At 58.7% G+C, this 112,565-nt stretch carries 111 protein-coding genes, 2 tRNA genes and 2 pseudogenes (2 of these 115 only partly in view); 71 read left to right on the forward strand and 44 right to left on the reverse strand.

The features are described from left to right. A protein-coding gene (locus D5270_RS08490) for a transglutaminase-like domain-containing protein (RefSeq protein WP_166543691.1) crosses the window boundary here: on the forward strand, positions 1-1,119 show its final stretch. 1,680 nt of this gene lie to the left of the window's left edge; the window shows 1,119 of its 2,799 coding nt (coding positions 1,681-2,799); its start codon lies beyond the left edge, outside the window; it ends in the stop codon at positions 1,117-1,119. A 47-nt stretch (positions 1,120-1,166) separates the two neighbouring features. Further along, a complete protein-coding gene (locus D5270_RS08495; RefSeq protein WP_166543692.1) occupies positions 1,167-2,312 on the forward strand; it encodes a Gfo/Idh/MocA family protein in 1,146 nt (381 codons plus the stop codon). Between the two features lie 63 nt (positions 2,313-2,375). Here the strand turns inward: D5270_RS08495 and D5270_RS08500 are convergent, their stop codons facing one another. The 8 genes from D5270_RS08500 to D5270_RS08535 form a co-directional block, all read right to left on the reverse strand. Then, positions 2,376-4,238 carry a DUF4097 family beta strand repeat-containing protein gene (locus D5270_RS08500; protein WP_166543693.1) on the reverse strand — a complete coding sequence of 621 codons (1,863 nt, stop codon included), beginning with the start codon at positions 4,236-4,238 and terminating at the stop codon, positions 2,376-2,378. After that, complete coding sequence (locus D5270_RS08505; protein WP_166543694.1) at positions 4,235-4,384, reverse strand: hypothetical protein; 150 nt, start codon at positions 4,382-4,384, stop codon at positions 4,235-4,237. The genes D5270_RS08500 and D5270_RS08505 overlap by 4 nt, the downstream gene beginning before the upstream one ends. Before the next feature lies 1 nt (position 4,385). Then, the gene (locus tag D5270_RS08510) at positions 4,386-4,781 is read right to left on the reverse strand and encodes a DUF2089 domain-containing protein (RefSeq protein WP_166543695.1); all 396 of its coding nucleotides are present in this window, start codon (positions 4,779-4,781) and stop codon (positions 4,386-4,388) included. 349 nt (positions 4,782-5,130) lie between these two features. After that, a complete protein-coding gene (locus D5270_RS08515) occupies positions 5,131-6,132 on the reverse strand; it encodes a Gfo/Idh/MocA family protein (protein ID WP_166543696.1) in 1,002 nt (333 codons plus the stop codon). Next, on the reverse strand, positions 6,129-7,007 hold the full coding sequence (locus D5270_RS08520; protein ID WP_166543697.1) for a sugar phosphate isomerase/epimerase family protein: 879 nt from the start codon (positions 7,005-7,007) through the stop codon (positions 6,129-6,131). Before D5270_RS08520 ends, D5270_RS08515 begins: the two co-directional genes overlap by 4 nt. Before the next feature lie 54 nt (positions 7,008-7,061). Further along, positions 7,062-8,414 (reverse strand): serpin family protein, encoded by a 1,353-nt coding sequence (locus D5270_RS08525; RefSeq protein ID WP_166543698.1) that lies wholly within the window; start codon positions 8,412-8,414, stop codon positions 7,062-7,064. A 14-nt stretch (positions 8,415-8,428) separates the two neighbouring features. Beyond that, on the reverse strand, positions 8,429-9,886 hold the full coding sequence (locus D5270_RS08530; RefSeq protein ID WP_166543699.1) for a serpin family protein: 1,458 nt from the start codon (positions 9,884-9,886) through the stop codon (positions 8,429-8,431). Further along, positions 9,883-10,431, reverse strand: coding sequence for an RNA polymerase sigma factor (locus D5270_RS08535; RefSeq protein ID WP_243150302.1), 549 nt, complete (start codon positions 10,429-10,431; stop codon positions 9,883-9,885). The genes D5270_RS08530 and D5270_RS08535 overlap by 4 nt, the downstream gene beginning before the upstream one ends. Positions 10,432-10,679: 248 nt before the next feature. Here D5270_RS08535 and D5270_RS08540 point away from each other — a divergent pair, with 248 nt between their 5' ends. From D5270_RS08540 to D5270_RS08560, 5 genes are all read left to right on the forward strand, one after another. Beyond that, the gene (locus tag D5270_RS08540; protein ID WP_166543701.1) at positions 10,680-11,342 is read left to right on the forward strand and encodes a hypothetical protein; all 663 of its coding nucleotides are present in this window, start codon (positions 10,680-10,682) and stop codon (positions 11,340-11,342) included. Between the two features lie 241 nt (positions 11,343-11,583). Continuing rightward, the gene (locus D5270_RS08545; protein ID WP_166543702.1) at positions 11,584-12,348 is read left to right on the forward strand and encodes an rRNA adenine N(6)-methyltransferase family protein; all 765 of its coding nucleotides are present in this window, start codon (positions 11,584-11,586) and stop codon (positions 12,346-12,348) included. Positions 12,349-12,372: 24 nt separating this feature from the next. Further along, positions 12,373-12,882, forward strand: a complete 510-nt coding sequence (locus D5270_RS08550) for an adenylate kinase (protein ID WP_166543703.1) — start codon at positions 12,373-12,375, stop codon at positions 12,880-12,882. 149 nt (positions 12,883-13,031) lie between these two features. Further along, the gene (locus D5270_RS08555; RefSeq protein WP_166543704.1) at positions 13,032-14,714 is read left to right on the forward strand and encodes a putative polysaccharide biosynthesis protein; all 1,683 of its coding nucleotides are present in this window, start codon (positions 13,032-13,034) and stop codon (positions 14,712-14,714) included. Positions 14,715-14,758: 44 nt separating this feature from the next. Continuing rightward, positions 14,759-15,448, forward strand: a complete 690-nt coding sequence (locus D5270_RS08560; protein WP_166543705.1) for an MBL fold metallo-hydrolase — start codon at positions 14,759-14,761, stop codon at positions 15,446-15,448. A gap of 62 nt (positions 15,449-15,510) precedes the next feature. On the opposite strand, the gene D5270_RS08565 is transcribed toward D5270_RS08560, so the two are convergent. Both D5270_RS08565 and D5270_RS08570 read right to left on the reverse strand, forming a co-directional pair. Continuing rightward, positions 15,511-18,258 (reverse strand): AAA family ATPase, encoded by a 2,748-nt coding sequence (locus tag D5270_RS08565; RefSeq protein WP_166543706.1) that lies wholly within the window; start codon positions 18,256-18,258, stop codon positions 15,511-15,513. Next, positions 18,255-19,358, reverse strand: coding sequence for an exonuclease SbcCD subunit D (locus tag D5270_RS08570; RefSeq protein WP_166543707.1), 1,104 nt, complete (start codon positions 19,356-19,358; stop codon positions 18,255-18,257). Before D5270_RS08570 ends, D5270_RS08565 begins: the two co-directional genes overlap by 4 nt. Before the next feature lie 137 nt (positions 19,359-19,495). On the opposite strand from D5270_RS08570, the gene D5270_RS08575 reads away from it, so the two are divergent. Continuing rightward, complete coding sequence (locus D5270_RS08575) at positions 19,496-21,031, forward strand: D-alanyl-D-alanine carboxypeptidase family protein (RefSeq protein WP_166543708.1); 1,536 nt, start codon at positions 19,496-19,498, stop codon at positions 21,029-21,031. A 10-nt stretch (positions 21,032-21,041) separates the two neighbouring features. Here the strand turns inward: D5270_RS08575 and D5270_RS08580 are convergent, their stop codons facing one another. After that, on the reverse strand, positions 21,042-21,653 hold the full coding sequence (locus D5270_RS08580; protein WP_166543709.1) for a hypothetical protein: 612 nt from the start codon (positions 21,651-21,653) through the stop codon (positions 21,042-21,044). Between the two features lie 53 nt (positions 21,654-21,706). Next, positions 21,707-22,399: a hypothetical protein gene (locus D5270_RS08585; protein WP_166543710.1), complete on the reverse strand. Its 693-nt coding sequence runs from the start codon at positions 22,397-22,399 to the stop codon at positions 21,707-21,709. Positions 22,400-22,554: 155 nt separating this feature from the next. Here D5270_RS08585 and D5270_RS08590 point away from each other — a divergent pair, with 155 nt between their 5' ends. Then, positions 22,555-24,540, forward strand: coding sequence for a DUF5054 domain-containing protein (locus tag D5270_RS08590; RefSeq protein WP_166543711.1), 1,986 nt, complete (start codon positions 22,555-22,557; stop codon positions 24,538-24,540). A gap of 31 nt (positions 24,541-24,571) precedes the next feature. After that, the gene (locus tag D5270_RS08595) at positions 24,572-26,185 is read left to right on the forward strand and encodes a DUF4091 domain-containing protein (RefSeq protein ID WP_166543712.1); all 1,614 of its coding nucleotides are present in this window, start codon (positions 24,572-24,574) and stop codon (positions 26,183-26,185) included. 58 nt (positions 26,186-26,243) lie between these two features. Here D5270_RS08595 and D5270_RS08600 read toward each other — a convergent pair whose 3' ends face one another. Then, entirely contained in the window at positions 26,244-26,444 is a 201-nt protein-coding gene (locus tag D5270_RS08600) for a hypothetical protein (protein ID WP_166543713.1), read from the reverse strand. A 174-nt stretch (positions 26,445-26,618) separates the two neighbouring features. On the opposite strand from D5270_RS08600, the gene D5270_RS08605 reads away from it, so the two are divergent. The 11 genes from D5270_RS08605 to D5270_RS08655 all read left to right on the forward strand — a co-directional run bounded on the left by D5270_RS08605 (position 26,619) and on the right by D5270_RS08655 (position 33,034). Beyond that, positions 26,619-26,825, forward strand: coding sequence for a helix-turn-helix transcriptional regulator (locus D5270_RS08605; RefSeq protein ID WP_243150288.1), 207 nt, complete (start codon positions 26,619-26,621; stop codon positions 26,823-26,825). A gap of 162 nt (positions 26,826-26,987) precedes the next feature. Further along, positions 26,988-27,296, forward strand: coding sequence for a 50S ribosomal protein L21 (rplU, locus tag D5270_RS08610; RefSeq protein WP_161473403.1), 309 nt, complete (start codon positions 26,988-26,990; stop codon positions 27,294-27,296). Further along, positions 27,296-27,616, forward strand: coding sequence for a ribosomal-processing cysteine protease Prp (locus D5270_RS08615; protein WP_166543714.1), 321 nt, complete (start codon positions 27,296-27,298; stop codon positions 27,614-27,616). The genes rplU and D5270_RS08615 overlap by 1 nt, the downstream gene beginning before the upstream one ends. 28 nt (positions 27,617-27,644) lie before the next feature. Further along, positions 27,645-27,923, forward strand: coding sequence for a 50S ribosomal protein L27 (rpmA, locus tag D5270_RS08620; protein WP_166543715.1), 279 nt, complete (start codon positions 27,645-27,647; stop codon positions 27,921-27,923). A 69-nt stretch (positions 27,924-27,992) separates the two neighbouring features. After that, positions 27,993-28,592 (forward strand): DUF1349 domain-containing protein, encoded by a 600-nt coding sequence (locus D5270_RS08625; RefSeq protein ID WP_166543716.1) that lies wholly within the window; start codon positions 27,993-27,995, stop codon positions 28,590-28,592. A 10-nt stretch (positions 28,593-28,602) separates the two neighbouring features. After that, a complete protein-coding gene (locus D5270_RS08630; RefSeq protein ID WP_166543717.1) occupies positions 28,603-29,400 on the forward strand; it encodes a hypothetical protein in 798 nt (265 codons plus the stop codon). A gap of 8 nt (positions 29,401-29,408) precedes the next feature. After that, positions 29,409-29,795 carry a hypothetical protein gene (locus tag D5270_RS08635; protein WP_166543718.1) on the forward strand — a complete coding sequence of 129 codons (387 nt, stop codon included), beginning with the start codon at positions 29,409-29,411 and terminating at the stop codon, positions 29,793-29,795. Between the two features lie 16 nt (positions 29,796-29,811). Next, positions 29,812-30,342 carry a GNAT family N-acetyltransferase gene (locus D5270_RS08640; protein WP_207709337.1) on the forward strand — a complete coding sequence of 177 codons (531 nt, stop codon included), beginning with the start codon at positions 29,812-29,814 and terminating at the stop codon, positions 30,340-30,342. A 3-nt stretch (positions 30,343-30,345) separates the two neighbouring features. Next, positions 30,346-31,617 carry a GTPase ObgE gene (obgE, locus tag D5270_RS08645; RefSeq protein WP_166543720.1) on the forward strand — a complete coding sequence of 424 codons (1,272 nt, stop codon included), beginning with the start codon at positions 30,346-30,348 and terminating at the stop codon, positions 31,615-31,617. A gap of 12 nt (positions 31,618-31,629) precedes the next feature. Continuing rightward, entirely contained in the window at positions 31,630-32,052 is a 423-nt protein-coding gene (locus D5270_RS08650; protein ID WP_243150289.1) for a Mini-ribonuclease 3, read from the forward strand. A 67-nt stretch (positions 32,053-32,119) separates the two neighbouring features. Continuing rightward, complete coding sequence (locus D5270_RS08655; protein ID WP_166543721.1) at positions 32,120-33,034, forward strand: YitT family protein; 915 nt, start codon at positions 32,120-32,122, stop codon at positions 33,032-33,034. Between the two features lie 80 nt (positions 33,035-33,114). On the opposite strand, the gene D5270_RS08660 is transcribed toward D5270_RS08655, so the two are convergent. Further along, complete coding sequence (locus tag D5270_RS08660) at positions 33,115-33,285, reverse strand: hypothetical protein (protein WP_166543722.1); 171 nt, start codon at positions 33,283-33,285, stop codon at positions 33,115-33,117. A gap of 160 nt (positions 33,286-33,445) precedes the next feature. On the opposite strand from D5270_RS08660, the gene D5270_RS08665 reads away from it, so the two are divergent. Continuing rightward, complete coding sequence (locus tag D5270_RS08665) at positions 33,446-33,997, forward strand: GNAT family N-acetyltransferase (RefSeq protein WP_166543723.1); 552 nt, start codon at positions 33,446-33,448, stop codon at positions 33,995-33,997. Further along, a complete protein-coding gene (locus D5270_RS08670) occupies positions 33,994-35,334 on the forward strand; it encodes an RsmB/NOP family class I SAM-dependent RNA methyltransferase (RefSeq protein ID WP_166543724.1) in 1,341 nt (446 codons plus the stop codon). The genes D5270_RS08665 and D5270_RS08670 overlap by 4 nt, the downstream gene beginning before the upstream one ends. 10 nt (positions 35,335-35,344) lie before the next feature. On the opposite strand, the gene D5270_RS08675 is transcribed toward D5270_RS08670, so the two are convergent. Then, positions 35,345-36,526 (reverse strand): tRNA(Met) cytidine acetate ligase, encoded by a 1,182-nt coding sequence (locus tag D5270_RS08675; protein WP_161473392.1) that lies wholly within the window; start codon positions 36,524-36,526, stop codon positions 35,345-35,347. A gap of 123 nt (positions 36,527-36,649) precedes the next feature. Between D5270_RS08675 and D5270_RS08680 the strand changes: the two genes are divergently transcribed. Together D5270_RS08680 and D5270_RS08685 are read left to right on the forward strand one after the other, a co-directional pair. Beyond that, complete coding sequence (locus D5270_RS08680) at positions 36,650-37,858, forward strand: acetate/propionate family kinase (protein WP_161473391.1); 1,209 nt, start codon at positions 36,650-36,652, stop codon at positions 37,856-37,858. 238 nt (positions 37,859-38,096) lie between these two features. Next, positions 38,097-38,327 (forward strand): hypothetical protein, encoded by a 231-nt coding sequence (locus D5270_RS08685; RefSeq protein ID WP_161473390.1) that lies wholly within the window; start codon positions 38,097-38,099, stop codon positions 38,325-38,327. Between the two features lie 78 nt (positions 38,328-38,405). Here the strand turns inward: D5270_RS08685 and D5270_RS08690 are convergent, their stop codons facing one another. Continuing rightward, on the reverse strand, positions 38,406-39,155 hold the full coding sequence (locus D5270_RS08690; protein ID WP_166543725.1) for a sugar phosphate isomerase/epimerase family protein: 750 nt from the start codon (positions 39,153-39,155) through the stop codon (positions 38,406-38,408). Positions 39,156-39,281: 126 nt separating this feature from the next. Between D5270_RS08690 and D5270_RS08695 the strand changes: the two genes are divergently transcribed. Together D5270_RS08695 and asnA are read left to right on the forward strand one after the other, a co-directional pair. Further along, complete coding sequence (locus D5270_RS08695) at positions 39,282-39,656, forward strand: RidA family protein (RefSeq protein ID WP_166543726.1); 375 nt, start codon at positions 39,282-39,284, stop codon at positions 39,654-39,656. Positions 39,657-39,686: 30 nt separating this feature from the next. Next, entirely contained in the window at positions 39,687-40,688 is a 1,002-nt protein-coding gene (asnA, locus tag D5270_RS08700) for an aspartate--ammonia ligase (protein ID WP_166543727.1), read from the forward strand. A gap of 171 nt (positions 40,689-40,859) precedes the next feature. Here the strand turns inward: asnA and D5270_RS08705 are convergent, their stop codons facing one another. Then, entirely contained in the window at positions 40,860-41,747 is an 888-nt protein-coding gene (locus D5270_RS08705) for a sugar phosphate isomerase/epimerase family protein (protein ID WP_166543728.1), read from the reverse strand. Positions 41,748-41,910: 163 nt separating this feature from the next. Between D5270_RS08705 and D5270_RS08710 the strand changes: the two genes are divergently transcribed. The 4 genes from D5270_RS08710 to rhaD are packed head-to-tail and all read left to right on the forward strand — an operon-like array spanning position 41,911 to position 46,514. After that, a complete protein-coding gene (locus D5270_RS08710; RefSeq protein WP_166543729.1) occupies positions 41,911-43,269 on the forward strand; it encodes a rhamnulokinase in 1,359 nt (452 codons plus the stop codon). Between the two features lie 19 nt (positions 43,270-43,288). Then, positions 43,289-44,437 carry a lactaldehyde reductase gene (fucO, locus tag D5270_RS08715; RefSeq protein ID WP_166543730.1) on the forward strand — a complete coding sequence of 383 codons (1,149 nt, stop codon included), beginning with the start codon at positions 43,289-43,291 and terminating at the stop codon, positions 44,435-44,437. 10 nt (positions 44,438-44,447) lie between these two features. Beyond that, positions 44,448-45,695, forward strand: coding sequence for an L-rhamnose isomerase (locus D5270_RS08720; protein WP_166543731.1), 1,248 nt, complete (start codon positions 44,448-44,450; stop codon positions 45,693-45,695). A gap of 6 nt (positions 45,696-45,701) precedes the next feature. After that, positions 45,702-46,514 (forward strand): rhamnulose-1-phosphate aldolase, encoded by an 813-nt coding sequence (gene rhaD, locus D5270_RS08725; RefSeq protein WP_166543732.1) that lies wholly within the window; start codon positions 45,702-45,704, stop codon positions 46,512-46,514. A 71-nt stretch (positions 46,515-46,585) separates the two neighbouring features. On the opposite strand, the gene D5270_RS08730 is transcribed toward rhaD, so the two are convergent. Both D5270_RS08730 and D5270_RS08735 read right to left on the reverse strand, forming a co-directional pair. After that, positions 46,586-47,950, reverse strand: coding sequence for a hypothetical protein (locus tag D5270_RS08730; RefSeq protein ID WP_166543733.1), 1,365 nt, complete (start codon positions 47,948-47,950; stop codon positions 46,586-46,588). A 78-nt stretch (positions 47,951-48,028) separates the two neighbouring features. Then, positions 48,029-48,415 carry a putative ABC transporter permease gene (locus tag D5270_RS08735; protein ID WP_166543734.1) on the reverse strand — a complete coding sequence of 129 codons (387 nt, stop codon included), beginning with the start codon at positions 48,413-48,415 and terminating at the stop codon, positions 48,029-48,031. A 259-nt stretch (positions 48,416-48,674) separates the two neighbouring features. Here D5270_RS08735 and galE point away from each other — a divergent pair, with 259 nt between their 5' ends. The 3 genes from galE (at position 48,675) to D5270_RS08750 (ending at position 50,971) form a co-directional block, all read left to right on the forward strand. Continuing rightward, positions 48,675-49,697, forward strand: a complete 1,023-nt coding sequence (gene galE / locus D5270_RS08740) for a UDP-glucose 4-epimerase GalE (RefSeq protein ID WP_166543735.1) — start codon at positions 48,675-48,677, stop codon at positions 49,695-49,697. Then, a complete protein-coding gene (locus D5270_RS08745) occupies positions 49,681-50,253 on the forward strand; it encodes a Maf family protein (protein WP_166543736.1) in 573 nt (190 codons plus the stop codon). Before galE ends, D5270_RS08745 begins: the two co-directional genes overlap by 17 nt. An 85-nt stretch (positions 50,254-50,338) precedes the next feature. Beyond that, the gene (locus D5270_RS08750; protein WP_166543737.1) at positions 50,339-50,971 is read left to right on the forward strand and encodes a sporulation protein YunB; all 633 of its coding nucleotides are present in this window, start codon (positions 50,339-50,341) and stop codon (positions 50,969-50,971) included. Between the two features lie 37 nt (positions 50,972-51,008). Here D5270_RS08750 and D5270_RS08755 read toward each other — a convergent pair whose 3' ends face one another. From D5270_RS08755 to D5270_RS08765, 3 genes are all read right to left on the reverse strand, one after another. Further along, a complete protein-coding gene (locus tag D5270_RS08755; RefSeq protein WP_166543738.1) occupies positions 51,009-51,407 on the reverse strand; it encodes a hypothetical protein in 399 nt (132 codons plus the stop codon). Between the two features lie 212 nt (positions 51,408-51,619). Further along, positions 51,620-52,108, reverse strand: coding sequence for a SprT-like domain-containing protein (locus D5270_RS08760; RefSeq protein WP_166543739.1), 489 nt, complete (start codon positions 52,106-52,108; stop codon positions 51,620-51,622). Between the two features lie 60 nt (positions 52,109-52,168). After that, positions 52,169-52,849: a DUF421 domain-containing protein gene (locus D5270_RS08765; RefSeq protein WP_166543740.1), complete on the reverse strand. Its 681-nt coding sequence runs from the start codon at positions 52,847-52,849 to the stop codon at positions 52,169-52,171. A gap of 129 nt (positions 52,850-52,978) precedes the next feature. Here D5270_RS08765 and D5270_RS08770 point away from each other — a divergent pair, with 129 nt between their 5' ends. From D5270_RS08770 to D5270_RS08780, 3 genes are read left to right on the forward strand one after another with little or no spacing between them, the layout of a single operon-like run. Then, entirely contained in the window at positions 52,979-54,433 is a 1,455-nt protein-coding gene (locus D5270_RS08770; RefSeq protein WP_166543741.1) for a spore germination protein, read from the forward strand. Positions 54,434-54,445: 12 nt separating this feature from the next. Further along, positions 54,446-55,519, forward strand: coding sequence for a GerAB/ArcD/ProY family transporter (locus D5270_RS08775; protein WP_166543742.1), 1,074 nt, complete (start codon positions 54,446-54,448; stop codon positions 55,517-55,519). Next, positions 55,516-56,607, forward strand: a complete 1,092-nt coding sequence (locus D5270_RS08780) for a Ger(x)C family spore germination protein (RefSeq protein ID WP_166543743.1) — start codon at positions 55,516-55,518, stop codon at positions 56,605-56,607. The genes D5270_RS08775 and D5270_RS08780 overlap by 4 nt, the downstream gene beginning before the upstream one ends. Positions 56,608-56,617: 10 nt before the next feature. Here D5270_RS08780 and asnB read toward each other — a convergent pair whose 3' ends face one another. From asnB to D5270_RS08805, 5 genes are all read right to left on the reverse strand, one after another. Continuing rightward, on the reverse strand, positions 56,618-58,471 hold the full coding sequence (gene asnB, locus D5270_RS08785; RefSeq protein ID WP_166543744.1) for an asparagine synthase (glutamine-hydrolyzing): 1,854 nt from the start codon (positions 58,469-58,471) through the stop codon (positions 56,618-56,620). Between the two features lie 185 nt (positions 58,472-58,656). Continuing rightward, positions 58,657-59,181 (reverse strand): DUF1836 domain-containing protein, encoded by a 525-nt coding sequence (locus tag D5270_RS08790; RefSeq protein ID WP_166543745.1) that lies wholly within the window; start codon positions 59,179-59,181, stop codon positions 58,657-58,659. A 13-nt stretch (positions 59,182-59,194) separates the two neighbouring features. Then, on the reverse strand, positions 59,195-59,974 hold the full coding sequence (locus D5270_RS08795) for an HAD family hydrolase (RefSeq protein ID WP_166543746.1): 780 nt from the start codon (positions 59,972-59,974) through the stop codon (positions 59,195-59,197). 13 nt (positions 59,975-59,987) lie between these two features. Further along, positions 59,988-60,692: an HAD family hydrolase gene (locus D5270_RS08800; protein WP_166543747.1), complete on the reverse strand. Its 705-nt coding sequence runs from the start codon at positions 60,690-60,692 to the stop codon at positions 59,988-59,990. An 18-nt stretch (positions 60,693-60,710) separates the two neighbouring features. Next, on the reverse strand, positions 60,711-61,430 hold the full coding sequence (locus tag D5270_RS08805; RefSeq protein WP_166543748.1) for an HAD family hydrolase: 720 nt from the start codon (positions 61,428-61,430) through the stop codon (positions 60,711-60,713). Positions 61,431-61,638: 208 nt separating this feature from the next. On the opposite strand from D5270_RS08805, the gene D5270_RS08810 reads away from it, so the two are divergent. From D5270_RS08810 to D5270_RS08845, 8 genes are all read left to right on the forward strand, one after another. Next, on the forward strand, positions 61,639-62,154 hold the full coding sequence (locus tag D5270_RS08810) for a helix-turn-helix domain-containing protein (protein ID WP_166543749.1): 516 nt from the start codon (positions 61,639-61,641) through the stop codon (positions 62,152-62,154). A gap of 138 nt (positions 62,155-62,292) precedes the next feature. Further along, complete coding sequence (locus D5270_RS08815; RefSeq protein WP_166543750.1) at positions 62,293-64,662, forward strand: ATP-dependent helicase; 2,370 nt, start codon at positions 62,293-62,295, stop codon at positions 64,660-64,662. 14 nt (positions 64,663-64,676) lie between these two features. Further along, a complete protein-coding gene (locus D5270_RS08820; protein WP_166543751.1) occupies positions 64,677-65,366 on the forward strand; it encodes a carbon-nitrogen hydrolase family protein in 690 nt (229 codons plus the stop codon). Positions 65,367-65,393: 27 nt separating this feature from the next. After that, positions 65,394-65,852, forward strand: coding sequence for a GNAT family N-acetyltransferase (locus D5270_RS08825; RefSeq protein WP_166543752.1), 459 nt, complete (start codon positions 65,394-65,396; stop codon positions 65,850-65,852). 20 nt (positions 65,853-65,872) lie between these two features. Beyond that, positions 65,873-67,594, forward strand: a complete 1,722-nt coding sequence (locus D5270_RS08830) for an ABC transporter ATP-binding protein (RefSeq protein ID WP_166543753.1) — start codon at positions 65,873-65,875, stop codon at positions 67,592-67,594. Continuing rightward, positions 67,591-69,339: an ABC transporter ATP-binding protein gene (locus D5270_RS08835; RefSeq protein ID WP_166543754.1), complete on the forward strand. Its 1,749-nt coding sequence runs from the start codon at positions 67,591-67,593 to the stop codon at positions 69,337-69,339. The genes D5270_RS08830 and D5270_RS08835 overlap by 4 nt, the downstream gene beginning before the upstream one ends. Positions 69,340-69,514: 175 nt before the next feature. After that, positions 69,515-70,384, forward strand: coding sequence for a dipicolinate synthase subunit DpsA (locus D5270_RS08840; RefSeq protein WP_166543755.1), 870 nt, complete (start codon positions 69,515-69,517; stop codon positions 70,382-70,384). Next, positions 70,385-70,948, forward strand: a complete 564-nt coding sequence (locus tag D5270_RS08845) for a dipicolinate synthase subunit B (RefSeq protein ID WP_279286489.1) — start codon at positions 70,385-70,387, stop codon at positions 70,946-70,948. Between the two features lie 97 nt (positions 70,949-71,045). Here the strand turns inward: D5270_RS08845 and D5270_RS08850 are convergent, their stop codons facing one another. Together D5270_RS08850 and D5270_RS08855 are read right to left on the reverse strand one after the other, a co-directional pair. Further along, positions 71,046-71,675, reverse strand: coding sequence for a CpXC domain-containing protein (locus D5270_RS08850; protein ID WP_166543756.1), 630 nt, complete (start codon positions 71,673-71,675; stop codon positions 71,046-71,048). A gap of 18 nt (positions 71,676-71,693) precedes the next feature. Further along, positions 71,694-72,311: a hypothetical protein gene (locus D5270_RS08855; RefSeq protein ID WP_166543757.1), complete on the reverse strand. Its 618-nt coding sequence runs from the start codon at positions 72,309-72,311 to the stop codon at positions 71,694-71,696. A 224-nt stretch (positions 72,312-72,535) separates the two neighbouring features. Here D5270_RS08855 and D5270_RS08860 point away from each other — a divergent pair, with 224 nt between their 5' ends. The 7 genes and pseudogenes from D5270_RS08860 to D5270_RS08890 all read left to right on the forward strand — a co-directional run bounded on the left by D5270_RS08860 (position 72,536) and on the right by D5270_RS08890 (position 78,169). Beyond that, on the forward strand, positions 72,536-73,705 hold the full coding sequence (locus tag D5270_RS08860; protein WP_166543758.1) for a cadherin-like beta sandwich domain-containing protein: 1,170 nt from the start codon (positions 72,536-72,538) through the stop codon (positions 73,703-73,705). A gap of 26 nt (positions 73,706-73,731) precedes the next feature. After that, complete coding sequence (locus tag D5270_RS08865) at positions 73,732-74,619, forward strand: nucleoside hydrolase (protein ID WP_166543759.1); 888 nt, start codon at positions 73,732-73,734, stop codon at positions 74,617-74,619. A gap of 165 nt (positions 74,620-74,784) precedes the next feature. Then, positions 74,785-75,873 carry a helix-turn-helix domain-containing protein gene (locus tag D5270_RS08870; protein WP_166543760.1) on the forward strand — a complete coding sequence of 363 codons (1,089 nt, stop codon included), beginning with the start codon at positions 74,785-74,787 and terminating at the stop codon, positions 75,871-75,873. A 29-nt stretch (positions 75,874-75,902) separates the two neighbouring features. Further along, a pseudogene (ftsE, locus tag D5270_RS08875) lies at positions 75,903-76,580 on the forward strand (cell division ATP-binding protein FtsE); the annotation flags it as partial. Positions 76,581-76,908: 328 nt separating this feature from the next. Further along, positions 76,909-77,823 carry a permease-like cell division protein FtsX gene (gene ftsX, locus D5270_RS08880; protein ID WP_166543762.1) on the forward strand — a complete coding sequence of 305 codons (915 nt, stop codon included), beginning with the start codon at positions 76,909-76,911 and terminating at the stop codon, positions 77,821-77,823. 107 nt (positions 77,824-77,930) lie between these two features. After that, a tRNA-Asp gene (locus D5270_RS08885) sits at positions 77,931-78,007 on the forward strand. Between the two features lie 86 nt (positions 78,008-78,093). After that, a tRNA-Thr gene (locus D5270_RS08890) sits at positions 78,094-78,169 on the forward strand. A gap of 187 nt (positions 78,170-78,356) precedes the next feature. Here D5270_RS08890 and D5270_RS08895 read toward each other — a convergent pair. Further along, positions 78,357-78,455: pseudogene (locus tag D5270_RS08895) on the reverse strand (type II toxin-antitoxin system RelE family toxin); the annotation flags it as partial. Between the two features lie 102 nt (positions 78,456-78,557). Between D5270_RS08895 and vanR the strand changes: the two are divergent. The 3 genes from vanR to D5270_RS08910 all read left to right on the forward strand — a co-directional run bounded on the left by vanR (position 78,558) and on the right by D5270_RS08910 (position 81,299). After that, positions 78,558-79,250: a VanR-ABDEGLN family response regulator transcription factor gene (gene vanR, locus D5270_RS08900; RefSeq protein ID WP_166543764.1), complete on the forward strand. Its 693-nt coding sequence runs from the start codon at positions 78,558-78,560 to the stop codon at positions 79,248-79,250. Next, positions 79,240-80,379: a sensor histidine kinase gene (locus tag D5270_RS08905; protein WP_243150290.1), complete on the forward strand. Its 1,140-nt coding sequence runs from the start codon at positions 79,240-79,242 to the stop codon at positions 80,377-80,379. Before vanR ends, D5270_RS08905 begins: the two co-directional genes overlap by 11 nt. A gap of 131 nt (positions 80,380-80,510) precedes the next feature. Further along, positions 80,511-81,299 carry a M15 family metallopeptidase gene (locus D5270_RS08910; protein ID WP_442858598.1) on the forward strand — a complete coding sequence of 263 codons (789 nt, stop codon included), beginning with the start codon at positions 80,511-80,513 and terminating at the stop codon, positions 81,297-81,299. Positions 81,300-81,346: 47 nt separating this feature from the next. Here D5270_RS08910 and D5270_RS08915 read toward each other — a convergent pair whose 3' ends face one another. Further along, positions 81,347-81,646: a CD3324 family protein gene (locus D5270_RS08915; protein WP_166543766.1), complete on the reverse strand. Its 300-nt coding sequence runs from the start codon at positions 81,644-81,646 to the stop codon at positions 81,347-81,349. A gap of 249 nt (positions 81,647-81,895) precedes the next feature. Between D5270_RS08915 and D5270_RS08920 the strand changes: the two genes are divergently transcribed. Further along, the gene (locus tag D5270_RS08920; RefSeq protein WP_202612450.1) at positions 81,896-82,102 is read left to right on the forward strand and encodes a large ribosomal subunit protein bL28; all 207 of its coding nucleotides are present in this window, start codon (positions 81,896-81,898) and stop codon (positions 82,100-82,102) included. Between the two features lie 66 nt (positions 82,103-82,168). Here the strand turns inward: D5270_RS08920 and pnuC are convergent, their stop codons facing one another. Both pnuC and leuB read right to left on the reverse strand, forming a co-directional pair. Next, entirely contained in the window at positions 82,169-82,879 is a 711-nt protein-coding gene (gene pnuC / locus D5270_RS08925) for a nicotinamide riboside transporter PnuC (protein WP_166543767.1), read from the reverse strand. A gap of 130 nt (positions 82,880-83,009) precedes the next feature. After that, positions 83,010-84,086 carry a 3-isopropylmalate dehydrogenase gene (gene leuB / locus D5270_RS08930; protein WP_166543768.1) on the reverse strand — a complete coding sequence of 359 codons (1,077 nt, stop codon included), beginning with the start codon at positions 84,084-84,086 and terminating at the stop codon, positions 83,010-83,012. Positions 84,087-84,287: 201 nt separating this feature from the next. On the opposite strand from leuB, the gene D5270_RS08935 reads away from it, so the two are divergent. The 5 genes from D5270_RS08935 (at position 84,288) to D5270_RS08955 (ending at position 91,103) form a co-directional block, all read left to right on the forward strand. After that, positions 84,288-85,637 (forward strand): hypothetical protein, encoded by a 1,350-nt coding sequence (locus D5270_RS08935; RefSeq protein ID WP_166543769.1) that lies wholly within the window; start codon positions 84,288-84,290, stop codon positions 85,635-85,637. Between the two features lie 13 nt (positions 85,638-85,650). Continuing rightward, positions 85,651-86,976 carry a hypothetical protein gene (locus D5270_RS08940; RefSeq protein ID WP_166543770.1) on the forward strand — a complete coding sequence of 442 codons (1,326 nt, stop codon included), beginning with the start codon at positions 85,651-85,653 and terminating at the stop codon, positions 86,974-86,976. Between the two features lie 13 nt (positions 86,977-86,989). Next, a complete protein-coding gene (locus tag D5270_RS17115) occupies positions 86,990-89,005 on the forward strand; it encodes an ABC transporter permease (RefSeq protein ID WP_166543771.1) in 2,016 nt (671 codons plus the stop codon). 402 nt (positions 89,006-89,407) lie between these two features. Next, positions 89,408-90,433: a hypothetical protein gene (locus D5270_RS08950; RefSeq protein WP_166543772.1), complete on the forward strand. Its 1,026-nt coding sequence runs from the start codon at positions 89,408-89,410 to the stop codon at positions 90,431-90,433. A gap of 139 nt (positions 90,434-90,572) precedes the next feature. Further along, on the forward strand, positions 90,573-91,103 hold the full coding sequence (locus D5270_RS08955) for a hypothetical protein (RefSeq protein WP_166543773.1): 531 nt from the start codon (positions 90,573-90,575) through the stop codon (positions 91,101-91,103). Between the two features lie 13 nt (positions 91,104-91,116). Here D5270_RS08955 and ispE read toward each other — a convergent pair whose 3' ends face one another. From ispE to D5270_RS09010, 11 genes are all read right to left on the reverse strand, one after another. Continuing rightward, positions 91,117-91,965, reverse strand: coding sequence for a 4-(cytidine 5'-diphospho)-2-C-methyl-D-erythritol kinase (ispE, locus tag D5270_RS08960; protein ID WP_166543774.1), 849 nt, complete (start codon positions 91,963-91,965; stop codon positions 91,117-91,119). 12 nt (positions 91,966-91,977) lie between these two features. Beyond that, complete coding sequence (locus D5270_RS08965) at positions 91,978-93,144, reverse strand: aminotransferase class I/II-fold pyridoxal phosphate-dependent enzyme (RefSeq protein ID WP_330587450.1); 1,167 nt, start codon at positions 93,142-93,144, stop codon at positions 91,978-91,980. Beyond that, entirely contained in the window at positions 93,140-93,634 is a 495-nt protein-coding gene (locus D5270_RS08970; RefSeq protein WP_166543775.1) for an Lrp/AsnC family transcriptional regulator, read from the reverse strand. The genes D5270_RS08965 and D5270_RS08970 overlap by 5 nt, the downstream gene beginning before the upstream one ends. A 16-nt stretch (positions 93,635-93,650) precedes the next feature. Continuing rightward, positions 93,651-94,463 carry a histidinol-phosphatase HisJ family protein gene (locus D5270_RS08975; RefSeq protein WP_166543776.1) on the reverse strand — a complete coding sequence of 271 codons (813 nt, stop codon included), beginning with the start codon at positions 94,461-94,463 and terminating at the stop codon, positions 93,651-93,653. A gap of 33 nt (positions 94,464-94,496) precedes the next feature. Then, positions 94,497-95,570: a hypothetical protein gene (locus D5270_RS08980; protein WP_166543777.1), complete on the reverse strand. Its 1,074-nt coding sequence runs from the start codon at positions 95,568-95,570 to the stop codon at positions 94,497-94,499. A gap of 1 nt (position 95,571) precedes the next feature. Beyond that, entirely contained in the window at positions 95,572-97,923 is a 2,352-nt protein-coding gene (locus D5270_RS08985) for an endonuclease MutS2 (RefSeq protein WP_166543778.1), read from the reverse strand. Between the two features lie 10 nt (positions 97,924-97,933). Next, positions 97,934-98,656, reverse strand: a complete 723-nt coding sequence (locus D5270_RS08990; RefSeq protein ID WP_166543779.1) for a GNAT family N-acetyltransferase — start codon at positions 98,654-98,656, stop codon at positions 97,934-97,936. Positions 98,657-98,666: 10 nt separating this feature from the next. Then, on the reverse strand, positions 98,667-99,422 hold the full coding sequence (gene recO, locus D5270_RS08995; protein ID WP_166543780.1) for a DNA repair protein RecO: 756 nt from the start codon (positions 99,420-99,422) through the stop codon (positions 98,667-98,669). 377 nt (positions 99,423-99,799) lie between these two features. After that, entirely contained in the window at positions 99,800-100,252 is a 453-nt protein-coding gene (locus D5270_RS09000) for a hypothetical protein (RefSeq protein WP_166543781.1), read from the reverse strand. A 23-nt stretch (positions 100,253-100,275) separates the two neighbouring features. Then, entirely contained in the window at positions 100,276-100,467 is a 192-nt protein-coding gene (locus tag D5270_RS09005) for a helix-turn-helix transcriptional regulator (RefSeq protein ID WP_166543820.1), read from the reverse strand. A gap of 145 nt (positions 100,468-100,612) precedes the next feature. Beyond that, the gene (locus tag D5270_RS09010; RefSeq protein ID WP_166543782.1) at positions 100,613-102,376 is read right to left on the reverse strand and encodes a Na/Pi cotransporter family protein; all 1,764 of its coding nucleotides are present in this window, start codon (positions 102,374-102,376) and stop codon (positions 100,613-100,615) included. 150 nt (positions 102,377-102,526) lie between these two features. Between D5270_RS09010 and ispF the strand changes: the two genes are divergently transcribed. The 10 genes from ispF to mltG form a co-directional block, all read left to right on the forward strand. After that, on the forward strand, positions 102,527-103,741 hold the full coding sequence (gene ispF, locus D5270_RS09015; protein WP_166543783.1) for a 2-C-methyl-D-erythritol 2,4-cyclodiphosphate synthase: 1,215 nt from the start codon (positions 102,527-102,529) through the stop codon (positions 103,739-103,741). Between the two features lie 66 nt (positions 103,742-103,807). Then, a complete protein-coding gene (locus tag D5270_RS09020; protein ID WP_330587451.1) occupies positions 103,808-105,127 on the forward strand; it encodes an alpha-L-fucosidase in 1,320 nt (439 codons plus the stop codon). Then, positions 105,127-106,995 carry a transglutaminase-like domain-containing protein gene (locus tag D5270_RS09025; protein ID WP_166543785.1) on the forward strand — a complete coding sequence of 623 codons (1,869 nt, stop codon included), beginning with the start codon at positions 105,127-105,129 and terminating at the stop codon, positions 106,993-106,995. Before D5270_RS09020 ends, D5270_RS09025 begins: the two co-directional genes overlap by 1 nt. Before the next feature lie 23 nt (positions 106,996-107,018). Next, a complete protein-coding gene (locus tag D5270_RS09030) occupies positions 107,019-107,543 on the forward strand; it encodes a nitroreductase family protein (RefSeq protein WP_166543786.1) in 525 nt (174 codons plus the stop codon). 135 nt (positions 107,544-107,678) lie between these two features. Further along, a complete protein-coding gene (locus D5270_RS09035) occupies positions 107,679-109,025 on the forward strand; it encodes an ABC transporter substrate-binding protein (RefSeq protein ID WP_166543787.1) in 1,347 nt (448 codons plus the stop codon). Further along, positions 109,022-109,792 (forward strand): FAD-dependent thymidylate synthase, encoded by a 771-nt coding sequence (thyX, locus tag D5270_RS09040; RefSeq protein ID WP_166543788.1) that lies wholly within the window; start codon positions 109,022-109,024, stop codon positions 109,790-109,792. Before D5270_RS09035 ends, thyX begins: the two co-directional genes overlap by 4 nt. Further along, positions 109,789-110,403 (forward strand): RpiB/LacA/LacB family sugar-phosphate isomerase, encoded by a 615-nt coding sequence (locus D5270_RS09045; protein ID WP_166543789.1) that lies wholly within the window; start codon positions 109,789-109,791, stop codon positions 110,401-110,403. The genes thyX and D5270_RS09045 overlap by 4 nt, the downstream gene beginning before the upstream one ends. Next, complete coding sequence (locus D5270_RS09050) at positions 110,400-111,050, forward strand: dTMP kinase (RefSeq protein ID WP_166543790.1); 651 nt, start codon at positions 110,400-110,402, stop codon at positions 111,048-111,050. Before D5270_RS09045 ends, D5270_RS09050 begins: the two co-directional genes overlap by 4 nt. Positions 111,051-111,118: 68 nt before the next feature. Further along, positions 111,119-111,664 carry a DJ-1 family glyoxalase III gene (locus D5270_RS09055; RefSeq protein WP_166543791.1) on the forward strand — a complete coding sequence of 182 codons (546 nt, stop codon included), beginning with the start codon at positions 111,119-111,121 and terminating at the stop codon, positions 111,662-111,664. 20 nt (positions 111,665-111,684) lie between these two features. Continuing rightward, on the forward strand, positions 111,685-112,565 hold the 5' portion of the coding sequence (gene mltG, locus D5270_RS09060; protein WP_166543792.1) for an endolytic transglycosylase MltG. It continues 418 nt past the right edge of the window; the window shows 881 of its 1,299 coding nt (coding positions 1-881); its start codon is at positions 111,685-111,687; its stop codon lies off the right edge, out of view.

Genomic DNA, 112,565 nt, shown 5'->3' on the forward strand with positions numbered 1-112,565 from the left:
CCGGAGTTTGAGGCCTGGGAGGGCCTTGAAACCTATGAGCGGGAATTTCTGCGGGACATAGAGGCGTACAATAAGTTTGTCTATGAGCACTATACCCAGGTGCCAGAGGAGCTGGAGGGGTTCCTTGAGGACTTTAAGAACGCCTATAACCTGGACCCCAACGACCGCCTTGACTCCGGGGATTTTCGTCTGAGAGACGGCGCGGAGTGCTACGCGGCATATATAGCCATGTGCTTTCAGGACTATTTCGACTACAACTTGGACCCCCCCACTGTCCCACAGGGCATGGACTTTGTGAAGTGTTTTCTCAGCGAGACCCGGACGGGCTACTGCGTCCACTTTGCAAGCGCGGCGGTGCTGCTCCTGCGGGCGGCGGGGTACCCGGCAAGGTACGCCGAGGGGTACGTGGTGCCCTCGGGGGAGAGCGGCTGGGTGGATGTGCCGGACTATAACGCCCACGCCTGGGTTGAGGTGTACAGCGGGGGCACAGGCTGGGTGCCGGTGGAGGTGACCCCCGCGGACGAGAATAATCCCGCGGCCTTTTACAACGCCACCGTCCCCGAGAACGCCCGGGAGATTATCCCCACCCCCAAGCCCTTTGAGGAGCGGCCCACCCTGCCCCCAAGGAGTAACCCCCTTATTGACGAGGAGCTTGCCTCCCCCACCCCAAGGCCCAGGGCCTCGGCAAAGCCCAGCCCCAGTGCCGGGGGTAGCCCGGCGGGGAGCGGCAGTAACGGTAAGGGCGGGGGCTCACCCCTGGTCAATGTTCTGTGGTGTATAGGGACAGCCGCCGGTATTATAGGGGCGCTCCTGCTACAGCGGGTGCTCAGGGTGAAGAAGCGGGAGCGGGACCTTGGACAGCGGGACAGGAACGCGGCGGGGCTGCGGGCGTATGCCTATCTTCTGAAGCTGTATGAGAAGGAATTGCTCTGCGGACAGCGGGAGGAGCCCCCTGAGAGGTGGAAGGAGCTGGCGGAGAAGGCCCGGTACTCGGCCCATATGCTGAGCCCCGAGGAGCTGGGCGGGCTCATAGGTGACTCGGAAAAGCTCAGGGCAAAGCTTAAAGCCCAGCTGCCCGGGGGACAGAAGCTGCTCTGCTGGCTGACAGGCTTGATATAATTTTATATTTATTATAATATATTATAAAATAATCAGGAGGTAATTTTATGGTAAAGCTAGGCATTATCGGTATCGGCAATATGGGCTCCTCCCACTCCCTGAACGTGCTGGGGGGCAAGACCCCCGAGATTACCCTTGCGGCTGTAGCCGACAGAAGGGAGTCCCGGCGGGACTGGGCCAAGGAGAAGCTCCCGGGGGTGCCGGTTTTTAAGGAGGGCTCGGAGCTCATAGACAGCGGCCTCTGCGACGCGGTGCTCATAGCCGTGCCCCACTACCAGCACCCGGTGCTTGCAGGAGAGGCCTTTGAGAAGGGGCTCCACGTCCTCTGCGAGAAGCCCGCGGGGGTCTATACCAACGCCGTGAAGGAGATGAACGAGGCGGCCGACAGGGCCGGGAAGACCTTCGGCATGATGTTCAACCAGCGGACCAACTGCGTGTACCGCAAAATGCACGAGATGGTGCAGAGCGGCGAGCTGGGGGCCCTTAAGAGGGTAAACTGGATAATAACCGACTGGTACCGCACCCAGATATACTACGACTCCGGGGACTGGCGGGCTACCTGGGCCGGAGAGGGGGGCGGGGTGCTTCTGAACCAGTGCCCACACCAGCTTGATTTATTACAGTGGATATGCGGCCTGCCCACCAAAGTACAGGCCTTCTGCCATGAGGGCAAGTGGCACGATATCGAGGTTGAGGACGATGTGACCGCCTACCTTGAGTTTGAGGGCGGGGCCACTGGGGTCTTTGTCACCACCACCGGGGACGCCCCCGGCACCAACCGCTTTGAGATAACCGGCACCAAGGGCAAGCTGGTGTGTGAGGAGGATGTGCTCACCTTCTGGAAGCTGGGGGAGGACGAGCGGGAGTTCTGCCGGAGCTCGGAGGAGGGCTTCGCAAAGCCTCCCATGGAGAAGCTTATAGTTGAGACCGACGGGGAGAATCCACAGCATGTAGGGGTGCTCAATGCCTTTGCCGCGAATATCCTGCGGGGGGAGTCCCTTGTTGCAGACGGCAGGGAGGGCGTCAGGGGCCTGACCCTTTCAAACGCCATGCACCTGTCCGGGTGGCTTAATAAGCCGGTGGAGATACCCTTTGACGAGGATTTGTTCCAGCGTGAGCTTGACAAGCGCAGGAAGACCTCTAGGCGCAAAGAGGGCGGAGATATTACGTTCTCTACCGAAGGGACATATTAAAATAATAAAAGCAAGCGCTCCACCGTTAAGGTGGGGTGCTTGCTTTTTATATTAGCAGTTGAGTTATTGGCTTATGCCGTCGGCCTTGAGTATGCTCATGCTCCCGGAGGTGGTGTGCAGCTCGATTTTGCACTCACCGTTCCCGAATACGGCCTGGCCCCTCTTTTGGTGCTTGCGGTCCGGGGTAATCTGGGCCGGGAATTCGCACTTGAACCCCCCCGAGGAGGAGCTGTAGTCCGCGGTAAAACCGGCGTACTCGGGAAGCCTGATTTTCAGGGAGCCGCTCACCGAGTGCATATTGGCCTTCTCCGGGCACTGGTCAACCATAAGGCTTGCAGAGCCCGAGACGGTGCTCACCTTGAACTTTTCGGCGTTGCCGTGGGCGTTCAGTGAGCCGGAGACTGTGGTGAGCTCGGCCTTTTCGGCGGAGAAGCCCTTGCAGAGGTTTGTGCCCGATACGGAGTGGGCGCGGAGCTTCTCGGCGGAGCAGTCCTCAAGGGTGAGCGTGCCGGAGACTGTACCCGCGTCCAGGGTCTCTGCCGATATGGAGCGCAGGACTACCGTGCCGGACACAGTCGAGAGGGTGAAGCTATCCCCCGAAAGCTCCCTTGCCCGGATATTGCCGCTCATGCACTGCACCCGCAGCTTCCCGATATTATGGCACTGCTCCCGGGGCACCAGCACCTCCAGGCGCTTTGAGGGCCGGGTGACCGCGTTCCAGCCCTTTGAGAGTATCCCGCCGGTGCTGTTCTGAGGGTACTCCAGTATGGTGAGCTTTGAGTCCCGGACAAATAGCGCGGAGGAGTGCTCCGGGGCCAGGGCCTTCTTGCTGTACTCCACTATATCTACGGTGTCACCGTCCCAGGGGGCTATGCTCACCTGGCCCGTGGGCCAGTTTATGTCCAGCTCCTCAAGGCTGCTTAGCACCGCCTGCTTCCTGTAGACAAACTCGCCGTCTATAAACTCGGGCCTCTCCGGGGACATATCCATCTGCTCCATGCCCTCCGTCCCCGAGGGGCCGTTAAAGGGGAAGCCCGGGTTAAAGTCCAGGAAGCTGTTCTCACCGGCGGCTTCGGCGGCTTCCTCCATCTCCTCCATAAGCTCCTCCTGTTCCTCCGCAAGCTCCTCCTGCCACTCCACCACAACGTCCCCGAGGGCCTCCTTCATATCGTCTATGGCCTCGGTAACGTCGTCCATGGCGCCGTCCAAATCCCTGCCAAGCTCCTGGCCTATTTCCTTGAGCCCCCGGCGTATCTCCTTACCTATCCCCGAGAGCCAGCCGGTCCAGTCGCCGGAGGTGGGGGCCTGGGGCCGGGGGGCGGCGCTGCCGGCAGCATGGTCCCGGAGCTCCTGGACCTGGGCGGCGTACCGGGCCATCTCAGCCTGGCACTGGGCGGTATATCTTGCCATCTCCTGCTGGTACTCGTTCATCTCCCGGCAGTAGCGCTCGTTGTTCTCCTGGGCCTCCCGCACATAGCGCTCCATATCCTCGGGACTGCCGTCGGCAGGCCTGGGTGGCGCGGGCGTGGCAGGGGGAACAGGAGGGGCCGGGGGTATGGGCCCGGCGGGGAGCTCCAGCCCTATCTCCCCGGGCTCGCCGTGGTTTACGTTCAGTTCCGCATGGTCAGGGTGCAGGGTCAGGTCTATCTTATGGCTGCCGCCGTCTATGACCATGGACTCACCTGTGCCGTGCTCCTGCACCTCGATGGTGCCGTCGGGGTATATGGTCGCTGAGCCGTCGGAGTCGTTGACGGTGATAGACGGCGTGACCGCCTGCTGTGCCGCGGCCTGGGCCTGGTCCGTTATCCTCTCAAGCTCGCTGTCCTCCCCGGTATCCCCCAGGGCCTCCAGAAGCTCTGCGGCCTGCTCCTCTGTAAGCTTCCCTGCCGAGAGCATTTCAAGTATCATGCGCTTCTCCTCGTTCATTTCAAAGCCCGCCTTTCAGTTTTATTTTTGAGGCATTTCTCCACCATCATGTCAAAGCGCTCCTGGGCGGCAAGCCTCAGGGCGGTTTCCCTGTCGTATGAGCCGTAGGGGTACATCTCGGGTGGTATATATTTATTCATGCACATTTTATTTATCCCCTTTCAGTGACTTCAGGGCCTCCAGGGCCGCGTCCACGCTCATGTCCCCTCCCGACAGGCGGGAGAGTATCTCCGAGCGCTCCTCCTTCCTGCTCTCCTCCCGGAGCTCAGGCTTCCCGTCCAGGTGCAAAGCGGCAAGGGCCGCGTCAAGCATGTTCTTAACTGTGGGGTAGCTTACCCCCAGGGCCCGCTCCACCTCCTTGATGGACCCCCGGCACCGGAGGAACACCTCCACGAACTGCAAATGCTTCTCCTCCAGTGTGCAGAAGCGGCAGGGGGCGAACTGCCCGGAGAGCTCCGTATGGCAGCTGGGGCAGCGGAGCTTTGTGACCTGCATGGGCTCCCCGCAGACCGGGCACTGGGATGGGGCATGATAGGTTTTCATAGTATAGTCACTTTCCTTTCTGTATGATATGAGATATGGTCTGATTAACTTCCGATTTGCTTTCCATGGTTGCATTATATACCCTGGCCTTAAAAATGTCAAGCACAAAATCAATTTTTTTAAGAAAAATCTTTAATTATTTTAAGTTTAGACTTTAACACTACAATAGTTGTGATAATAAAGGCCAAAAGAAGGCCCTCCCGGGATTTTAGGCCCCGGAAGGGCGGGTGATAGCTGTGATTTATAGTAAACGCACTTGAAAATCGGTAAATACCGATTTTCAAGCAGAGCGGCGCGGGTACACCCGTGCCGCTAAGTTCAAAAGAGGTGTCACCTCTTTTGAACTGCGTTAACTATATTTGCCCCGGGCCGCCTCGTAGACACTGAGCATGAGCTCCACGGTGTTTTTAATGCCGGGGATATCGTTTTGGAAGGGCTCGTTATTCAGCGCGCAGCGGTAGAAGTCCCCAATGCAGCGCTGGTGGCTGCTGCCCCAGTAGGCCTTACCGGGGACGGTGGAGGCCGAGGTAAAGTCCTCCCGCTCCACCCTGCCGTCCTGCCAGAAGCAGGTGAACAGCTCCCCCTCAAGGCGGATGACGGCCTTTTCACAGGCCAGCTCAAAGATAACCGGCGCGTCGGTGCAGTAGGCGGTGGTGGCGTAGAAAAGCCCCCGGGCCTCCCCAAAGTCAAGGGTCGCCTCCAGGGTGTCCTCCACCTCGATGACCCCCGGCAGGTGCCGGTTGGCAAGACTTGCCCCCAGCACCTTGCCCGGGCCCAGGAAGTAGGCCATCAGGTCCAGGGTGTGCACCGCCTGGTTGATAAGCGCGCCGCCCCCCTCGGTGGCAAGGCTCCCCCGCCAGCCGCTCTCGGTGTAGTAGGCCGCGTCCCGCCGCCAGGTGACAAAGCCCCGGGAGCCGAGGATTTTCCCGGCCCTCCCCGAGTTTACAAGCTCCAGCATGGCCCGGGTGCTGCCGTTATAGCGGTTCTGGAAGCATATGCCCACGGGCACCCTGTCCCCAAGCGCCGAAAACTCCGCCCACTGGGAGCGGTCCGTCACAGGGGGCTTCTCGGTGAAGACCTTTATCCCCCGGTTTGCGGCCTCCTTTGCCATGGGGGTGTGCAGGTAGTGGGGGGTGCAGATGTGCAGCACGTCTATCGGCTCTCGGTCAAGGAGCTCCTCAAGGGAGCTGTAGGAGCTGCCGCCGAACTTTTCAGCCATGGCCTCTGCACGCTGGGGCACGATATCGGCAAAGGCTATCAAATCAGCCTCCTCCATAGAGGAGAGCGCCTGGGCGTGCACCTGGGCTATGCCCCCGCAGCCCACTATTGCGCAACGGAACCTGCCGCTCATACCGGCGCCCCCTTTCCGTCCAGCCGGGAGAGTATCTCCCGCAGGGAATTGAGGGCCAGCTCCCAGGCCTTGGGGCCGCTGAGAGTCCCGGTGCGCTTATTGGGGTCCTGCTCCAGGGACTGTAGCCCCGCGAAATCGGTAAGGTGGGGCTCAAGGGAGAGGAAGCCCTTCCAGCCCGAGGAGAGGAGCCGCCCCAGTATCTCCTCCACCTGCCCTATGCCGTGGCCCGCCGGGACTATCTGCTTCCCGGCCGAGGCGTCCTTAATATGCACATACTCTATGTACGGCTCCAAAATCTCAAAGGCCTCCACAGTGGGCTGGCCCACCTCCACGAAGTTTGCAAAGTCAAACACGGCCCTGAAATTCTCACAGCCCAGCTGCCTCATTATGTCCAGGCACCGGGGGGCGGTGTCGCCGTATATCCCCTTCTCGTTCTCGTGGAGCAGCACCGAGTCCCAGCCCTTTGCCTCCTCTATCATAGAAGAGAGCCGGTCCATGACTTCATTCCGGTACTCAGCCGGGTCCGCGCCCTTTGGCAGGTAGAAGCTGAACATGCGTATGTAGGGGGCACAGAGCTCCTTCTGAATCTCCAGGGTCCTTTTGAGCTTGTCCATGTGCCGGGGGAAGTCGTCCTTTATATCTATCTTGCCTATTGGGGAGCCTATGGAGGATACGGCTATCCCTGCTGAAGAAAGCCTTTCCTTAACCTCCCGGAGCTTTTCATCCGTAAGGTCGGACACGTTTATGTTGTCTATGCCCCGCAGCTCGATATGGGACACCCCGAGGCGGCAGAGCGCCGAGAGCTGTTCCTTGAAATCGGGGGAGTACTCGTCGGCAAAGCCGCTTATAACGGCCTGAGCGTTTATGTCTGTCATAATGACCCTCCTGCGTGATTTTCTGTGTCCATTATAGCACGCGGGGTGGGAATGTCAAGGGTGATTGACAAGGCCTATAAAGAGGGGGAAGCTGTTCTGGGACTGTATGAGGAAGATGAAGGGCCGGTCGAGGATAAAGTCTATCTCGGCCTCAGGCCTCGGCGGGTCCCCGGCCCCGGCAAACCCCGCCTCCACATAGGACGCGGCAGTACAGCCGTTCTCGTCTATCATCACCCGGGCGGCATGGTTTATGCGGCTTATATAAATGGGTATATTGTTGAGGGTGAGGGGGTCGAAATTACTTTTCCGGGGGTCAAAGGCGTCGGTAATGCCAAGGTCTGTTAAGGTCTCGCTGAGCTCGCTTTGGAAGGAGACGTCAAACTTCGGGACGATAAAGTTTATCCTGGCCAGGGACTCGTCACCCCAGGGAGAGGAGCCCTCGTCCCGGCGGCTGACTATCCACCGGAAAAATTCCCACAGGCTGCTGTCCTCACTGAGCACCTGGTCGATACTGCTGTCCTCCCGGGGGAGTATAAAGGTCATGGAGGAGCCGTCGGACAGCCCCAGGGAGGCCGCGGTGAAAAGGGGGGCCCGGTAGAAGTGGTTTATAATACCGCGGCTGGTGTTGTCCATAAACTCACACTCTATGCCGCCCTCGGGGGAGTGGAACAGGCGGGTGGAGGTGCAGTCCTCGGGGAAGCGCTTGGACCAGCAGGAGTAGAAATACACGGTGCTCATAAGCTCCAGCACAGTTTCAGGGTCCATATTAAGGCCGCCGGTGCCAAGGAGGTCATGGGTCTTCTCGCTGGTCCACTCCCGCAGGAGGGCGTCGTATCCGGCAGTCCCCGGGTCCCCCCGGAAGCTCTCGGCAAAGTAGCTGTCTGCCAGGATGTCAAGGGTCTTTTGCTTATACTCAATGGAGTTATTGAGCCAGAGGGAGTTTGCAAGCTCGGTCTCGCCGCCGCTCCCGCTGTAGGCGTTCAGGACCCAAAGCTGCCGGGAGCTCTCCCGCAGGTCCTCAAGGCTGGCCCCAACTGCCTTTTCTATCTGCTCCCGGGTCTCGCCGCCGGTTATCTCGGCTGTCATAGCCAGGGCGACAGTGAGGTTTACAGGGGAGTATACCCGGTTCTCTCCCTTATGCCCGGAGAGTATCAGCCGGGAGCTGTGGCTCCAGAAGGGCTGGAACAGCTTGTGTATGCGGGGGATATTCTCCCAGGCACTATGGGCCTCGTCCTCAAGTGCGGCTTCTATATCAGGCTCAGGGCCCGCAAGCCTTGCGCTCCCTGTGAACAGCGGCCGGGTGCTGGTCCCCGCGCCGCTGAAGGCAACCGCCGCTGCCGTCACAGCTAAAATAACCGCCAGTACTATCAGCACTAACATAAGCTTTTGGCTCCTTTTCAGCTTCATAATAAATCCTCCTCTCAGCTGTCTACGCGGTTTACCGCGCCCATATACACAGGCAGGCCCGCGGTGTTTATAATGGTGAACAGGAAGGGCCGGTCCAGGGTGAAGTCTATCTCCTCCTCCGGGGGCTCCTCGGATGTCCCTCCCAGCATTACCAGCACCGAGGCCCCCTCGCAGCCCTCCTCGTCTATAGAGACGCGGCAGGTGTGCCGCACGCTGGTGAAGGCAAAGTCCCGGTCGGTGATGGGTGAGAAGCTGCCGTAGCCTGCTTCAAAGATTCCGTTTACGCCCAGCTTCTTAAGGCCCAGGGCCATCTCCATGTCCGAGGCTATGTCAAACTTGGGGACGCTCATATTTATAATGGCCCGCCCGGCGTTCTGCCACAGGCCGGGGCTTTGGAGGTAGGCTGAGATAAAATCCCTGTACTCCCCGTCGGCCAGGAGCTCGTTTGTGGAAATATCCTCCCCGGGCAGGACAAAGAGCATGCTCCCGCCGAACATGGATTTTGATACCGCTGTAAAGCCCTCCCCCTTATAATAATACCCGGCGGCGGTCTCGTTCATGAAGGTGCAGGGCTGGTCCATATAGGCGGCGTGGAAATAGCCCTCACTATTCAGGGCGGGGTTGAACTCATCGGACCAGCGGCCCTTAAAGTACAGGGTGCTGTCAAGGCACATAACCGTGTCGGGGCTGAGGTCCAGCTCCGGGAGCCTGCCCTCAAGATAGCCGTTGGTCTTTTCACTGAGCCAGTTAAGGTGCATGAGCTGGTACTCGGAGCTGCCCATATCCCCCCTGAAGCTGTCGGCAAAGTAGTTTTCAGCCAAAATATCCAGCACCGGCTGCTTATAGTCCACGGAGTTTGAGAGCCACAGGGAGTTTGCCAGAAGGCAGGTGCTCTGCTCCAGGGAGAAGCTGGCGCACCAAATCTGCCGGGCGCTGTCCCTCAGGTCCTCTATGCCGGGGCTTTTCAGCAGGCTGAGGATTTCCTGCCGGGGCCCGCCCTCACAGAGCTCCGCGGACATCCCCAGCACGGTGTACAGGCTGACGGGGCTGAATATCATGTTCTCACCGTTCACGGCGGTGAGGAAGGTACCGGCGCTGTCGGCCCAGAAGCTGCCCAGCCGCCGGGCATAGGCCTCCCTGTTGTCATAATATTCCTCACGGCCCCGCTCTATCTCCTCCCACTGGCTGCCGCTCCCATCAGAACAGCCGCTGCCGCCGGCATATGGGCCCGCCTCCGGGGCCTCGGAGCCGTCTGGTCCAGGGTACCGGGCCTCTGCAAGCTGGGCTGCGCCGGTATAGAGGGGCTGTGCGCCCGGTACCCTGGCCTTCAGAAAGGGCGCGGCAATAAGGGCCAGCACCAGGCAGGCGGCGATTGGGGTAATATACCACAGGCGGGAGCGGCGGGGCTTGGCAAACTCTATCTGGTCGTCCCGGATACCTGTGATTGCGTCAAATATGTCCTCAGGCTTCATATTGTATAGCCCTCCTTTTCAAGGCAGTTTTTAAGTGATTTCCTCAGCTGGTAGGTGCGCTGGGCAAGCGCGCCGGGTGCCTCCTCCATCTCGGCGGCAATTTCCCCCAGGCTGTCGCAGAACCAGTAGCGCCGCACAAACAGCTCCTTATCCCTGGGGGGCAGGCCGTCCAGCCACCGGGTTATTATGCCGGTAAGAGCCCGGGAATCCACCTGGTCGTCTATAGAGCTGCCGTCCGGCAGGCAGTCCGCAAGCTCCGAGAGCATGCTGTCCATGCCGCAGGAGCGCTTTGAGGCCCTCCCCGAGCGGTACCTTGAAACAGACAGGTTTCTTGTGACCCGCCCCAGGAAGGCCCGCAGGGAGCGGGGTATAAGGGGCGGTATCTGCCTCCAGGCGGCAAAAAGCGCGTCGCTGACGCACTCCTCGGCGTCCTCAATGGAGCCCAGCAGGTTCAGTGCTATCTTATTACAGTACGGCCCGTACTTGCGGCGGGTCTCGCTGATAGCCAGCTCGTCCCGGCGCTTAAACAGCTCGATAATGCGCATATCCTCCACAGGGTTCCCCCTCCTTGAAAGGCCTCTCATGTATATAGTCGCAGAAATTCGGGAAATATTGAAGGGAAATTGAAAAATTTTTCTTGAGATTTTTTCTTATAAGAGCTTGACAAATCAATTATATGCAGGTATCATAACAGAAGGAATATTATGTAAAGTCAGGGGGAGATACCAATGGACCATGCAGGGCGCGCTGAAAGCACTAAAAAGTCAACTGAATTTGAGAAAGGCGGATAAACATGAAAAAAACAGTGAGCATCATAGCGGCTTTAGTTCTAATGGTTTCACTGGCAATTTCTGCACACGCTGCGGAGCAGGATTTTCCCAAAGACAGTGAAGACGTGAAAGAAAGGGTCACCCTTCGCGTGCATGAGTATATGTTCTCTGATATGACAAAGGCAAAGGCCAGAGCATTATCAGATGAGGATTTCATTGCCATGTCTTCCCGTGTGGATGATATCGTCCGCGAGGAGCATATTAACGCCGGGTGGACAGAGGTAAAAACCAAGCCCCATACCGCGCAGGAGGTCAGGAAAATCATTGAGCAAGAAGTTGACCCGCGGGCCATTTCATTAGCATATATGGACATAGAACAGGCCCCGGAGGAGCTGAAAGACTATATCCTGTCGGCAAGGCGGGAGATAATCTACCGCTTCGAGTGGCTGGGGGATGCTGATAAAACCAGTATGCCCTATGGCTCTGAGGATGATGAAGATACAAAGACCTTTGAGATTTCCCCAAGGTTCAGTGATTTATTCCCGGGCTGGTACGAGCCCCGGGTGGATTTAGTCCTGCCCGACTGGAAGAATGCCCCGGAAAGTGGGTCAGGCATTTATGAAGCGATGCTCTCTGCGTCTATTGGATGCAGTATGCCGTACAATATTCTGTATGCCGCGGCGTAAGCACACACCTTGACAAACCCCTCTGCCCAGGCTATAATATAAGCACAACAGCCGGGCCTGCCCGGTGAGACAGGAGGACAGAGGGAACAGGCATGTTGATTTGCGTCTCTTTTGCACGTTTGAGGAAATGACAGAGGCATGACAAAAATACCCCGCGCCGGGGCTGTCTGGCAAAGGCCGCGGGTGGCTTTGCCGTGTCTCTTTCGCCGTCTATTCAAACTTACGAAAGAGGTGCTTTTTCATGCCCAAAAATAACCGCCGCGGCGGACAGGCCCCCATGTGGGCCTCACAGAATTTTCTTACAGGCAGGGCAGAGATACTGCGGCTGCTGGACATTTCAGACATATGCAAAAGGGACCATGTGCTGGAAATCGGCCCCGGGAAGGGGCATATAACCCGGGAGCTCATAGGGCGCTGCGGGCGGCTGACGGCTGTGGAGCTGGACCATAGCCTGTGGGCGCGGCTGGGGGAGCGGTTCGCAGGGGACGGAAGGCTCACCCTTATAGAGGGGGATTTTCTCAAAACTCCACTGCCAAAGGGACCCTATAAGGTGTTTGCCAATATCCCCTTCTCGGAGACCAGCAATATTATCAGAAGGCTGACCCAGTGCGGGAACCCGCCCGAGGCCGCCTGGCTCATAGTGGAGTGGGGGGCCGCGAAAAGGTTTGCCGGGGACAGCCTTGCGGGGTGGACCCTGCGGCCATACTTTAAGGTGAGGTCGGCGGCAAGGATAGGGAGGGGGCAATTCCACCCGGCCCCATCTGTGGACGCGGCCCTGCTGGAGCTCAGGCGGAGGGAGGCCCCCCACCTGCCCTGGGAGCAGCAGAGGGAGTACAGGGCCTTTTTGGAGCGGGCCTTCCGGGAGGGCCCAAGGTCCCTGCTGACGAACAGGCAGATATCCACGGCCCTGCGCCTTGAGGGCCTGCCGCCCGCGGCCCGGGACGGCAATATGGAGTATGTACAGTGGCTCTGCCTTTTCCGATGCTGGCGCAAATTTTATCTTTAAAATTATATTTTCAGGAGAATATATATGATAATACTGATAGCAGGAAGCTCGCACACAGGGAAGACCCTCCTGGCCCAGAGGCTGCTGGAGAAATACCGCTGGCCCTATCTCTCCATAGACCATCTGAAGATGGGGCTCATAAGGAGCGGGCAGACCGCCCTCACCCCCGAGGACGACAGGGAGCTCACGGTTTACCTCTGGCCCATTGTCCGGGAGATGGTGAAGACCGCAATAGAGAACAAGCAGAACCTGATAGTGGAGGGGGTCTATATCCCACATAACTGGCGGGAGGGCCTTGGCGGGGAGTACCTCCGGGAGATAAGGTACCTGTGCCTTGCCATGACAAGGGATTATATAGAGGGGCATAGGGGGGACATACTCTCCCACGGCAGCGATATTGAGGAGCGGCTGGAGGATGATGTAAACTGGGAGGAGCTGATAAGGGAGAACGAGGAGAACCTGCGGGTGTGCAGGGAGCTGGGGGAGAGGGTCTTGGTGATAGACGAGGGGTATGAGGTGGATTTCGACATATAGTCGTATAGCTGACGCGCCCAGGCTGCCTTAACTATTAATCCCCCGCCCCCCTTGCGTTTCCCCCCAATATTTGGTATAATAATAAAAATACAGGCCATAACCACAACAGGTTTGGGCACAATAACCTTGGCAGAGGAAGGAGGGGGAAGATGGCAGAGGGCAGGAAAAACGGCTTTATGAGGGGCACAGCCATCCTCTCCGCCTCCACGCTGATAGTGAAGGCCCTGGGGCTGCTGTTTTCAATCCCCCTTGCAAACTTCATAAGCGCCGAGGGCATGTCCTATTTCTACGGCGCCTATGATATTTTCACCATCTTCCTGGTGCTCTCCACCGCGGGGCTCCCTATCGCCGTCTCCAGGATGGTGAGCACAGCCAACGCCATGGGCCGCAGGCGGGAGGCCGACCAGGTCTTCTCCGTGGCCTTCTGGCTGTTCTTTGCCATAGGCGCCGCGGGGTGCCTGATAATGCTCTTTGGCTCCCGGCAGATATCGGAGCTGCTGGGCAAGCCCGGGGCGGCGGGGACTATTGTGGCCCTGGCCCCGACGGTGTTCTTCCTGTCCATAACCTCCGCTTTGAGGGGGTATTTCCAGGGGCGGTCCAATATGGTGCCCACGGCGGCCTCCCAGGTGATAGAGGCCGTGATGAAGGTGGCGGTGGGCACAGGGCTTGCCTACTATATCATCACCTATATCGGCTCGGACTCTATGGCGGCGGTGGGGGCCATTATAGGCGTGTCCGTGAGCTCGGGCCTTGGCATGATATACCTGGTGCTGTGCAAGCTCCGCCAGCGCAGGAAGGACAGGGAGCTGCCCGAGGACGGCAGCGCCGTCTCCTCAAGGCGGGACATGATGTTCTCCCTTCTGCGCTTCGCCGTGCCCATAACTCTTGGGGCATGCTTTTTAAGCGTCTTAGACTTTGTGGACAGCGCCGTGCTCATGGACCGCATGAAGACCGCCGCGGGCTTTACCCAGGACCAGGCCGACTACTTCAGCGGGGTGCTGGGCAACGCCCGGAAGTTCTTCGATTTGCCGGGGGCCTTTGTGGTGCCCATCTCAACGAGCCTATTGCCGGTGCTCTCCGGGGCCATAGTCTCCGGGGACAAGCCCCAGGTAAGGCATATCTCCTCCATGTCCATGCGCATGACCCTTTTGATAGCGATACCCGCAAGCGTGGGCATGTCCATATTCGCCGAGCCCATATGTATGCTGCTTTTAGCCGGAAGGCCGGATGTGGGGGAGGGGGCCGCAAGGCTTCTGCAGGTGCTGGCCTTAGCCATAGCCTTCAGCAGCACGGTATACACCACCAACGCCATGCTCCAGTCCTTCGGCAGGACCACAAGGCCCGTGATAGACATGGCGGTGGGGGGAGTGGTAAAGATAGCCCTGTCCTATGCCCTGGCGGGGATACCGGAGATAAATGTGATGGGCTCGGCTGTAAGCACCGTGGCCTCATATCTTGTAATAGTCATCCTGAACCTGATAGCCGTCCGGGAGAGCCTGCCCGGTATGGACAGCGTGCTGGGCATGGCAATGCCCCTGCTGTTCTCGGCGGCAGTTATGGGGGCCGCGTCCTACGGGGCGTATCTGGGGCTCATACAGTTCCTCTCCCCCAGGCTGGCCCTTGTGCCCGCCATAGTGATAGCGGTTATAGTGTACGCCCTGTGCGCGGTGCTGTTCAGGGGGGTAAGCTATGAGGACGTATGTATGCTGCCAAAGGGTGAGACCATAGCAAGGCTTTTGAAGGTGAAGAAGAGCTCGAGGCCCAGGCATATGATGGTGAAGACCACCTCCACCCGGCCCTCAAAGGGCGGGCGGCACATGAGAAATATATAAAATATATTATATGATAATTTTTTATTTGAGAGAGGCGAGGTAATATGAAGGTCACATTTATTCTGCACAGCGGCTACTTTGTGGAGCTTGACTCCTGCTGTCTGCTGTTCGACTACTATCAGGGGGAGATACCCCGGTCCCAGAAGCCCCTGTACGTATTCGCCTCCCACCACCACGAGGACCACTTCTCCCCGGAGGTATTTAAGGAGGCCCGCCCCGGCCGGCAGGTGCATTTCATCCTCTCGAGCGACATCTTCCAGAGCAGGGTGCCGGAAGAGCTCCGGGAGGCGGCGCTCTTTGTGAAGCCCTACGAAACATACGAGCTGGAGGGCCTGCGCCTTGCCACATTAAAGTCCACCGACGACGGCGTGGCCTTCCTTATAGAGTGCGAGGGCAGGCGCTTCTATCACGCCGGGGATTTGAACTGCTGGGTCTGGGAGGGCGCACCCAAGTGGCAGAATGACCAGATGAAGGAGGCCTATAAAAACGAGCTGAAGCTGCTGGAGGGCAAGGCCATAGACGTGGCCTTCGTGCCCCTGGACCCAAGGCAGGACGCGGACTTTGACCTGGGTATGCGGTACTTCTTCGAGGCGGCGGGGGCGGAGCACGTGTTCCCAATGCACATGTGGGGGGACTATACCGTGGTGCCCCTCTTTAAGTCCACTCCAACATACAGGGAGTACGCCCCGCACTTAATGGACGTGAAGGAGCCGGGGCAGGTGTTCGAGATATAAAACAGAGAGGCCGGGTACAGCGCCCGGCCTCTCTGTTTTATATTTATATATTTGTTATATTATTATGGCAGTATGACCCGGGCCGAGGCCGTCCCCTGGGCGCTCTGGGAGACCTGTATCCGGCAGGGTATCCTCCCCTGGAGCTCCTGCACGTGGGATATCACGCCTATCATGCGACCGCCGGACTGCAAAAGGGCCAGGGCCTTCATGGCTGAATCCAGGGTCTCGGCGTCAAGGGAGCCGAAGCCCTCGTCGATGAAAATAGAGTCCAGGCCCACGGCTCCGCTATGGCCCTGGACCACGTCAGACAACCCGAAGGCAAGGGAGAGGGAGGCCAGGAACTGCTCCCCCCCTGAGAGGGTCTCGATGGACCGGGGCAGCATGGACGCGCCGTCCAGCACCTCCAAATCAAGGCCGCTCATAGCAGTGCCCCCCTTGGGGCCCGAGGCAAGCTGCAGGGCGTAGCGCCCCCGGCAGAGCCGCTGGAAGAAGCGGTTGGCGCATACCAGCACCTCGTCCAGGGTGACGCTGAGCACATACTGTAAAATAGGCGTCTTCATGGGGTTTACCCCGGACAGGGCGCGGCTGAGCCTTGAGACCCTGCCGTACTCCCCCGAGAGCTCCTCAATCCTCTGGTCCTGCTCCCTCACCGACCCCAGCGCGGCCCTCCTGGAGCGCAGGGAGCTCTGGGCCCGGCCTATGGCCTGGGAACGGAGCCTGCTCCCCTCCCGGAGCTCCCCAGCCTCCTTGGTGAGGGCAGGCAGGTCCAGGCCCCGGGGCCATTCCTCCCGGAATTTTTCAAGCTCCCCCCGAGCGGTCTCCTCCGCAATAACAGCAAGCCTTAGGGCCTCCCTTGCCCCTGCCAGCTCCTGCTCCCGGAGCCCCACGGACTTTCTCAGGGCCTCTGCCCGGGCCGAGAGCTCACCGGCAAGGGCCTCCTGCTCCTCTATGGCCCGCTGTAAGCTCACAGGGTCCCGGTCCGGGAGCTTAGAAAGGGCCTCCCGGGACTGCTGCTCAAGCTCAGCGGCCTGGGCCTCCAGAGCCGAGAGTCTTGTGCGAAGGGCCCCCAGCCCGGACTCAATGGCCTCCCTGCGGGCCCGGAGCTCCGTAAGGCGCTGGCCGGCCCTTTGGAGCTGTCCCGCAAGCTTCACGGCCCCGGCGGTCCTCGACTTTACGTCAGCCAGAAGCTCCCCGACCTCTGAAATGCCCTCACAGGCCTCCTCCTGCTCTTTAAGGGAGGCCCGGGTCTTTTCACACTCCGAGGCACTGGCCCCGGCAAGGCCCTCGGCCCCGGCAAGGGCGGTCCGGGCGAACTTCTCCCGCTCCCGGAGGAGCGTTAGCTCCTCTGGAGCTAAGAGCTCCCCCGGAGACAGGAGCTTCCCCGAGGTCCTGCCCCGGGCGGGGGCAGGGTGGTGCACCGAGCCGCACACCGGGCAGGGGGCGCCCTCCTTTAATGTGCCCGCAAGCTCCAGGGCGGCGCTGCCCTTTAACAGGGCCTCCTGCTCCTCCAGGCGAAGGGTGAGGGCCTCTGAGTCAATCCGGCAGCTCTCCACAGAAGCCCTAGCCCTCTCAAGGTTCTTTTCGGCCTCCTCAAGAGATGCCCTGCGGCGGGACAGCTCCTCCAGGGCGGCGCTGCTTTTCTCCAGGGCCTGCTGCTGCTCCAGAAGCCCCGGCAGGCGAAGGTTTGCCTCCCGGCACCGGCTCTCATACTCCGCGCCTGCTGCCATGCGCTTTGCAATGTCCTCCTGCTCCAGGAGGGCCGAGTCCAGCTCCTTCTGGAGGGCGGCCTGCTGGCGGCGGGCAAGCCGGGCCCTCTCCCCGCAGTCCAGGGCGGCGTTTAGCTGCACAAGCCTTGCAGACAGCTTTTCACGTTCCCGGGCGGAGGCGGTGGATTTCTCCTGTAGAACTCCCGCCTCCCTTACCATGGCCTCTGTCTCATGGGCCGATTCCTCCCGGGCCCCGGCACGCTCCCTGGCCTCCTTTAGGACCTTCCCGGCGCTCTGTGAGGCTTTGGCCCTGCGCTCCAGCTCCTCGGCGGCCTTCAGCAGCTTCTCGGTCTCAGAAAGCCTTTTGCTATCCCTGTCCTCCAGGGAGATAAGCTCCGAGAGCTCCCGCTCAAGGTCCGAGACGGACCGGATAAGCTCCTCCGTGTCCCCGGCCCCCTCCTGGCGCAGAAGGGTGTCCCGCATATTCTGGGCCTCCCGGGCGGCGCTCTCAAGCTCCCGCTCCCTCTGCCTGAAGCGCTCCCGGAGCCGCTCCCAGACCTCGGCTGAAAACAGCGTGCGGAGTATCTCCCCCTTCTCCTTGCTCCCCGCCCGCAGGAGCTTAAGGAAGTCCCCCTGGGGCAGGACTATCACCTGCCGGAACTGCCTGTAGTTCAGGTGCAAAAGCTCCTCGGCCTTCTGGGTGACAGAGAGGGCGCTGCCCCCGGCTAAAAGCTCCGGCCTGCCGTCCTCGTCCACGGTAAAGCATTCGTGAGTTTCCCGAAGCTCAGTCTCCCCGGAGCGCTTTGTGTATGTATACTGGCGGCGCTTAAAGCGATAGGCCCTGCCGCCCAGCATGAACTCCAGCTCCACTATGGTGTCCAGCTCCGGCGGGGCGCTCATGCAGCGCATACCGGAGAAATCCCGGCCCTCCCCTGTGGCCCGGCAGTAGAGTGCAAAGCACATGGCGTCGAGAATAGAGGTTTTTCCCCCGCCTGTGGGGCCGGTTATAAGGAAGATACCGTCCGGGCCGAAGCCGGTGAAGTCCAGCTCCGTCCTCTCAAGATAGGGCCCGAAGGCCTGGACCTGCAGCCTTAGGGGCTTCATAGCTGCACCTCCTTCCAGGTGTCGCGGAACAGCTCAAGGTCCGGCTCCCCGGCCTCAAGGCCGCAGATATCCTTCATAAATGCAGCGAACACCGCCTGCTCGTCCCGCCCGGAGAGCCGCCCGGCCCGCTCCCCCGCGGCCCTTATGGTCCAGTCGTTTGTCACCGCCAGAAGGTTCGGGTAGCGGGGCCTAAGGCGCTCGGCAGCCAGCAGCACAGGGTCCGTGTCCGTGAGCTCAAGCTCCACGTAGTCCTCTGAGGAGCCGGACATGAGCTCCTCAAAGGCGCCCTTTATTCTGCGCACATCCCGAAGGGGGGTGACGGCGGTTTCCCGGCAGTCTATAGCGCCGCCGGTGAGCTCAAGGCGCAGGAAGCACTTGTGCTGTCCCGACTCGCTCACGGAGTATTTCAGGGGCGAGCCGGAGTAGCGGGCGTTGTCCCCCGCCCTCTGGGGGCCGTGGAGGTGCCCAAGGGCCACATAGTCAAAGCCCTCAAACACCCCCGGGGACACCTGTCCGCTGCCGCCCACAAAGACGCTCTCGGAGTCGCAGACAGAAGCCCCGGCGGCGAAGCAGTGGGCTACCAGTATATGGGGCATACCTGGGTCCAGCCGGGATTTTATCCTTGCAAGCACGGCCTCCATACAGGCGGTCTCCCCCCGCAGGCTCTCGTCCCCCAGGAAGTCCCTGAGCTCGGCGGGGCTGCTGTAGGGCAGAAGGGAGAGCTGCACGGACTCCCCGCCCTCTGTGAGGGTTATAGGCTCCAGGGCCTCGGCGAGGGTGGTCGCCATATACACCCCGCTTTTGCGCAGGGCGCTTTTCATTATAGCCATGCGGCCCGCGCCGTCATGGTTGCCGGATATGGCGAAGACCTTTATGCCAAGCTCCGAAAGCCTCTGGAGGGCCTGGTCAAAGAGCTCTATGGCCTCAAGGCCCGCCACCTGGCGGTCGTAGATATCCCCGGCGATTATAACGGCGGCCGGGCGCTCCCGCTCCATTTCGGGGAGGAAGACCCGGCTGAGGAAATGCTCCTGGTCGGGGAGCAGGCTGCGGCCGTAGAGCATACGGCCCAGGTGCCAGTCGGAGGTGTGATATATAAGCATGATATGCCCCCTTTATACTTGTATCCCTACTTTATGTAGAATTAATCTTAAATTAAGAAATTATGCCTTTTCTTTCCCTTAAATGGAGTGTATAATATACTCGGCTATGTTATGTAACCAACGGGAGGAATTGAAAGATGAAAATACTGCGCTTTTTAACGGCTGTGTTTTTAGCCGGGCTCACCGCGGCCCTCACAGCCCTGCCGGTCTCGGCCGAGGGCTTTACCTTTAACTGGGATATCGGGGACGAGATATACGACGGAGGGCTTATCACCGAGAAAACAGACAGCGGCGGGCCCCACTGCAAGTCCCTGTTTATGCTGAACATAGACACGGACACGGTGGTGTATACCCTCAACCCGGACGACCCCCTGCCTATGGCCTCAATGACAAAGATAATGACATATATTGTCGCCTATGAGAATATCCCCGACATAGAGAACACCGTAATAACCGTGCCCCAGGCTGTTGCGGACGACCTGGAGGGCTCGGAGAGCTCCCTTGCGGGGGTCGCGGTGGGGGAGCAGCTCACCGGCCTGCAGCTTCTGAACCTGCTGATGGTCCCCTCGGGCAACGACGCCGCCCTGACGTTTATGAAGTACGTGGACGAGCAGTATGCCAGCGGCCAGCTTGTCCCCCCCGACGCCCCCAGCCCTGAGGACCCGGGAGCCGGGGAGGGCCCGGGGGATGAACCTGGGGTGACCGGGGACTATGTTATCCCCGAGGGGGGCATGACCGACTACACCGGCAAGAGCTATTTTGTGCAGCTTATGAACGAGAAGGCCGAGGAGCTGGGGTGCAGGAACACCCACTTTACAAACCCCCACGGCCTTCACAACGATAACCACTATGCCTCGGCAAGAGATATGGGCAGGATAACACAGTACGCCATGAAGCTCCCCTATTTTATGGATATAGTGGGCCAGAAGGGATATGAAAAGGGGTCCACGAATATGGACCCGGACGGGAATAGCCTTGCAAACACCAACCGTATGCTGCAGCCCTATGGGGACAATACCTACGGCAACCTGTACTGGTACACCTACGCCAACGGCATAAAGACCGGCTCCCACGACCAGTCGGGGTACTGCCTCGCGGCCTCGGCCTCCACCTACGGCTACACATATATAGTCATAGCCATGGGCAATATGGAGGGCTATGAAAAGGGCGTGCACGAGGAGATGCTGGACTGCCGCACCCTGTTCCGCTGGGCCTTTACCAGCCTTGGGAAAAAGACCATCGTGTCCCAGGGGGACATACTGAGCTCAGTGAATCTGGAGTACGCCTACCAGAAGGACGAGCTGCTGCTGGCGGCAAGCGAAAACGTGAGCGTAATGCTGCCGGACAGCGTGGAGCAGAGCTCCATAATCACCACGGTTGAAAAGCCCGAGAGCGTGCAGGCCCCCATACGCAAGGGGGAGGTGGTGGGCACAGCCACCCTGAGCTATGCCAACGAGGTCATAGCCACGGTGCCCCTTGTAGCCACGGAGTCGGTGTCCAGAAGCGACCTTATCGCTGGCTGGGAGCAGGGCCGGGCCCTGCTGTCCTCCCCCTGGTCCATAGCTATAATGGCGGCGCTGGGGGCTCTGGTGATAGTGTACCTGATACTGGTGGTGTTCTACCGGCGCAAGCAGAAGCAGCTGAGAAGGGTGAAGAAGTTCAGGGACCTGTAAAACGGGGGGCTCAGTCCCCGCCGTTCCAGTCCACGTCGTACTCCCTTGAAGCCGAGAACTTTGTCATCTGCCCGGAGGTCATGTCGAAGTTGAGGTCGTACTTATACTCGAGGCCGTACTTCAGCCACATCACCTCGTCGCCGGTCCAGTCGGGGTACATCTCCCCGGCCTTCTCCCGGGTGAGCTCGGTTATGGGCACGCCGTCGAAGGCAATCTTCTCAAGGACGGACTTGTCCTCCTCGCCCACCAGGCTGAACTCAAGCCTTGCTATCACGGCCTCCCCCAGGGGCACGGCCTTATCCTCAGTGACAAAGGATATCTGGGCAAAGACATTTTCACTGACCCTTATGCTGCCGCCGGTATAGTAGGCCTCGGGCTCAAGCTCCATAGAGGGGTCCACGTCCACACGCTCATAGTTTTCGTCCACCCAGCCCACATTCATCCCCTGGTCCAGAAGGGCCTGGACGGTGGTCTCGCCAATCCTTATCTCCGTGCCGTTGATGGTGATGGGCAGCAGCTTTTCAGAGCTCTCCCCAGAGCTTTCCCCAGAGCCCGCAGAGCAGGCGGGGAGTATGAGTATAAGGGCCAGCAGGGTGCAGAGCGTTTTCACTATGTTCTTCATAAAAATCAATTCTCCTCTAAAATAAAGTTTTTTAAATATAATAGAAGTATTTTTTATCTTTCGCCCCAGAGGCTTCCGGCCTTGGGGCAGTATTTTTTTATAAGCTCCTGGGCCTCACCGAGCTGCTTGGAGTTCTCCAGGTATACCTTTGCCGATGGGCCGCCGGAGGCCGAGGCTGTGCCCTCCCTGTAGCCGGCCACTATGGACACGCCTATGCCAAGGTTTTGGCGCACCCGGGTGTCCCCGACATTATAGCCCACCCTGGTCGTCTCCTGGACCGCTTTAAGGCTCTCCATGTCCGAGACCTTGTAGACGCTGCAGCCGCCCCTGAAATAGAGCCAGTAATCGGGCCCCACCGTGAGCCTTGCGGGATACTTGTCGGAGGCGCTGTTCATAAAGTCCGCGTGGCCTGTGGGGGACTGCCGGGCGAAGGCCTCCTGGTCCGAGGGGGAGAGCTCTAAAAGGGCATGCTCATACATCCCGCGCACCTTCTTTATGGAGACGCTGCGGGTCTGTATCCAGAAGCACAGCCAGATAAAGGCCGCAAACCCCAGGCCTATGAGCAAGTGCACCTTTACAACATACTGCCAGTCATAGCCCACCCCGAAGCCAAGGGCTACCATGGCGGCGACGCTCAGGGCCATCCAGATTGGCACCCGCCTCATGAGCCGCCGGTTAAAGGCCTTGAATACCGGGGCATAGTCCTTCATCTCGGCGTCCAGCCACTGACAGAGGGAGTCGTTCATAATACCAGTCCTTTCGGTTTATATTGTGTTTTGAGATAATTATATACCCCAACATATAATTATGCAAGACCTGTTTTTCTTTTGGCTTGACAAGACATGGCACAGCGGCTATAATCGTTGTAACATAATAATGAACCCCAGGGAGTATCACCGCTATGAACATTAAAAAAGTTATCGTAGTACATAAGACACATCTTGACATCGGCTTCACGGACTCCGCACAGAACGTAATGCACAAGTACCTGGAGACCTTTATCCCCGGGGCGGTAAAAACCGCCCGGGAGTGCAACAGGGACGGCAAAAGGAACTTTGTCTGGACTGTGGGCTCCTACCTTATCGAGCGCTATTTAAAGGAGGGCAGCGACCCCGGGATGCTTGAGAAGGCCATTGAGGACGGCCTGATAGTCTGGCACGGTCTGCCCCTCACCACCCATACGGAGCTTATGGACGGCAAGCTCTTTGAGTATGGACTGAGCATTTCAAAGAGGCTGGACGAGCGCTTCGGCAGGCGGACCATAGCCGCGAAGATGACCGACGTGCCAAGCCATACCCACGCCATGGTGCCCTATCTTGCGAAGGCCGGGATAAAGTACCTGCATATAGGCATAAACGGCTCCTCGAAGATGGTGAAGCTGCCGCCCCTATGCAGGCTGCGGTATGGGGAGGACGAGGTAATACTGGACTACGCCGCCCTGTACGGCGCCTCCAGCGTCTGCGGGGACTGCGCCATGGAGTTTGCCCATACCCCCGACAACAGCGGCCCCCCCTCCCCCGAGAGCGTCGCCGCCGAGATGGAGCGCCTGAAGGTGAAATATCCCGGGGCCGAGATAGCCTCGGGGACCATGGACGAGTTTGCAGAGGTGGTGCTGGAGCATATAGACGAGCTGCCCGTAGTCACCGAGGAGCTGGGGGACACCTGGATACACGGCGTTGCCACCGACCCCTATAAGACCGGGGCCTATTATGAGCTTTTAAGGCTTAGGGACCAGTGGGAAAAGGAGGAGCCCGGAGCCGTGGACTCCCCTGCCTGGCGGGAGTTCTGCAGCGGCCTTCTCATGGTGTGCGAACACTCCTGGGGCCGGGACGTGAAGCGCTGGCTCTCCGACTGGAGGAACTGGGAGAAGCAGGATTTCTACAGCGCTCGGGAGCGGGACCATATCACCCCGGAGGACGTAATGCCCGCGGGTGAGCTTCTCAGGGAGTTCACCCTGCATAACGAGCCCACCTTTGTGGCGGGGCTCTGCTCCTATAAGCTTATGGAGGAGTCATGGACGGAGCAGCGGGGGTATATACAGGAGGCGGTCGCCGCCCTGCCGGAGAAGTGGCGCAATGAGGCGGTAAAGCGGCTGGAGGCCTTGAGGCCCCGGGCCCCGGGCCAGCCGGAAAACTCCTCTGAGGGCCGGAGCTTCATTGTCGGCGGCAGGAATGTGGCTGTGGAGGAAGACGGCACCGTCCGCGTGGGGGATAACTGGCTGGGCAGGCTGGTGTATGAGGTATACGGCGCAAAAACGGTGTTTGAGAACCTGGAGAAATATAACAGGGACCTGGAGCATACGAGAGTATGGGCCGAGGGGGATTTTTCAAAGCCCGGCCTTGACACCGTGCAGGACTTGAAGGACGAGGCGTTCCCCTACAGCCTGACAGCTACCCAGCAGGAGGGCGATACCCTCAGGCTCTGGCTAATAGCCCCGGAGCGTGCCGGTGAGAGATTTGGCGCGCCCAGGACCGCCACGGTCACTTACACCTTCGGCGAGGATATTTTAATAGAGCTCCAGTGGTTTGACAAGGACGAGAGCAGGATACCCGAGGGCCTGTTCTTCGGCTTCGGGCTGGGCTATGAGAAGGGCGGGGCCTTTAAGATTGAGAAGCTGGGCCTGCCCGTAGACCCCTATAATGTCCGGGAGGGGGGCAACAGAAAGCTCCATGCTTCTCCTGTGATAGAGGGCGGAAACGGCACTGTCAGGAGCCTGCACGCGCCCCTTCTGAGCGTTGGGGGAAGGCATTTATATGACGAGAACGAGGACTACGGCAGTCCATGTGACGGCATGTGGTACCTCCTGCACAACAACCGCTGGGGGACAAACTTCCCCCTCTGGTACGGCGAAAACGCCAGGTTCCAGTTTAAAGTAAATGTAAAATAAATTATAAATATAAAAAAGACGGGGGCAGAAAATGAGCATTTCCAGCAAATTAGTTACGTCAATGTGCAAGGTATTCCCCACAGGGGAGCCGGGGCCGGCCCTTTTGGAGCTTTGCGCCCTCATAGGCGAGAGCCTGTCCTTCCAGCTTGCCTACCGCTGGGAGGGGGAGTACAGGGCCTGGGGCAGGGTAGAGGTGGAGTCGGAGCTCCCGGTGGGGGTGCGTACTGTGGAGCTGGTGCCCTGCGAGTACCCCTGCCACCCCTGGCGGGACGAGGGGTATCTTAGGACGGAGCCGGGGCTGTACCCGGACCTGCTGCGGGAGCCGGGGCAGTTTGGCATACCCTTGATTGCGGGCCAGTGGAGGAGCCTCTGGCTTGAGGTCGGGACCGGGGACATAAAGGCCGGGGAGTACCCGGTGAAGGTGAGGATAACAGGGGAGGACGGCGTGCTCTGTGAGGAGAGCACAACTGTCCGGATACTTGATATGGAGCTGCCGAAGCTGCCTATACCCCATACGGAGTGGTTCCACAGCGACTGCCTTGCGGACTACTACGGCGCGGAGGTCTTCTCGGAGCGCTGGTGGGAGATAGTGGGGAATTTTGTGGAGACGGCGGCGAAGCGCAGGTGCAACATGCTCCTGACCCCGGTGTTCACGCCCCCTCTCGACACGGCTGTGGGCGGGGAGCGGCGCACGGTCCAGCTTATAGATGTGGAGGTTTCCGGGGACGGCTATAGGTTTGGCTTTGACAAATTCAGGCGCTGGGTGAAGCTGGCCCTGGAGCGGGGGATAGAGTATATCGAGATATCCCACCTGTTCAGCCAGTGGGGGGCCAAGGCCGCCCCCAAGGTGATGGGCGTTGAAAACGGCGTGGAGCGCCAGCTCTTCGGCTGGGACACCGACGCCGGGGGAGAGGAGTACGGCTCCTTCCTCAGGCAGTTTTTAAGGGAGCTGAAGCCGGTGCTGGAGGAGCTGGGCATATCCGGGCGCACCTATTTCCACATATCCGACGAGCCGACGGCCGAGCATATGGACAGCTACCGCAGGGCCTATGAAGCGGTCAGGGAGGAGCTTTTGGGCTATAACTCCATGGACGCCCTCTCCGAGAGGGTGTACTACGACCAGGGCCTTGTACAGCAGCCGGTCTGCGCTGTTGACCACCTGGACAAGTTCCTCTCTGACCGCCCGGAAAAGCTCTGGGGATACTACTGCACCGGGCAGGCGGTGGACGTGCCCAACCGCTTCATCGTACAGCCAGGGTCCCGCACGCGGATACTGGGGGCGCTCCTCTATAAATACGACCTGGCGGGATTTTTACAGTGGGGCTATAACTTCTATAACTCCCAGCTCTCCCTTTTCCCCATCGACCCCTACAGGGTCACCGACGCGGGCTGCGCCTTCCCCTCGGGGGACCCCTTCATCGTCTACCCCGGAGCCGGTGGCAGGCCCGAGGAGTCCCAGCGCCTGGCCCTTATGGACGAGGCAATGTGCGACTACTGCGCCCTTATGGCCCTGGAGGGCCTTGCCGGGCGGGAGCGTGTGATAGAGATACTTGGGGACATGACGTTTAAGAGCTACCCTGACGAGGCCGGCCTGCTGGATATCCGCAGGAGGGTGAACGAGGAGATAAAGGCCAATATAAAATAATATATAATATTATATATAATAAAAAAGAGTCCCCAGACTGCCGGGGGCTCTTTTAAATTTATTCGTCAACTCTCCCGCCCCTCTCCCGGAGCACGGACCCGGCGGCCTTCTTCACCTCATAGGAGACCGCCGTGCGGCATATCTGCCTCAGGTGCCCGTCGTCGTAGCGCCGGAATTCGGCCTTATACCTCTCGATTATCTCTTTCTGCTCGAAGCTGTTGGCGCTTATGAAATTTTTAAGCCTGCCGAAGAATCCCAAGGGGTTACATCTCCTTTTTGGGGGAATTATGGGGTTTTATGCCGCCGATGACATCATAACACATAATATTGTTTGTGTCAACAACAATATGTTACTGAGACAAGGTTTATTATGGCCCCCGCCTCTCCTAAAATCAATGGTGAGGTGATTGCTTTGAAACAGGAGTATAAAGGCATGTACGAAAGGTTTGGGTTAAACGTGGTATACTATCGGAAAATGAAGCGCCTGACCCAGCTCCAGCTGGCGGAGCTTCTGGACATCGACAGGAGCCATATCAGCTCAATAGAGCTGGGGAATGTGGGCGTCTCCATGGACCTTATCTTCAAGATGTGCGAGGTCTTCGGGATAAAGCCCAGGGAGCTGTTTGACTTTAGGGATTAGCCCCCTGTGAAAATGGGCGAAGGCGCGGGGCAGGGCCTAAATTCCCCTTGACTTTCCGCCGGTTTCATGCTATATTATATAGGCCGCATGCTGCGGGCCTTAAAGTGGTGCCAAAAACACCCGCCCGGTGGTAGCGAGACTATGATAAAGGCAGGATAAGAAATGTTTGCAGTAATCGAGACAGGCGGGAAGCAGTACAAGGTCCAGTACGGCGACGTTATCTATGTTGAGAAGCTGGACGCCGAGGAGAACAGCACTGTGGAGTTCCCTGTAGTGGCTGTGTTCGGCGAGGGGGAGCCCAAGGTTGGCGCGCCCTATGTGGACGGCGCAAGCGTCACAGGCAAGGTCGTGAAGAACGGCAAGGCAAAGAAGATTACCGTCTTCACCTATAAGCCCAAGAAGAATTCCAAGAGGAAGATGGGCCATCGCCAGCCCTATACAAAGATACAGATTGAGGCTGTGAAGGCCTGATGATTCAGGCGGAGTTCCTTATGGCAGAGGGCGGCGCAGCCGCGGGCTTCCACATCACCGGCCACGCCGGGGGAGAGGCGGGCACGGATATAGTGTGTGCGGCGGTGTCCTCGGCGGCGTACCTTGTGGCAAACACTCTCACTGAGGTGATGGGGGTGAAGCCCCGGGAGCTGAGGGCCGAAGACGGCGATATGCTCCTGGAGCTTGCCAGCGGCGACAGGCAGAAATGCCGGGAGCTGCTTTTGGGGCTAAGGCTCCACCTTGAGGGACTTATGCAGCAGTACCCGGACAGTGTCCGGGTGACAGGAACAGATATTTGAACACAAAATGAAAGGAAGGCTTTATACTATGCTGAAAATCAATATCCAGCTTTTTGCTCACAAAAAAGGTATGGGCTCCACCAAGAACGGCCGCGACTCCGAGTCCAAGCGCCTGGGCGTTAAGCGCGCCGACGGACAGTTCGTGCTGGCGGGCAATATCCTTGTAAAGCAGCGCGGCACCAAGATTCATCCCGGCACCAATGTGGGCCGCGGCAAGGACGACACCCTGTTCGCCATGGTGGACGGCAAGGTGCACTTTGAGCGCATGGGCGCCGACCGCAAGAAGGTCAGCGTTTACGCTGAGTAAGCAGTTTGAACGGTAGGAAAGCCTCTTCGTGTTGAAGGGGCTTTTTTTGTGATAGGGGAGGCATGGCCTATGGATATGGCTAAGTTTCAGTGGACCAGGGAGCCGGAGAGCTTTACAGTTGGGGAGGGCAGGGTCGAGATAGTCACCCGGCCGCATACTGACCTCTGGCAGAGGACCTACTACCATTTTCAGAATGACAGCGCCCCGGTGTTCCAGACCGGGACAGATGAAAAGTATTTTAGCTTTACAGTGAAGACGGATTTTTCCGGCAGCAGGCGGCGCTTTGACCAGTGCGGCATAGTCATGTACCTGGACAGCGGGAACTGGCTGAAGGCCTCGGTGGAGTATGAGAACGGGGAGTTCGGGCATTTGGGGAGCGTGGTGACAAACGGCGGCTTCTCCGACTGGGCCACTACGGCGGTGCCTGCTGATATAAAAACCATGTGGTACCGCCTCAGCCGCCGGGAGGACGACTACAGGATAGAGTGTTCCGGGGACGGGGTTGACTTTGAGCAGATGAGGGTCTGCCATATGCACAGGGGCGGGGGAAGCATACGCTTCGGGATATATGCCTGCTCCCCGGAGGACTCATCCTTCAGGGCGGTATTTACGGATATGGAGATGACAGAATGCAAGTGGGCGGCCCATGACGGGCAGCAGCCGGACTAGGAGTTGAACCATGACGAGATTATTTATCGTAGAGGGCCCGCCCTGCTCGGGCAAGAGCAGCACGGCAAAATATATAGGCGAGCGGCTTTCAAAGATGGGCCGCAGGGTGAGCTGTGTTGACGAGGGCACAGGGGAGCACCCTGCGGACTACGAGAACAGCGCGTATGTTACCGGCGGGCAGCTTGCCTCCTTCCCGCCGGGGCTCAGGGAGATGGTGCGCTCCAGCGGAGAGGCCAGGGTGGACGGCTATGTGCTGTCCCTGTCCAAATTCGGCGGGGCGGCGCTCCAGCGGCTGCTGCCCTATAAGATATACGACGCCCTGCCTTGGGAGGCGGAAATGCCGGTAATGCTGGACAAATGGGAGCGGTTTGCAGAGGGCGCCGAGGACCATACCGTGCACGTCTTCAACTGCGTGCTCTTGCAGAACCCCATGTGCGAGACCATGATGCGCTTTAATTTCCCCCTTGAGCAGTCCCTTGAGTATATCGGGAAAATAGCCCAGGCCATAGCCCCCCTGGACCCGGCTGTGGTATACCTTAAGGACAATGACATAAAAGGGAGCGTGCAGGCTGCCTCAGGCGGGAGGCCGGGCTGGCTGGAGGCGGTTATAAAGTATCACGAGGAGGGGGGCTACGGCAGGAGCATAGGCGCTGCGGGCTTCGACGGCTATATCGCCTGCCTAAATGAGCGCCAGCGCCGGGAGCTTGAAATTCTGGAAAAGCTCGAAATCAAAAGCCTTGTGCTGGAGGACCCGGGGAAGGACTGGGCCGGGGCCTATAGGGAGCTGGGCCAATTTATAAGGACGTAGGAGGCCACATGAAAAAGCTGATTCTGCTCATACTAATACCGGCCCTTATACTCACCCTTGGGGGCTGCTTCGTTGCCAGCACCCGCCTGCAGGTGGAGGAGGCGGCGAAAATAGAGCTGAGCTCCGGGGAGGGCGCCGCTGTAGAGATATCTGACAGCGGGGATATACGGTATATCACTGAAAACATCAATACCCTGCGCTTTGAGAAGGTGAGCACCGACAGGGAGTATAGCCGCTGGGACTATTCCCTGGCCTTCTACGGCCCTGACGGCGGGCTCATGGACGAAATGCTCATTATCGGCGGAAACAGGGTACAGTACGGCGGCATCTATTACGACAGCATAGGCGCGACTATAGACACGGTTTTCCTTGACCGGATGCTGGAGGGCGGATAAGCGGGGGAGAGGTAAGATGAAAATTATGTTTAAGGACTTGCTGATAAGAACCCCAAGGCTCAGCATACAGCCACTTGTGCAGGGCCATATTGAGGCATATCATAGGGAGTTTACGGAAGAGGTCACCAGATATCAGTATCCCGACCCATTTCGGGACCTTGAGGCGGCCCAACAGGTGCTCTCCGGGTTTATGGAGGACATGGGCCGCGGGGACATGCTGGAGCTTGCTATACTTGGGCCGGAGGGGGAGTTCCTGGGCAGCGTGGAGGTTTTCGGGCTTAGGGAGGAGGCTCCGGAGCTGGGGATATGGCTGAAGGGCCGGGCACAGGGAATGGGGTACGGCAGGGAGGCGCTTTCAGGCCTTCTGAATTACCTTGACAGCCTGAAAATTTACAGCTTCTATATTTATGAGGCCGACGAGAGGAACGCCCCCAGTATAAGGCTTGTGGAGAAATTCCAGCACGAAAAGGGTGGGCTGGAAAAAGTGGTAACAAAGTCCGGCAAGGAGCTGGAGCTTCGGACCTACCGTATTTACGCCAGGAGGTAAATTATGTTCATAGACATGGCAAAAATCTTTATAAAGGCCGGGGACGGAGGGGACGGCGCGGTATCCTTCCACCGGGAGAAGTACGTGGCGGCGGGAGGGCCCGACGGCGGGGACGGCGGGCGCGGCGGCAGCGTGGTGTTCCAGGGGGACAGCAACCTCTCCACCCTGGCGGACTTCCGCTATAAGCGCAAGTACACGGCCCCCCGGGGCGAGAACGGAAAGGGCGGGCGCTGCGCGGGGAAATCCGCCGGGGATTTGGTGGTGCGGGTGCCCATAGGCACCCTTGTGAAGGAAGCTGAGACAGGCAGGATAATCGCGGATATCTGGGACAATGAGCCCCAGGTGATTGCAAAGGGCGGCAAGGGCGGCTGGGGCAATACCCACTTCGCCACGCCCACCCGCCAGGCCCCCCGCTTTGCAAAGCCCGGGCTCCCCGGACAGGGGCTGGAGGTGCAGCTGGAGCTGAAGCTTTTGGCGGACGTGGGTCTGGTGGGCTACCCCAATGTGGGCAAGTCCACCCTTATCTCCGTGGTCTCTGAGGCCAAGCCAAATATTGCAAACTACCATTTCACCACCCTGACCCCTGTGCTGGGGGTGGTGCGCCTGGGGGAGGGCCGCTCCTTTGTTATGGCGGATATCCCCGGGCTCATAGAGGGGGCCTGGGAGGGCCGGGGGCTTGGGCACCAGTTTTTAAGGCACGTGGAGCGGTGCCGTATGCTCGTGCATATTGTGGATGTATCAGGCAGCGAGGGCCGAGACCCTAAGGAGGACTTTGAAACCATAAACCGGGAGCTGAAGAGGTTTAACCCGGAGCTTTCAGAAAGGCCAATGCTTGTGGCGGGGAATAAGTGCGACTTAGCCGAGCCGGAGCAGGTGGAGGAGTTCAGGGCTTTTGTTGAGGGCCGGGGATACAGGTTCTTCCCCATAATCGCCCCCATAAACGAGCAGGTGGACACCCTACTGGATGCCGTCACCGCCGAGCTCTCAAAGCTCCCGCCCATACTGCGGTATGAGCCGGAGCCCGCGGAGCATGGGCCCATAGAGGCGCTGGAGCGCGGCGCGGTGAAGGTGGACTGTGAGGACGGAATATTCATGGTGGAGGCCCCGTGGCTTGAGCGGATAATGCGCACGGTGGACTTTGACGACAGTGAGTCCCTGCAGTATTTCCAGCGGGTCCTGATAGAGACCGGCGTTATAGACGCCCTCAGGGAGGCGGGCTGCGACGAGGGGGACACTGTGGATATCTACGGCCTGGAATTTGACTTTGTGGAGTAAGGGGTGCTTTTATTGGACACACTGCTGGGCGCGCCCTGCCCGGATATGCGGCGCATGGGCCCTTTGGACTTGGCCTTCGTAGGGGACGGCGTATATGACCTTTTAGCCAGGGAGTACCTCTTAAAGGACGGCCCCTGCCCTGTGAAGAAGCTCCACCTGCAAAAGACCGCCCTGGTCTGCTGCAAGGCTCAGGCAAGGGCCCTGGGCGGGCTTTGGGAGGAGCTGTCCGAAGGTGAGCGGGACATAGCCTTGAGGGGCCGGAACGCCCATGTGGGCCATGTGCCCAAAAACGCGGACATAGCCGACTACCACGGGGCCACGGCCCTGGAGGCGCTGTTCGGCTGGCTCTATATGACAGGGGAGTACAAAAGGGCAAGGGAGCTCTTTTTAATGGCGGCAAATATACTGGAGCAGGACTATAGCAAACCTACTTGAAAACCGGCAAATACCGATTTTCAACTGCGCTAACTATAACTGGGATTCAGAAAGGAGAACTGTAACTATGGCAAATGCGGCTGGGCGCAAGGGTATTTTTATGGACGCGGCGTTTATTACGGCGGGGGCGGCGGTATACGCAACGGCGGTGACCGCGCTGACGGCTCCCAACAATATCGCCCCGGGAGGCGTTACGGGACTGTGCACCATGCTGAACTTCCTTTTGGGCACGCCCATAGGATTGATGAGCTTTCTCATAAACATCCCCATTGTGGTCTGGGCCGTGCTGGAGATAGGCTATAAGCTGGTGGTAAGGACCGTGGCGGCGGTGGTGCTGTCCTCGCTGTTCATCGACATTTTCACAGGCTTCATGCCGGTCTACCGGGGGAACCCCATCCTGGTGGCAGTGTTCTCCGGGGTGTGCGAGGGGCTGGGCCTCTCCCTGACCTTTATCCGGGGGGCCACCACCGGGGGCACGGACATGGTTGCAAGGCTTTTAGAGCGGCGTATGCCCCATATGTCCATGGGCAAGCTTATGCTTGCCCTGGACGGCGTTATAGTGGCGGCGTCGGCGGTGGTGTTCGGCAGCATTGAGAACGCCATGTACGCATGTATCTCCATATTTGTCTGCACAAGCATTATAGACGCCATACTCTACGGCACAGACGCGGGGACAGGGAAGCTCTTCTATGTAATGAGCCCAAAGGTGCGGGAGATGGGCCGGCGCATTATAGAGGAGATGGACCGCACGGTGACATACCTCGGCAGCCACGGGGGATACAGCAACGAGCCGGGGGAGACCATGCTCTGCGTGGTGCGCAGGTTCGAGGTGTACCAGATACAGGCCATAATCCGCGAGGAGGATAAAAACGCCTTTGTGATAGTGGGCGACGCGGGCCAGATAACCGGGGAGGGCTTCAAGCCCATGCACCCCGACGACAAGTCCCTTAAGGAGCTGCTGGGGGAAATAAAGAAAAAATAGAGTAAAATACAGGGGAGATTAAACTGTGCCCGAAAAAAGCAAAAGACCCGGCAGCCCCGGGTCTTCGCTCCATGCGGCAGTTAGAACTGCTCGTTCTGCTCCTGCTCGAAGCTGGACTTCTGGTTCTTGGACTTCTGGTTCTGGCCCTGTGAGTTCTGCTTGTTCTGCTGATTCTGAGAGCGGTTGTTTTGGCTGTTCTGCTGGTTCTGGGAATTATTCCTGTTCTGGCTGTTGTTCTGATTGTTGCTCATGAGTTCTACTTCCTTTCATGCTGTGATAGCAAAGCTGAAGCCGTCCGCAGGGCCCCGTAGCCGGGGCGGTGCGGATACCTTCCGAAATGTATTGTAAGCAGGCTGGGCGGGATTATTCATAAGGAAAAATTGAAAAATTTGATTTAGGGAGGAGTGGCCCATGGGCTACTACAGGAAGATGGAGGGAGGCAGGCTGTACCTGTCGCCGACAGACGCGGGCGAGAGCAAAAGCTATATAAGGTGGATGAACGACCGGGCCGTGGCGGAGATGTTCGGGGAGTACGGCAGCGTGATATCCTCCAGGGAGGACCTGAAGTGGATATACGAGCCCCCGGCGCATATGCAGCGTTACGCAATAGTGCTCAAGGAGGGAGACGAGCTCATAGGCAGCATAAGCATACACAATATCGACCATCTGAACCGCAATGCCTTTCTGGGCATATTCATCGGCGAGGAGCGGCACCGAGGGAATGGATATGGGCAGGAGGCATTGGGGCTAATGCTGGAGTATGGCTTCAAAACCCTTAATCTGCACAATATCATGCTCTCGGTACACGCCGATAACCATGGGGCAATCGCCTGCTATAAAAAGGCCGGCTTTCATGAGGACGGAAAGCTCAGGGAGTGGGTTTATAAGGACGGCGGATATGTGGACAAACTCTATATGAGCATTATGGAGCACGAATTTTTGGATAGGGGAGTGGCCCAATGAACCTGCCCGGAGAATTCCTTTCACGGATGGAAGCCCAGCTGGGGAGCGAGTATCCGGCTTTTTTGGCCAGCTATGAGCGTCCGGCGTACCGGGGCGTGCGGCTGAACCCGCTGAAATGCGGGGAAAAAACCCTGAGGGAGAGCCTGCCCTTTGAGCTTTTACCCTCGCCTTTTTCAAAGTATTCCTTCTATGCGGACTATAGGGAGGGCCTGGGGAAGCTTCCGGCCCACCACGCGGGGATGTTCTACTCCCAGGAGCCCTCGGCATCCTCGGCGGTGACGGTTCTGGACCCCCGGCCCGGGGAGCGGATACTGGACCTCTGCGCGGCCCCCGGGGGGAAGTCCACCCAAATAGCCGGCGCGCTTATGGGAAACGGGCTGCTCTGGGCCAACGAGCCTGTGCGCCAGAGGGCGGGGGCGCTGATGTCGAATCTGGAGCGGCTGGGAGCGAGAAACGCCGTGGTCTCCTGCGCCTATCCGGAGCGGCTCTGCCCGGGGCTTACAGGGTATTTCCACCGGGTGCTGGTGGACGCCCCCTGCTCCGGGGAGGGCATGTTCAGGCGGGAGGAGAGGGCCGCCAAGGAGTGGTCGCCCCAGGGGGTGGAGGCCTGCGCCAGGCGGCAGCTTGGCATACTGGACCAGGCCGCCGGGACCATTATGGAGGGGGGCGTGCTGGTCTACTCCACCTGCACATTCTCATATGCTGAGAACGAGGGAGTGGTGAGGGAGTTCCTGAGGGGGCACCCGGAGTTTGAGCAGGAAAAAATCCCCGCCGCCTTCGGCAGGGAGGACATGGACCGGGGCCTTGGAAGAAGGATATACCCCATGGACGGCGGCGAGGGGCACTTCGTGGCCCGCTTTCGCCGGGTGGGTGAGAACACCTGCAGGGCCGGGGAGCACCGGGACATTTTAAAGGGCGTGCCTGCGCAAAAAGCCAGGGAGCTTATGAGACAGCTCTTTCCGGAGGATATGGAAGATATGGGGGACATAAGGCTTGCCCAGGCCCGGGACAGGATATTCCTGCTGCCGGGGGAGCTGCCGGAGCTATCTGGGCTATCGGTGCTCCGGGCGGGGGCGGAGCTGTGTGAAGTCAGGCAGAGCCGCCTGGAGCCCTCCCACGGCATATTCATGTGCCATAGGCCCGAGGACTGCCGCAATAGGCTGGAGCTCCCGGCAGACGGTCCGGAGATACTGGAGTACCTTAGGGGCGGGGAGCTGGACTTTGAGGGGGCCGGGTACACGGCGGTGTGTGTGAACGGCGCCGTTACAGGCTTCGGCAAGGCCTCGGGCGGGCGGCTGAAAAACCGCTACCCCAAGGGCCTGCGCAATTTGAACTAAATGAGGGCGCTTAAGAACCGACAATGATAAACCCTTCGGTATAGTCCCGGCCCGAGGGCTGAGGGGTGGGCGAGGCCAGCCCGTAGAGGTCGTCCGCCAAAGCCTCCTGACGGAACACGGCCTGGGCCTTTGGGGGGAGCCGGTTTATATCCGAGCTCCTCACCACCACCGGCAGGCTGGACCGGCTGAGCAGCCTCAGGCCCCTGTCTGTGGCCCCCAGGACCCGCAGGTACGGCGGGCTCTCTGGCAGGGGCTCCCGCAGGCCCAGGAAGGCGTACAGCACCAGGCGGCGCACCCGGGCGTGGGATACCCGCCGGTTCTTTGTGAGGGAGTAGGCCTCCTCCAGGGAGCAGGCCTGCCTTGAGGCGCGGTACAGGCGGTTTTCAAGGCCCTCGCTTAAATCCGGTAGGGCGGAAAAATCTTCCTTAGACATGGAGCGCAGCCTTGACAGTATGGCCCGCTCAAGGTTCGGGAGCTGGGCGCAGCGGCCCTCAAGCCTTGCGGATTCCAGGGCGGCGACGGTGCTTTCAGGGGCAAGGCCGGAAAGTGGGTCCCCGGCGAGGGTGAGCCTTCTTATCTCGCTTGCGGACAAGGGGCCATCTATACTCCCGGCCTCGTCGTGTCCAGCACCCTCCCGCTTTATGGCGGTGGGGGTGAGGGGAGCCCGGAGCCTTAGTATCGCCTTGCAGTATTCCACCCCCAGGTTGGCGTTGGGGCGGCTGAGCACCTCCCCCGCCCGGGGGCCCAGAAGCTTTTCTGCCGCCAGCTGCCGCCGGGCCCCGAAGCCAAGGCCTGGCGGGGACTCCCTGAGGGCCCGGGAGAACTCCTCTGAGAGCAGGGCCCCTGCTGTTTCCATCAGCAACCCGGTGTCCGGGACCTCGCTGCCGAAGTATAGCGCCCCCTGCCCCAGGGCCGCAGCCAGAAAGACGCCCCCCGCGGCAAAGCGCTCTGCCCCGGAGCAGGCCCAGCTCAGGGGGAGCTCGACGACTAAATCCGCGCCGTTTGAGAGGGCGAGCCTGGTGCGGGTCCATTTGTCTAGCATGGCGGGGGCCCCCCGCTGGACAAAATTGCCGCTCATAAGGCAGACTACCGGCCCCCCGCAGGCTCCCGCCCGGGAGAGCAGGAGCCTGTGGCCGTGGTGGAGGGGGTCAAGCTCACACACAACGGCTGAAAATGTATTTTCATGTAGCATTTTCTGTAAAACTCCTTGAATTTTTGAACATAGTATAGTATAATATGATACGCAAAGCTAACGGAACCTGAGTTCTTTACTATCTCTATTATACGAAATATTTATCGGAAAGGAAAGAGAGATATGAAAATTCTTGTTATCAACGCGGGCAGCTCCTCGCTGAAGTATCAGCTTATAGATATGGACGGCGAGCAGATGCTCTGCAAGGGGAACTGTGAGCGCATAGGCCTGGACGGCGGTATCTTTACCCATAAGACCGCCGACGGCAGGGAGCTGCACAGGGACGTGGACATGCCCGACCATACCGCAGCCTTTACCCAGGTGAAGGAGGCCCTGCTGGACTCTGAGAAGGGCGTTATAAAGGACCTCGCTGAGGTCTCCGCCATAGGCCACAGGGTGGTTCAGGGCGGCGCCATCTTCCACCAGTCCTGCCTTGTGGATGATAAGGTCATCGCGGACATAGAGAGCCTGATTCCCCTGGCCCCGCTGCATAACGGCGCCCATGTACAGGGCATAAGGGCCTGCCGGAACCTGTTCGGCGAGAATGTGCCCGAGGCCGTGATTTTCGATACATCCTTCCACGCCACCATGCCCCCCAAGGCATACATGTACAATGTGCCCTACGAGTATTACGAGAAGTACGCCGTCAGGCGCTACGGCGCACACGGCACCTCCCACCGCTATGTGAGCGCCCGCTGTGCAGAGCTTATGGGAAAGGACATAAAGGATCTGAAGATAATCACCTGCCATCTGGGCAACGGCTCCTCCATAACCGCCGTGGACGGTGGGAAGGTAATAGACACCAGCATGGGCCTGACGCCCCTTGACGGCTTCATGATGGGTGGGCGCACCGGCACCCTGGACCCCTCTGTTGTCACCTTCATCATGGAGAAGGAGAATCTGTCCCCTGCACAGATGGACCAGATAATGAATAAAAAGTCCGGGCTTTTGGGCATATCCGGCGTGTCCAGCGACGACAGGGACGTTACCGCCGCCCGCAAGGAGGGCAACCCCCGGGCGAAGCTGGCCCACGACATCCTTGAGTACCAGATATCGAAGTTTATCGGCAGCTATATGGTGGCCCTGGGCGGCTGCGACGCCATGGTGTTTACGGCGGGCGTGGGCGAGAACCAGTGGATGCACCGCTGGGAGATAGGGAAATACCTTGAGTTCCTGGGCGTGAAGCTGGACGAGAAGCTCAACGAGGAGACCATCCTCGGCAAGGAGGGCAAGATTTCCGCGCCCGACAGCAAAATACAAGTTTACGTCATACCCACCAACGAGGAACTGGTAATAGCCAGGGACACAAAGGCGTTGGTTGAGGGCCTATAAAAATCTAGCGGGCCTGGGGTATATCATACTGTCCGAAGGAAGGGGGCCCTGCCCGCCGCCCTTTGGAGAGGGAAAAAATTTAGATGAGTTCTTGGCGGAGCGTCTGCGTGGGGCAGGCGCTTTTGCCGTGGTTGGGGCCGGGAAGCCGGGGGAAATATCCTGCATCTATTGACGAAAAAGATTTTTCCCATTATAATAAATTTTAAGTAAAGGTAATAATTCAAAAGGAGGGAAGGAAATGAAAAAAATACTGGGGCTGGCTGGGGCAGCGCTGCTGGTATCAGTTCTGACAGTTTCAGCGTCTGCCGCGGAGGGCCATGTTGGCCGCGCCCGGGCCGACAGTCTGCCGGAGGGGGTCGTGGGCTGTGCCCAAGTGAGCGCCATGCCGGAGGGCTATGCTGAATACATTCAAAGCAATGTGCTTTCAGTAGCAAGGGCTACAAACGAAGTGATTTGCCTGAGGATATAAGAAAAGGGCGCCCGGGTAAGGAAAAAACCGGGCGCTCTTTTAACATCACATGAAAATATTTGGAAAAGGCTGGCCTGCTCAGAACTTCCCCTGAAGGTTTCGGAAGCTGGTCTCCAGGCAGTCGAAGGGGCTGCCAACACAGGTGTCCTGCTCCACCAGCAGGTGCTTTGTGACGCATTTTTCGGCAGTCTTAATGATTTTATCAAAATCCAGATTTCCCTCGCCCACAGGGGCCATTACAGGCTCCCAGCCCCTTACAGCCATATCCTTAAGGTGTATGCAGGGGATTCTGCCGGAGAGCTTCTCCATCCAGGCGCACACGTCCGCGCCGCCCATATGCACCCAGTATGTATCCAGGGTAAAGCCGAGCTCATCCGGGGCGAAGCTCTCAAGGAGGGTGTCCATAACAAGGGTGCCGTTAAACTTCTGGAACTCCACGTTGTGGTTATGGTACATGAGCAGCTTACCGGCGGCGGCTATCCTCTTGGCGGCCTCCCTATAGTCGTCGGCAAAGTGCCAGAGCCATTCGGGGGAGCAGTACTTTTTGGGCATCATGCCTATGCCTATATAATCGCAGCCCATAACGTCGTGCTCCTTTATAACGGCCTCGGTGTCGTTCATGATACGGTTTGGGTCGGTATGGGTGAGCACTATCTGAAGGCCGTGCTTATCGCAGAGCTCCCGTACCCTCTCCGGGGCGATGGGCCCTATGGCGGATATCTGCACGGTCTTATAGCCCATTTTCGCCACCCTCATAAGGGAGTAGTCCAGGTCCTTTTCAGTCTGGGTGTATTCACGCAGGGTGAATAGCTGTGCGCCTAATGTCATGATAAAAAACCTCCTGATGCTTTTGATATCATATTAACCCAGCGGCCACCGAATGTCAAGGGCTTGATTTTTTCCGGGAAAAAGTATAATATATAAGGTACAACCAGATTTAAGGAGGAAATTTTCATGAATAAAACTATAACAGCCCAGAATGCCCCCGCCGCCGTGGGGCCCTACTGCCACGCCAAGCTCTGCGGCAATACCCTCTATACCTCCGGACAGCTGGGGCTGGTCCCCGCCACCGGCGAGCTGCCCGAGGGCGTTGAGGCCCAGGCCCGGCAGGCCCTTGACAACCTTAAGGCTGTGCTTGAGGCAGGGGGCATGGTCCTCTCCGACGTGGTAAAGACCACGGTGTTTTTAGCCGACATGAAGGACTTTGCCGCCATCAACGGCATTTATGCCGAGTATTTCACAGGCGAAGCCCCCGCCCGCGCCTGCGTGCAGGTGGCGGCCCTACCCAAGGGTGCGCTGTTTGAGATAGAGGCCGTGGCGGTAAAGTAAAATAATTTGACTTGATTGGAAGTGTTTCCCATGACGACCATACCAGAGGGCTATGTCTCCGCCCTTAGCCTGTATGACACACAAAAAGCTATCGGCCTGATAAAGAACGTGTTTCAGGTAAAGCTCTGCGCGGCCCTGCACCTGAAAAGGGTCACGGCCCCCCTGTTCGTGGACCCGGCCACAGGCCTTAACGATGATTTAAACGGCGTGGAGCGCCCGGTAGGGTTCGACATCCCCGCGGTGGGCATAGATGGGCAGGTGGTGCACTCACTGGCAAAGTGGAAACGCCTGGCCCTTAAAGACTATGGCTTCTACGTGGGCAACGGCCTTGTGACGGACATGAACGCCATACGCCGGGACGAGGAGCTGGACAATCTCCACTCGGTCTATGTGGACCAGTGGGACTGGGAGAAGGTCATAGATTCGGAGAGCCGGAATATAGGCTTCCTTAGGGAGACCGTCGCCCGCATAGTGAGCGCAATCTGCGGCACCCTGGACGAGCTCCAGTGGCAGCTCCCGGACCTGCCCACGGACCTCTGCCGGGAGGTTACCTTCATCACTGCCCAGAGCCTTGAGGATATGTGGCCCGAGCTCAGCCCCAAGGAGCGGGAGCAGAGGTTCACAAGGGAGCATAAGACGGTGTTCATAGAGGGGATAGGCGGCAGGCTGAAGAGCGGCGCGCCCCACGACGGGCGGGCCCCCGACTATGATGACTGGGAGCTTAACGGCGACCTGCTGTTCTGGCACGAGCCCCTGGGCTGCGCCCTGGAGATAAGCAGCATGGGTATCCGCGTGGACGCTGAAAGCCTTTCCCGCCAGCTAAAGGAGTCCGGCTGCGAGAGCCGCAGGGAGCTCCCCTTCCATAAGCTGCTCCTGGACGGCGGCCTGCCCCTCACCATCGGCGGCGGCATCGGCCAGAGCAGGCTGTGCATGCTGCTTTTGGGCAAGGCCCATATCGGCGAGGTACAGGCCTCCCTATGGGACGGGGAGACCAGGGAGAAGTGCCGGGCGGCGGGGGTCGTGCTGCTGTAGGGCTTGATGAACCGAGGCTGCTGTGCTAAAATTGACACGTAAAGTAACAATCGTGCATGGAACCACAAAGAGACCGCCAGAGGGGGGCACCTCTGGCGGTCTTTTTGGATGCTTTAGCGAAAACGCCGCATCTTTTTAAAGACGCGGCGTTTGACTGTTCAGCGGGAAAGCTTACAGCACATTCTCCTTAACATACTTGGCGTCGTCGGCAATGCACTTGTCGTGCTCGTCATAGAAGCCCTCGCGCTCCACGACCCAGAAGGCCTCGAAGCTCTGCTCGTCCAGGGCCTCCTTTATGGCCTTCCAGTCCATATTGGACTCGGGGGCGCCCATTTTGCACTGTACGTTAAAGCGCTTCTGGCCCTCGGGGCTGTTGTTGCGGGCGTTGAACTGGTCCAGCATGGCCTGGCGCTCCTCCAGGGACATCTCCGCTACGTGGGCGAAGGGGCTCTCGTGGGGACCCTCTGCGTGGGCGGACTTGGGCTGGGGGCCGGGGCCCTGGACGCGACAGTTCTCCTTCACATGTATGGCGACGACCCTGTCCTTATACCTGCGGATGAAGGTGGGGGGATATGTACCGGCGTTCATGCACCAGCCGCAGTCCAGCTGGAAGAAGAACTTGGAGGAGTTGTTTGCCATATGCTCAATAAGGGGCAGGCCCTCATCAACATAGAACTCCTTGCTGTGGTTGTGATAGCCAATCTTAATGCCGTAGGGCTCGGCCATCTCAGCCAGCTTGTCCAGCTTATGGGCCACCTCAATGGCCTCCTCCTTGTTGCAGAAGTCGGTGCTGGCCCAGATAACGGCCTTGCCCCCAAGGGCAGCCATCTTCTTCACAATCTCCTCGGTGGGCTCGGCATGGACGGAGACTATCTCAAGCCCGGTCTCCTGGGCCCACTTCTTAATGTCCTCAACAGGGTTGTCCAGGTCCACGGGCAACAGCTCCACGCCGTCGAAGCCCAGGGCCTTGATGGTCTTAAACTTCTCAAGCAGGGTGGGCCCAAGGCCCAGATAGCTGGCAATGCCGCCGAAGGAATAGGTGCCGATATTTACTTTCATTGGAAACGACCTCCTAAGAGTTTATATATTATAGATAAATAATAACAAATTTGGGAGGGTTTGTCAACGGATATTACCCGGAGTATCAAGGATTTATACTTGACCCTGCACAAAAAATCGCGTATACTGAGTACTGACAGGAAATTCCCACCAAGGAGGCCCTATGAAATATTACCTGGCAATCGACATCGGCGCCAGCTCCGGGCGGCACATTATAGGCTGGCAGGAGGACGGCGCATTAAGGACCGAGGAGGTCTACCGCTTTAAAAACGGCGTGACCGAGAGGGACGGGCACCTCACCTGGGACATTGACCGCCTGGAGCGGGAGGTCCGGGCGGGGATAGACACGGCCCTTGGGAGGTATCCCCGGATAGAGAGCCTGTCTGTGGACACCTGGGGCGTGGACTATGTGCTGCTCCGGGGGGACAGGCCGGTGCTGCCCTGCTATGCGTACAGGGACAGCCGCACTGAGGCTTCCATCCCAAGGGTCCATGAAATCATCCCCTTCCCGGAACTGTACGCCCGCACCGGCATCCAGTTCCAGACCTTCAACACCATTTACCAGCTCTACGCCGACAAGCTCAGCGGGCGCTTGGAGGGAGCCACCGGCTACCTGATGATGCCCGAGTACCTGATGTGGCGGCTGACAGGAGGGAAGCAGCTCAGCTTCACTGGCCTGCACGAGTACACCATCGCCACCACCACCGGGCTGGTGAACGCCGGGACCGGGGAGTTTGACCTGGAGATAATCCGCAGGCTGGGCCTGCCGGAGGAGCTCTTTACCGGGCTCAGCCAGCCGGGGACGGTGGTTGGGGAGTATAAGGGCATAAGGGTCGTACTCTGCCCCACCCACGACACCGCCAGCGCCGTGGAGGGCATACCTATGGAGGCTGGTGCCGCCGGTTCTGGCGAGGGTGAGCTGTTCCTCTCCTCGGGCACCTGGAGCCTCTTAGGGGCAAAGCTCCAGGAGGCCGTCACAACCCCCGAGAGCCTGGAGGCTAACTTCTCCAACGAGGGCGGGGTGGGCTATATACGCTGCCTTAAGAACATTATGGGAATGTGGATGGTGAATAACCTTAGGGAGGAGCTCTGCCCGGGGGAGGACTTTTCAGCCATAACAGAAAGCGCTGGGGCCAGCGCTTATCAAGGCCTGGTGGACGTGACCGCCCAGCGGTTTATGGCGCCGGAGTCTATGAGCGGGGAAGTCTGCAGGGCCCTGGAGGAGTCGGGGTATACGGCCCCTGAGAGCCCGGGAGACTACTTCCGCTGCGCCTACCGCTCCCTGGCCCGGTGCTACGGCGAGAGCGTCCGGGTGCTGGAGGGGCTTACAGGGCGCAGGTACAGCAAGCTGTACATAGTGGGCGGCGGCGCGAAGAACCAGTACCTCAACCGCCTCACAGAGGAGGAGACCGGCCTGAAGGTGGCGGCCCTGCCCATAGAGGCCACGGCCCTGGGAAACCTGAATAGCCAAATTACGGCTCAGAAATCTGTTAAATGTTCGGCGGCGGAAGCCGTACACTAATCATAGAGGAGATATAATTATGTCAAACCGTATTGTACTGAACGCCATATCCTACCACGGGGCCGGGGCCATTGAGAACATTGTGCCCGAGCTCACCGCCCGGGGGTACAAAAAAGCCTTTGTATGCACCGACCCGGACCTGCTGAAATACGGAGTCGTCAGGAAGGTCACGGACCTCCTGGACAAGGCCGGCTTTGCCTATGAGATTTTCAGCGACGTGAAGGCCAACCCCACCATCGGGAACGTCCAGAGCGGCGTGGAGGCCTATAAGGGGAGCGGCGCGGACTGTATGCTGGCAATCGGCGGCGGCTCGGCTATGGACACCGCCAAGGCCATAGGGATAATTGTGAATAACCCGGAGTTTGCCGATGTGCGCTCCCTTGAGGGTGTGGCCCCCACGAAAAATCATGCGGTGTTCACCATTGCAGTCCCCACCACCGCCGGGACTGCCGCCGAGGTCACCATCAACTATGTTATCACCGACGTGGAGAAGAAGCGCAAATTTGTGTGCGTGGACACAAACGACATCCCGGAAATCGCCGTGGTAGACCCGGACATGATGGCCTCCATGCCAAAGTCCCTCACCGCCGCCACCGGCATGGACGCCCTAACCCACGCCATTGAGGGCTATATCACCAAGGGCGCCTGCGCCATTTCCGACATGTTCCACCTGGAGGCTATACGCCTTATTTCAGGGAACCTCCGCGCCGCCGTAAACAATGAGCCCGCCGGGCGCGAGGGCATGGCCCTTGGGCAGTACATTGCCGGGATGGGCTTCTCCAATGTGGGCCTTGGCATTGTCCACAGCATGGCCCACGGCCTGTCCGCCCTGTACGATACTCCCCACGGCGTGGCCTGCGCTATTATACTCCCCACGGGGCTTGAGTACAACAAGGCCGCCGCCGGGTCCCGCTACCGGGCCGTTGGCAGGGCCATGGGCGTTGAGGGGATAGATAATATGTCAGAAGACGGGGCGGTGGAGGCCACCATAAATTCAGTGAAGAAGCTGTCCCAGGACGTAGGCATTCCCGAAAATCTCGAGGGAATCCTGAAGGAGGAGGACGTGCAGTTCCTCTCCGAGAGCGCCTTTGCTGACGCCTGTTGCCCGGGGAACCCCAGGGATACCAGCGTGGAGGAGATTGCCGCCCTATATAGGGGCCTGATGTGAGGAGAAGGGTATGAGCTTTGATGAGGCAAGGAGAAAATACAGTGCCCTGGGCGTGGACGCGGACCGGGCCATCGAGAAGCTGAAGACCGTGCCGGTGTCCCTGCACTGCTGGCAGGGGGACGATGTGAGGGGCTTTGACACCGACCCCCAGAAGCCCCTCACCGGCGGCATACAGACTACCGGGAACTACCCCGGCAGGGCGGGGAGCCCCCAGGAGCTGATGGCTGATATTGACAAGGTCATCTCCCTGGTGCCGGGGCAGGTGAAGCTCAATCTGCACGCGAGCTACGCCATTTTTGAGGACGGCGAGTGGGCCGACAGGGATAAGCTGGAGCCCAGGCACTTTAAAAAGTGGGTGGACTTCTGCCGGGAGAGGGGAATCGGCTGCGACTTTAACCCCACCTTCTTCTCCCACCCCAAATGCGATCCCCTGACCCTCAGCTCCCCCCACGAGGAGACCAGAAGGTTCTGGGTGGACCACGGCAGGGCGTGTATCAGGATAAGCCAGTATCTTGCGGAGGAGCTGGGCAAGCCCTGCGTTATGAACATATGGGCCGGCGACGGCTATAAGGACGTCCCCGCCGACAGGATAGGCCCGCGCTTGCGCTATAAAAAGAGCTTTGACGAAATACTCTCGGAGCCCTTTGACAAAACGAAGGTGTACCCCTGCGCTGAGTCCAAGGTCTTTGGCATCGGCGTTGAGAGCTATACCGTGGGCAGCGCGGAGTGGTGCCTGAAATACGCCTCCGGGCGGGACGACTGTATCTGCCTTCTGGACAACGGGCACTATCACCCCACGGAGCTTGTGAGCGACAAGATATCATCTATCCTCGCCTACGATGAGAAGCTGGCCCTGCACGTGACCCGTGGGGTCCGCTGGGACAGCGACCATGTGGTGCTGTTCGACGACGAGACCCGGGAGATTGCCAAGGAGGTGGTGCGCTGCGGGATAGACAGGGTGTTCCTGGCCCTGGACTACTTCGATGCCTCCATAAACCGTATTTCCGCCTGGGCCACAGGCTTCCGCAACTTCCAGAAGGCCCTGTTATTTGGGCTTCTGCAGCCGGTGGAGGAGCTTAAAAGGCTTCAGGACCAGGGGAACTTCAGCAGGCTGATGGTTATGCAGGAGGAGCTCAAGACCATGCCCTTCGGGGATATCTGGGACGAGTACTGCCGGGCCTGCGGGAAGCCTCTGGACGGGGAGTGGTACCCCCTCTGCGAGGCCTATGAGCGGGACGTTTTGAGCAAGAGAGGTTGACATACTATGAAGAATATAATGGACGCGCCCTTCCTCACTGAAATGCGCAGGACCACCGCCAATATGTACCGCCTGGGCTGGGACGAGCGCAACGGCGGGAATATCAGCTGCCTGCTTCAAAGCGAGGAGGTGGGCAGGTATATCGACATAGACAGTGCCGTCCGGGAGATACCCATAGGCTTTGAGGCAAAGGAGCTTGCGGGCAGGATATTTATAGTCACCGGCACCGGCAGGTACTTTAAGAACGTGCAGGACGACCCGGAGAATAACCTGGGCATTATAAGGATAGCCCCCGACGGCAGGACCGCCCGGCTCCTGTGGGGCTATAAGGACGGCGGCAAATTCACAAGCGAGCTCCCCGCCCACCTCATGAGCCATATGGCCCGCCTGAAGGTGGACCCGGAAAACAGAATAATTATGCACTGCCACCCAACCCACACCCTGGCTATGAACTATGTGCATGAGCTGGACGAGAGGAAATTCACCCACACACTCTGGGAGATGTGCACCGAGTGCATTGTAGTCTTCCCGGACGGCGTGGGGGTGCTGCCCTGGATGCTCTGCGGCACAAATTCCATAGGCGAGGCCACCGCGGAGAAGATGAAGGAGTTCCGCCTGGTAATATGGGGAATGCACGGCATATACGGCGCAGGGAAGACCATGGACGAGACCTTCGGGCTTATTGAGACCGTGGAGAAGGCCGCGCAGATATATATGCTCACGGCCCATCTGCCCAGGATAAACACCATAAAGGACAGCGAGCTGCGGGAGCTGGCGGAGTTTTTCGGCGTTAAATACCGGGAGGATTTTCTAAACTGACCTGGAAGCTGTGAAATAGACATGGAAAAGGGACCGGTTCAATTCGAACCGGTCCTTCCTGTATTTACAGGCTACGACTCCCCAAGCATCATCTCCATGGCGGTATAGGCCTCAGAGATAACCTTCTCCCGCTGGCTGCCGCTCTCTGCGGCGATGTAGGCACAGTATGCCCGGGTGAGCTCACTGTCCAGGGCCGTGGGGAATTCCGCCCCGGTAATTTTACCGGTGAGCTGCTGAAAGGCCTCCCAGCAGTTTCCGTCAATGCCGCTCTCAATCTTGGGAGCCGCTTCGGGGTCGCTGCGGACGTAGGGCACATGCGCGCCGGGGCCCAGGATGTCGCCATATATGGGGAGGGTTGCGGAGAATATGTACATATATATGTCCGAGTTCTGCATATAGTCGTGGCCCAGCAGGTAGTCCGCGGCCCAGAAGGCCCCGGCGGGGTTGCCGGCATTGGCGTTTACCCCGGCGAAGCAGTTCACCCGGGCGGTGACGCCCCCCTCGCTGTCATAGAGGGGCACCATGGTTAAGGGCTCCATGGCCCAGGAGCGGGAGGTCACTGCACCGTTTACCAGAAGCATATTGGATATATGCAAACCCTTGGGGCGCTGGGCCTCCCCGGAGTCAAGCTGTTCCTCATACCGGGAGAGTGCCGCGAAAAACTCCCCCAGCTCCTCCTTGGAAAAGCCCAGGCTCTCGGCTTTATAGTCGGCAAGCTGGCCCAGGGCCGGGTACATGTCCAGAAACGGGTCGCCGTACTCGTCGTCGCGCCAGAGCCCCAGGACGCCACCCAGCCCGCCGTTCGGGTCCAGCAGGCTGCTGAAGGTGAGCTCCTGCTCAGTATCTATGTCCAGCTGGGACGAGGGCAGTACCGCCGCCCCCAGGCTGTAGGTCATGGGCAGCAGGAAGCGCCTGCCGTCCGAGGCCCTGCCGGCGTCGAAGACCTTTGTGAGCATTTTGTCCGGCTCCATAAACTGGGCGCCGTCCATATAGCCGTCAAGACAGAGGAACAGCCCGTCCTCCATCTTCTTCTCCGGGAAAAGGAACAGATTGGAGTACGCGCTCTGGCAGATTACAAACAGGTCCGGGCCCTTGCCAGCCATTAACTCCGAACGCATATGGGTGAGCTGGCCCTCCCGCAGGGAGCCGTAGCCCTCGATAAACTCTACCTGAACATCCCGGGGCCCGCCCGCCTCCTCCATATCCTTTAGGAAGAGGTCAACTGCCTGCTGCCGGGTCTCGACGCCGGTGTAGAGGGGGGTAATCCGGTCGATTTCATAGTGCCGGGGGTCAGTGGTGCCGCCGTCCAGGTCGAAACAGATGGTAAGGGGTTCCTCTGGGTCGAAGGCCTTGGGCTTTGGGATATCCGCCCGCCGGGCGGAGCAGGCGGGTAGCAGAAGCAGGGCCAAAAGGAGCGCGGAAAGTTTTCTCAGCATGGGGGTCACTCCAGACATGTATTATTTTTTACAGGATATGTTATAATTATACAGCATACCCTGTAAAAATACAAGGGTTTATTGGGAGATTTTCCCTGCCCCCCTTAAAAGCCTGCATAAAGCCATAGCAGGAAGGGTCAGCCCAAACCATAGGGCCGAGTAGGGCAGGCAGACCTGGCCCATAATATTCATTGGCATATGGGAGTAATCCCATACCCTAAGGCCCATTACCTGGTTTACAAGTATCCCCGCCGCCAGCTCCACCCCGGTTATGAGCCCGGACCCGGCAAGGCACCTGGTGAAAAGGCTCCTGCCCTCTAAAATGCCGCAGCAGATATGGTCGATAAGGCAGAGGCAGACTCCCCCCGCCAGGGCCATGGAATAATGCGTGTGCCCCCGCCAGGCAATTTCCAGGGTGGGATATGCGCAGCTCCCGGTCAAAAACAATATGCTGTCCTTACTCAAATCAAAAACACTCCCTTACTCGTTTGAAATAGTAAACGCACTTAAAAATCGGTACATGCCGATTTTTGAACTGCGTTAGCTATAAAGATATTATCCCCGGGGAAAGGAGAAGTATTTTGCGCTTTTTAGGTAATATATTGATGATTTCCTGAAAAAACCTTGCTATTTTCCCATTCTATGCCTATAATATTTGCAGACGCGGATAGTCCGCACGCGCGAACTATTAAGCCGCGAAATTAACTGAGAGGCGGGAAGAATCATGAAGATTTTGGTAACAGGCGGCGCGGGGTACATCGGCAGCCACACAGTCCTCACCCTTCTGGAGCAGGGCCATCAGGTGGCGATAGTCGACAACCTCAGCAACAGCAAGAAGACCTCGGTGGAGCGGGTAAAGCAGATAACCGGCAAGGAGGCCTCCTTCTACGAGATAGACGTGCGGGACGAGGAGAAGCTGCGGGAGGCCTTCATAAAGGAGAAGCCCCAGGCAGTCATACACTTCGCCGGGCTCAAGGCCGTGGGTGAGTCCGTGAGGGAGCCTTTGATGTACTATGAGAACAACCTGAACTCCACCCTTGTGCTCCTGAAGGTCATGGAGGAGCAGGGCGTGAAGAATATAATCTTCTCCTCCTCGGCAACAGTGTACGGCGAGCCTGCCACTGTGCCGATTAAGGAGGACTTCCCCCTGCCTGCCAGCGCAAACTGCCCCTATGGCAACACAAAGCTCATGATTGAGCATATTTTAAAGGACTACGCCGTGGCCCATAAGGACTTCAGCCCGGTGCTCCTGCGGTACTTTAACCCTGTGGGCGCCCACGAGAGCGGCCTTTTAGGTGAGGACCCCAACGGCATACCCAATAACCTGGCCCCCTATATCGCCCAGACAGTGGTAGGCAAGCTTGAGAAGCTCCACGTATTCGGGGACGACTACCCCACCCCCGACGGCACCGGCGTGCGGGACTATATCCATGTAGTTGACCTGGCAGAGGGCCATGCCGCCGCCCTGAAGCTCTTTGAGCAGGGGCCCTGCGGCGTGAAGGTATATAACCTGGGCACCGGCAGGGGGGTCTCCGTGCTGGAGATGGTGGCGGCATTCTCCAAGGCCGCCGGAAAGCAGGTGCCCTATGTTATCGACGCCCGCCGCCCCGGGGATATCCCCACCTGCTATGCAGACTGCTCCCTTGCCGAGAAGGAGCTGGGCTGGAAGGCCAAGAAGACCGTGGACGACATGTGCGCCGATACCCTGCGCTGGCAGAAGATGAACCCCAATGGCTTTGAGGATTAGTGAGCGGATAGTCCTTGCCTCCCAGTCCCCCAGCCGCAGAATGCTTTTGGAGCAGGCGGGGGTGGACATAGAGGTCATAGTCTCCGGCGCTGACGAGTCGGTCCCAAAGGAGTACACCCCCCGGGAGACGGTGGAGTGCTTAGCACAGCGCAAGGCGGAGGCAGTGGAGAGGCTCTGCCCCGGGAGGGCCATAATAGCCGCCGACTCTGTTGTGAGCATAGACGGCATGATAATCGGAAAGCCAGGGGACGATGTAGCCGCAAGACAGACCCTCCGGCGGCTCTCCGGCCGCACCCATAAGCTCTATACCGGGGTATGCCTCAGCGTGCGGGGGAAGCGGCAGGTCTTCCACCAGGTCACGTCTGTGACCTTCTATGAGCTCACAGACGAGGAGATAGCCGAGTATGTCTCAATGGGCGAGTCCACCGGGCGGGCCGGGGGCTACGGCATAGAGGGGATAGGGGTAATGCTGGTGAAGGAGATAGCCGGGGACTACCCCAATATCGTCGGCCTCCCGGTAGCCGAGACCCTGCGCCGACTGAGGGATATGCTGTAAAACTGTAAAACTGACGGAACTGCCGCCAGCCATATGCGAACCAAAAGCCCACCCCCTGCGTAGGATAGCAGGGGGTGGTATTGGTATGCGGTACATAAAGAGAAGGTTCCCGCGAAGGTACCGGCGGGCGGGGGGAAGGCGCCGCTGGGTGCTCTTAATAGGGGCGGCGGCTGTAATTATAGGCCTGCTCTGCGAACGGGCCATATCAGGGGTTTCACCGGAGCTCATACAGGAGGCGGCAAGGGGCTATGTGCTGGAGTGCGTCTCGAAGGCCGTGGACGCGGAGCTGGAGGCGGACCCGGCCCCCTTTGTCAGGGTGGAGCGGGAGAGCGGTGGGCAGGTCTCCATGCTCAGCGCGGACCAGGAGCGGCTGAACAGCCTGCGGGCGGGGGTGCTGGAGCGGCTGTCCCGCTCACTGAAGGGGAGGGCCACGGTCTTCGTTCCGGTGGGCAGCCTTACAGGCGTGGGGCTCTTTAACGGCAGGGGCTTCCCTGTGCCCATAAAGCTGCAGCTTGAGGGCTCGGCCGTGGTGGAGTTCTCCACGGAGTTCACCGGCGCGGGGCTGAACCAGACCTGCCACAGGCTGGTGATGACCGTGCAGGCCAGGGTCTGCTCGCCCTCCAGGCGCTTTGAGACCTCGGTTGAGGCCGAGGCTTCAACAGTGCTTGCGGAGACCATGGTGGTAGGCCAGGTGCCAAAGCTCAATATCCAGCCGTAAAATAAAAAAGGCCGGGGCAGAGCGCCCCGGTCTTTTGCTATCTGGTGGGCTGGTGCAGAAGATTTTTCAAGTCCTCCGGGGTCATTTTGGAGCGGTAGAGCTGCTCCTCGTCCAGGTAGTGGAAGTCCACATAGTCCCCGTTTATGTCCACGACCGCCGTCTGTCCCCGGGTGCCGTCCCTGGTTATGGTGACAGTCAGGTCGGGATAATAGGCAAACAGTGAAATATCCTTGTCAAGGGGCTGGGCGTCCTCGGTGAGGGAGGCGAAGCCCTCAATGCGCTGCCTGCTCTTTTCGGTGCTGGCGTTCAGGTGTAGGAGCTTTGTGTGCAGGCCGTAGCCCTGGGAGACGTCCAGCTGCAGTGAGTCGGGCACGGCGCAGCCGGAGAGGGCCAAGAGCATAATAAAGGCGCAGAAGGCGCATAGAGTCCGTTTCAAGGCAGGGCCTCCTTTTACATGAAAATTATGTATATTATTCTACAGTATACCGGGAAAAATGTCAAGGCAGCGCCGTACAATCTTTGTGTGGCGCTGCCGTTATAGTAAACACACTTGAAAATCGGTACATACCGATTTTCAAGCTGGGCGACCACGTCGCCAGGTTCAAAAGAGGTATTCTACCTCTTTTGAACTGTGTTAACTATAGAGGCCTACAGCACCCGCCGCAGTTTGCCCCCGCACCGGCACCTGTACCGCCAGGGGGATTTCACCGCCTTTGACATGCGCATGCGCTCTATCCGCGCCCCGCAGTTCTGACACTCTAAGATATATTTTACCTCCTCTTGCCTGAGGGGGCCCTCCTGGGCACCGGTGCTGACGGTGCGCTCAATTTTGAAGCCCAGCTTCTCGCTTACAAGCCCCGCGTAGGCCTTCCAGCGCTTGCCGTGGTCCCGGCACCCGGGGCAGGTGTGCAGCAGCTCGTGCACAAGAGTCTGCCTTAGCAGGGCCCCGTCCCCCAGCACCCGGTCCGACACCTCTATCCAGTACCGCCCGCCCTGGTAGAAGCAGCAACCCAGTCGCCTTTTGGCCCGGGTATTCACCTGCACCTGTGGCAGCAGCCGCCAGGAGACAGGTATGCCCAGGGCCAGGAGCTCCCGGCGCAGCCCCGCCATGAGGCTGTCAAGTTCATCCTTTGGCACTTAATACACCCCCAAAAATTATAACCCCATTATACCAGGGGCGGGGGAGCTTGGCAAGTGTCAGCCCTTTTTCGGCTGTTTCTTTATTATCAGCTGTCTGCCGTCGGTGCGGGCGGTCATGATGAATACGTCGGACAGATCCGCGCCCTGGAACTTTAGCTGTTCCCGGAGCCAGTGGGGGTCTTTGCCGCAGAGCTTCAGGGAGTGCTCCGAGATATGACCGTCACTGACCACCACCACTTCAAGGGCCTCAGAGGGGGCCTTGACCCCGGCCTGCTTGGGGGTGAGGGAGTCCGCCGAGGCCTTTTTCAGCACGCTCAGCTTGCCGTTTGTCTCAACTATGGCGTAGGCCACGTCCTCAAGGGCAAAGGCCCCCGCAAGGCGCAGCTCCTCGAAAAGGTCCTCGGTGCTCATGCGCAGGCGGCGCATTTGGTCCTGGAGGACCCGGCCGTTCTCTATCACCACCATTGGGCTTCCGCAGACGGCCTGCCTGAATTTGCCGCTTTTGAGCATAAATAAAGACACCACTATCTCACAGACTACCAGCACCAGCATAGGTATAAGGCCGTTCCAAAGGGGGTCGTCGTGCTGCTGGATGGGCATGACGGCAAGCTCGGATATGAGCAGCGTCACCACCAGCTCCGAGGTCTGCAGCTGGCTTATCTGCCGCTTTCCCATTAGCCGCACGCCTATGAGTATGGCTATATACATAATGACGGTGCGCAGGAGAGATATCAGCATAGTTTTCCTCTTTCCCGAAAGAATCTTTATATCAACACCGGTATTATCCCTCGCTCCCCCGGGTTTATCCGTATAATTACAGGGGGATTTGCTAAAACTATCCGTGATTTGAACCTGGGAGGCGGGGAAATGGAGAAGGTATCGGCGGCCCTTTCGGAGAATAAGGAGTATCTACAAAGCGAGTTCAAAAACTCCATGGATTTCATGATGCGCGAGTTGGACCTGTCCGGCACCGGCGCGGCGCTTTTCGCTCTTGATGGGCTGGTGAGCAAGCAGATTATCACACTGAGCATATTAAACCCCCTTATGGAGGCAGGGGAGCTCCCCGGAAGGGGAGCGGAACAGCTCCGGCATATTGAGCGGGCGGTGCTGGGAGCAGTTGAACAGAAGCACGAGAGTAAAATGGACCAGATACTCCTGCTCTTGATGAGCGGCTTTGCGGTGCTTATAATAGACGGCTGCAGTGAGGCCCTGGTATTCGGCGTGCAGGGCTTCGAGAGCCGGGGGCCCGACGAGCCCCAGAACGAGGTCATGCAGCGGGGGGCAAAGGACGGCTTTAACGAGAGCTACCAGAACAATATGGCGATGATACGCCGCAGGATGAAGACCAGCTCGCTGAAGTTTGAAAAGGCCGAGGTGGGCGGGCAGAGCCACACGCCCCTGGCCCTATGCTACCTTGAGGGGACGGTGAGCCCGGAGATACTGGAGCAGGTCCGTGAGCGCCTTAAGGCCTACGACCTGAATACGGCCCTTGGGGCAGGATACCTCACAAGCTTTTTAGAGCGTGGAGGGGTGTTCAGCGGCGTGGGCATGACCGAGCGCCCGGACGTGGTCTGCGGCAAGCTGGAGGAGGGGCGCATAGTCATTCTGGTGGAGGGCACCCCCAGCGCCATAATAGTGCCCTTCCTGTTTGTGGAGAACTTCCAGACCCTGGACGACTACCTTACAAGGCCCTTTTACGGCACCTTTATACGCTGGCTGAAATACGCGGCCTTCTTTCTTAGCACCTTCCTGCCGGGGCTGTATGTGGCAATAGCCACCCACCACCCGGAAATGCTCCCCGAGGCCCTGCTTTTGAAGATATCCGAGTCGGAGTCCCAGACGCCGTTCCCGGTGATGGCGGAGACGCTGATACTGTACTTCCTCTATGAGGTGCTAAGGGAGGCGGGCCTGAGGGCGCCGAAATCCCTGTCGGCTACGGTGAGCATAGTGGGGGGCCTTGTGATAGGGGACACGGCGGTGTCCGCCGGGCTTGTGAGCGCCCCCTCCCTTATGGTGGTGGCCCTCACAGCCATAGCAGGATACGCCGTGCCCAGGCTCTATGAGCCGTTGGCGCTGCTGAGGCTGGCCTTTCTGCTGGCGGGGAATTTTTTTGGGGTATGGGGCGTGATGATAGGCCTTGTGCTGCTCTTAATGGACCTGTGCGGCACAGACAGCTTCGGCGTGCCCCTTATGTCACCTGTGGCCCCGTATAACGGGCGGCTGGCATTTAGGGATGTGTTCGTCCGGGCGGGCTGGCGGCGGCTGGCTAAAGGCAGCGCCAATGTGCAGGATATGCCCGGCAGCAGAGAGATAGGCGAATAGGGGGGAATATAGATGGTTCGCACAAGGATAAGCTCGGCCCAGTTTTTTATGGCGATGTTTGTGTCCCATATACTTGTAACTATAGCCCTGAATGCCCAGTATACTGGGGGCGAGAGCATTCTGGACAATATCATATCCTGCCTTTTGGCCATGGCCCTGGGGGCGCTTATAGCCCTCCCTGTCTGGCTGTGCATGGGCAGGGGCGGCAGTGTGCCGGAGCTGGCGGTAGGCTCCATGGGGAAGCTGGGGTATATCGTGCCCATAGGGTACTGGCTATACTTCCTTCTGGCAGGGGGCTCCTCCCTTGCGCTGTTTCAGATATTCCTTATGGACACGGTAAACCCCGGCTTCTCGGCGGGGCTTGTGACGGCGGCCATAACCGGCGTGGCGCTCTACGGCGCCCTGCGGGGGATAGAGACCGTGGCCCGCTGCGCCTCCTGTGTGCTGATAGTGCTGCTGCTGGGCTGCGGGCTGGTGTTCGGCATTGTGGCGGTGCGCTTTGACCCGGGGAACCTTGAACCCCTGTTCCAGTACGGATACTCCCAGACAGCCAGGGGCACGGCCCTGTTCCTGGCAAGGACCTCCCTGTTTGCGGACATGGGGGTGCTGCTGCCCCAGGTGGCGGGGAAAAAGGGGCGGGGATTTATGGGCTGGATGATAGGGACGGCGGCGTTTGTGTCCCTCACAATCCTGCTGATATCCGGGTGCCTGGGTCGCTACGCCTACGCCCAGAACTTCCCGGTCTATGTGCTGGCCTCCCTTACGGAGGTGCGCTCCCTCCAGCGGCTGGACGCGGTATTTACAGGGGTGTGGATGATGTGCCTTATTATCAAGCTGGCTGTGGACATGTACGCCTGCCGGGTGTGCGTCTTCTCCATAACAGGGGAGCGGGAGAAAAAATGGCCCGTATGGGTGACGGCAGTATTATTGCTGTTGTTGGCCCTGCTCGCCGTGGGTAATTCCGGGGTGCAGGCCCTTCTGCTGGACCCCTGGGCGCTGTGCCTGTGCACGGTGATAACAGGGGCGGGCCTGCCACTTCTCACATGGGCGGCGGCGTTAGTTCGGGGAAAGGGGGCGGGAAAATGAAAAAGCTGGGAGCGGCTCTGCTGGCTGTTATAATGTGTATAACTCTCTCAGGCTGCAATTACCCCGAGCTCTATGAGCGGGTGCTCATACACGGTATCGGCGTGGACTGGACCGGCAGCGGCTACAGGGTGACCGTGCGCTCCTCGGCCTCTGCAGAGGACGAGGGGGAGGAGCTCTTTACCTGTGAGGGGGAGACCGTGCTCCAGGCCCTTTCCGACTTGTCCCTCACCACAGGGCGGGAGCCCTTCTATTCCCATAACTACCTGGTGGTCTTCGGCATGGACTGCGCCCTGAATGGCCTTGACGACTGCCTGGACTTCTTCGTGCGGTACTATAACACCCGGCCCGCCGTGAAGATGTTCCTCTCTGTCACCACCGCCGGGGAGGTGCTGTCCGCTGAGAACGACGGCAAGCTTATGAAGATGTCCCAGCTCCAGGCCCTGGGCAGGGGCGGGAGGTATAACGGCCAGGCGGCTGAGGTGGAGATACTGGACTTTGTGAACGCGGTGAAGGGGGAGGGTGCCTCCCCGGTGCTCCCGGCCCTGCGTGCCACAGAGGAGGGCGTGGAGGTCTTCGCCACAGGCTATTTCAGCGGCTATAAGCTGATGGGGCTGATGGACCCCGGCGGCACCAGGGGATGGCTTGCGGCTATGGACAGGCTGGAGATGGGGGAGCTTACGGTGGGCGGCCCGGAGGAGGGCAGGGTGACCCTCAGCCTTAGGAATGTTTCCGGCAGCATAGAGCCGGACATAGCCGGCGGGCCCTCCTTTAAAATAGAGCTGGAGGTTGACGCGGACATCAGCTCTGCCGACCGGGTGCAGATGGAGCGGCCCGACGCCTACGAAAGGATAGAGGACGCCGCCCGGCAGCTTCTGGAGGGGGAGGTGCACAGCGCCATAGAGCAGGCGGTGATGGAGGACGGCTGCGATATCTTCGGCTTTGGCAGGCTCCTGTACCGTAAGGAGCCGGACTTCTGGCGGGAGCAAAAGGAAAGCTGGCCGGACCTGATGAAAGAGTGCCGGTATCAGGTGTCGGCCAGCGTAAAGGTCAGGCGGCTTGAGCAGGAGAACAGGAACGGAATAGACTGATTAAAATATATTAAATATTTATATAGATATTATAGTGCAGAAGCCAGTAGTTTATCTGGATAAGGTACGCCAGCATTTGGGGCCCCGCCATAAGTTGCCCGAACCAGGGCTTGCCATAGTCGAAGCTCTGGTCCAACAGGGACTTGGCGGCCTCCTCGGAGAGTATCTTATGGATGGGCTGCAGGCTGTCCCTGAGAATATAGGCGAGCCTCTGCTTCATTATCTGCTCATAACCGGGGTTATGGGTCTTGGGGTAGGGGCTCTTTTTGCGCTGTAAAATTTCATCGGGCAGCAGGCCCTTTGCCGCGTCCCTCAAAAGCCCCTTGGGCACGCCGCCGGGACATTTAAAGTCCCAGGGCACGTTAAAGACATATTGAGCTATCCGGTGGTCGCAGTAGGGCACGCGCACCTCAAGGCCGCTCCACATGCTGCAGCGGTCCTTGCGGTCCAGGAGGGTGGACATGAACCACTTCATATTAAGGTAGGATATCTGCCTCATGCGCTGCTGCTGGGGGGTCTCCCCCTTCAGCACCGGCACCTCGGCTATGGTCTCTGAAAGCCTGCTGCCCACATACTCCTCCATATGGAGCTCCCCGCTTATCTCCGGCTTCAAAAGGGAGCGGCGGGTGTCAAGGTTATTGCTCCAGGGGAAGTGGGAGCCGTCGAACATCTCCTGGCGGTGGAACCAGGGGTAGCCGCCGAATATCTCGTCCGCGCACTCCCCGCAGAGGGCCACCACGTGATTTTTCTTTACCTGCCTGCAGAAGTACAGCAGGGAGCCGTCTATATCTGACATGCCCGGCAGGTCCTTGGCTATTACCCCCTCAAAGAGGGAGTCGGCAAGCTGGTCGTTATTGCACAGAAGGGTGCTGTGCTCCGTGCCCAGCACCTCGCTCACCCGCTGGGCCCAGGCCTGGTCCCGGTCCGGCTGGAAGGAGGAGGGGGTGAAGAACTCCTCGTTGCCCTCAAACTCAAAGGAGTAGGTGGAGAGGCCCCTGCCCTGCTCCTTCAGGCAGTTTGAGGCTATGGCAGTAACCACGCTGGAATCAAGGCCGCCGGACAGGAACGTGCAAAGGGGCACGTCGGAGATTAATTGGCGCTTTACAGTGTCTACCAGCAGCTCCCGCACGGTCTTCACAGTGTCCTCATAGGTCTGAGTATGGGGAGCGGCGGTAAGGCTGTAATATTTGTGGTCCTTGAAGCCCTCCCTATCGTATATGGCAAAGTGCCCGGGGCGAAGCTCGCTTATGCCATCGAACACCCCGTGCCCGGGGGTGCGGGCGGGGCCGAGGCCGAATATCTCACAAAGCCCCTCTCTGCCTATCACCGGGTTGACCCCGGGGAACTCAAAGAGCCCCTTTATCTCCGAGGAGAAGGCCAGCCGGGAGTTTTTGAAGGTGTAAAACAGGGGCTTCACCCCGAAGCGGTCCCGGCAGAGGAAGGTGCGCTCCTTAATGCCGTCGTCTATGGCGAAGGCGAAAATGCCGTTGAGCTTCTCGGGGCACTCCTCTCCGTAGCAGAGGTAGGCGTTTAAAACCACCTCCGTGTCGCAGTCGGTATAGAAGGTATAGCCGCGGCTCTCCAAATCGGAGCGCAGCTCCCCGGCGTTATACAGCTCGCCGTTATAGGCTATTGTGCACTCCTTCCCCTCTTTAATGGCGGTCATGGGCTGCTGGCCGTTCTGTGGGTCTATGACCGCAAGGCGCATATGGGCCAGGGCGCAGTGGGACGAGACATGGGCCCCCTGATCGTCGGGGCCCCTATGGGAGAGCCGCCGGGCCATGCGCCGGGCCAGGGCCATCCAGAGATATTTTTCATCAAGCAAGCTGTCGTCGTAGTCGGAAAATCCTGCAAATCCGCACATAAAACCAAACCCTTTCCAGTAAGTATATAATAGTAAACGCACTTAAAAATCGATAAATACCGATTTTTGAACTGCGTTAACTATAATCTAGCACTCCCCATTATATGCGTGCCGGTGTGCAGATTTCCTCGGAAAAAGACGAAAAGCAGCGGCAATATGCCGCTGCCTGAGCTTAACGCCTATATTTATTCCTTCCCGCCGTCCAGGGCCAGCTCACAGAGTATCCTTTCAGCCGCCGCGCGCTTTGCGTTGGACTCGGCGGCAAGCCTCAGTGCCTCCCGCCGCAGGTCCGCCCCCCTCTGGCAGCTCTCCTCAAGCTCCCGGCAGGTTTCGCTCACCGCGCCGGTATGTGCCGCCAGAAAGGCCCCGTAAAGCTCCGGGTCCATGGGCTTCCCCTGGAGCAGCGTGCCGATATCCTGTATGGCAAGCACCTGCTTTAGCATACATATCACCGTCAGCGCCGCCAGATGCTCCCGGCTGTACTTCTTCTTCTCCGGGTGGGGCAGCACGTCCTTTTTCACGTAGTTATTTATCATAGAGTTTGTGAGCAGCACATCCTCCTCGTCCCGCTCAAAAAACCGCAGGCTGTCCCGCAGGTACTGGAGCACCTGGTCCACATAGAGCGGGATAGCCGGAAGCTGCTCCCACAGCGGGCAGGAGAGCTCACGGCCCTCCCTGGCCCAGGCCAGTATCTTTTCCTCAGCGTCCATTTACATTCCTCCCTTACAGCAGCTCTAGTATGCCGGAAATTTCATCTATGCGCCTGAATTCAAGGCCCGGGGCGTCCGCCTCCGGGACCGTCCCGCCGGCGGCCTGGATATGGTCAATGCCAAAGCCCCTGTCCAGCTCCGGGGACCATTGGGCGGCGCTTATCAGCACCGGGACTATACCCAGGGCGGCGGCCCCCGCCAGGTTTTTAGGGTTATCGTCGATAAAAACCGTCTGCTCCGGGGGAAGGCCCATTTTTGAAAGGGCGTCCCGGAACATCCGCCGGTCGGGCTTCAGGGTGCCCAGCTCAAAGCTGAAGGTGGCGCAGTCAAAGTATTTCAGTATGTCGAAATGCTCCAGCAGGGGTATGATAGAGGGCCAGGTGTCGGAGATAATGCCCAGCTTGTATTTGCCCTGCAGGGCCTTAAGGGTGCTTATGGTGCCGTCGAACAACCGGTAATTGTCGTCCTTATTATAGACCTTATCCCCGGCAACGGCTTTTACCTCTTCGCCGGTAAGCCCCAGGCCAAGCTCTGCCGAAAGCACGGTGTAATACTTCAGGAAGATATCATACTCCTCCTCTATGGCAAGCACCGGCCTGCTTTGCTCAACGGCGCGCTCTCTATAGGCGCAGTCCTTCGCGGCCCTCACCCTTTCCGGGGGCATGGCCCTCAGCTTCTCCGGGGAGAAATACCTTTTTGCCAGGTCCGAAAACATGAAGCTCCCCGAGGGCGGGTACAGCAGCGTGCCCCCAAGGTCGAAGAATATCCCCTTAACATTATGCAGCTTTTCCATAGCCATTCCCTCCTCAAACATCCAAAAGCCCCAGTATCCCCGATATCCTGTCTATATCAGGGATACCCTCTGCGGGCACGATACCGGGCATGGCCCTGATGAGCACCGGGTTTATCCCCGCCTCCTGGGCCCCATAGAGGTTTCGGGCGCTGTCGTCCACAAAGACGGTGTTCTCAGCGGGCAGGCCCATCTTAGCCAGAGCGTCCTCGTACATCCTGCGGTCGGGCTTGAAGGCGCCCAGCTCAAAGCTGTAGGTCGCGCAGTCAAAGTATTTCAGTATGCCAAGATATTCCAGCAGCGGCACTATAGATGGCCAGGTATCGGAGATTATCCCCAGCCTGTACCTGCCGCGGACAGCCTCCAGGGTCTCTAAAGTGCTGTCAAACATCCTGTAGTTGTCCGCCTTATTATATACCTTATCCTCCGTGACTATGCGAAGGTCATCGCCGGTGAGCCCCAGCTCGGGCAGGGCCTTGGCAACCGCCTTATAGTATCCGTAAAACTGCTCGTACTCCTCCTCCACGGTGTGCAGCAGGTGGTGCCCGTCCAGCTCCCGGCTGGCCCGGGACATTGCCGCCTGAGGGCCCGGCTCCTGAAGCCTCTCCTTTGGGAAATACCTGTATGCAAGCTCCGAAAACATCCAGCTCCCCGAGGGCGGGTAAATGAGCGTGCCCCCCAGGTCAAAGAATATTCCCTTAATATTATGCAGCTTTTCCATAGACTAATCTCCCCCTTCTCATATATCCAGCAGCTCCAAAAGCCCGGAAATGCGGTCGATACTGTGCACCCCCTCAATGGGCTCGGTATGGCCCATCAGCCCCATATGCACCGGGTGGCGTATGAGCACCGGGCATATGCCCTCCTTCTGCGCCCCCAGCACATTCCCCGGCAGGTCGTCGACGAACAGGGTGTTCTCAGGGGGCAGACCCATTTTAGAAAGGGCGTCCCGGTACATGGCCGGGGACGGCTTGAAGGCGTTTAGCTGGAAGCTGTAGGTGGCACAGTGGAAGTATTTACCTATGTCCATCTGCTCCAGCATATCCCAAACCGAGGGCCAGTTGTCCGAGATGATTCCAAGCCTGTATTTTTTACTCAGGGCCTCAAGGGTCTCCACGGTGTCGTCAAAGATTTGGAAGTTTGCCATATTATACACCTTATCGTCGGTTATCTCCTCAAGCTCCCCTGAGGTAATGCCCAGCTCCGGTAGCTTCTGCGCCAGGGTCCTATAGAAGCGGGCGAAGCGCTCCCGCTCCTCGCCGGTGGTGCTCAGAAGGTGGTCTGATTCCAGCTCCATATTGGCCCTGCGCACAAGCTCCATATTCTCCGGCTCAGCCAGCTTTTCCCGGGGGAAATACTTATATGCAAGCCGGGAAAACAGCCAGCTTCCGGAGGGCGGGTACACGAGCGTGCCGCCTAAGTCCAGAAATATACCCTTAATATCCTTAAGCTTTTTCAAGTAGTCAGCTCCTTTGCCTTTTCCAGTATTGTAAACCATATCATGGGTTTTGTCAATTTTTTCTGGCGTAAAAGGCCCTGTGTTAATCTCCGTTGCTTGACGCAACGGCCAGATAGCCGTACAATATAGTAAACACAGCGGTGCGGATACACCTGTGCCGCAGTGGTTACTATAACGCCATAGACTCGCAGAAAAGAGGTTATGCAGAATGTTAAGCGAAAACATCAGGGCCATGAGAAAGTCCAAGGGCCTCTCCCAGGAGGAGCTTGCGGTAAAGCTGAACGTGGTGCGCCAGACCGTGTCCAAATGGGAGCAGGGGCTGTCCGTGCCGGACGCGGACATGCTCATATCCATATCAAAGGTATTTGAAGCGCCGGTGGGCACCCTGCTGGGGGAAACTGTCGCCGGGGAGGAGCCTGGGGAGCTCAGGGCCATATCAGAGAAGCTGGAGGTCATAAACCTCCAGCTGGCGCGCAGGAAGTCGGCGCGCAGGGAGGCGGTTCTCTGGCTGCTTTTATCCATATGTGCGGCGGTGCTTATCTGCTTCGCGGTTCTGGTGGTGCTGGACAGCCCGTATAAGGGCTGGGACTGGAGCGACCCGGAGCTCGCTGTGGCGGGAACGGCATACCACGCCTTTGAGTGGGTGTTTATAAGATTGGCGCCCCTCATATTTACCGGCTCAGCCGCAGGCGTTGCCGTTATGCTGGTTAGGAAAAGGGATTAACAGGGAGAAAATCAAAGGGGGCGGCCCTCCTGCGCGGGGCCGCCCCCTTTGATTTTTGCAGGCAAAACGGTTGCCTTTCGCCCCGGCTTATGGTAAAATCTAGGGGACTGGAATCCATATGAGAAAGGTAATGTGAAAATGGGGTTTGATAAAGAGGAAATACTGGAGCTGCGCCGGAGGGTGCTGAGAAAGGACTTCTCCCGCATGAACGACCGCCAGCAGCAGGCGGTTTTCCACTCAGAGGGCCCGGTGCTGATACTTGCGGGGGCAGGCAGCGGCAAGACCACGGTGCTTGTGAACCGCATAGCCAATCTGGTGCGCTACGGCAAGGCCTATGAGAGCACGTTCATACAGCCGGAGTTTACAGAGGACGACGCCGAAGGCTGCAAAAGCTACCTTGAGGGCGGGGAGCTTTCTGAGATAACCCGGGCCCGGCTCTCGGTGTCGGCCCCGGCGCCCTGGAGGATAATGGCGATAACCTTCACAAATAAGGCGGCCGGGGAGCTGAAGGAGCGCCTCTCGGCCATGCTTGGGGAGCCTGGGCAGGATATCTGGGCCTCCACCTTCCACTCAAGCTGCGCCCGTATGCTCCGGCGGGACGGGGAGCGGCTGGGGTACAGCTCCCATTTTACCATCTACGACACCGACGACAGCCGCCGCCTGATGAAGGAGGTCATGCGGGACCTTGAGATAAACGAGAAAAACATCTCCCATAAGTCAATACTCTCCGAGATATCCCGGGCCAAGGACAGCCTTGTGTCCCCGGAGGAGTACGAGTCCCAGGCGGGGGCGGACTTCAGGCTCAAGGTGATAGCCAGGGCCTATATGGCCTACCAGCGTCGCCTTGCCGACTCCGACGCCATGGACTTCGACGACCTGCTGGTGAACACCGTAAGGCTCTTTGAGAAGTGCCCGGACGTGCTGGAATACTATAGGGAGCGCTTTAGGTATATTATGGTGGACGAGTACCAGGACACAAACCACGCCCAATACCGCTTTGTGAGCCTGCTTGCGGCAAAGCACAACAACCTCTGCGTGGTGGGGGACGACGACCAGAGCATATATAAGTTCCGGGGGGCCACCATCGAGAACATCATGAACTTTGAGCAGGACTTCCCCGGGGCCATGGTGGTGCGCCTGGAGCAGAACTACCGCTCCACCCAGAACATACTGGACGCGGCAAACGCCGTCATAGCCCATAATTTAGAGCGCAAGGGCAAGACCCTCTGGACCGCCGCCGGTCCCGGGGAGAAGCTGCACCTGCACACCGCCGAGAATGAGCAGGACGAGGCGGACAGGGTCGCCAGGGTGATATTGGACGGGGTTGCAAAGGGAAGGAAATTTTCCGACTACGCCGTACTCTACCGCATGAACTCCCAGTCCCTTACCTTCGAGAGGATGTTCGCAAAGTCCGGCGTGCCCCACAGGATAATCGGCGGCACACGCTTCTTTGACCGCAGGGAGGTCCGGGACATGATAGCTTATCTCAGCGTGATAAATAATCCCGGGGACGAGATAAGGCTTAGGCGCATACTGAACACCCCAAAGCGGGGCATAGGGGACAAGACCGCCGACACCGCCGCGGGGATAGGCCAGCAGGTGGGGGAGAGCATGTTCCAGGTAATAAGCCACCCGGAGGAGTTCCCGGCAATCACAAAGGCCGCCGCAAAGAAGCTCTCGGGCTTTGCCGGCATGATGCAGGAGCTGATAGACAAGGCCGAGGAGGGCATGGCCCCCAGCGAGCTGTATGCGGAACTCCTGGAGCAGACCGGCTATACAATGTTCCTGCGCACAGAGGAACCGGAGAAGGCCGAGGAGCGCATTGAGAACGTCCAGGAGCTCTCCTCAATGCTCCAGCGCTATGAGCAGGAGAACGGCAGCGAGGCCAGCCTCTCGGGCTTCCTGGAGGAGGTGGCGCTGTTCACCGACATAGACAACTACGACGCGGGGGCCGACTCCGCCGTGCTCATGACAATACACTCCGCAAAGGGCTTGGAGTTCCCGGTGGTGTTCCTGCCCGGCTGGGAGGAGGGGGTATTCCCCGGCAGCGCCGTGCTGTACGACCCCTCGGAAGCGGAGGAGGAGCGCAGGCTCGCCTATGTAGCCATCACCAGGGCCAGGGAGGAGCTGTATATATATAACGCGGAGAGCCGCATGATATTCGGCTCCACAAGCCATAACAGGATATCCCGCTTTGCCGACGAGATACCGGGGGAGCTTATGGAGCGTAGTCGCTCCAGGGAGTACGCCTACCGCCCGGAGAGCATTTCCCTCGGCGGCACCGGGGCCGCGGCTCCAAAAGCCAAGCCCGCCTATAAGCCGCCGGTCCATAAGCCCGCCCCCGCGGGCACCTATAAGGTGGGGGACAGCGTGCAGCACAAGACCTTCGGCACCGGGCTCATCCTGGGCGCTACCCCAATGGCAAACGACACCCTTTTGGAGATAGCCTTTGACAAGGCCGGGACCAAGAAGCTCATGGCGAACTTCGCAAGGCTCACGAAGCTTTAAGGAGGTGCGGTACTTTGAAAGTTTGCTTGACAGTTCCCGAGCGCTTTGCCGCCCAGAGAGAGCTGCCCCTGCTCCTTGAGGAGCAGGCGGATTTAACCGTGTTCCCCGAGGGTTTCCTGCGCTCTAAGGAGGACCTGGCGCTGGCTGTGGAGCTGACCGTGGGAAGGCCCGGCACGGTGCTTGCGGGCTATAGGGACGGCGAATGGGAGAAGGCGGTGGCGATAGAAAACGGCAGGGTGAGGGACCAGTACGCCAAGTGTATCCTGACAGGCGGGGAGCGGGAGAGAAAGCGCCCGGGATACCGTATCCGCTGCCTTGACAGCAGCCTTGGAAAGCTGGCTGTGCCAATTTGTTATGAGGTGCACTTCCCCGAGGTCTGCCGGGTGATGGCCCTGGAGGGCCCGGCGCTTATGGTGAACATTATCGGCACCGGCATGTACCACCCCCTCCAGTACGAACAGTGGCGGGCTATTGCCAGGGCCCGGGCCATTGAGAACGAGGTGCCGGCAGTAGGCTGCTGCCATTTCTGTGGGGAGCTGCCCCTGGCCTTTGCCTTTGACAGCAGCGGCAGGGAGCTCCTTGAGGTTCAGGGCAGGCACGGCGCGTTTACGGTGGAAATAGACATATCCGGCGAAAAGCCCATAGGCTATATGGCCGACAGGAGGCCGGAGCTTTTCGGGCCGCTCTCTGCGGCAGCCGTTTAAGTATAAGTCTGGAGGGATAGGGAAAGCATGATAACAGAGCTAAAGGAAAAAACTGAGAAGGAGCAGGCCTGCCGGGAGATATTAAGCTCGCTGCCCGACTGGTTTGGGAACCCGGAGTCCGTGGAGGAGTACGCCGCAAGCTGCCGGGAGCTGCCCGTATGGGCGGATATATGCTCCGGCACGGCGGCGGGCTTTATCGCCTTTAGGCCCACAAGCGGCTGCGCCGGTGAGATATACGTAATGGGGGTCCGCCGGGAGCTGCACCGCAGGGGCCTGGGCCGGGAGCTTTTCAGGCCGCTGTATGCCTACGCCAGGGAAAACGGCTTTCAGTTCCTGACGGTGAAGACTGTGCAGCAGGGGAAATACCCCGACTACGACAGGACCAACCTGTTTTATAAAAGCCTGGGCTTCCTGGAGCTTGAGTGCTTCCCGGGGCTATGGGATGAGCAGAACCCCTGCCAGGTATATATTATGGATGTAAAATAAAGTAAAGGAGGCCAGTATCTGTGAGGAAATTATTGGTTTATATGAAGGGCTTCCGCAAGGAATGCGTGCTGGGGCCGCTGTTCAAGCTCCTGGAGGCGTCCTTCGAGCTGCTGGTGCCTTTGGTGATGGCGGCGGTGATAGACACCGGGATAGGTGGCAGGGACAGGGAGTATATAGTACGTATGTGCGCGGTGCTTGTGGGCCTTGGGATAGTGGGGCTCGCCTGCTCCCTTACGGCCCAGTATTTTGCGGCAAAGGCCTCGGTGGGCTTCGCCGCAAGGCTGCGGGCGGCGCTCTTTGGGCGCATACAGAGCCTGAGCTTCTCTGACATGGACGTGCAGGGCCCGTCTACCCTTATCACCCGCATGACAAGCGACATAAACCAGGTGCAGAACGGCGTAAACCTGACCCTAAGGCTCCTTCTGCGCTCGCCCTTCGTGGTGCTGGGGGCAATGGTAATGGCCTTCACCATCGACTGGAAGGCCGCCATTATCTTTGCGGCGGTGATACCCCTGCTGTCCGTGGTGGTCTTCGGCGTAATGCTCTGGACCATGCCCCGCTATAAGCAGGTGCAGGGGAAGCTTGACAAGGTGCTGGGCACAACCCGGGAAAACCTTACCGGAGTGCGGGTAGTCCGGGCCTTCGGGCGTGAGGAGTCCGAGACGGAGGAATTTGAGAGGGAGAACAACGCCCTCACCCGCCTGCAGGTGTTTGTGGGCCGGGTCTCGGCCCTGATGAACCCCATGACATATATCCTTATAAACCTTGGGACAATGGTGCTCATATGGGTGGGAGCCATCCGGGTCGACACCGCCGTGATAACCCAGGGCGCTGTGGTGGCGCTCCTGAACTATATGTCCCAGATACTGGTGGAGCTGGTAAAGCTGGCAAACCTCATTATAAATATCTCAAAGGCCCTGGCCTGCGCCAACCGCATTTCCGGCGTGCTGGACATAGAGCCCGGAATGTCCGGCCCACCAGAGGGCGGCAGGGGGGACAGGGCCTCGGTGTCCTTTGAGAACGTGGAGCTCACCTATAAGGGCGCCGGGGGCCCATCACTTTCCGGCATAAGCTTTTCGGCCCCGGCAGGCTCCACCGTGGGAATTATCGGCGGCACCGGCAGCGGCAAGTCCTCCCTTATAAACCTGATACCCCGCTTCTACGATGTAACCGGGGGGAGCGTAAAGGTGGGGGGCCTGGACGTGAAGGGCTGGGATTTGGAGGCCCTGAGGGGCAGGGTGGGCGTTGTGCCCCAGAAGGCCGTGCTGTTTACCGGCACCATCAGGGAAAACCTGCTCTGGGGCAATGAGAACGCCACGGAGGAGGAGCTATGGCAGGCCCTGGAGACCGCCCAGGCAAAGGAGTTCGTGTCAGGGAAGCCCAGGGGCCTGGACGAGCCGGTGGAGCAGGGGGGCAGGAACTTCTCCGGGGGCCAGCGCCAGCGGCTCACCATAGCCAGGGCCCTGGTGCGAAGGCCCGATATCCTCATGCTGGATGACAGCGCCAGCGCCCTGGACTTTGCCACGGATTTAAAGCTGCGCCAGGCCATAAGCCGTCTACCCAACGGGCCGACGGTGTTTATAGTCTCCCAGCGGGCCTCCTCCATCCAGCACGCGGACATTATCGTTGTGCTGGACAACGGGCAGTCCGTGGGAGTGGGCTCCCATGAGGAGCTTTTAGAGAGCTGCGAGGTATACCGGGAGATATACGAATCCCAATTTGACAGGGGGGACAGGAAATGAAGCAGAAGGCCAGCAAGGGTACGCTGAAAAAGGTGCTGCGCTATATCCGGCGGTACAGCTTCTTCGTGGGGCTGTCGGTGCTGCTGGCGGCGGCGTCGGTGGCGGCGACCCTCTATATCCCCATTTTGACCGGCGACGCGGTGGACCATATAATAGGCCCGGGCAACGTGGACTTCGGGGCCGTCTTCTCAATACTTGTGAAGATAGGAGTTATAGTTGGCCTTGCGGCCATGGCCCAGTGGGCCATGAGCCTGATAAACAACCGCATTACCTATAGGGTGGTGAGGGACATAAGGAACGAGGCCTTTAAAAAGCTCCAGAAGCTCCCACTGAGCTATATCGACTCCCATCCGGCGGGGGAAATAGTCAGCAGGGTAATAGCCGACGTGGACCAGTTTGCGGACGGCCTCCTAATGGGCTTCACCCAGCTTTTTACAGGGGTCATAACCATACTGGGCACCTTGGGCTTCATGTTCTCAGTAAATATCACCATAACCCTGGTGGTGCTGCTGGTGACCCCTATATCCCTTGTGGTGGCGGCGTTTATAGCCAAGAGCACCTATAATATGTTCCGGCTCCAGTCTCAGGTGCGCGGGGAGCAGACCGGCTTTGTGGAGGAGACTGTGGGCAATCAGAAGGTGGTAAAGGCCTTCGGGCAGGAGCGCCGGGCCATGGAGCGCTTCAGCGAGATAAACGAGCGCCTGCGGGCCTGCTCCCTTCGGGCCATCTTCTTCTCCTCCATCACAAACCCCAGCACCCGCTTTGTAAACTCCCTGGTGTACACAGGGGTGGGCATAGTGGGTGCCATCTCAGTGGTGGGGGGCGGGCTCAGCGTGGGCCAGCTCACCTGCTTTTTAAGCTATGCGAACCAGTATACGAAGCCCTTTAACGAGATATCCGGCGTGGTGACGGAGCTGCAGAACGCCCTGGCATGTGCGGCAAGGGTCTTCGAGCTCATTGAGCAGGAGCAGGAGATACCCGATAATGACAGCGCCCAGGAGCTTCAGAGGGCGGATGGCGCTGTGGGGATAGACGGGGTATACTTCTCCTATAAGCCCGGGCAGCGGCTTATTGAGGACTTTACTCTTAATGTGGAGCCCGGGCAGCGGGTCGCCCTGGTGGGGCCCACCGGCTGTGGGAAGACCACGGTTATAAACCTTTTAATGCGCTTCTACGACGTGACCGCCGGGGGCATATCCGTGGACGGCACGGACATCAGGGATATCACCCGCAGGAGCCTGCGCCGGAACTACGGCATGGTGCTCCAGGACACCTGGCTGAAAAACGGCACTGTGCGGGAGAATATCGCCTACAGCCGCCCTGAGGCAAGTTTTGAGGAGATAGAGCAGGCGGCAAAGGCCGCCCACGCCCACAGCTTTATAAAGCGTATGCCAAAGGGCTATGACACGGTGATAGGCGAGGATTTGGGCGGGCTTAGCCAGGGCCAGAAGCAGCTGCTCTGCATAGCCAGGGTAATGCTCTCCCTGCCCCCGATGCTCATTCTGGACGAGGCCACCTCATCTATCGACACCCGCACCGAGATACGCATACAGAAGGCCTTCGCCAAGATGATGAAGGGCCGCACCAGCTTCATAGTGGCCCACCGCCTTTCCACCATCCGGGACGCGGACGTGATACTGGTAATGCGGGACGGCCATATTATAGAGCAGGGCAGCCACCGGGAGCTTCTCCGGCTGGGGGGCTTCTATGCGGAGCTCTATAACAGCCAGTTTGCGTCAACGTAAACCGGGGCCTATGGGTTTTCCTATAACCCAACAGCTATAACTTAACAGTGAGGGCGCCTTAACAATGGGCGCCCTCACTTTATCTATTCACCTAATCCCACATGCCTCCATATTATGTAATATCCCCGGGGGGCGGGGCAAGCCCCCAGGGAAAACCGGAAGAGGGAGCGAGGATATGGTTTGTGATATATTCGGCATAATCGGCGGGGACGCCCGGCAGGTGTACCTTGCGCGGTCCATGCAGGGGGACGGGCATGAGGTGCTGATATGCTGTCTTGAAAACGCCCGGGACACGGCGGGGCTCAGGCAGACCGGCCTGCACAGCCTGGTGGAGCGCTGCAAAAATATAATACTCCCCCTTCCGGCTACCCGGGACGGGCGCTGTCTCAATACCCCCTTCTCGAACCTGGAGGTGCGGCTGGACGGCAACTTTGCGGGGCTCTTCCTTGAGAGCAGGGTATTCGGCGGCATGATGAATAAGCTTACTGAAACCTCCCCCCTGTGGCGGGGCATAGACTGCCGGGACTACTACTCCCGGGAGGAGCTTGTCACCGGCAACGCCTACCTGACGGCGGAGGGGGCCGTGGGCCTTGCGATACAGGAGTATGAGGGGAGCCTCTGCGGCTCCCGCTGCCTTGTAACGGGCTTTGGGCGCATAGGAAAGGCCCTCTGCATGATGCTCCGGGGGATGGGGGCCAGGGTGCTCTGCAGCGCGAGAAAGGCCCAGGACCTGACGGCCATACGCTCTATAGGCTGTGAGGGCCTATGCTATAACGAGCTTTGCAGGCCCTTCGACCTTATCTTCAACACCGTCCCCGCCCTGGTGCTGGACGCGCCTGTGCTGAGGAGCCAGAGGGGAGACACAATGATAATAGAGCTGGCCTCAGCGCCTGGGGGCATCGACCTGGAGGAGGCGGGGAGCCTGGGGCTCCGGGTGCTGTCCGCGCCGTCCATACCCGGTAGGATGTCCCCAAAGGCCTCGGGCGAGCTGATAAAGGAGACGGTTTATAATATGCTAGGTGAAGACAGAAAGGAGATGGTTTAGTTGCAAACGCTGGGTTTCGCCATGTGCGGCTCCTTCTGCACCCTGGATAAGGCGCTGGAGCAGCTGGCAGGGCTTCGGGACAGGTACGAGCTGCTGCCGGTAATGTCCCAAAACGTGTACGGCACGGACACGCGCTTTGGCAAAGCTTCGGATTTTATAGAGCGTGCAGAGGAGCTTGCCGGGCGGCGGGTGCTCCACACCATAGTGGAGGCCGAGCCCATAGGCCCGAAGCATTTGGCGGACGCGATGATAGTCTGCCCCTGTACGGGCAACACCCTTTCAAAGCTGGCCCTGGGGATTACCGACACCCCGGTGACTATGGCTGTAAAGTCCACCCTAAGGGTGGGCCTGCCGGTGATAATATGCCTTGCCAGCAACGACGCAATAGCGGCCTCGGGGCAGAACGCCGCAAGGCTGATGAACACGAAAAACGTATACTTCGTGCCCCTTTCCCAGGACGACCCGGTTAAGAAGCCCTTCTCCCTGGTGGCGGACTTTTCCCTTTTGGGTGAGACCGTTGAGGCGGCCATTGAGGGCAGGCAGCTCCAGCCCATATACAGGTAGCGCGGGCGGCAGACACGGTTACTATACCATACCGCTGAGGGGCCGAAAGAAAATACCCGGCAGGCTGAGTGCCTGCCGGGTATTGCAGTTTTTATTTTCAGGCGTTCTGATACTCCTCTATAATGCGCTTTGCAAGGCGCGCGTCCACTATGGAGAAATCCTCCGGGTCCGAGTAGTTCAGGGTGCGCAGCACCTCCTGGGACTGGGCGTACACCTCTATGCGGGTGGAGTGGTACACAGGCTCGGGCTTGCGGGGGAGGTATATTGCAAACTCCAGCTTCTCCTCCTCCATACGGCTGAAATAGGCGTGCAGCCGGACGTTATTATAGCTGCGCTTTATAATGGTGCAAAGGGCGTTCTTAACCAGCTCCACAGCCACGTCGTCCAGCTTGCTGTCGAAAATCAGCAGCTTTTCCTTGAGCTCCGCCAGGTTCTTCACCCTGCGCTTTACATAGGGCCCCAGCACCGGCGTCGCCTCCACCGTGCTGCCGCTGCCCCCGGGGGCCGTGCAGACTACAAAGCCTGCCTCGTTGTCGATATACACAAAGGGGTAGGCCATAGCCGCAAAGTAATTGCAGCGCCTGCAGCGCCAGTCAAAAAGGGTCTCCTCCAGTATGGCCTGCTTCAGCTCAGGGTTTTCCCTGGAGTTTATGCTGGAGAAAAGCCTGTACTTCTGGGATTCGCCGCACTGGGGGCAGACGATATCCTTCACAATCTCCGTTGACATTCCCTTATCCCTCCGCGCCTAGCCCTCAAAGGGGAGGCTGTCGTTTTCGGTGAGCTCAGCGCCGCTCTTATCGGGCTCTCCGTTTTTATCCCCGGCCTCGTCAGCCTGGGGCCTGAAGTCCTCCGGCATGGGGTCGTGGTCGAAGCTCTCAACGCCGCTTAAGTCTATCTCCTCGGCTTCAGTGATTTCCTCCTCCTCTGGGCGGTACGGCACGTCCCTTGTGACGGTTATCTCCAAGGGCCCGCCGCCGAAGTGGAAGATTGTGCCCTTCTTGTCCCCGGTGACTATAGCTGTGGGCCCGTCCGCGCCGCCGATTATCCCGATACTCCCGATACAGGAGGCGTCCTCCTCCCGGGCGGCCTTCTCCAGGGCTGAGAGAGTGCTGTCCAACATGGCGTTTATTCCGTCAAGCCTTGCACAGTGCTCCTCAGCCACCGGGTTTTCCTTATCCCGCAGGGCGTTATAGTAGTACCGCCCCAGGGCAAGGTACTCCTTCTCGGCAGCACGCTCCTGGCAGCGGATAACGGTGCGCAGGCGGTTGAGCGCAGCGGCGCGCCTGTTTTTACGCCTTATCCCGGCGGCAAGCCTCTGAGCGCCGGTGAGGGCGTTTTCCGCGTGGTCCTTCCAGTTTGCCATATTCATACCTCCGTATCCGTGGTCTTCTTATAGATATAATTATACACTCTTTGAGCCCTGCAAGTCAACCTAAGGGGGAAAAAAGGCAAAAATAATTGTATTGGGCACAGCATGGGGAATATATAACGCGACAATACTTTACTTTAGCACCGGGCAGGTAGAACTGCGTGAATGGCCTGTGGTAAGATAGAACATATTTTACCCGCGGCGGGAGGGGGAGTTGTATGGGACGCTGGATATGGGCCCTGTTTATAGCGCTTGTGTTACTATGTACCCTCCCGGCAGCAGCCAGGGCCAAGAGCTTCAACGTGTCGGGAGACACAAAGGACGGGAAGCTTGAGGTCATAGTGGACTGCGGCGGCTCCGGCGAGGCGGTCACTGCCTGTGAATTCCGGCTAGTATTTGACCCTGGGCTCATGGAATTTCCCGGCTCTCCGGATGTGGCCGGGGGCTACGGGGTGAGCAGCGTCGAGGAGGGCACCCTGCGCACGGTGTTTTCCTCCTGGGAGAATGGAAGCGGGCTTGAGAGCATAAGCTTTGAGTTTAGGGCCAGGAAGGGAGCAGATATCAGCAGGGCCGCTGTTGAGGTGAGGATAGGGAGTATTATCACCGAAGAAGGGCCTTTGCCTGATGTGCCCCCGGTGAGCGTGGGCGGCAACGGGAAGCCGCTGCCCAGCAGCCAGGCGGAGCTTCTGACACTGAAGCCGGGCGCGGGCACTCTTGAGCCGGAGTTCTCCCCGGAGGTGATGGAGTACAGGGTATCCGTGCCCTATGAGGTGACGGAGATGAGCTTCGGCATGTCCGCCTCCCCGGGGGCGAAGGTGAGCGTGAACAGGAAAAATCTCGGGTCCGGGGGCAGCACCACCAGCTTCAGGCTGACAGTGACCGCCGAGGACGGCGTGACAAAGCAGGTGTACCTGGTGGACGTATACAGGGGAGCATACATAGCGCCCACTCCGAAACCCACGCCCACCCCGAAACCTACAGCTACTCCAAAGCCCACGCCCACCCCGAAGCCTGTAGTTACCCCCAGGCCCACGGCCACTCCGAAGCCCAAAGCTACCCCAAAGCCCACCGCAACTCCGAAGCCTGCCAAAACACCGAAGCCCACAGCAACCCCTAAGCCTACTGCTGCCCCAAAGAAAACTCCTTCCCCAAGGCCCTCAAATATCCCGAGGCCTGGGAATACCGCTGTGCCCTCGGGGGCCCCAAAGCCGCCGGGAGTAGGCAGCTCCGGGCCAAACCTGCCCCTGACGGAGGTTGTCACCGTGCAGAGTACGCGGAATGCCACGGCGAAATGGCTGGGGGAGGCCGTCCTGATTTTTATTGCCGCCGCAGGTATAGCATGGCTTGTAATATGGCTCGGGCATAGGGGCGGAAAGCATCGGAAATAATATAAACCGGAAGGTGTGTATACAGCATGATAAAGATACTGCTTGACACGGATATCGGCGGGGATATCGACGACGCCATGTGCCTTGCCTATCTCCTGCGGGAGCCGCGCTGCCGGCTGCTGGGCGTCACCACCGTATGCGGGGAGCCGGAGAAGCGGGCCGCCGTTGCCGACGCCATCTGCCGGGCGGCGGGCAGGGAGGTGCCGGTGGTTGCGGGGACTGACGGGACCTTGCAGCCTGTGCCGGTCTACCCGACCCCCGAGGGGGCGGGGGCCCTGGAGCGCTGGCCCCACGGAGAGTTTAAAAAGGGCGATGCGCCGGAGTTCCTCTACAGGCATATAAGTGAGAACCCCGGGGAGGCCGTCTTAATAGCCATCGGCAACATGACAAATATTGCAATGCTTTTCAGAAGGCATCCGGACGCCCCGGGCCTTCTGAGGGGGCTCTACACTATGAACGGCTATTTCGGCGCTGAGCCCCTGCCGGACCCCACCTATAACTGGAACTCCTGGGCAGACCCGCTGGCCTCTAAGGAGGTCTTTGCCGCCAAAGTAAGCACCTACCGGGCCGTCCCACTGGAGGTAACGGACCTGCTGACTATCAAGGCCGGGGAGGCCCGGGAGCTTTTCCCGAAGTCCACCCCACTGCTCCAGGCTGTGATGGACTTCGGCGGGGCGTGGCTTGAGAGCACGGGGAAGCTCACCCTCCACGACCCCCTGGCGGCGGTGTCGGTATTTTACCCGGAGGTCTGCTCTTTTGAGCGCGGGAGGGTTGAGGTGGAAACCGAAAACAGGGATAATATGGGCGGCACGGCCTTCACGCCGGACTCATTTGGGTCCGTTGAGATTGCCCGCTCTGTGGACCGGGAGAGGTTTTATCAGGTTCTAAGGGATACCCTCTGCCCTGCCGGATAGCTGTGTACCGGCCTGAAAAGCACAGTTTTGCCAGAAATATCTGCGTTATCTTTTCAAAAATGCGAAAAAAAGGTTGAAATTCCTCTTCACTTTATGTAAAATAGAGTGAGAGTATCCGCTGAGCACCGGCTCCGCGAAAAATCATAGCTTTGAGAGGAGAAGCTTATGTCTAACAGATTGTTCCAGGGTATCATCCATCAAATGAGCGAAGCTATAGACCGCACTATCGGCGTTATCGACGAGTCCTCTATCATCATTGCCTGCAGCGACCTTAGCAGGGTGGGCGATATCTTTGAGGAGGCCGCCCTTGACGCTATGGCCGCTGAGGATGTGTTCATAGCCGAGGAGTGCACCTTCAAGCCCTTCGGCCCCCGCCAGAGCCCGTCATACGCCGCCTTTGTCTCCGGCGCGGACCCGGACGCCCGCAGGTACGTGCGCATCCTGGGCATAGCTATGGACAATATCAAGGCCTATTACGACGAGAAATATGACCGCAGCAATTTTATCAAGAATGTTATACTGGACAATATCCTGCCCGGGGATATCTATATCAAGAGCCACGAGCTCCACTTCGAGCCAGAGGTGCAGAGGGTCTGCCTGCTGATAAAGGTTGGGGACAAGAACGAGATATCCTCCTTTGAGATACTTCAGAACCTGTTCCCCGACAAGGCGAAGGACTTTATCATAAATATCAACGAGACGGATATCGCCCTTGTAAAGGAGATACGCCCGGAGATAACCGAGAAGGATATTGACAAGCTGGCCCGGTCAATTGTGGACACCCTTACAGGGGAATTTTACACCCAGTGCTCTGTGGGCATAGGCACTGTTGTGAACAACATTAAGGAGCTGGCCCGCTCCTTCAAGGAGGCCCAGACGGCCCTTGAGGTGGGCAAGGTCTTCGACACCGCCCGGGACATCGTAAGCTATAATAACCTGGGCATAGCCCGGCTTATTTACCAGCTTCCCACCACCCTGTGCGAAATGTTCCTCAAGGAGATATTTAAAGTGGGCTCAATCGAGACCCTGGACCATGAGACGCTTTTCACCATCCAGCGCTTCTTTGAGAACAACCTGAATGTCTCCGAGACCTCAAGGAAGCTGTTCGTGCACCGCAACACACTGGTATACAGGCTGGAGAAGATACGCAAGCTCACCGGCCTGGACCTTAGGGAGTTTGAGGACGCCATCGTCTTCAAGGTGGCGCTGATGGTGAAGAAGTACCTGGACAATAACGCCGCCAGCAAGTATTGAGCGGCGGCAATTCGCGAGGTGTTTTCCTATTGATAGAATTTATTAATGTCTCTAAAGTGTACAATAACGGCACCGAGGCCCTCCACGATATAAACCTGAAGGTCCCAAAGGGGGAGTTTGTGTTTATCGTGGGCTCCTCCGGCGCGGGCAAAAGCACGTTTTTGAAGCTGATAACCTGCGAGGAGCGGCCCAGCGCAGGGCAGATAATAGTTGACGGACAGGATATCTCCCGCCTGCGCAAGGGCAAAATCCCCTATGTGCGCCGGAAGATGGGCATGGTCTTCCAGGACTTCCGGCTTATAGACCATATGACCGTTTATGACAACGTGGCCTTTGCCATGCGCGTTGTGGGGGCCTCTGGGAAGTCCATTAAAAAGCGGGTGCCCTATATGCTGAGCCTTGTGGGGCTCCAGCATAAGGCCAAGCACTACCCCACGGAGCTCTCCGGCGGCGAGCGCCAGAGGGTGGGCCTGGCCCGCGCCCTTGTGAACAACCCCGAGATGATTATTGCCGACGAGCCCACCGGCAATATCGACCCCGCCCTGTCCTTCGAGATAGTGGACCTTTTAAACGAGATAAACCGCCGGGGGACCACCGTTTTAATGGTGACCCACGAGCACTCACTGGTGAAGCACTTCCATAAGCGCATTATCCAGATACATAGCGGGCAGATTGTGGCGGACACCAACGAGATGTCGGACAGCTACGCCCCGCCGGAGGAGTATGCCGCCCGCCAGGAGGCCAGGATGCAGGCGGACTCCGACTATGAGGAGTATGATAACGAAGAGGGGCGCTTTGAAGATATGGAGCCCGTAGAGGGGCCACAGGCGGAGCAGCCGGAGCCTGCCGCCCAAAATGGGCAGACGGAGCTTCTGGAGTATATGACGGACTATGACGAGGAGGCCCGGGACCGCTTTAACGACGAGCCCACCCTGCTGGAGGTGCTCTCTGAAGACGGGGAGTACGAGGAGGAGCCCATTGACATAGACGAGGCGGAGGACGTGCCCCCCCAGGTCCTTCGCAGGAGGTGAGCGTATGAGCTTTCACAGTATAGGATACCTTTTCAAGGAGGGCATAAAGGGCCTTTGGAAAAACCGCACCATGAGCATAGCGTCCATATGCGTGCTCATATCCTGCCTGCTTATGACCGGCATTGCGGGGCTTCTGTCCATAAACCTGAGCTCCACCATGAAGGGCATAGAGGGCAGGAACACCGTGACGGTGTTCCTTGATAACGGCCTTCCGGCCCTGACCGCCGTGCAGGTGGGCGAGGAGATACGTGCTCTGGACAATGTGAGCGAGTGCACCTTCGTGCCAAAAGAGGACGGCCTGAAGAATGTTATAGGCAATATGGACTCGGAGCATGACAGCGACCTGATGGCGGCTATCAGCGACGATAACCCCCTGCCCGACGCCTACACCATCTCCCTGTCGGACCTGGGCCGGTATAAGGAGACCATCGCCGCCCTCACGGCCATAGAGGGGGTCGACAAGACCGACGACATCAGCGAGCTGGTGGGCAAGCTCAACGACCTGGACCGCCTGGTAAAATATGTGAGCCTTGCCATACTCCTGGTGCTGGGGCTTGTGTCCCTGTTTATTATCTCAAACACCCTTAAGGTGACAATATTCTCCCGGCGCATGGAGATAAACATAATGAAATCCGTAGGGGCCACAAACGGCTTTGTGCGCATACCCTTCATAGTAGAGGGGGTACTCATAGGCATGTTCTCAGGGCTGATATCCGCGTCGGTGCTGTACTTCGGCTATGACAAGGCCGTTGAGGTGGTATACGGAATCGTGAAGTTCTTGGATATCATTGACATCAGGCCCTATGCGCTCAGCCTGTATTTAGCCTATGTGCTCATGGGGATGCTCTTTGGCATAATGGGCGGCGTCATATCCATCCGCCGCTACCTCAAGCACGAGGGTGAAAATGCCATCGTATAACCTGAGAAAAACCCGGAAAAAATCGAATAAACCTCTTGACAAATGGCTGGAAAAGCAGTATAATAGCAAAGGTCGCTCGGCAGGGCGTCCCATCAGAAAAGCTATTTGGCCCGGTAGTTCAGTTGGTTAGAACGCTAGCCTGTCACGCTAGAGGTCGACGGTTCGAGCCCGTTCCGGGTCGCCAAGAGTTTGCTGATTGCACTGAAGGCGAGCCAGAGCTTGCAGAGCAAGCCTCGGATAAATCGCACAGATAAGCGAGCAGACTCTCGTGCTGCTATGGCTCAGGTGGTAGAGCACATCCTTGGTAAGGATGAGGTCTCCAGTTCGAATCTGGATAGCAGCTCCAAAGACGTTGGCTTCGCCAGGTCTCAAATCCCTAGAAACTGTAAGGTTTCTGGGGATTTTCTTTTTCTGCCCAGCACAGCCTGAAAACACTGGAAGGTCATAACCCTGCATGGGGGGCACGGTAAAGGTCCTGCCTGGACAGATGGGGGGCATTGCAGGCAAAAAGAGAGGGTATCCCTCTCGGACTGTCAGCGGTTTCCAGCGTCCACAATCAGCGCCACAAGTCGCCCATTGTCTACCTGATAGATTATGCGGTAATCCCCCGCGCGCAGCCGCATAAGGCCCTCATGACCCTGAAGTTCCTCTGAAACCTTAAGCTTTTCTCAATAATTCCCCCATTGCCAGGGCTGTGCGGATTTGATAAAATAAAGGGGAGAGGAGGCGGTGATATGCCGGAGAAAATACTGGTAGTAGACGACGAGCCTGAAATAGCGGACCTGGTGGAGCTGTACCTGCAGAATGAAAACTATGAGGTCCTAAAATTCTATGGGGCGGCAGAGGCCTTGGAGTGCATAGAGTCCACCGGCCTGGACCTTGCCATACTAGATGTAATGCTCCCCGGCGCCAGCGGCTTTTCCATCTGCCAAAAGATAAGGGAGAGGCATAACTACCCGGTGATTATGCTTACAGCCAAGATAGAGGAGACCGACAGGATTACGGGCCTTACCCTGGGTGCGGACGACTACGTGGTGAAGCCCTTCCGGCCCCTGGAGCTGGTGGCCCGGGTCAAGGCCCAGCTGCGGCGGTACAAGCGTTATAACCCCGGCATAACAGGGGCCCCGGAGCCGGGGCTGTTGGAGCACGGCGGGCTTATGGTAAACGCCGGGACCCACCAGTGCCTGCTGAACGAAAGGCCCCTCGCCCTTACGCCCACTGAGTTTTCCATTTTGCGGATACTTCTGGAAAACAGGGGGAGGGTAGTCAGCGCGGAGGAGCTGTTCCACAATATCTGGCAGGATGAGTATTATACAAAGTCCAACAACACCATCACCGTGCACATACGCCACCTGCGGGAGAAGCTGGGGGAGAGCGCCGGGTATATTAAAACCGTATGGGGAGTGGGGTATAAAATTGAAACGTAAAATCGCAAAAATCCTGCAGCTCCTTATGCTGCTAACCGCCGGGTTTGCGGCCTGCTCTGCCATATACTTTCTGGTGGACGATGTGTTCGATGGCTCTTTCGTGAACTGGGTAGAGGCAAATCTTCTGGAGGTAGAATATTATTATAACGGCCACGGTGAGAGTGTCGTGGACATGAGGATTGCATGGTACAGGCTAAAGCCCATACTGCTGGGAGCATTTACGGCGGGGACCCTTATCCTGCTTACGGTGAGTTTCACCGCCTCCCATATTACCGCAAGGCAGCGGGAAAAGCGGTGTATCACGGACATCAGCCAACGCCTAAGGGCCTATATGGAGGGGAAAAGGGACGCGGTGGAGGTGTTCCCAAAGGAGCAGGCGGAGATTGCCGTCCAGCTCTCGGACATTAAGTCCGCCCTGCTGGAAAACCAGCGCAGGCTTAAGGAGGAGACCACCAGGAAAAACGACCTTATCGCCTATCTGGCCCACGACCTGAAGACACCCCTCACCTCTGTGATTGGCTACCTGAGCCTTCTGGACGAGGCGGCGGATATGCCACAGGAGCAGCGGGCCAAGTACACCCGCATTACTCTAGACAAGGCGTACCGCCTGGAGAAGATGATAAACGAGTTCTTCGACATCACCAGGTATAACCTCCAGCAGATAGCCATACAAAAGGAGCCGGTGGACCTATATTACCTGCTGGTGCAGCTCACGGACGAGCTGCTGCCGGTGCTGGAGAAGAACAAGAATACAGTCAGCCTGCAGGCAGACGAGAGCCTAACTGTCCAGGGGGACCCGGACAAGCTGGCAAGGGTCTTCGGCAACCTGCTGAAAAATGCGGCGGCCTACAGTTATCCCGGCACGGAAATAGGGATTCTGGCAGAGGAGACAGAGTCCCATATAACTGTGCGGTTCAAAAACCAGGGGAAGACCATACCGGCGGAGAAGCTCAATTCAATATTTGAAAAATTTTACCGTCTGGACGAGGCCCGCAGCTCCGGCACAGGGGGGGCCGGTCTGGGCCTTGCAATCGCAAAGGAGATAGCGGCCCTTCACGGGGGAGATATTTCTGCCCAGAGCCGGGACGGGACCGTCACCTTCACAATCACCCTGCCCAAAGGAAATTAGGATTTTCTTAGGAAAGACACAAGCTCATATTAAAAAACAAGGCGTTTCCATATGGTATGATTATACCAGTGGGAACGCCAATTATTTTACCTTTAAGCTTTAAGGAGGAATTATTTATGACAGAGAAGACTATGGGGCGCAGGCGCCGGTACCGGCAGAGGCATAAAAGGAATACGGCAGCGGCCCTGATGACAGGGGCCTTTATACTGGCGGCTGTCATGCTAATTGCCATCGTCGCCTGCCTGGACTACGTAAACAGGATAATGCCGGAAGAAATGCTCCGGGGCCCTGAGCCCCTGGAGGTGGGCCGGGACGGGGAGCCGGTCAGCACAGCGCCGCCTGCGCCGCAGGAGCCCTATGAGGACGGCACCGAGTGGAACCTGCGCCTTGTCAACCGCTGGAATCCCGTCCCCGAAGGCTACACCCTCAGGCTGAAGGAGCTTGCCGGAGGGGAGAAGGTGGACGAGCGGGTGTATGCCCCGCTGACGGAGATGCTGGAGGCCGCAAGGGAGGGCAACCTGGACGAGCTGCCCCGGGTAATCTCAGGGTACCGCACCCAGGAGGTGCAGCAGGGGCTCTACGACGACGAGGTAAACAAGTACAAATCCCAGGGGTATTCTGAGGAGGAGGCAAGGGCCGAGGCCGGAAGATGGGTGGCCCTGCCGGGGACCAGCGAGCACCAGCTGGGGCTGGCGGTAGACCTGGAGGGGGCAACCTATGATGTGTTCCTCTGGCTCCAGGAGAACAGCTATAAGTACGGGTTTATCTTCAGGTACCCGGGGAGCAAGACGGACATCACCGGCACGGTGGAGGAGGTATGGCACTACAGGTATGTGGGGGTGCAGGCAGCCTCGGAGATGTACGAGCAGGGGCTCTGCCTTGAGGAGTATGTTGAGCTGAAGGCGGGTGCAGAGTCCTGAGGGAAAACCACGCATATAGAGCCCGCGGTCAACTCCGCGGGCTCTGCTCATTCCCCACCGCCATCCCCGCCGCCCCGGGCTTTGCGCTGGGCCAGGATTATCCGCCTGACCGTCTTCTCCGTGAGGAAGTATGCCCCGGCAAGCTCCCGGGGGCCTTCCCCAGCCTGGAAGCGCGCGTATATGTCCCGGTTCCTCCGGGCCGTCTCCTCCTTGCTGCGGGTGCGGTCGCCCCAGGACAGGCGGTTCTCACTGACGCGGGGGATGTATAGGTAAGCGCCGTCGGCGTACCGCTGGACCTCTCTTAGAAGCTCCTCCGGCAGCACATCCGCGGCCTTTATATAGCGCATAGATGCCCCTCCTAAAAATCTGCTCGTTAGGATGAGCAAAGGCCAGCGCCCTGTTATATCCTGCGCAAGCCCTTGCTATGCGCGCTTTACTGAACGGGTCAAAACAGGCTCCCCCCTTATTATCCGTCTGACCCTATTATAGACCATATATGCCCCCGCCTGCAAGCGCAGGTTTAGCTCTGTACCGTCCCGGGGCTTGCGGTTTGGCCCTCCCGGCCTTATACTGGGGTAAGCGGATACAGAGAGAAGGTGAAGAAGCTGCGCTGTGAAATATGTGGAAAGACCACCGTGTTTGGGAAGAAGGTGGCCCATGACCGTATGTATATAAACGCCCGAACTCCCAAAAAGGTGAAGCCGAACCTGCACCATATGATGGTGGACACCCCCGCCGGGAAAAAGCGCATGGTAGTCTGCACGCGCTGTATGCGGACTATGAGAAAGCGCTCCGGGGCATAATAAGACATAATGAGTAGAGACAGCCTGAGGGGACTCACCCGGCAGGCTGTCTTTATTTATAGACTGTTATTTTTGCTGGAGCCTTTGCAGCCGCCGCCAGCTTATATATGTATAGCTGTCGTTCACCAGGAACACCAGAAAGCACACTGTCACCGACAGATAGGAGGGCTCAAAAAGGCTTGCCATCACCCATAGCACGACGAGCACCACGTCGTTGGCGGCATAGGCCAGGGCAAACAGGGGGCTCCTAAGGTAGGTGAGGGCCACGGCGATAAAGCTGGTGGTGACGGAGAGCGTGCTTGGCAGGAGATTGGCAGTCCCGAAGGCGCGCAGGATGAAGAAGAAAACGACCGTCACCCCACCGGAGAGCAGAAGCATGAGCACCCCCTCCCGGGGCCTTAGCCGCCGCACCTGCACCTGGGAGCGGTCCCCTTCAAAGGGGTGCCGCAGCCAGGAGGCCAGGGCGAACACGGACATGGGCGCGGTCATGCCCAGATAGGTGAGCATTTCACCGTAATAGGCGCAGCGGAAGGAGATGATGCCATACAGCAGGCTGAAGACTACCATCAGCGCCTGCCCAATGGGGTTGGCCTTGGCGTCCAGTATCAGGGAGGTCACCCCTATAAGGGAGGCGGCCAGGGTCATATAGTCCCGCCGGTCAAAGAGCATGAAGGCCGTGAGCACAGCCCCGGCGGAGCAGCACCAGAGCACCCGCTCGCCAGGGGTGAAATAGCGGTAAAAATCCCGCAGGAAGCTTGAGGGGCCGGGCTTATCCATAAATATACCTCCAAAAAATAAGGGCGCCCTGCGGCACATCTTCAAAGACCTAACGATGTGCGCCGGGTGCCCAGATAAAACTACAGCACCAGCTGCCCGGTGGCAGCTATTAATTTTTTCCTATGCCCGCTCAGATAAGGGAGGCCACAATGTCCCCCATCTTCCTGCAGCCGGCAAGCTTCACGCCGCAGCCCTCGGTATAAATATCCCGGGTGCGGGCCACAGTGAGGGCCTTCGCCACGGCGTTCTCCACCGCCCCGGCGGCCTCGGACTCGTTTAGGGAGTATCTGAGCAGCATGGCCACAGACAGTATGGTGGCAAGGGGATTGGCTATATCCTGTCCGGCGATATCCGGCGCTGAGCCGTGTATGGGCTCATACAGCCCGAAGCCGCTGCCCCCCAGGCTGGCTGAGGCCAGCATGCCGATGGAGCCGCTTATCATTGAGGCCTCGTCGGAAAGTATATCACCGAACATATTGGAGGTGAGTATTACGTCGAACTGCCCCGGGTCACGGACAAGCTGCATGGCGGTGTTGTCAACATACAGATGGTTCACCTGTACCTTGGGGTACTCCCCGGCAATCCTGTCCACAGTGGCCCGCCAGAGCCGGGAGCTGTCAAGGACGTTGGCCTTGTCAACGCTTGTGAGCCGCCGCCCGCGCTTTTCCGCCATATCAAAGGCCACTCTCGCTATGCGCTCCACCTCGGGCACAGAGTACCGCTCGGTGTCATAGGCCGACTTCACGCCGCCGGACTCCTCGGTCCCCCGGTCGCCAAAGTATATGCCACCGGTGAGCTCCCGCACCACCATGATGTCAAGGCTCTCCCCGATTATCTCGGGCTTTAAGGGGGAGGCGTCCCGAAGGGGGGCGAATATCACCGCGGGCCTTAAATTGGCATAGAGCCCCAGGGCCTTGCGTATTCCCAAAAGCCCGGCCTCGGGCCGGTTCTCCCCGGGCTGGCTGTCCCACTTGGGCCCGCCCACAGCGCCCAGTATTACTGAATCAGCGGCCCTGCAGGAGTCCACGGTCTCCTGAGGCAGGGGCACTCCCACGGCGTCGATGGCGGCGCCGCCCAGGAGCTTATAGTCGTACTGCACTGAAAACCCAAATTTATCAGCGGCGGTATCAAGGGCCTTTATGGCCTCGTCCACAATCTCCGGCCCGATGCCGTCGCCCTTCAAAACGGTGAGCTTATAATTTTTCATAAAGCTGACTCCCTTTTTTCTACAGTTTATACCTGAAATTTTAGCACAATAAAGCCTCCCTGTCAAGCGGGAGAGGGGGGGAGAAAAGCTTCCGGAGAAGTTTCCGGAAAAAATTTCAAAAAATTCTAAAAAACTTGCAACCAAATGCCCCGATAGTGTATTCTTATAGGTATAAGAATACGGTGAAGGGAGAAGCTGTGCATGTTCACAAAATTTACATTTAGGGAGGCCCTGCTCCAGCTTACGCGCAATAGGGGGCGCAGTATAATCATGGTATTTGTGTCCCTCCTGCTGTGCGGGTGCATAGCCTTCTACCTGGGGAATATCACCTCCTCGGAGCAGGCCCTTGCCTCCATAAATGAGAGCACACCGGCAATACTCAACATCTGCAACGCCTTCGGGGAGACCAGGGAGAACCTGACTATACCCACAGTGTATGTAGACCTGCTCACTGCAGGCGGGGGCCTGCGGGATATGGAGCTCACCTGCCAGGCGGGCGGGGCTTACTCACAGGAGGCCCGGGACGTGGACCAGAGGTATTTTAACGGCGGGGACACGGAGCTCCTGGGCATAAGCTGCCCGGAGGCCATGTGCTCCACTGAGGCGGAGAGGGCGCTGGACCAGCGGTACATAACCTATCTTGACGGGTACGGCCCGGAGATTTTCGCCACAAAGGAGCCTCTCTGTATTATAAGCGAGGACTACGCCGAAAGCCACGGGCTGGAGCTGGGGGACGATTTGTCCATACCAATATATATCCGCAAGTACGACTCCTGGCTGAGGCCCGCCTATTATGCCATGTTCGACGACGGCACCTGGGGCGGGGACGACTACGAGATACCCCCGGACTGGACGCTGAAGGTGGTGGGCACCTTCTCCCATAAGCTGAACGCCACAAGGACGGCTGACGTATACCTGCCGGTGGAGTGGATGAGGGAGACAGTAGACAGCCAGGACCTGCCTATTACAGACTACCGGCACAGGCTCATGCCCTTCTCATACTCCACCTGCCGGGCCACCCTTATAAACTCCCTGGAGCTCAATGCGTATAAGAGGAAGCTTCTGGACATGGGCTTCGGCATACCATTCTATATAGTTCTTGAGAAAGACACTGAGCCCGCGCCGGACCGCAGCAAGGGGCAGTCCATCTGGATGGAGGACAAGGACTTTATCAAGACCGCCGAGAAGCTGGCGGGGACCATACGGATGTACAGGACCTTTATGGCGCCTTTCTTTATAACTGTAATACTGCTGGTAACTATGGCGGTAATGCTGGTGCTCAGGGGCGCGCGCATTGATATGGCGATATCCATGAGCCTTGGAAGGGAGAGGCGGGCGGTAGCCCTTGTGCATTTAACAGCGGCCCTCTTGGCCCAGGGGCTGGGGTGCATAGGGGCGCTGCCCCTGATAGCGGCGCCCGCGGGGCTTAGCCCTGTGGTGGGCGGGCTTATATGCGGCTCATTCCTGCTCTGCGCTTTGATTGGCGACTTGGCGGGATTATGGGGACTCTTAAGGTTTGACCCTATAGACCTTTTGATAAAGACGGACTAAGGAGGCAAGTAAAATGAAGTTCACAGTAACCGAGGCCGGATACCAGCTCACCCGCAATAGGGGACGCAGCATTATAATGCTCTGCGTGTCCCTGCTCCTGTGCGGGTGCATAGCCTTCTATCTGGGCAGCATCACCACTTCCGAACGTGCTCTCAGGAACATCAACGAGAGCAACCCGGCGGTTGTCAACATCTGCAACCCCACCGGGGACTCAATGGAGAATCTCGTCATCAACACCATCCATACAGACCTGCTGCAGGCGGGCTGGGAGATGAAGGACGTGCGCCTCACCAGCCAGGCCGCCGGGGCCTTTTCAAAGGAGGCCCGGGAGCAGGACTCCAAGGGCTTCAGCGGCGGCGACACGAAAATACTGGGCATAAACTGCGTTGAGGCTATGGGCACGCCGGACCAGAGGTATATCACCTATATGGACGGCTACGACGGGAGCTGCTTTTCGGGCAGCGAGCCCCTGTGCATTATAAGCGAGGACTATGCCGGGGAAAACAATATTTCCCCCGGGGACGAGCTCTCCATGCCCATGTACCTGTGCAAGTACAGGTCCGACAGGCGCCCTGTCTACTACCCCATCTTCGACAGCGATACCTGGGGCGGGGACGAGTTTGAGACTCCTCCGGACCGGACCCTGAAGGTGGTGGGCACCTTCTCCCATAAGCTTGGGGCCTATCACCAGGCCGACGTCTATCTGCCTGTACAGTGGCTGAGGGACACAATGGACAGCCAGGACCTGCCCTTTAACGACTTCCGCTACAGCCGCTTAGGGAAGTTCTCATACAACACCTTCCAGTGCTCCCCGGTGGACTCAATGAAGCTGAACGAGATGAAGCTGAAATTCCTGGACATGGGCTTCGGCATACCATTCTATATGCCTATAAGCGGCCAGTCGGACTTTGTGGACTTCAGCGCGGGCAGGTCCATCTGGATGGACGACGAGGACTTTATCAAGACCGCTGAGAAGCTGGCAGGGACGGTGCGCATGTATAAGGCGTTTATGGCGCCATTCTTCCTGGTGGTGGTGCTGCTGGTGACCCTGGCGGTGCTGCTGGTACTAAGGGGGGCAAGAAGGGACATGGCCCTGGCTCTGAGCATTGGCAGGGAGAAGCGGGACATTGCATTTGTACACCTGCTGTCCTCGCTGTCGGCCCAGGGGCTGGGGTGCCTTATAGCCCTGCCCGGGGTGCTCCTGCTGGCGGGGGTAGACATTCTGACGGCGCTGATTATATGCGGGGCGTTCCTGCTCTGCGCTGTTATAGGGGATATTATGGGCCTATGGGGGCTCCTGCGCTTTGACGCCCTGGAGCTGCTCACCAAAACAGACTGAGGGAGGAATCATCGTGACTATAAGAAACAGCTTCAAGCAGATATTGAGACGGCCCGGAAAGGCCATACTCTTCTTTGTGCTCATGACCGCGGCGACCCTGCTGCTGGTCTTCGGCGTGGCTATGTACATAGAGACCCAGCTTAGAATGGACGCCCTGGAGGATATCTATTCCACTGTGGGCACGGTGGAGCAGCCCTGGGAGGAGGTGCGCTACGAGTCCGACGCGAACGCCTGCTTTGACTACGGCTCATACCCTGTTACCGACTACGGCGAGGTGCTCACCCCGGAGATACTGAACTTCCCCGGGGCAGAATATCTTGTGCCTCCGGAGAGCAGGCCCTACTACGTGACCTATAACCCGGAGCTGAACGGTAAGAACGGAAATCCCTTTAGTTCCGGCTGGGAGGAGCCCACATACGACCTTCTGGAGTTTACGCCCCTGGAGACAACCACCGACGGAAGCAAGACCAGAGCTAAGATAACTAAGGTCATCCGCTCCGGCGGGGAGCACTACGTGTCTTCACCCAGCGACTGGCGGCAGTTGCTGTATCCCGCCGTGGAGGAGGGGCAGGAGTTTGAGGTGTGCCAGCACCAGGAGAAGGGCTCGGTGCCCCTTGAGAAGGGGAAGAAGTATGTGGGCTATTTCGGGTATATAAGCGGAATGCCGGTGCTGGACGACGAGGCCAAAGCTAATCTCGACCCAGACACGACGGATATATATATCACCGAATACGCGCCTATGGCCCTTCCCTCCACCAGCCTTGTGGACAAAAACGGCAGGCCCCTTGAGAGCAGGATACCCCACCAGGAGGATGAACAGCCCCCAAGGATTATAGAGGCTGACGGGGATATAGACGTGGGCATATGGGACAGATTGTCGGAGTCCCGCGGATATTATGACTATACCCACGGCGTCCTGCCAATCACCGACCCGGACCTTCTGACGAGCTTTAGGAACAACAATGTCACCATACGGGGGCGCATGATAACCGAGGAGGAATTCGAGACCGGGGCGAAGGTCTGCCTTATTGACAAGAATATAGCCGACCGGAACTTCCTGTATGATGGCAAAAAAATAAAGCTCTCCCTTATAGCCTCCATGTACGGCCTGGGAGAGGAGAGCGGGTATCTGCCCGCCAGCTTCCCGATAATGGGGAGCCTTCTGGACGGCGACGGCAATATCCTTGAGCCCTTCTGGGAGGAGGAGTACGAGATAGTGGGCATTTATTCCACCCGCACCATCGCCCAGGACCTGCCCTTCCAGGACACTGTAATAGTTCCCGCCAAGTCCATAGGCGCTTCCGACGAGGGGCATATAATCTACTGCGGCCCAATGAAGGGGACGACCACCTCCTTCATGCTGAAGAACGGTGCCCAGGAGGAGTTCGCGGCAGCCCTTGCAAAGGCCGCCCCCCAGTCCGAGCGGCTGACTATAACCTATGACGACATGGGCTACGCCCAGGCGGTGGAGAGCCTGGACGGGAACAGGGACACGGCGTTCCTGCTGCTGGTGGTGGGCCTGCTGGCGGCGACAGCCATAGTGGTGCTGCTCCTGTATTTCTTCGTCATAAAGGAGAAGAAGCGCACCGCTATCGAGCGCAGCCTGGGGCGGAGCAAAAACAGCTGCCGGGCCTCCATACTCGCCGCCCTTATGACCTTTACCCTCATAGCCGCGGGCGTTGGGAGCCTTGGGGCCTGCATACTCCTGGGCTCCTCTGAACAGCTTGCAGAGGCCCAGAACCTGGACGAGGAGGACAACGGCGGGGAGCTGGCTGTAGTCGAGAGCGAGAGCGGCTACAAGTCCGACTGGGGCCTGGGCGGAATCTACAACTTCAGCGGGCAGTTCAGCCCCTGGGCCATGTGGGATATCCAGGGCAACCAGACCGAGCTGATGGGCATTACCGTGCCAATCTGGGTGTATATCATAGCCCCGCTGGTGCTGTGGGCGCTGGTGGGCGTGCTGGCCCTGGGGCTGGTAAACCACAACCTAAAGATAGAGCCGATACTGCTGCTGGGGACCAGGGCGTGAGGGGCTGCGAAGATTGACAGCCTTCGACAGGACTGATATAATATAGGTGCTTGCCGCCCGATTCAATCCGCAAGTGGATTGGGGGTGAGACAAGTGGAGTACATAATACAGTTCATGCTGGCTGTCGCAGCAGACATAACTGCCTATTTGGTCTGCAAGTGGCTTGACAGTCAGATTTAAAGGGCGACAGCGAAGCCCATGGCTGTAAAAAATGAGCACGAAGAAACCCCGGAGACCCGAATTCTCCGGGGTTTCAATTTGGTGAGAAAATGGAGTACATATTTTCACAGGCACATTATACCACACCCGGCCCCGAAAAGTCAACCCCGCAAGTTACCCTTGCATTTTTGCCCAAAATATTGTATAATAGCCTATGAAAGTATTATACATGGAGGGTTTGATATGATATGTCCAAACTGCGGCCGCGAGATACCTGACGGTACCGTGTGCCCCTGTACGCTGGAGGCCCCTGCCCTGTCCGACAACCCCGCGGTGAATGTGATAAAGCGGGTGGGCTCGTCGGGGATGTTCCTGGCGCTTTGCGTGCTGTTTTCCGCCTGGGCGCTGCTGACTATTTTCTCGTCCCTGGGGGTCAGCGACGCGCTTGCAAACATCTATATGTACGCCTATCAGATTGGGATGAACGCGGAGCAGATAATGCCCATACTGGACCTGGTGCAGAGCTCCACTGTGACTTCGGCGGTCCTGGGCTCCATTCCCGCCATACTCACGGCGGCAGCTATGTGGATACATTTTTCCACCTGCCGCAACAGGCTCTCTGGCAATATATCCACCGCCGGGCTCACCATTTGCAAGGTGCTCTGCTACATAAGCATGATAAGCCTCTGCGTTTTGGCGTTCGTGATTCTCGGGTGCTTTGCCATTATAATTGTGGCTATATTTGTCAGCGATGAGCCCTGGGGACAGCTTTTCAGCTACGGCGCGTATGCCTATGGCTACAGCCAGGGCCCGGGGTACACTGATGAGGAGGCCACGATAGCCATTGTGGTGGTGCTGGGGGTCTTCGCCCTCATAATAACCTTTGCAATGGTACTTGCCATCACCTACCAGGCAAGCTTTATCCGTATGATAAACCGCACCAAGAACGTGGCCCTCACAGGCCTTGCGGACGACCGGGTGTCCGGCTACCTTACCGGCATGTCCGGTTTTGTGGCCGCCTGCTCCATTATCTCAGGGCTCGGCGTGCTTCTCACGGCCCCAATCGCCGGCGCCGCCACCCTCTGTCATGCCGCAGGCTTTATTGTGATGATTCTGCTGCTTAGAAAGTACAAGAACGAGATGAACATGGTGCTGTATCCGTCAATGCAGCCCGCCATGCCCACAAACATGCCTCCTGCCTATGGGCAGCCCCCATATCAGCCCGGCCCCCAGCCGCCTGAGACGCCCAACGGCCCGGGGCAGCAGTAAACAGGCAGACAAAGACCGCCGCTTTTCTAAGCGGCGGTTTTGCTTATTTTTGAGGGCTTTCCCGCGGAGGCTGCCTGTAACCACTCCCGCGCATATGACGATATATAGGGTAGAAACCTAAGAAAGGGTGGTACAAAGTATGAAGATAACAGGGATAGTTGAGCTGATTCTATCGGCAGTCATGATGTGTACAGGCATTGTGTCAAAGGAAACGCCCGCTGCCGGGCAGAGGCTCTCCGAGCTCAAGGAGAGCGTGAGCGTTACGGTGGACGATGGCCTGGTTACGGAGAACGGGCTGTATGAGGAGGCGCCCGGGGATATCGAGGGCATTATCTACCTGTCAGCCTGGCGGTGGATGAAGTATGTTTTCACCGAGCTGGAGCAGGACGGACAGCCCTGCCCGGAGCTTGAGGACTTTGAGTGTACAGAGCTGAAGCTGCTGGATATCTCGGCAGACGCCGGTGTGTTCGTGTATTGGGCTGAGTACCGGTTCCTGCCCAAATCCAGTGAGGAGGCCGGGTTCTGGATGCCCGGGAACACAGAGCCCTGTGAGGGGCAAGAGGGGTGGTACAGGTTTACCAGGCAGATTGCCGTGGGTCTTCAGGGTGAGGCCTGGGAGGTGCTCACGGTGGGCACCGGCGGGGTGAGGGCTGAGGCCTTTGCCGGGTAGCAGGATTAACGGCCTATATCCCGCTGCAGGGCTGTGCAAGGAAGGTCCGGCCCATGCTGTCAATGGTCTCGAGGGCCTCCCGCGCCTGGTCCTCAGACACAAATATGCCGTAGACGCTGGAGCCGCTGCCGGTCATCATGGAGCCCAGAGCCCCCGCGTCCACCATGGCGCGCTTGAGGGCGCGGACCGGGGCCAGGCGGATGGTCTCGTCGAAGCGGTTGCCAAGGCACTTGGCTACGCGCTTCAGGTTGCCCGCCTCCAGGGCCTCCAGCATTCGGGGGGTGGCCTGGGTGCTGGAGAGGGGGTACTGGTCTAAAATAGAGTAGGCCCGGGGGGTGCTCATGCCGGCGGGGGGCTTGCAGACCACCAGCCAGCAGTCCGGCAGGGGGGCCACAGGCTCCACGTTCGCGCCCACGCCGGTGCACCGGGCGGCGCCGCCCATGACGCAGAAGGGCACATCCGCGCCCACCCTTGCGCCTATAGCCATAAGCTGCTCTGTGGTGAGCCCGGTTTTAAACATTTCGTTAAGGCCCCTCAGGGCGGCTGCCGCGTCAGCGCTGCCGCCGCCCATGCCGGAGCGGCTGGGGATGTACTTCTTGATAAATATATAGACCCCCTGGTCCGCAAGCCCGCAGTCCTCCAGGAAGAACTTCGCGGCCCTGTAGACCGTGTTCTTGCTGTCGGTGGGCAGGCGGTCCTTATTGCACTGGAGGTGCACCCCGGGCTGCCGGCTGGTCTGGATGTCCAGCTCGTCCCAGACGGAGATACTCTGCATAACAGTGTCCAGCAGGTGGTAGCCGTCCGGGCGCCTGCCCAGCACGTCCAGGGTCAGGTTCAGCTTGCCGTAGGCTCTAACTTTCATTTACATCAACTCCTATAGTTCCCTTATGAAATCCCCCATCCGAGAGAGGGCCTCGGTGATATGCTTTACGGAATAGCAGTAGGATATGCGCACAAAGCCCTGCCCGCAGGGGCCGAAGGTGTCCCCGGGGACCACGGCTACGTGCTTCTCGTAAATAAGCCGCTCACAGAAGTCGGCGCTGGTGAGCCCTGTGGACTTCACCGAGGGGAACACATAAAAGGCCCCCTTTGGCTCGAAGCATTTAAGGCCTATCTCATTCAGGCCGTCCACTATAAGCCGCCTTCTCATATCATACTGGTCCCTCATATAGGCCATATCGTCGTCGCCGTTTTTCAGGGCCTCTATGGCCGCATACTGGCTGGTGGTGGGGGCGCTCATTATGGCGAACTGGTGGAGCTTCACCATGGGGGAGATTATCTCCCTGGGCCCCGCGGCATACCCTAAGCGCCAGCCGGTCATGCTGTGGGCCTTTGAGAAGCCGTTGACAATTACCGTGCGCTCCTTCATCCCCGGCAGTGAGGAGAAGGTAACATGGCCCTCATCGGTGTAGGTGAGGGCGGCGTATATCTCGTCGGAGAGCACCAGAAGGTTGTGCTTTTCCACAACCGCCGCTATCTCCTCCAGCTCCTCCCTGCCCATCACCGCCCCGGTGGGGTTATTGGGATAGGGCATTATAAGGAGCTTGGTGCGGGGGGTTATATGGGCCTCGAGCTGCTCTGCTGTCAGCTTAAAGCCGTTTTCCGGCCCGGTCTCGATAGTCACAGGAACGCCCCCCGCCATCTGGGTGATGGGCACATAGCACACAAAGCTGGGCTCGGGTATGAGCACCTCGTCCCCGGGGGTGACGAGGCTTCTGACACAAAGGTCTATGGCTTCGGACCCGCCCACGGTAATCAGCACCTGGGTATCGGGCTCATACTCCACGCCGTAGTGCCGGGTGAGGAAGCTTGATACCTCCTGCCTAAGCTGGGAAAAGCCCCTGTTTGGTGTGTACCGGGTGCGGCCCTTCTCCAGGGACTCTATGCCCGCCTCCCTTATATGCCAGGGGGTGTGGAAGTCAGGTTCGCCCACAGACAGGGATATCACGTCCTCCATCTCGTTGGCTATGTCGAAAAACCGGCGTATGCCCGAGGGCTTTATCCCCATTATGACCGGGTTTAAGAGCTTATCATAATCAATCACAAAGGTTGCTCCCTCTCTCGTCGATTTCCTCGTAGTCGCTGCTAAATATCACGCCGCCGTCCTTATACCTGGTGAGCACAAAGTGGGTGGCGGTGGACAGCACGCCCTCTATGGGGGCGAGGCGCTTCTGCACAAACATTGCCACGTCCTGCATGCTCCTGCCCACAACGGTCACCGCCAGGTCGTAGCCCCCGGACATAAGGTACACGCTCTCCACCTCGGGGAAGTTCATAATGCGCCCGGCTATCTCGTCAAAGCCGGTGTCCTTCTGGGGGGAGACTTTGAGCTCTATCAATGCCGCGGCCTTCTGGGTTTCGGTGCGCTCCCAGTTTATAAGGGTCTGGTAGCCCTTTATAACGCCGTCCTTCTCATACTGCCTTATTGCCCCCTCAACCGCGTCCGCGTCCTCCCCCAGCATTACGGAGAGCTGCTTTACGCTGAGCTTCGCGTCCTCCTGCAATAGCTCAAGTATCTGTTCCTTTGCCATATATAACCCCTCCTATTTACTCAAGCGGCAGCATGACCGGCCTGTGCTGCCTGTATATGGTGAACTGGGTGAAGCCCGCCTCACGGGCCATGTCCATGGCGCTGTCTATGCCCTGGGCTAGGTTTTCGGTGCAGTGGGCGTCGGAGCCGAAGGTAAGGAGCCTGCCCCCAAGCTCATAGTACCGCCTGAGAAGCCCCGGGCCGGGCATGGTTTCCCCCAGCTTCCCGAATATGCCGGAGCTGTTCACCTCCAGGGCCTTTTCATGGTCTATAAGGCTTCTGAAAATACGGTCGAGCTTGTCGGAATGGCGCTCAAGGTCCACCTGAACCCCCTGCTCCCCCTGGATATAGCGAAGGGGATAGGTAAGGTGCCCAAGGGAGTCGAAGCCGCCGCAGTCTATCATCTCCAGCACCTCGTCCCAATACTCGTCCAGGAGCCCCGCTATCTCCTCCCGGGATTTTTCCCGGCAGTCCATATAGTAAAAATCCTGCCTGTCCCGGATATTGTGCAGGGAGCCTATGGCAAAATCATAGGCGTAGGTGGCGAGCACCTCCCGGGCGGCCCCGGGGTTTTGGGTGAGCTGGCCCAGCTCTATGCCCTTGAGGAACTCGGGGCCCTGGGGAAGTCTGAGCTTTTCCATCTTCTCCCAGGCCGCCGCCGCCCTGTCCCGGTATTTTTCCTCGTACTCGTTGCACTCGCAGTGGTCTGTGAGGGTGTATACCCTCAGGCCCAGGGCGGCGGCCCTGTCCGCCATGGCCTGGGGGCTGTGCTCCCCGTCGGGTGAGCAGTTGGAATGGTTATGGCAGTCTGCGGCGTATTTATGTTTCATGGGGATACCTCTTTTGCGATTTAATGGCAAATATTATAGCATATTTTGGTGCTGCAGGTCAAGGGCCTCGAGGACCTTGTCTGCAAGCCCGGCGTATTCCCGGAGCTTCGCAGCTATCTTGCCCCGCAGCTCCCGGTCCCTCAGGGCCTTAAGGGTGACGTTAAACCCGGCGCCCATGGCCTCAAGGCCGTCTGGGTCCTTCTCCCACATTTCCGCCATCCTTTGGTACAGCCGGTGGAGCTCCTGGAGCCAGGCCATGTCCGGGTTGAGCTTCTGGGCGCGGTCCAGGAAGCTGTGGCAGCAGGAGCCGTTGGTGGCAAGGATACAGATATAGTTGTCGTACAGATACCATCTATCCCGCCTGAATACCTCCGGGTCCACCGAATCATACCGCCCGCCCTCTATATCAGCGGCCCAGGCACGGAAGGCCGCGGGGCCGAAGCAGTATCCTGGGGCGCGGGTCCTCATAAGCTCCGGGAGCCGTCCTATGGCCTGGCGGTACAGCTCGGCTAAATCCTTCTGCTCCCGCTTTTCGCCCACGAAGACAAGCCCGCGGCTCCAGCCGCCGTCCCCGGCATTTGGGGCGAATACCTCCGCCGAGTGCACGGCCTCGGGCTCCGTCATATTGTCCGTCATGAACAGCAGGACCTCTCCCCGCCCCTCATAGCCCACGAACACCAGCCACTGCTTATGGCCGGATATGTCAAGGTTGCTTATGACCGGCACGCCCCTGTCAATATACTCCAGTACCCTTTGCAGATACTTTCCGCTCTCAGCCTTCACCTGCTCCCCGGGCACAAATTCTGAACCATACCCGCAGCGGCTGAAGGCGTCCTCTATAAAGCCGTGCTCTCCGGCGCTCATAAGATAGTCTGTGGCGCAGTCCCCGCGGAAGTGGTCGAAGGCGTAGACCTGGGTGAAGATATCCCCGGTGAGCCCGGCGAAAAACTCATAGTCATAGTCCGGCTCCCAAAGGGCCTCCATCACGTACCGCAGGCAGCCGTGGAGCCAGTAGTTTTCCCCCAGCTCGTTGGTGACGAACCGGCGTATATTGGGTATGATATTCCTTTCTTTAATATGACTTGTGATATTATTTATATTATTCATGTTATTTCAACTCCACTATGGTAACTCCGTTTTCGCCCTCGCCGAAGGCCCCCAGCCGGAAGCTTTTCACCTGGGGGCACCTTCTCAGGTGCTTCTGCACCGCCGCCCTCAGCACGCCGGTGCCCTTGCCGTGGATAATAGTCACCTGGGCAAGGCTCATGCGGCTGACACGGTCCAGGAAGCTGTCCACCTCCATCAGCGCCTCGTCAGAGCTCATGCCCCGCAGGTCGAGGCTTGTGCTGGCCTGGGGGGCAGACACGTTCTTCGTTACCGAGCGGCCCCGGGGCTTCTCCTTCTGCTTCTCGTCCAGAAGCCGCAGGTTTGACAGCTCCACCCGGGTCTTGATTATCCCCGCCTGCACCAGCACCTGGCCGTCCCTGGGAGCCTCCAGCACCGTGGCCTTCTTATCCAGGTCGAATATGAGCACATTGTCCCCGGGCATGAGGTCCCTTGGAAGGGTGTAGTCCCCGCTCTCGCGCCTATGCACCGGGTCTGCCGAGGACTCCATGTCCCGCATACCCGAGCGGAGCCTGGCCTTCTGCTCCGCTGAGAGGGCCTTGTTTTTCTGCCTCCTGGCCTCGTCCAGCTCGTTGAGCAGGGCGTCGGCCTGCCTGCGGGTCCGGGCCACTATGTCGGCGGCCTCCTTCCTGGCCTGCTCAAGCTCCCTTTTGGCCTGGACCCCGGCTTCAAACTGCTTTGCCTCCGCCTCCCGTATGCTGTCCCGGGCGCGGCTGGCTGCTTTTTTTGCAAGCTCAAGCTCGTCCTGGAGCTTCCGGCGGTCTTCTTCCAGACGGCCTATCACCTTCTCAAACTCGCTGCTCTCCCTTGAGACCAGCTCCCCGGCCCGGTCCACAATCCTGTCCTCCAGCCCCAGGCGCTTGGAGATGGCAAAGGCGTTGGACTTGCCGGGCACGCCTATGAGCAGCCGGTATGTGGGCCGAAGGCTCTCCACGTCGAACTCACAGCTACCGTTCTCAACGCCGGGCGTCTGGAGGGCATAGGCCTTGAGCTCCGCGTAGTGGGTCGTGCAGGCCAGCTTCGCGCCCTTACCCCGCAGCTCTTCTATAATTGCCTCAGCCAGGGCGGCGCCCTCAACCGGGTCCGTGCCCGCGCCAAGCTCGTCCAGGAGCACAAGGCTTTTTTCGTCCGCCGCTTTCAGTATGCCTATTATATTAGTCATATGGGCCGAGAAGGTGGAGAGGCTCTGCTCGATACTCTGCTCGTCCCCGATATCAGCCAGGATATGCCCGAATACCGAGACCTCGCTGCCGTCCCCGGCGGGTATCATCAGGCCGCACATTGCCATCAGGGAGAGCAGGCCCACGGTCTTCAGGGCTACGGTCTTGCCGCCGGTGTTGGGGCCGGTGATTATCAGGGTGTCGAAGCTCCTGCCCAGGGAGATGTCCGTGGGCACGACCTTGTCCTTATGGATAAGCGGGTGCCGTGCGGCATGGAGCTCTGTCACGCCGTCCTCCCGCACCTTTGGGGTCATGGCCTTCATGCGGTAGCCGGTCTGGGCCTTGGCGAAGATTACGTTCAGCTCCACGGCGCATTTATAGCTGTGGATAATGCCGTCGGCAAATTCCCCGGCTTCAGCAGAGAGCTCCCTGAGGATTCGGTTTATCTCCTCCAGCTCCTCGGACTGGAGCACGCGTATCTCGTTGTTTGCCTCCACAACGCTCATGGGCTCGATGAACACCGTGGCCCCGCTTGAGGAGGTGTCGTGCACAAGCCCGGGGACCTCCCCCCGGAACTCTGCCTTTACCGGCACAACATACCTGCCGCCACGCTGGGTGATGATACTCTCCTGCAAATGCTTCTGATGGGCGGGGGAGCGCACCAGCTTGTCCAGCTGGTCCCGGGCCCTGGCCGAGGCCCCACGGATTTTCCGGCGAATACTTGCAAGGGCGGGGGAGGCGGCGTCCGCCATCTCCTCCTCGCTGACAATAGAGGTGAATATCTTCTCCTCAAGGTACTTATTGGGGGTGAGCAGGTCGAAGCGGTCGGAAAGGGCGGTCTTCATTCCGGCTGACTTGTCGTGCCAGCTCTGGAGGGAGCGGATGGAGCGCAGGGTGCCCGCCACGTCCAAAAGCTCCCTCATGCCAAGGCTGCCCCCGGCCTGGGCCCGGCGCAGGGGGTTCGAGACGTTCTTTAAATCCCGGAAGCTGGGCCCGCCGAATTTTGCCATGAGCACAAAGGCCGCGTCAGTTTCCTCCAGGAGCATACGGGCTTCTGAGGCGGTCTTCACCGGCTCTATGGAGCGCACGGCCTCTGCCGCGTCGTCGCAGGTGGTCTCGCCTGCCACCAGGTCCAGTATCTTGTCAAGCTCTAAGGCTCTGTAGTTTTTATTCATAGTATTATCCTCAATTTGTGGTTATAGCTTTATATATGTAACTGTCAAGAAGGGTGTTGCTGTAGGTGTCCATCCAAAGGGGCCGGAGCCCCGCCCGGTGGGCCACGGACTGGGAGCCTATGTTGGTCACCGAGGCGCTGTAGAAGGGCACGCGCCCGCGCTCCATAAGCTCCAGGGACAGCCGGGAGACAAGGGCCGCGCCCAGGCCCCTGCCGCGGTGGGAGGGCTCGGTGTCCACGCCCATCTCCCATAGGCCCTCGGATTCCTCTCCGGCTCCGGCAAGGGCGGCTATCTTCCCGCGGCTCTGGGCGAAGAACACAATGCCGGTGCCGGTATGCCCGCGGCTGTCAAAGGCCAGGGAGTTCGGGAAACCCTCAAGCCCCCTGAGCCCGCCTATGGCTTCGCCTTCAAGCAGACGGTACTCGTATCCGTCGGGCAGGGGCAGGCTGGGTATTTCGTCCGGGACAAAGTGTATGGTCTGCCCGTAGACTAAGGGCAGCTCAAAGAGCTCGTCCCTGCTGTGCCCTTCAGTGAGCTCACGCACACTGGGGAGTAGCTCCGGGGAGGCAGAGGCTATCACCCGCTCTCCTATGGCTGCAAGCTTTATATAGGGCGGACGGGCGCAGGCGTTTGCCACATAGAGGGTCCCGCTGCCGGACAGGTCCGCCGGGGAGCAGCCAAGCTCTGCGGCAAGGTACTCCCGGGTCCTGTCCAATATAATATGTTTATTCATAAGTTTTCTCCTAAATTAAAAGGCTGTGGTAAAAGTCCAGGGTCTTCAGGCGCTTTTGTAGCACGTTAATAGAGTAGGCTTCGGCGGCCTCCGAAAGCTCCCTGAGTGGAGGGCCCTTGAGGGTGAAGGCAAAGGCCTTCTCTAAAGTGGGGAAGACCGTCTGGCGCATGGCCCTGAGGGCAGTGGGGGAGAGGCCAAGGGCCGGGGTGCTCTTTGGAAGGTAGCAGTCCTTACAGTAGAGCTCGCCCTTTGAGACACGGAAGAACATGCGCGGGGACTCATAGGCTCCGCAGGCGGCGCAGGCCACCAGGTTGGGCATGAAGCCCGAGGCGGAGAGCATACGCAGCTCAACTAGAGCCTTTATAAGCTCCGGCGGGCGGGTGCCCTCGGAGAGGAAGTGCAGGGCATTTAATATCAGCCGTAGGTACTCAGAGGAGTCCGGCGCCTCGGGGACCAGCTCCTCGGTGAACTGGCAGAGGTACTGCCCAAGGGACAGGGCAACTATATCCGAGCGCAGGCCGAAGAAGGCCTCTATAGGCACGGCTGAGTTTATTATGTACCGCTCCCGGCCCTGGTACAGGTCCAGGCGGGAGTAGCATAAGAGGCTCGTGGCGGCATTCTTGCTGTCGCTCAGGTTTTTGGCGCGGCGGGCAAAGGCTCGGATAACGCCCATATCCTCAGTGAGGACAGTTACCAGCCGGTCGCTCTCCCCCAGGGTCATCTCCCGGAGGATGAGCCCCCGGGTCTTGCGTTTGGCTGAAGCCACAGGGAACCCCCTCCTTTCCCATAATCCCCTCATTCCTCAGGTGCGCATAGCGCAGATAGTCCTCCACCCGGCCCGACCGGGCGAAGCTGTTCCAGGCTTGTATCTCGTTCATGGCGGCGGCCCCCCTGTCACATGAAAGTAGTTTGCTTACAGTAGCAGTATTTGCATGTGATGGGCTGGTATGAGAGGAAAATATATCTTTTATCGACAGACTGCGACGGACTTTTCAGCCGACTTGTGCTTTGGCACAAGTCGGCTTGCGCTTTGGCTCGTATTTACTGAAGGTTGGTGTTATTATTTTACATGGAATTTGTGGAATATGCAAGGGGTATATAATAAAGAAAGGCTCCCGGTTTCCCGGAAGCCAAAAATATGCGCTATTCCTCATCCCTGTGACATATGTTCCACAGCCGCCTTCCGATGAACAGCAGGCAGATTGATATCATAACCGCCGCCTGTATGAGCCCGGCGCCCAGTGTGTTCAGTGCGCCGCCCTCTGTAAGGGGCTCATGCTCCGCGAAAATGTGTATACTTCCCATCACCAAAAGTATAAGCCCGCATATCCCAAGCATGATGTACAGCGAGTTCTGCCTGGGGCTTCTGGGCAGGATGTCCCGGAGTATGAACTCCACCATGCCCACCCCCATCCCGGCCCATAATATGAGGATATTCCCCCACATGCCATGGGCCCAGACAATGCCCTCTCCCTTCAAAAAGCCGTCTGCCAGCAGCAGGGCCATTAGGACTATCAGCGAGTGCTTGTACACGTTCCCCCGAAGCAAAAGCTGCCGCTCGTCCAGTCCGTCGTTACCCAATAAGCATTTCTTCATAAGTTTACTCTCCCTTCAAAAATTTACTTTTCGTCCTCACCGGGCCAGAAAAGCCCGTCCAGGGTCGTCCCCAGTGCCCGGCAGATTTCCACGCACAGCCGGACGGTGGGGTTATAGTCCCCCTTCTCGATAGCCACCACGGTCTGGCGGGTGACGCCCACAAGCTCCGCCAGCTCCTGCTGGGTGAGGCCCTTGGCGGCCCTTGCAGCCTTCATCCTCAGGTTTTTCCCCAAGCCATCACCTCCATATGTGTATTGTACAGTATGTAATTCTAAAAGTCAAGTATATATTACAAAAGCATTGAATAATTTACAAAAAGGGGCAAAAAGGAGGAGCCCGCGTGGGGCTCCTTCATGTATTTTACTGTACCGCGTGCCCGCCGCTCTTCGGCAGGGCGTACCTCTCCAGGCTCTCCTCATAGGCCCTGGTAAACTCCGGGCTGCCGGAGCTCTTAAGCTCGTTGAGGTATCCGTGGGCCTCCATAGCCGACTCCTTTGCCTGTATCACCGTAACGGCGATATTGGAGCAGTGGTCGGAAACCCTCTCGTAGTTCGTCAGCAGGTCCGTGAGCACAAAGCCAAGCTCTATGGTGCACCGGCCCTCCTGCAGGCGGCGCACGTGGCGGTTTTTCAGCTCCAGCTTCAGGCCGTCCACCACCTGCTCCAGGGGCTCCACCTTGGCGGCAAGCTTGGTGTCCTCCCGCTCGAAAGAGTCCACCGTAAGGTTTAGAATCTCGATAATGGCCTGGGTTATGACCCCCAGCTCCTCCTGGGCCTTATCTGAAAAAGACAGGTCCTTATCGTCTATCTCCTTTGCCACCCGCAGGATATTCATGGCGTGGTCCCCTATCCGCTCGAAGTCCCCTATTGCGTGCAGCAGCTCGGCCGCCTCGTTGCTGTCCGCCTGGGAAAGGTCTTTGCTGCTGAGCTTGACTAAAAAGGTGCCAAGGGTGTCCTCATACAGGTCAAGCTGCTCCTCCTGCTCGGTTATCTCCCGGGCGGCGTCAGCGCTGTATTCATCGATAAGCCGGATGGCGCTGAGCATGGAATCCCGGGCGGTATGGGCCATCTTCACTGCCAGGGCACGGCACTCGCTTATGGCAAAGGCGGGGGAGAGCATAAGGCGCTCGTCCAAGAGAGATTCCTGGGTGTTGGTGTCCCGGATGGTGAGCTTTGAGAGCTTCTCAAGCTGCTTTGAGAAGGGCAGCAGCACGAAGGTGTTCACCACATTAAATAGGGTATGTACGACCGCTATGCCAAAGGCGTTTATGGGCTCGTCAACTATGTCAAACTGGAATATGGCGTTTACTCCGTAAAAGGCCGTCAGGCAGATTATAGTGCCTATTACCTTAAAATATATGCTCACGGCAACAACGCGCTTTGCATTTTTATTTGCCCCGATTGCAGAGAGCAGGCCGGTAACGCAGGTGCCGATATTGGCCCCGGTTATAATGGGGAAGGCCATGCCGAGGCTTATGCTGCCGGTAAGGCACAGGGACTGGAGAATGCCCACAGAGGCGGCGGAGCTCTGAATAATGCCGGTGACTATGGTGCCGAGCAGCACGCCCATCAGGGGGTTTTTGAACATAATGAGCAGGTCCTGGAACACAGGGCTCTCCGCCAGGGGGCTGACCGACTGGCTCATGAAGGTCATGCCGGTCATGAGCACCGCGAAGCCTATAAGCACATGGCCCGCGTCCTTTTTCCGGTCTTTGCCGGCCATAGTCATGACAACGCCAATCAGGGCCACAAGGGGTGAAAAGGATTCGGGCTTGAGCATTTGGAGCCAGAAGCTGTCGCTCTGTATGCCTGTGGCGCTTAATATCCAGGCCGTGAGCGTTGTGCCCATGCTGGAGCCCATTATAACAGCAACGGTCTGTGAGAGCTCCATAATTCCCGAGTTCACAAGGCCCACCAGCATAACGGTCATGGCAGAGGACGACTGTATGGCGATGGTTATCACCGCGCCGAGGGCCAGGCCCTTCCAGCGGTTTGAGGTCATGGCCCTCAGGACCGACTCAAGCTTGCCGCCCACCATCTTTTCCAGGGCCGACGACAGCACGTTCATGCCATAGAGGAAGAAGGCCAGCCCTCCCAGCAGCGTGAACACTGAAAAAATATCCATAGTTCTCTCCTTAAAAAATTCCCTCATTTTTTGGTATACAAGACAATAATAGCATATAGGGCGGGGGCAAATCAATGGGTTTTGCGAAATTATGAAAAAAAGGGAGAAAAATTGAAATCCGGGTGGAAAAATCTGGAGGAATATGATAAGATGGTAAAAACTTGGGACGGGGGAGGCGGGCTTTTGAACGAGAGGTTTGGAGCGGTGCTGGCGGCGGGGGGGAGCTCTTCCCGCATGGGCGCGGGCCGCTCAAAGGTGCTTTTGGATTTGGACGGAGGGCCGGTGCTGTTAAAAAGCCTTGGGACGCTTCTCTGCTGCGGGTATATCCAGGAGGTATGTATAGTCTGCCGAGAGGAGGACATGGAGGAGATATCCCGGCTGGCTTCAGTGCCCGGCGGCGGGGCGGGCCTGGGAAAGAAAATAACCTTTGCCCCGGCGGGCGCGGACCGGCAGGATTCGGTGAGAAACGGCGTGCAGGCCCTCAGCGAGGACTGCGGCTATCTGATAATACACGACGGCGCAAGGCCCTTTGTGAGCGGGGAGCTTCTAAATGCGGTATGCAGGGACGCTTTGAGCTTTGGCGCGGCTACGGCGGCGGTGCCCTGTAAGGACACCTGCAAGCTCTCCGACAGGGAGGGCTTTGTGGAGAGCACGCCGCCCCGGGACAGGCTAATGGCGGTGCAGACTCCCCAGGCGTTTAAGCGGGAGCTGTATATGTACGCCATTGAGAAAGCGAGGGCCAGGGGAAAGAGCTATACTGACGACTGCCAGCTGGTGGAGGCGGCGGGAGGGAAGGTGAGGCTCACCCCCGGGAGCTATACAAATTTCAAGCTCACCACCCCCGAGGACATGCTTCTGGCCCGGGCGGTGGCGGGAGAGGGGAGGAGGAAGGGTATGCGCATTGGAAGCGGTTATGACGTGCACAGGCTGGCGCCCGGGCGGAGGCTCATACTTGGAGGCGTGGAGATACCATATGAGCTGGGGCTTTTAGGGCACTCGGACGCGGACGTGCTGGCCCATGCCGTATCGGACGCCATACTGGGCGCGGCGGCGATGGGGGATATCGGGAAGCTGTTCCCGGATAACGACTCAAAATATGAGGAGGCCGACAGCCTGAAGCTGCTCTCGGAGGTCTGTGAGCGGGCCAGGAGCGGCGGCTTTGAAATCGGCAATATCGACAGCACGGTGACAGCCCAGAGGCCGAAGCTTGCGCCCTATATAGACAGTATGCGAGAGAATATCGCCGCGGCCTGCGAGATAGACCCGGGGCGGGTGAGCGTGAAGGCCACCACCGAGGAGGGCCTGGGCTTCACCGGCAGGGGCGAAGGAATTGCGGCGAGCGCAGTATGCTTATTGCGGGAGTAGGGGCAGTGCTCCATACTGCCGTAGAAAATATATTTATTTTTTAGTAGACAAATAAAAAGGAGCAGAATCATGTATCAATTCAACCGTGAAGAGTACGAAAAGCGCATGGAGTGGTACCAGGAGGCCCGCTTCGGCATGTTCATCCACTGGGGAATCTATGCAATCCCCGCCAGGGGCGAGTGGGTCAGGAGCCCTGAGGAAATGCCTGAAGAGGAGTATATGACCTACTTCAACGAGTTCGACCCTGTGGACTATGACCCGAAAAAATGGGCCAGGGCCGCAAAGGAGGCGGGCATGAAGTACGCGGTGCTCACAGCAAAGCACCACGACGGCTTCTGCCTGTTCGACAGCAAGCTTACAGACTATAAGTCCACCAACACCAGGTCCGGGCGGGACCTGGTGAGGGAGTACCTGGAGGCGTTCAGGGCCGAGGGCCTGAAGGTGGGGCTCTACTACTCCCTGCTTGACTGGCACCACCCGGACTACCCCCACTATGAGGACCAGTACCACCCCATGCGGAACAACCCGGAGGAGGGCAACGAAGACCGGGACTTTAACAGGTATCTTGACTACCTCCACGGACAGGTGCGGGAGCTCTGCACGGACTACGGCAGGCTGGATATTATGTGGTTCGACTTCTCCTATGGCGAGGGCGAGAAGTCCATGCGCGGGGAGACCTGGAGGGCCCACGAGCTGGTGAGCATGATAAGGGAGCTGCAGCCGGGGATAATAATAGACAACCGCCTGGAGGTCAGCGGCGAGGGCTTCGGCTCCATGTGGGAGGGGGACCCCAAGCCCTGGCATGGGGACTTTGTGAGCCCGGAGCAGATAATCCCGCCAAACGGCCTGCTGGATAAAAACGGCGGGGACCTGGTGTGGGAGGCCTGCGTCACCATGAACAATAACTGGGGCTACTGCGCCCTGGATACTAACTTCAAGCCGGCGGGTATGCTTATAAAGAAGCTGGTGGAGTGCGTAAGCAAGGGCGGCAACCTGCTGCTAAACGTGGGCCCGGACGCAAAGGGCAATATCCCGGACCAGTCTCTGGAGATACTTGAGGGCATTGGCCGCTGGATGAAAAAGAACGGCGAGAGCATATACGGCTGCGGGAAATCGGGGATGGAGAAGCCGGACACAGGCAGGATAACCCGGAAGGGGAATACCCTTTACTACCACCTGTTTGAGAACACCATAGGGGCCATGCCGCTGCAGGGGCTCTCTAAGGAGCAGGTGAAATCCGTGCGCTGGGTGCACTCGGGGGCCGAGGTGAAGATAGCCAAGGGCTGGGTGTATGACAACTACCCGGACGTGGTCTTCGCCGACCTTGGCCCGGACCCGGTGCTGCCGGACCCTGTTGACACTGTTATAAAGGTGGAACTGAAGTAATGACAGCTATGACAGAAATTACGAAAATTATAGATGGGTACTACCGGCATATTGTAAGCGTGCTGCCAGAATGTGATACCGTGGATTACCCCCAGGAGCTCTTCAGAAGGTTTGCGGAGCATGGGGCCATGCTCCGGCAGGAGTGGGCCTGGTGCGCGGAGCTGCCGGAGGAGATGTTCCTTGGCTGGGTGCTCTGCCCCAGGGTGAACAACGAGGAGCTTTCAGACTGCCGGAGGCTGTTCCATGAGCAGCTTGCTCCCAGGGTGAAGGGCCTTTCCCTGCCCGAGGCCATACTTGAGGTGAACCGCTGGTGCGCGGAGAACGTCACCTACCGGTCCACGGACATCCGCACGGCCTCGGCAATGGCGGTGTATAAATCGGGCTGCGGGCGCTGCGGCGAGGAGTCCATGTTCGCGGTGAACGCCATGAGGAGCGTGGGCATAGCCGCAAGGCAGGTCTACGCCCCCTGGTGGTCCCACTGCGACGACAACCACGCCTGGGTCGAGGCCTTTGACGGCAGGGAGTGGAGGTTCCTGGGGGCCTGCGAGCCGGAGCCGCGCCTGGATATGGGATGGTTTATCCCCGCCGCGGGGAGGGCCATGCTCTGCCACACGAAGTGCTTTGTAGGCAGGGACGGCGGCTGGGAAAGGCTGCTCCCCGGAGAGGATCCGCTGGATATAGACGTCCGGGAGGGAATCGTCTATCTGAGTGTGACCGAACGCTACGGAAGGGCCCGGGAGTTCACAGTCTGGGTGACGGACAACAGCGGCGCCGGCATACCCGGGGCTATAGTTGAGTATTATGTGCTCAACGAGGGGCTTCTGAGGAAGATAGCCCGGCGGGTCACTGACGGCGGGGGAAATGCCAGTATGCGCCTGGGCCTTGGCAGCGTCTGGGTGACGGCCTGTCACGGCGGTATGCTCAGGGAGCAGCTTGTAAATACCGGCGAGACTGGAATGGTGGAGCTGAGCCTGCCCGGGGCTGATATGACAGGGCATTATGACTTCCTGCCGCCAAAGGACAGCGGTGTAAGGTCCGGAGGGCTCAGCTCTCAGGAGAGGCTTCAGCGCAAGCAGGAGCGCGAGCGGGCAAAGGAGCTGCGGGAGGGGCTGCACCCCGGCGGGGGAACGGCTCCCGAAAAGCCGGAGCTCTGGCCCTGGGAGAGGTTTTCCCCGGGGGAGATACCCGAGCTCTGGCGGGACGGCAGCGCCCACGGCCTTGATGAAAGGCGGGAGTGCGGAATCACCCTGCTTCGCGGCGAGGGCAAGGGGGCTTTGGGCCTTATGGCCTGGCAGGACGGCTGGGAGGCTGTTGGCGCGCTGAGATTTGGCAGGGAGATTCGGCTCCCGGAGGGGAGATACCGGCTGATAACCTCCTACAGGCTGCCGGACGGCACACAGCTGGGGGACTTTCAGGACTTCACCCTTGACGGCGGGGAGTCCCGGGAGCTGACGGCAAGCTTCCGGGAGGCCGAGCCTGAGCAGCTGTTGCAAAAGCTGCCCCTGCCGGAGCTGGGCTTTACTTGGGAGGGCCTGGCCCTCCTGTGCTGGATAGACCCCGGGGCCGAGCCCACCGAGCACCTTCTAAACGAGCTGAAAGCGGCGGGGGGATTTCCCTGCGGGGTGAATTTTATCGGGCGGGAGCTGGACGGAGACATCCTGCCTGAGGGCTCCGTGACCCATAGCTGGGATGAATATGTTGCCGAGACTGTAGCCAGAAGGGTGTTTTTAGAGCCCGGCAACCTGCCCCTGGTGGTGCTGGCAGACAGCGAGGGCTTTGCAAGGTTTGCAAGCGCCGGGTACAATGTGGGCTCGGTGGAGCTTGCTGCCGGGCTCTGCCCTATGGTAACAGAGCAGAAGTCCCGGTGAGCATTATATAAGGAGAGATGAGTATGCAAAACGAGACGCTGAAGGTACTATTAACCCGCAGGAGCGTCAGAAAGTACAGGCCAGAGCAGATTGACAGGGAGACCCTCTCGGCAATTTTAGAGGCAGGCACCTATGCCCCCAGCGGCATGGGCAAGCAGCCCGGGGTGATAGTGGCCGTACAGAACCCCGAGGACCGCAGGGCTGTTATGGAGCTGAACAAGCAGGCCCGGGGCGGCAGCGGCGACCCCTACTACGGAGCGCCCACCATAGTGCTGGTGCTGGCGGACAGCGGCATAACAGGGACCTTTGTTGAGGACGGCTCCTGTGTGCTGGACAATATGATGGTGGCGGCCCAGTCACTGGGGGTGAGCTCCTGCTGGATACACGGGGAACACCTGATGTTTGAGCTACCCGAGGGAAAGGCGCTGCTTAAAAAGTGGGGCCTTTCGGAGAGCCTGCGGGGTGTAGGCTCGCTGGCCCTTGGCTACGCAGACGGACAGCCGCCGGAGCCTAAGCCCCGGAAAGAGGGATATATTAAGATAGTGTAAAGATAGTGTAAATTTCAGGCCGCGGGGGAGATTTCCTCCCATGCGGCTTGTTTTTTTGTGGAAAATCCGTTATAATAATAGGAAACTGGGAAATTCCGGCCATTTCAGGCCAAATGTATAGAAAGGCGTGGTCCTATGAAAAAAAGACAGCGGGGGCTGAAAGGGCTTGTCTGCGCGGCCCTTTCGGGACTCCTGATTCTCGGCGGCTGCGGGTCCCCAAAGGAGGCGGCACCTATAAAGGAGCCTAACCTGCCCAAAAACGACGGCGCCCCGGCAAAGCTCACCATATCCGTGGGAGGCGGGGAGGGCCGGGAGTTTCCCGACGCGCTGGAGGAGATAATCGCAAAATACGAGGCGGACTTCCCAAATACGGAGATAGTGCTCTCGGAAAATGAGCCGGATATCCGGCTGTTCACAGACGGCGAACTAAAGGACACAGAGGGGCTCATGGACCTTACCCCCTATAAGGACGCCTGGGAGCTGGAGGGGAGCATTACAAACCCCGCCGGACGTATCATGCACTTTATGGGCGGGGAGAGCATCTATGCCATACCCTTCCAGTATGACCAGATAATGCTGTACTATAGGCTGGACTGGATTGATGAGTATAACCAAGGGCGCCCCGCAAATGAGCGGGCGGCGGTGGACCTTTGGGGGAACCTGCTGGACGTGCCAGAGAAGCTTGGGGAAAAGGGCGGACTGGTGATAGCCGGGGAAGTGAGGCCGCTCATGTTTGACGTGCTCCTGTGGAGCTGGACGGACCCGCGGTTTATAGCGGACTGGGCCGCAGGATATTACCAGAAGGACGGCAGCACAATCTTTAACTTAGAGAGCTCACTGAACGCCGCCAATGCCTTTAAAAGGCTGCTGGACGCAGAGACGGCCTCAGAGGACCCCATGGGGGACTTTATAGACGGAAGGGCCTGTATATATATAGGCCGGGGGCTTGACATGCGGGAGCTCCGGGAGAAAATGCCGGGGGAGCTGGGCGTTAGCTGGAGGTCTATCGGGCTGCCCCAGGGTACCGGCGGTAAAGTGGCCCCGCTGCTGGAGTGGACGGCATGGGGGGTCAGCAGCGATACTCCGGAGCCTGAGAAGGCCGTGCACTTTCTGTGGTACCTCACCAACGCCGACAACAACACCCATCTGTATATGGAGCTTGCCGACAGCGGCGTAAAGCCCATATACAGGGAGGCCGAGGCCTATGAGCCCTCCCTGCTTGAAGGCTGCTGGTATGGGGAGATAGAGCTTTTGAACATGCCAAACTATAAATACGCCAGCGCTACGGCGGCTATGGGGGAGCTTGCGGGGGCCAAAAACCCGGAGTTCAAAAGGCTCTTCTCCCGGCTGGAGGATGGGGAGATTTCCCCTGAGGAAATGCTGGAGGGGCTGGACGGCGAGTATAAAAGGCTCCTTGAGGAGTATAGGCAGGAAAACGGCAGGCTGCCCTGGGAGCAGGAAGATAGGGAGGATAAAACATGAATGTGAAGCTTTTGGCATATACGCCCGCACCCGAGCGCACCGTGGCCTGTGCGGCGAAGCTCTGCTATGCCGCCGCGGATATCGACACGGTGATGGACGGGCTGACAGATGAAAAGGCGGGCTCCTTTCTGGACATGCTCACAGAGATAGGCCACGAGAGCCCTATTGAGCACGCCAGCTTTACCTTTGGCATAGAGGGGGTCTCAAGGTCGTTGCTGGCCCAGATTACGCGGCACAGGCTGGCGTCCTACAGCGTCCAGAGCCAGAGGTATGTGAAGGAGTCCAGCTTCGAGTTTGTGGTGCCACCGGAGATAGCTGCTATGCCTGAGGCCAGGCGGGAATTTCTTATGGCTATGGAGGAGGACCAGCGGCACTATGAGAAACTCTCGGAGCTCCTTCAAAGAAAGCACGAGACGGAGTTTCTGGCGAAGGGCCTCTGTGAAAAGGAAGCCAGGCGCAAGGCCGAGAAGAAGGCCATTGAGGACGCCAGGTTTGTCCTGCCAAACGCCTGCGCCACCAAGCTTATCTGCACCATGAACGCCCGGTCCCTGATGAACTTCTTTACCCATAGGTGCTGCAACAGGGCCCAGTGGGAGATACGGGAGCTGGCGGTTGAAATGCTGAAGCTGGTGAGGGAGGCCGCGCCGAATATGTTCAGAAAGGCCGGGCCCCCATGCCTTAGGGGAAGCTGCCCCGAGGGGAAGATGAGCTGCGGGAAAATGAGCCGGGTCCGGGAGAGCTTTCAGGCGCTGGGGGCCGGGGAATGAGGGTAGGCGTTATACAGGCCTCGTCCCAGAGGGATAAGAACCCGCTTATATATGAGTGTACAAAGAAAGCGGTCGGAAGGCACGGGCACGAGGTTATAAACTTCGGGGTCTTCCCGGACGAGCGGGAGGACTGGACCTATGTGGAGACGGCGCTCCTTATAAGCCTGCTGCTCTCCAGGGGGGCGGTGGACTTTATAGTAACCGGCTGCTCCTCTGGGCAGGGGATGATGCTGGCGTGCAACAGCCTGCCCGGGGTGCTCTGCGGCTATCTGCCTACGCCCCAGGACGCGTTCCTCTTTGGCAGAATAAACGGCGGCAACGCGGCCTCGCTGCCGCTGGGCCTTGGCTTCGGCTGGATGGGGGAGATAAATTTACAGTGCACGCTGGATAAGCTCTTTGAGGGGGGCTTCGGCGTGGGCTGGCCCCCGGAGGAGGCTGAGCGCAAGAGGAGGGACGCAGGGCTTCTCAGGAAGCTTAGCGGCATTACAAAGAGGGGTATGCCGGAGTGCCTTGAGAGATATCCCCGGGAGCTCACAGTCAAGGCCCTCACCAGGGGGAACGTGATGGAGTACATTGAGAAATTCGGAAAGGTAGCAGGTGGGGGAGCATGAGCCTTATTGTACTTGAGGGGCTGGACGGCAGCGGCAAGAGCACCCAGCTCCCGCTTTTGGAGGAGGAGCTGAAACGGCGGGGGCCGGTGAGGACGGTCTCTTTCCCGGACTATAGCTCGCCCTCGTCGGCTCTGGTGAAGATGTACCTGAACGGAGAGTTCGGCAATAGCCCTGGGGACGTGAACGCCTACGCCGCCGGAGCCTTCTACGCCGTGGACAGGTACGCCAGCTTTAAGAAGGACTGGCAGGAGGACTACAGAAGGGGGACCACTATTTTAGCCGGAAGGTACACCACCTCCAATGTGATATACCAGATGGAGAAGCTGCCAAAGGGCTGCTGGGAGGAGTATATCGCCTGGGCAGAGGATTTCGAGTACGGCAGGCTGGGGCTCCCGAGGCCCGATAGGGTAATATTCCTTGACATGCCTTTAGCTGCGGCCCAGAAGCTGCTGTCAAAAAGATACGAGGGGCACGAGGAGAGAAGGGACCTGCATGAGCGGGATGTGCGGTTTCTTGAGAGCTGCGCCATGTGCGCCAGGTTCGCGGCGGACAGGCTTAAATGGCGGGTCATAGAGTGCGCGGAAAACGGGGAGCCGCTTAGCGTCGGGGAGATACACCGCCGGGTGGTCTCGGCGCTGGATATGTGATTTGTGCGATTATTATATGTGATTATTGTGTAGTTGTATAATTGTATAATAGAAAGGGGCAATATTTTATGGTATACGTATTTTTAGCGGAGGGCTTCGAGCTGGTGGAGGCCATGGCCTCGGTGGATATCCTGCGCCGGGCGAAGGTAGAGGTCAGGACCGTGGGGGTCACAGGGAAGACCGTGACGGCCTCAAACGGCGTGCCGGTCACGGCGGATATTGAGATAGCCGGGGCTGTTACCGAAGGGCTGGACTGCATAGTGCTCCCCGGGGGGCTGCCGGGGACGGTAAACCTTGAGAAGTCGGGGGAGGTCCAGGGGCTTATTGACTTTTGCCAAAGGGAGGGTAAGCTTATAGGGGCCATCTGCGCAGCACCCTCTATACTGGCCCATAAGGGGCTCTTAAAGGGCAGGGAGGCCACGGCCTTCCCAAGCTTCCAGAAGGACGTTGAGGAGGGCGGCGGCAGGCTCTCCGAAAAATTTGTCTGCCGTGACGGACAGTTTATAACCGCCCGGGGCATGGGCGTTTCCACCAGCTTCGGGCTGGAGCTGGCGGCTGCCCTCACGTCCCCTGAGACCGCCGCCGGGATAAAGACGGGCATACAGTTTGCCTGAGAGCAGGAGGTTGTAGAGCTATGAACCAGAGACCACAGCAGCCGGGAGACAGCCGGGAGCGTTCCGGGAATTTCCAGGTGAATATCGACAAGCGGGACCTGATGACCGGCCCTGTTGAGCAGCCCAGGGCCAGGCGTCAGCCGGACCAATACGAGGAGCCATACCTTTCAAAAAAGGCCCAGCTCACCGACAAGGAGCTGCGGGCGGAGAAGCGGGCCCATAGGAAGCGCAACAGGGTCAAGGCCCGGAAGAACAAGCGGATTTTCAAGATAGTATGGCTCTGCATGGTGCTGCTGGTGTCCTTTACCATTGCAAGCTACCTTATCGGCGGCTCCAACGACTTTCTGGGGGCAGGCAGGCCCGAGGGCAAGGCCGACGTGACTATACCCGAGGGGAAGCTCACTGAGGACGGACTTGCAGAGATACTTCATAAGGCCGGGATAATCAGCAAGCCGGAGTTTTTCAGCCTCTACTGCAAGATAAAGAAAAATATCGACAGCTTCGGCCCGGGCACAAGGCTTCAGGTGAACACCAATATGGACTATGAGGCCATAATCACAGCCCTGAAGGGCGGCAACGAGGACCGTGAGATTGTGAAGATAGCCTTCCCGGAGGGCAGCACCGCCCTGCAGATTGCAAACCTTCTGGAGGAGAACGAGGTCTGCAAGGCCCAGGAGTTTTTGACCGAGCTGAATTCTGGGGACTACTCAAAGTATGATGAGATAGCGGCCCTGGGTGCGGACACCGGGAACAGGTACTATAAGCTTGAGGGCTATCTTTTCCCTGACACCTATGACTTTTATAAGGGGGAGGACCTGGAGGATGTGATAGGCAAATTCCTCTGGAACTTCCACAATAAGCTCTCCGGCAGGCTTCAGGAAAAGGTGGACGCTTCGGGCAT

The sequence above is a fragment of the Acutalibacter sp. 1XD8-36 genome (genome assembly GCF_009917525.1).
GTDB lineage: Bacteria > Bacillota > Clostridia > Oscillospirales > Acutalibacteraceae > Acutalibacter.

What these genes read in the sequence shown, in the direction of transcription:
- D5270_RS08680 (WP_161473391.1), top strand. Translation starts at nt 36,650, where the DNA reads ATGAAAATTCTTGTTATCAACGCGGGCAGCTCCTCGCTGAAGTATCAG.
- D5270_RS08745 (WP_166543736.1), top strand. Translation starts at nt 49,681, where the DNA reads ATGGCTTTGAGGATTAGTGAGCGGATAGTCCTTGCCTCCCAGTCCCCC.
- D5270_RS08985 (WP_166543778.1), bottom strand. Translation starts at nt 97,923, where the DNA reads ATGAATAAAAACTACAGAGCCTTAGAGCTTGACAAGATACTGGACCTG.
- D5270_RS09045 (WP_166543789.1), top strand. Translation starts at nt 109,789, where the DNA reads ATGAGGGTAGGCGTTATACAGGCCTCGTCCCAGAGGGATAAGAACCCG.
- D5270_RS08500 (WP_166543693.1), bottom strand. Translation starts at nt 4,238, where the DNA reads ATGAACGAGGAGAAGCGCATGATACTTGAAATGCTCTCGGCAGGGAAG.
- D5270_RS08685 (WP_161473390.1), top strand. Translation starts at nt 38,097, where the DNA reads ATGAAAAAAATACTGGGGCTGGCTGGGGCAGCGCTGCTGGTATCAGTT.
- D5270_RS08825 (WP_166543752.1), top strand. Translation starts at nt 65,394, where the DNA reads ATGATAACAGAGCTAAAGGAAAAAACTGAGAAGGAGCAGGCCTGCCGG.
- D5270_RS08765 (WP_166543740.1), bottom strand. Translation starts at nt 52,849, where the DNA reads ATGCTGATATCTCTCCTGCGCACCGTCATTATGTATATAGCCATACTC.
- D5270_RS08950 (WP_166543772.1), top strand. Translation starts at nt 89,408, where the DNA reads ATGATATGTCCAAACTGCGGCCGCGAGATACCTGACGGTACCGTGTGC.
- D5270_RS08955 (WP_166543773.1), top strand. Translation starts at nt 90,573, where the DNA reads ATGAAGATAACAGGGATAGTTGAGCTGATTCTATCGGCAGTCATGATG.
- leuB (WP_166543768.1), bottom strand. Translation starts at nt 84,086, where the DNA reads ATGAAAAATTATAAGCTCACCGTTTTGAAGGGCGACGGCATCGGGCCG.
- ispF (WP_166543783.1), top strand. Translation starts at nt 102,527, where the DNA reads ATGGTAAAAACTTGGGACGGGGGAGGCGGGCTTTTGAACGAGAGGTTT.
- D5270_RS08665 (WP_166543723.1), top strand. Translation starts at nt 33,446, where the DNA reads ATGGGCTACTACAGGAAGATGGAGGGAGGCAGGCTGTACCTGTCGCCG.
- fucO (WP_166543730.1), top strand. Translation starts at nt 43,289, where the DNA reads ATGTCAAACCGTATTGTACTGAACGCCATATCCTACCACGGGGCCGGG.
- D5270_RS08800 (WP_166543747.1), bottom strand. Translation starts at nt 60,692, where the DNA reads ATGGAAAAGCTGCATAATATTAAGGGAATATTCTTTGACCTGGGGGGC.
- D5270_RS08660 (WP_166543722.1), bottom strand. Translation starts at nt 33,285, where the DNA reads ATGAGCAACAATCAGAACAACAGCCAGAACAGGAATAATTCCCAGAAC.
- pnuC (WP_166543767.1), bottom strand. Translation starts at nt 82,879, where the DNA reads ATGGATAAGCCCGGCCCCTCAAGCTTCCTGCGGGATTTTTACCGCTAT.
- D5270_RS09050 (WP_166543790.1), top strand. Translation starts at nt 110,400, where the DNA reads ATGAGCCTTATTGTACTTGAGGGGCTGGACGGCAGCGGCAAGAGCACC.
- D5270_RS09000 (WP_166543781.1), bottom strand. Translation starts at nt 100,252, where the DNA reads ATGAAGAAATGCTTATTGGGTAACGACGGACTGGACGAGCGGCAGCTT.
- vanR (WP_166543764.1), top strand. Translation starts at nt 78,558, where the DNA reads ATGCCGGAGAAAATACTGGTAGTAGACGACGAGCCTGAAATAGCGGAC.
- D5270_RS08690 (WP_166543725.1), bottom strand. Translation starts at nt 39,155, where the DNA reads ATGACATTAGGCGCACAGCTATTCACCCTGCGTGAATACACCCAGACT.
- D5270_RS08775 (WP_166543742.1), top strand. Translation starts at nt 54,446, where the DNA reads ATGGTTCGCACAAGGATAAGCTCGGCCCAGTTTTTTATGGCGATGTTT.
- D5270_RS08790 (WP_166543745.1), bottom strand. Translation starts at nt 59,181, where the DNA reads ATGGACGCTGAGGAAAAGATACTGGCCTGGGCCAGGGAGGGCCGTGAG.
- D5270_RS08550 (WP_166543703.1), top strand. Translation starts at nt 12,373, where the DNA reads ATGATAATACTGATAGCAGGAAGCTCGCACACAGGGAAGACCCTCCTG.
- D5270_RS08630 (WP_166543717.1), top strand. Translation starts at nt 28,603, where the DNA reads ATGACGAGATTATTTATCGTAGAGGGCCCGCCCTGCTCGGGCAAGAGC.
- D5270_RS08750 (WP_166543737.1), top strand. Translation starts at nt 50,339, where the DNA reads ATGCGGTACATAAAGAGAAGGTTCCCGCGAAGGTACCGGCGGGCGGGG.
- D5270_RS08605 (WP_243150288.1), top strand. Translation starts at nt 26,619, where the DNA reads ATGTACGAAAGGTTTGGGTTAAACGTGGTATACTATCGGAAAATGAAG.
- D5270_RS08580 (WP_166543709.1), bottom strand. Translation starts at nt 21,653, where the DNA reads ATGAAGAACATAGTGAAAACGCTCTGCACCCTGCTGGCCCTTATACTC.
- D5270_RS08640 (WP_207709337.1), top strand. Translation starts at nt 29,812, where the DNA reads ATGAAAATTATGTTTAAGGACTTGCTGATAAGAACCCCAAGGCTCAGC.
- D5270_RS08860 (WP_166543758.1), top strand. Translation starts at nt 72,536, where the DNA reads ATGGGACGCTGGATATGGGCCCTGTTTATAGCGCTTGTGTTACTATGT.
- D5270_RS08560 (WP_166543705.1), top strand. Translation starts at nt 14,759, where the DNA reads ATGAAGGTCACATTTATTCTGCACAGCGGCTACTTTGTGGAGCTTGAC.
- D5270_RS08635 (WP_166543718.1), top strand. Translation starts at nt 29,409, where the DNA reads ATGAAAAAGCTGATTCTGCTCATACTAATACCGGCCCTTATACTCACC.
- D5270_RS08810 (WP_166543749.1), top strand. Translation starts at nt 61,639, where the DNA reads ATGTTAAGCGAAAACATCAGGGCCATGAGAAAGTCCAAGGGCCTCTCC.
- asnA (WP_166543727.1), top strand. Translation starts at nt 39,687, where the DNA reads ATGACGACCATACCAGAGGGCTATGTCTCCGCCCTTAGCCTGTATGAC.
- D5270_RS08980 (WP_166543777.1), bottom strand. Translation starts at nt 95,570, where the DNA reads ATGAATAATATAAATAATATCACAAGTCATATTAAAGAAAGGAATATC.
- D5270_RS08655 (WP_166543721.1), top strand. Translation starts at nt 32,120, where the DNA reads ATGGCAAATGCGGCTGGGCGCAAGGGTATTTTTATGGACGCGGCGTTT.
- D5270_RS08975 (WP_166543776.1), bottom strand. Translation starts at nt 94,463, where the DNA reads ATGAAACATAAATACGCCGCAGACTGCCATAACCATTCCAACTGCTCA.
- D5270_RS08730 (WP_166543733.1), bottom strand. Translation starts at nt 47,950, where the DNA reads ATGCTGAGAAAACTTTCCGCGCTCCTTTTGGCCCTGCTTCTGCTACCC.
- D5270_RS08970 (WP_166543775.1), bottom strand. Translation starts at nt 93,634, where the DNA reads ATGGCAAAGGAACAGATACTTGAGCTATTGCAGGAGGACGCGAAGCTC.
- D5270_RS08495 (WP_166543692.1), top strand. Translation starts at nt 1,167, where the DNA reads ATGGTAAAGCTAGGCATTATCGGTATCGGCAATATGGGCTCCTCCCAC.
- D5270_RS08835 (WP_166543754.1), top strand. Translation starts at nt 67,591, where the DNA reads ATGAAGCAGAAGGCCAGCAAGGGTACGCTGAAAAAGGTGCTGCGCTAT.
- D5270_RS08815 (WP_166543750.1), top strand. Translation starts at nt 62,293, where the DNA reads ATGGGGTTTGATAAAGAGGAAATACTGGAGCTGCGCCGGAGGGTGCTG.
- D5270_RS08710 (WP_166543729.1), top strand. Translation starts at nt 41,911, where the DNA reads ATGAAATATTACCTGGCAATCGACATCGGCGCCAGCTCCGGGCGGCAC.
- D5270_RS09025 (WP_166543785.1), top strand. Translation starts at nt 105,127, where the DNA reads ATGACAGCTATGACAGAAATTACGAAAATTATAGATGGGTACTACCGG.
- D5270_RS08505 (WP_166543694.1), bottom strand. Translation starts at nt 4,384, where the DNA reads ATGTGCATGAATAAATATATACCACCCGAGATGTACCCCTACGGCTCA.
- D5270_RS08525 (WP_166543698.1), bottom strand. Translation starts at nt 8,414, where the DNA reads ATGAAGCTGAAAAGGAGCCAAAAGCTTATGTTAGTGCTGATAGTACTG.
- D5270_RS09035 (WP_166543787.1), top strand. Translation starts at nt 107,679, where the DNA reads ATGAAAAAAAGACAGCGGGGGCTGAAAGGGCTTGTCTGCGCGGCCCTT.
- D5270_RS08590 (WP_166543711.1), top strand. Translation starts at nt 22,555, where the DNA reads ATGAACATTAAAAAAGTTATCGTAGTACATAAGACACATCTTGACATC.
- D5270_RS08540 (WP_166543701.1), top strand. Translation starts at nt 10,680, where the DNA reads ATGAAAAAAACAGTGAGCATCATAGCGGCTTTAGTTCTAATGGTTTCA.
- D5270_RS08915 (WP_166543766.1), bottom strand. Translation starts at nt 81,646, where the DNA reads ATGCGCTATATAAAGGCCGCGGATGTGCTGCCGGAGGAGCTTCTAAGA.
- D5270_RS08565 (WP_166543706.1), bottom strand. Translation starts at nt 18,258, where the DNA reads ATGAAGCCCCTAAGGCTGCAGGTCCAGGCCTTCGGGCCCTATCTTGAG.
- D5270_RS08615 (WP_166543714.1), top strand. Translation starts at nt 27,296, where the DNA reads ATGATTCAGGCGGAGTTCCTTATGGCAGAGGGCGGCGCAGCCGCGGGC.
- D5270_RS08595 (WP_166543712.1), top strand. Translation starts at nt 24,572, where the DNA reads ATGAGCATTTCCAGCAAATTAGTTACGTCAATGTGCAAGGTATTCCCC.
- D5270_RS08670 (WP_166543724.1), top strand. Translation starts at nt 33,994, where the DNA reads ATGAACCTGCCCGGAGAATTCCTTTCACGGATGGAAGCCCAGCTGGGG.
- D5270_RS08720 (WP_166543731.1), top strand. Translation starts at nt 44,448, where the DNA reads ATGAGCTTTGATGAGGCAAGGAGAAAATACAGTGCCCTGGGCGTGGAC.
- D5270_RS08780 (WP_166543743.1), top strand. Translation starts at nt 55,516, where the DNA reads ATGAAAAAGCTGGGAGCGGCTCTGCTGGCTGTTATAATGTGTATAACT.
- D5270_RS08855 (WP_166543757.1), bottom strand. Translation starts at nt 72,311, where the DNA reads ATGGCAAACTGGAAGGACCACGCGGAAAACGCCCTCACCGGCGCTCAG.
- D5270_RS08840 (WP_166543755.1), top strand. Translation starts at nt 69,515, where the DNA reads ATGGTTTGTGATATATTCGGCATAATCGGCGGGGACGCCCGGCAGGTG.
- rplU (WP_161473403.1), top strand. Translation starts at nt 26,988, where the DNA reads ATGTTTGCAGTAATCGAGACAGGCGGGAAGCAGTACAAGGTCCAGTAC.
- D5270_RS08935 (WP_166543769.1), top strand. Translation starts at nt 84,288, where the DNA reads ATGTTCACAAAATTTACATTTAGGGAGGCCCTGCTCCAGCTTACGCGC.
- rhaD (WP_166543732.1), top strand. Translation starts at nt 45,702, where the DNA reads ATGAAGAATATAATGGACGCGCCCTTCCTCACTGAAATGCGCAGGACC.
- D5270_RS09030 (WP_166543786.1), top strand. Translation starts at nt 107,019, where the DNA reads ATGCAAAACGAGACGCTGAAGGTACTATTAACCCGCAGGAGCGTCAGA.
- D5270_RS08555 (WP_166543704.1), top strand. Translation starts at nt 13,032, where the DNA reads ATGGCAGAGGGCAGGAAAAACGGCTTTATGAGGGGCACAGCCATCCTC.
- D5270_RS08585 (WP_166543710.1), bottom strand. Translation starts at nt 22,399, where the DNA reads ATGAACGACTCCCTCTGTCAGTGGCTGGACGCCGAGATGAAGGACTAT.
- D5270_RS08530 (WP_166543699.1), bottom strand. Translation starts at nt 9,886, where the DNA reads ATGAAGCCTGAGGACATATTTGACGCAATCACAGGTATCCGGGACGAC.
- galE (WP_166543735.1), top strand. Translation starts at nt 48,675, where the DNA reads ATGAAGATTTTGGTAACAGGCGGCGCGGGGTACATCGGCAGCCACACA.
- D5270_RS08870 (WP_166543760.1), top strand. Translation starts at nt 74,785, where the DNA reads ATGTCTAACAGATTGTTCCAGGGTATCATCCATCAAATGAGCGAAGCT.
- asnB (WP_166543744.1), bottom strand. Translation starts at nt 58,471, where the DNA reads ATGTGCGGATTTGCAGGATTTTCCGACTACGACGACAGCTTGCTTGAT.
- D5270_RS08545 (WP_166543702.1), top strand. Translation starts at nt 11,584, where the DNA reads ATGCCCAAAAATAACCGCCGCGGCGGACAGGCCCCCATGTGGGCCTCA.
- D5270_RS08535 (WP_243150302.1), bottom strand. Translation starts at nt 10,431, where the DNA reads ATGCGCATTATCGAGCTGTTTAAGCGCCGGGACGAGCTGGCTATCAGC.
- rpmA (WP_166543715.1), top strand. Translation starts at nt 27,645, where the DNA reads ATGCTGAAAATCAATATCCAGCTTTTTGCTCACAAAAAAGGTATGGGC.
- ftsX (WP_166543762.1), top strand. Translation starts at nt 76,909, where the DNA reads ATGAGCTTTCACAGTATAGGATACCTTTTCAAGGAGGGCATAAAGGGC.
- D5270_RS08675 (WP_161473392.1), bottom strand. Translation starts at nt 36,526, where the DNA reads ATGCTACATGAAAATACATTTTCAGCCGTTGTGTGTGAGCTTGACCCC.
- D5270_RS08990 (WP_166543779.1), bottom strand. Translation starts at nt 98,656, where the DNA reads ATGAATAAACATATTATATTGGACAGGACCCGGGAGTACCTTGCCGCA.
- D5270_RS09010 (WP_166543782.1), bottom strand. Translation starts at nt 102,376, where the DNA reads ATGGATATTTTTTCAGTGTTCACGCTGCTGGGAGGGCTGGCCTTCTTC.
- D5270_RS08510 (WP_166543695.1), bottom strand. Translation starts at nt 4,781, where the DNA reads ATGAAAACCTATCATGCCCCATCCCAGTGCCCGGTCTGCGGGGAGCCC.
- D5270_RS09055 (WP_166543791.1), top strand. Translation starts at nt 111,119, where the DNA reads ATGGTATACGTATTTTTAGCGGAGGGCTTCGAGCTGGTGGAGGCCATG.
- D5270_RS08705 (WP_166543728.1), bottom strand. Translation starts at nt 41,747, where the DNA reads ATGAAAGTAAATATCGGCACCTATTCCTTCGGCGGCATTGCCAGCTAT.
- D5270_RS08940 (WP_166543770.1), top strand. Translation starts at nt 85,651, where the DNA reads ATGAAGTTCACAGTAACCGAGGCCGGATACCAGCTCACCCGCAATAGG.
- D5270_RS08570 (WP_166543707.1), bottom strand. Translation starts at nt 19,358, where the DNA reads ATGCTTATATATCACACCTCCGACTGGCACCTGGGCCGTATGCTCTAC.
- D5270_RS08770 (WP_166543741.1), top strand. Translation starts at nt 52,979, where the DNA reads ATGGAGAAGGTATCGGCGGCCCTTTCGGAGAATAAGGAGTATCTACAA.
- D5270_RS08695 (WP_166543726.1), top strand. Translation starts at nt 39,282, where the DNA reads ATGAATAAAACTATAACAGCCCAGAATGCCCCCGCCGCCGTGGGGCCC.
- D5270_RS08850 (WP_166543756.1), bottom strand. Translation starts at nt 71,675, where the DNA reads ATGTCAACGGAGATTGTGAAGGATATCGTCTGCCCCCAGTGCGGCGAA.
- D5270_RS08865 (WP_166543759.1), top strand. Translation starts at nt 73,732, where the DNA reads ATGATAAAGATACTGCTTGACACGGATATCGGCGGGGATATCGACGAC.
- D5270_RS08515 (WP_166543696.1), bottom strand. Translation starts at nt 6,132, where the DNA reads ATGAGCGGCAGGTTCCGTTGCGCAATAGTGGGCTGCGGGGGCATAGCC.
- D5270_RS08520 (WP_166543697.1), bottom strand. Translation starts at nt 7,007, where the DNA reads ATGACAGACATAAACGCTCAGGCCGTTATAAGCGGCTTTGCCGACGAG.
- thyX (WP_166543788.1), top strand. Translation starts at nt 109,022, where the DNA reads ATGAATGTGAAGCTTTTGGCATATACGCCCGCACCCGAGCGCACCGTG.
- D5270_RS09005 (WP_166543820.1), bottom strand. Translation starts at nt 100,467, where the DNA reads ATGAAGGCTGCAAGGGCCGCCAAGGGCCTCACCCAGCAGGAGCTGGCG.
- D5270_RS08625 (WP_166543716.1), top strand. Translation starts at nt 27,993, where the DNA reads ATGGATATGGCTAAGTTTCAGTGGACCAGGGAGCCGGAGAGCTTTACA.
- obgE (WP_166543720.1), top strand. Translation starts at nt 30,346, where the DNA reads ATGTTCATAGACATGGCAAAAATCTTTATAAAGGCCGGGGACGGAGGG.
- D5270_RS08910 (WP_442858598.1), top strand. Translation starts at nt 80,511, where the DNA reads ATGGGGCGCAGGCGCCGGTACCGGCAGAGGCATAAAAGGAATACGGCA.
- D5270_RS08795 (WP_166543746.1), bottom strand. Translation starts at nt 59,974, where the DNA reads ATGGAAAAGCTGCATAATGTTAAGGGGATATTCTTCGACCTTGGGGGC.
- D5270_RS08575 (WP_166543708.1), top strand. Translation starts at nt 19,496, where the DNA reads ATGAAAATACTGCGCTTTTTAACGGCTGTGTTTTTAGCCGGGCTCACC.
- ispE (WP_166543774.1), bottom strand. Translation starts at nt 91,965, where the DNA reads ATGAAAGTTAGAGCCTACGGCAAGCTGAACCTGACCCTGGACGTGCTG.